This window comes from Hyphomicrobium sp., assembly GCF_036262015.1.
Lineage (GTDB): Bacteria > Pseudomonadota > Alphaproteobacteria > Rhizobiales > Hyphomicrobiaceae > Hyphomicrobium_C.
On the sequence record NZ_DATAJR010000006.1, the window covers coordinates 110,774 to 224,319 of the forward strand.

Here is a 113,546-nt window from a genome sequence, read left to right on the forward strand (position 1 = left end):
GGCCGCACGATCGGCATCGTCGCCAACCAGCCGATGGTGCTCGCGGGCGTGCTCGACAGCGACGCCTCACGCAAGGCCGCGCGCTTCGTGCGCTTCTGCGACTGCTTCGAGATTCCGATCGTAACCTTCGTCGACGTTCCGGGCTTCCTACCCGGCACCGCGCAGGAATACGGCGGCCTCATCAAGCACGGCGCCAAGCTGCTCTTCGCCTATGCCGAAGCCACCGTGCCGAAAGTCACGCTCATCACGCGCAAGGCTTACGGCGGTGCCTACGACGTCATGAGCTCGAAGCACATCCGCGGCGACGTGAACTACGCGTGGCCGTCCGCCGAGATCGCGGTCATGGGCGCCAAGGGCGCGGCCGAGATTCTCTATCGCGCGGAGCTGAGCGACGCGGAGAAGATCAAGGGCCGCATCGACGAGTATCAGAAGCGCTTCGCCAACCCGTTCGTCGCCGCCGAGCGCGGCTACATCGACGAGGTGATCCTGCCGCACGGCACGCGCCGGCGCATCTGCCGCGCGCTCAACATGCTGCGCAATAAGACCCTCGAGAACCCCTGGAAGAAGCACGACAACATCCCGCTCTAGCGGGCGCTTCTTGAGCGGTGCGTTTGATACGAGCTTTGAAAAGGGCGAACGAACCGTTCGCCCTTTTTGCTTTTCTGGCGACACCGACACACTGTCATCCTCGGGCTGGTCCCGAGGATCCAGTTCTCCACATGTGCAGGAGCAAGAAAGCGGTCCTGGACCTACAGGAACGAAAGATCGCGGCCGCCAAGCGCGGCTATTGATGCGACGCGGCAGGAGACCTCGAACGCGCCATCGGCGATTTCACGGAAGCGATCCGGCTGTCGCCGACGCTCGGACCGCTGTACCGCAACAGGCGGCTCGCCTATGAAGCGAGCGACGAACATGACCGTGCGAAGTTGGATTTTGCCGAAGCCGGGCGGTTGAACGCTTAGGCCATGATCGCGTCAGACCCTACAGTCTGACGCGGGACACGATCTCATCAAAGACCTAGAGCGTGATTTCGATCCAACAAAAAACAATCACGCTCTAGTCGTCTCACGCGATCCGATGCTGCACATGAGCCCGCTTGTGCTCACGCTCGAAGAAAGTATCGCCTCAAGTCAGCCTTATCTCGACCCTACTTTTTCCATCGCGCGGGACGGTGGGAGGGGTGGGGCGTGAAGCTGCATCAGTTCGAAATGCATGGCGTCGGCCGAGCCGTGCTTGTTCATTTGATAATCGGCGACCAGGAAGATCTCTCGGTGTCGCGGCAATGGCTGGAAGCGACAGTCGAAATTCCCGTAAAGGGCACAATGGACGAAGAGGGTCTCCGCACGGCCGCCATGACTGTGCTGCGCGATACGTTGAACGACCAGATCGCCGCCTTGAGAAGTGGTCCCTTGGGGTAGCTCCCGTTTGCAGGCGTCATAAACACAATCTGCGCAATACCTACGTAAAGAAAAAGGTGAACCTTTACGGTTCGCCTTTCTGCGTTGGGCTCGGATCGTCTTGTTGCAGTTATGTGGCCCCGATAACGTCGATCCCGTTCAGGAGCAACGGGGCCCGCGCGTCACCGACTGACGATGGGCGCCCATTTTTGGGGGTCACAGATGTCGGAGACCAGGTCGCACGAGCGGCCGACGTGTGAGGTGTGCCAAAAATCTGGCGCCACCACTGTCGCCAAATACACCCGCAGTCCTTGGCCCGTTGTCGCGTGCAACACGTGCGGATTCGTCTATCTGGGCCGTGTCCCAGATTATGAAGATCTCTCCGTCAACCTCGCTTGGGAGAAGCAGCACGCCGAGGAGAAGGCGCGTCGCAAGAAGACGAATAAGCTTGCGCGCTTCGATGCTCTGACGCGCTTCCGTCTCAAGTTCGGCAAGGTCGTCGATCGCGTGCGTCACGCGCGCGCCGTGGGTGCTGGCGGCCGCGTTCTCGAAATTGGCTGCGGCGGTGCAACCCGCATTCCGGAAGGCCCCACGCCGTACGGAATCGAGATCAGCGAAGGCCTGAGCAAGAAGGCGCGTCCGATTTTTGAAGCGCGCGGCGGTGCTGTCCACCATGAGCCCGCGACCACGGGCATCGAGAAATTCCCCGAGAGCTTCTTCGACAGCATCATCATGCGCAGCTACCTCGAGCACGAAGCGCAGCCGCGTCTCATTCTCGAGCGCGCCTTTCGTCGTTTGAAGCCAGGCGGGACCATTCTTCTGCGCTCGCCCAACTACAACTCGGCCAATCGCTTCATCATGGGCTCCGAGTGGTGTGGCTTTCGCTTCCCGGACCACGTGAATTATTTCACGCCGCGATCTCTCAAGGCGTTGGCGCAGAGCATCGGCTACGAGTTCCGCTGGATGAACCGGATGTCGCTCTTCGATGACAACTTGATTGTGGAGCTGAGGAAGCCGAAGCAAAGAGCTGTCGAAGCGCCTCTCGCCTCAGCCTACGCCGAAACCGCAGTATGAGCGGCACATCGCACCGCCACATCGCCAAGCGGAAATGAGTCACAAAGGATGTCCAATGGGGCAGCCTTTCCGTGCACCTGCGAAACGCGAAAGGGAAAATATCCCGGCTTCATTTCTCGATTGATTTCCCATGTAACGAAGCGGCCGGAAACAGCGAGAAAGACACCGATTTTCGGATGACGCATCTGGGCGGGGTGCGATGCTCGAAACGCCGAGGATCGATCCGCCCACGTGCGGAGAATCAATAAGTGTTCGGAAAGAGCACGAGAAGGCCGTTCGCACTGCATCATCGAATGCGCATGCCAAGGCTTCAACAATCGCGGGGTCTCGAGCGCCAATCGCAGGAACAAAAACACGGCAATTGGCGTTTATCGGGCATCGGAAATAGGCGCTTCGAAAAGCTGATTCGATGGGATGCGAATCAGTCCCCTGCCGCGCAGAAAAAGCACGTTGTCGGATTGATCAGCAGGCGCCCAATTGAAAGCGCAATTGCGTGATCTACTCCGCATAGAGTTTCGTATGTCCACTCGAGACCACTAGCCGGGACCAACGCAGAAAGGAAAGAGAGCCATGCGCAAACTGATCGCCGTGGCCTTGCTAGGAGCCAGCGCGGCCTTGTTCTCCGCGACGGTTCCTGCTCAGGCTATGACAGCTGGCAGCGGAATTGCCTCCAAATCGGCCGTTCCCGCAGCTGGCAACGTTGAGGAAGTCGGTCGCCGTTGGAAGCATCGGCACTACAATCGTGGATGGCGTCACCGCCACTATGGTCACCGGCACTGGCGTCATCGCCACTGGGGTTATGGTCCGCGGTACTACGGCTACTACGGTGGGTATTATCCCTACCGGTACTATCGCCGTCCGGGCATCCGCCTCTACTTCGGCTACTGACGCTGTCGACTACCTACGTAATTGCGGCCGCGAGCCTACCGCTCGCGGCCGTTTTTTGTTGGGCGCTATCGAACTTTGGTGCCGGATGCGAACCGGTCTGCTTCCCCTTTCGTAGCTATGAAAACAGCCCCGCGGCCTTGAAAGGAACTCTGCGCAAATTGATCTAAGGCGCAGCAGGGGAACGGAGAGGGACAACACGCGTATGCACGTCCGCGATACGGTCACGGGTTACGGCATTGTGAGCCGCGGCTTTCATTGGCTGATGGCGCTCGCCATCGTTGCAATGTTTGTGCTCGGCCTATGGATGGTCGATCTCGACTACTACAGCCCCTACTATCATTCGGCACCGGACCTTCATAAGAGCGTCGGCATCCTCTTGCTGATCGTGCTTGCTTTGCGTCTCGGTTGGCGCTTGGCGAGCGTGAAGCCGTCCGATGATGAGTTGAAGCCTCTCGAAAGAACGGCAGCCCACATCGTCCACTGGGGCTTTTACGCTCTGCTTCTCGCATTGATGGTGAGCGGATATCTGATTTCGACCGCAGATGGTCGGCCCATTAGCGTCTTCGGTTTCTTCAGCGTTCCATCGCCCGGCGAGAACAAGGGCCTCGAAGACGCGGCGGGCGCGATCCACGCCTGGATCGCCTATTCAGTCATCGTCCTGGCGGCGGTCCATGCGGCCGCAGCCGTGAAGCATCACATTTTCGACCGGCATCCGACGCTTTCGCGCATGTGGTCCGGTCCCCCCACCTCCTGATTTATTCTCACCTGAAAGGACAGTTTGATGACACTCCGTCTTGCTCCGCTTGCTTTGGTGGCCGCGCTTGCTTGGCCAGCCGCATCACAGGCTGCGGACTACACCATCGACACCAAGGGCGCGCACGCATCGATCAACTTCCGGATCAAGCATCTCGGCTTCAGCTGGCTGGTTGGACGCTTCGATCAGTTCAACGGCACCTTCAGCTACGACGAGAAGGCGCCTGAAACCTCCAAGGTGAGCGTCGAAATCGACACCGCGAGCGTGAGCTCGAACCATGCTGAGCGCGACAAGCATCTCCGCAACACCGATTTCCTTGATGTCGCGAAGTTCCCGAAGGCGACGTTTGTCAGCAAGTCAGTTTCGCCGGCCGGAGACGGCAAGGCCAAGATCGTGGGCGATCTCACCCTCAGAGGCGTGACGAAGGAAGTGACGATTGACGCTGCCTATGTTGGCGGCGGTGCGGACCCGTGGGGCGGCAACCGCGTGGGGTTCACCGGCACGACAAAAATCGCGCTTGCCGACTACGGCATCAACTTCAACCTCGGCCCGGCTTCGAAGGATGTCGAGCTGCAGTTGGAAGTTGAAGGCGTGCAGAAGTAGCCCTTCCCCCGGCGGCACTGCATGCCCAATCGTCGCCCCCGAGATCAGTGATCTTGGGGGCGAAGTTTTTGTGTCAGCCCTCTCCACCCGCGCGTCCGCTGGCAATGGCGTGGTGCAGAACAATGAGCGGGACGAGGCCGGCGAGAACGATGCTCAACGCGCCGAGCGCGCCGCTCTCGACCTGCTCCAGCGCGGCAAAGGCATAGACGTGCGTTGCAAGCGTTTCGAAGTTGAACGGACGCAGCAGCAGTGTAGCGGGCAGTTCCTTCAGGGCGTCGACGAAGACGAGAAGTCCCGCGGCGCCGAGCGCAGGGAGGAGGAGCGGGAGATGGATGCGCCACAGAGCCGAGGACGCTGTCTCGCCGAGCGTTCGGGCAGCCGCGTCGAGGTTGGGTGAGATCCGTTCGAGCCCTGCTTCGATGCCGCCGAGCGCCACGGCGAGGAAGCGGATGACGTATGCGTAAACCAGCGCCGCGATCGAGCCGGAAATGATGAGGCCCGTGGAGATGCCGAAGACCTCCCTGAACCAGGCGTCGATAGTGTTGTCGAGACCCGCGAGCGGGATGAGCACGCCGATTGCCAAGACCGTTCCGGGAAGAGCGTAGCCGAAGCCCGAAGCCCGCGCGGCAAAGCGCGTGAAGCCAGTTCGCGCGACGCGCGGTGCGTAGCTGATGAGGAGGGCCAACCCCACGGCCGCTGCCGCCGCGAGCGTCGCCAGGAATATGCTGTTCCACGCGGCGCGCAGGAAGCCGCCCTCGACGGCGACGGACACATGCCCCATCGCGAACTTGGCAAGCAGCAGGAACGGCACGATGAAGCCGACGACGAACGGGAGCGAGCAGAGAAGGGCCGCCGCATAGCCGCGCCAGCCTTCGATGTCTTGAAACGGAATGGCGCGATAGCGGCCCGTCGTATGGTGGATCTTTGCGCCGCCGCGTGCAAAGCGCTCCACCGTGAGGAGTATCACGATCAACGCGAGCATGACCGCCGCAAGCTGTGCTGCTCCGCCGAGGTTCGAGCGCTGCAGCCACGTGGCGTAGATGCTTGCCGAAAGCGTTTCAACACCGAGATACTGGACCGCACCGAGATCGTTGAGCGTTTCCATCACGACCAAGGCGACGCCGGCTGCGAGAGCCGGGCGCGCCAGGGGAAGGGCAACAGACCAGAACGCTCCCATGGAAGTACGTCCCAGCGTTCGTGCCACTTCCAACGCACAAACAGACTGCTGGACGAACGTCGCGCGTGCCGCGAGATAGACATAGGGATAGAGCACGGCCGACATGATGAACACCGCGCCTCCAAGCGAGCGCACGGAGGGAAACCAGTAGTCCGCGGCCGTCGTCCAGCCGAAAAGAGCCCGGAGCTCGGTTTGCACCGGCCCCGCGTAGTCGAACAGGTCGCTATAGCAGTACGCTGCGATATAGGTTGGAATCGCGAGCGGCAACACCAGCAGACGGTCGAGCAAGGCGCGGCCGGGAAAGCGGTACATGGTGACCAGCCACGCTGTACTGGTTCCCGCAACCACCGTCACGATCCCAGTGCCCAGCCCCAAGAGTAGCGTGGTGTTCAATGCTTCGGGCAGAACGGTTCCGACGAGGTGCGGCCAATCGTTTTGCGTCGCCGTGAGGGCGAGATAGAGAACCGCGGCGACGGGCAGAGTGATGATGGCTACGATAACCGCTGTCGTCAGGCTCCACCCGGGCGCGTGGGACTGCGCCCGCCGAGCGCCGCGAAGACGCCGGACGCTATCGAGCACTCTGGTGGGGGAGGCCCCGGCGGATGTGGGAGGAGTAAGGCTCATTGGTCACGACCATTGCGGTCCCAGCTTGGACCCGTCAAGCGCTCCGCACGGTGCAATGTAAATACGGGGACGGCCGCTAAGCCGCCCCCGCGCAAATTTCGGTCAGTGCCGGGCGTCAGCTGCTCGGGCCGGCGTCGAAGCGGACCTTGTCGACCAGCTCAGACGCCTTCTTGCGCAAATTGGCGATTTCGGACAGCGGGACCGAGTCCGCCTTGAGTTCGCCCCAGCTCTTTACGAGTTCCGACGTCTTCGCATTGGCAATCACCGGATATTCGCCGTTGGCCTCCGCATAGATCTCCTGCGCTTCGGAGGAGACCATGAATTCCAGCATCTTCACGGCGTTGTCGCGATGCGGGGCGTTGGCGGCAAGCGCGGCCCCCGAGATGTTGACGTGCGTGCCGCGCTCGTTGGCGTTCGGGAACAGCATTTTGACGGCGTCGGCCCAAGGCTTCTGCTCCGGGTTCTTGAGCATGGCCGCCATGTAGTAGGTGTTGCCGATTGCGAGATCGCACAGCCCGGCCTGCACGTCGCGAACGCCTTCGCGGTCGCCGCCAGCCGGTTTGCGGGCCAGATTGTCCCGAAGACCGATCAACCACTTCTCGGCCTTTTCCTCGCCGTCATGCGCGATCATCGAGGCGATGAGCGCGATGTTGTAGGTGTGCTGGCCGGAGCGAATGCAGATCTTACCCTTCCACTTCGGGTCCGCGAGCTCTTCATACGTGATCGCATCCTGTTTGACCCGATCCTTCGAGGCATAGACCACACGCGCCCGCCGTGTCAGGGCGAACCAATGGCCTTCGGGATCCCGCAGCTTGGCGTCGATGGCATCTTCGAGCACTTTCGATTTGAGCGCTTGCGTGACACCCGCAGCTTCGGCCTGGATGAGCAAGCCGGACTCAGGCGTGATGAGAAGATCGGCCGGGCTGTTGCGGCCCTCGGCAACCATGCGCTCGATCAGACCGTCTTTGGAATAGACGACATTGACCTTGATGCCGGTCTCGGCTGTGAACTGTTTGAGGATCGGATCGATGAGGCCGGGCTCGCGATAGGAGTAGACGTTGATGGTCTCTTCGGCCTGAGCCTGTGCTCCAAGACCGGCCAGCGCAGCCACGGCGAAAGCTTGCATTGAGAAGGCGCGCAAAGTGGCGCGCAGGGAAAGGCGTCTCGTGCTCATTGATCGATTTCTCCAATAATCGGGGTCAAGGCCCGCTATCGGCTGGCCTGCCAGCGTGAGGCTGGGAAGGCCCGCAAGATGCGTTGTCCATAAAGCAGCGGCCTTAAAGTACGTCAAGAAAGTCAACAATTGTGCGACGATTGAACCGGGCCGGGATACGTCCGTATGCGGCAGGGGAAGGCGTCCGTCAGACCGGGACGACGCGGTCCTTGCGAAAGACGATTGAGGCCGAGGTGCCCTTGCCGGGTTCACTCTCGAGAACGAGTTCTGCCCCGTTTGCGGTGGCCAGCGTTTGCACGAGAGGCAGTCCAAGTCCGAGACCTGCGGGTCCGTCGTTGGCATCGGCGCGCGGCTTTCGCCGGGGAGCCTGCGCACGTCCAAGTAGCCGCTCGATCTGCTGCGGTGACATTCCGCAGCCGGTATCGGCAATCGAGATCTCGAGCGGGCCATCGCCGCTGTGGTGCGCAGAGAGCACGACGCGTCCGTCGCGCGCGGTGAACTTGAGGGCATTCGTCAGAAGATTGAACACCATCTGACGCAGGCTCGTCGCATCGGCGATGAGGTGAGGAAGCCGCTGAGGAACGTCGAGGTCCAACGCGATGCCTGCGCGCTCGGCGAGGGGCGCCATTTGAGACGCCGACGCTTTCAGAATATCGCCGACAGCGATCTGTGCGAAGTCGAGCTGACCCTCTAGCGTTTCCGATCCTTCCGCGAGCATACGATCGATGACGCCGAGAACGTGTTGGGCACTGCCATAGATGTCGGCCGCGTAGCCGACATAGCGCTCGGCGCCGAGCGGGCCGAAGCGTTCGGCCTTCATGATTTCGGCTGCCGTGGCAATGGCGCTGAGCGGGGTTTTCAGTTCATGCGCAAGGCTGGCGCGGAGCGTGGGCGATTCCTGGGTTTGCAACGGTGCGCGATCAGGGTGCGCACGGCCAATTGCATACGGGTCAGTTTGCACCGTGGTGTCGTCGGGATCTCCTCGCTGACCCTGGCCCATGACGGTCTGCCCCTCGCGGATACGCCGTGCGATTTCGCGCAGCTTGGCCGCGTCATCTCCGGCCAGGAGTTCGCGGGGCGGCGAAGAAGGCTCGGGTCCCTTGAGAGCTGGTGCGTTATCTGACACCACGATCGCGACGACACGTGAACCGGTCTCGATGATCTGGATTTGGCAGGGAAGCCGCAGCGTGCCGTCTCGCGTCCAGAACAAGAGGGTTTCCGAGACGCGCCGGCCCGCAGGCGCAGGTGCGAGCGCGCGCAGCTGAGCAAGAGCCGGCATGGCGGCGTCGAGCATCGGTTCCGTCGACGTCGCATGAAGCCCCAACGCCGCGGCCCCTTCCTCGTTTGCGGCAAGGATCCGCCCAGCCCCAACGTCGATCAGGCACACCACTGCACGCCCGTCGGCTTCGAGCGGAGCGACGACCGAAGCGGGAAGGTCCTTGTCGAACTGCACAACAGGGCGGCGGCTCATGGTGAAATCTTAGATCAAGATCGCCCGCCATCCTATCCTTTGCCGTCAAGCTCAGTGCCTAAGTGGATGAAGAAAGCTGTGAATCTTGTGCTCAAGGACCGATACTGAGCCGGGCGGCCGGTCTCAGTCACGCCAGAATGGTGTTCTCACGACATGCGCGCTGGGCCGCAGAAAAATGGGCTTGATGAGGGTTGCGGCCGGCAGGCTGCGCTTCTATAAGCTCCATCTTCTCCGTCGGTGTCGGGCCATGCTCCTGCCGCGCGGGCGGTTGGCGGTAAAAGCCGTATGCGGCCACGCCAACCCATTGAAAACACATGGTAAGCCGCCTTAGCTCAGTTGGTTAGAGCGCTAGATTGTGGATCTAGAGGTCCCCCGTTCGAGCCGGGGAGGCGGTACCAAAACAAACTCACCCTCCACGCATCCGCTTTAGCCCGATTGCGAGGGTGACTGAGCATCCCTGCCCCCACTCCTTGGCGGACTGACAATTGTGGCCGTCGCCCCTAGTACCCACGCTGCATCAAGGAGAATGGCACTTATCCGGCGGCCCCGCCCTTGGAGCCGTCCGCGAAGCCGTCTTTCTTCAGGCCGTACGTACTGCCGAAGTTGAAAAGCCCGCGGGGAGGCAGAATGGCAGGAGGCGGCGGTGGCGAGACGTGAGGCCTGTATTGGGCTTTGCGGTTTGCGAGCTTTGCAGCATCGACCGCCCGAACGGCTGGGGCGCTCGTCTTGCGCTGGGCCGACTTGCGAACCGGCCGGTCCGGCATCGCGCGGATCTTGTCTCCAACCACGACAGAGAGTTTGGAGATCTGAGCCAGACGTCCGTCGGTCGTGATCACGTGTAGGACGGCATCAACTTTCTTGGCACCGGCCGGAATACTGACAACGGTCGTTTCCGCATCTGTTGCCTTGCCCATGCCGGTCGAAACGCGGCCGACGACGATTTTTCCCGATGCCGGGACAGGCGAGGCACCCATCACGCCAGATCCATCCGACAGGACTGCTCCGGCGCTCGGGGAATCCGAGGCCTGGAAAAGGCCGGCCATTTGATAGGAGCCGAAGGACGCCGCCTGAGCGACCGTTTCTTCCTCAGACGGGACGCTCCCCGCTGCCGGGCCATCTAGATCGGCAAGGATGGAGGAGGCGCTTGCAACGGCAGTCCCCGCGACGGAGGTGTCTCCGGATACGAATGGCGTGCCGAGGCTCCACGAGGAAAAGTCAGTCACCGCCTCAACCGTCTCAGACGGGACGTCCTGTGCTGCCGGGGTATCCAGGCCGGCAAGGATGGGGGAGGGGCTCACAACGGCAGTTCCCGCGACGGAGGTGTCTCCGGGTACGAATGGCGTGCCGAGGTTCAACGACGAAAAATCAGTCACCTCCTCCTTGTCATTGATCATGCCTTCGCTCGGCCCTTCGAGATCGTCTCCGGCTACGGGGGCATTCACCGGACGCGTGGCCAGCACACCGGGGATCTCGGTTTCGGCGGTTTCGTAAGCGATTGCAGCCTCTGCGAAGCTGATCGGGAAGGTCTCCAGTTCGGCTGTACGCGGCTCAATGACGTCTGCATAGGCTTGGAAGTCGATCGCACGTTCCCACCGCCCATGTGAAATGCCGAATGTCAAAATGGCGGCGACCGCCGTGGCCGCGCCGGCAAGCGCGGACACAAAAAGCGCTCCGGGTCCAAATCCGCGCGCGCTGCTCGGGGCGCTGGCAGCCGGCTCTGCCGGCTTGCCGTCGATACCTTCTGCCAAAGCAAGAGCCGTTGGCAGAGAGTTGTCATTGTCGGATTCTGAAGTGGCCGATTGGTCTACAGGCTCCGAGGCTTCGACGGCCGCGATTTCTTCTGCGGCCTCAACGGGCGTCGGCAAGTCCTCGACTGGAATAGGTTGGAAGAGCGGCACGGCTTTCGCGCTCATGCGCGTTGAGAGCCAGTGAGACCGGCTGAGCGCCGCGAGGCAATAAGTGGCGCGCACTTCGGCCGGCGCTGCCTCTGAAACATCTTCCGTTTTTGCTTGGAGCATTGTGTCACCCACCACGACAAATACACACGACAGCCGGCAACATGCGTACGTCGACGCCTGAGACCAGTCTTGGAGTTGGTGAGCAGAACCCCGCTTTCTGCAGAGACACAATCCTGGTGCACGATCATGGCTTTAGGGTGGCCAACTCATTTAGACTTTATTCACCCTATGGTGCGTCCCACGCTACGACACCGGTACGAGTGCGAGCTTGACGTGAACGACATCGCATTCGACTTGAAATTCGTAAGGCAGCCCGCTCCGTCGAAAGACAGACAGCATGGCACCGTTCTGAGCGAGAACCTCTGCAGTGAACTGCATCAGTCCTCGGGCCCGCCCGATATCGGTCAGGTGTCTGAGAAGGAGAGGCGCAAGTCCGCGACCGCGATAGGCGTTGTCGGTAGTGAACGCGAGTTCCGCGGTCTGGAAGGGAGGTGCGTCCTCACACACGGCGTAGCGTCCGCCGCCCAGGAGTTTTTCGCCGTGCTCGGCGGCGGTCGTCGCGACAAGCGCAACGACCCGGTCGAAATCGACGTCAGTGATGTGCGTCAGTTCGTTGGATGTGAGTTGCTTCTTGTAGGTGAAAAAGCGGGTGTAGACGGACTCGCGATCCAATCCGGCAAAGGACTGGAGGATGCTGGGTCGATCGTCGGGTCTGATCGCGCGAACCGTGACGGGCGTGCCGTCGGTAAGTACTCCTGAAACGCTATAGTTTCGTGCATCGATCATGATGCGGCCCTGTCACAAAGCGCCAGTTAACCTAATCGTCTCGTGGCGCATTTGTCCGGATTTGGTAGTCTATGAACTTCCATCGGCCCGCCTTCGAGGCGGAGAATACGGAGGCAACATGCCTCTCGTTGAGACGAAGCGCGATGGCGCCGTCGCCACGATCATCCTTGATCGCCCGTCACGGCGCAATGCGCTTTCGACAGACCTCGTCGATGCTATCGTCGAAGCGTTAGGCTGCTTCGCACAAGAGAAAGCGCGCGCGATTGTATTGCGGGCTAGGCCGGGCGCCGCAGTCTGGTCGGCAGGGCACGACGTCGACGAACTGCCGGAAGGGCGGCGGGATCCCTTGGGTTGGGACGATCCTCTGCGCGCTCTCATCCGGTCCATCGAGGAATGTCCAGCACCCGTGATCGCCATGATCGAGGGCGGTGTGTGGGGCGGCGCGTGCGAGGTCGCGTTTGCCTGCGATCTCATCGTCGCGTCGCCGAATGCAACGTTCGCCGTAACCCCGGCGAAGCTAGGCGTGCCCTACAACGTTTCCGGAATGCTGACATTCCTCAATGCCTGCTCGCTTCGCATCGTGAAAGAAATGGTGTTCACGGCAAAGCCCATATCGGCGGCGCGCGCGGAGAGCCTGGGCATCATCAATCACATGGTACCGGCCGATGATCTCGAAGCGTTTGCATATACGCTCGCGACAGAAATTTCCATCAATGCGCCCCTCGCGATTTCGGTGATGAAAGAACAGCTGCGGATGCTTGCCGGAGCACACCCCATGAGCCCGCGGCGGTTTGAGCGTGTGCAGGGCTTGCGGCGCATCGTTTACGACAGCGACGACTATGCGGAAGGTATTCGTGCGTTCCGCGAGAAGCGCGCACCGAAATTTACGGGGCGCTGATTGGGCGTGCCCGCTCCGACAGGGAGGAGACGACAATGGCAGATCGCAGAATCGCAAAGCGGCAGAAGCCGGAAGCAGAGAAAGATGATGGCGACGGTGAAAGTTCGCAGCAGCTGAAACGCAAGGAGTTCGAGAAGGAGTTGAAGCGGCTCCACATCGAACTCGTGAAGTTGCAGGAATGGGTGCGGCACGAAGGTAAAAAGATTTGCATCGTGTTCGAAGGTCGCGATGGCGCGGGCAAAGGCGGCACCATCAAAGCGATCACGGCCCGCGTCAGCCCGCGCGTCTTCCGTGTCATCGCGCTCCCTGCTCCGACCGAGCGCGAGAAATCGCAAATGTACATCCAGCGCTATCTTCCGCACCTTCCAGCCGGCGGGGAGATCGTGATCTTCGACCGCAGTTGGTACAATCGCGCGGGTGTTGAACGCGTCATGGGCTTCTGCACGCCCGATCAGGTCAAGCGCTTCCTCCACATCGTTCCCAACGTCGAGAAGGCCATCGTCGAATCTGGCGTCATCCTGCTCAAGTATTGGCTGGAGGTAAGCCCGGATGAGCAGACACAGCGTCTGGAGGCACGCATCGATGACGGTCGCAAGACCTGGAAGCTCTCCGACATGGATCTGAAGTCCTACACGCGCTGGGACGACTATTCGAAAGCGCGCGATGACATGTTTGCGGCAACGGACACGGCCTGGGCGCCCTGGTATGTTGCGCGGTCCGACGACAAGAGGCGCGCACGCCTCAACATCATCGAACACATATTGGACCAGATCCCTTACAAGAGCGTCCCGCGTGCGAAAGTGAAGTTGCCGAAGCGGCGTGTCACCACCGGCGAGAGCGAGCCCTCCCACGCCGTCAAGTCCGTTCCTGAGAAACACTAAGATCGGAGACGCCGGTCGACGACTAAAGCGTCATCTCCGGAACCCGCTCTGGGACGGTGAGCTCGGCTTCAGTGGCCTCGAGAACTTGTGAGACCGAAATACCCGGAGCGGTTTCAGTCAGCGTCGCCCTTCCGTTGGGAAAAGCGATCACGGCCAATTCCGTCACCACCAGGTCGACTGGTCGGACCGAGGTCAACGGAAGCGAGCACTGCCTGAGGAGTTTCGGCTTCCCCTTGGCAGTATGTTGCATGGCGACGACCACCCGCTTGGCGCCAGTCACGAGGTCCATCGCGCCGCCCATGCCGGGAACCATCTTTCCCGGGATCATCCAGTTGGCCAGCAGGCCATGCTCGTCAACTTGGAGCCCGCCGAGAACAGTCATGTCCACATGACCGCCGCGGATCAGCCCAAAGGAGACGGCGCTGTCGAAGGTGGACGCGCCGGGAAGCGCGGTGACGGGGCGGCCGCCTGCGTCGGTCAGCGTCGGATGTGCCATGCCGGCTTCCGGAATAGGTCCTGTGCCGATCAATCCATTCTCGGACTGAAAATACACGTGCATATCCGAAGGAACAAAGTTGGCCACCAGCGTTGGAATGCCGATGCCGAGATTGACGAGCATGCCCGTCCGCAGCTCGCGAGCGATACGTTTTGCAATGAGTGTCTGCGCGTCCATGGCGATCACACGTTGGCGACAAGATAGTCAACCAGCGGAGCTGGTGTGACGACGTGGTCGGGCGCGATCAAGCCGACCGGTACGATGTGCTCGGCGCTGGCTATGACGGTCGCAGCCGCGGTTGCTATCAAAGGATTGAAGTTGCGGGCCGTCAGGGCGTAGGAGAGATTACCGAGATAGTCTGCGAGGAAAGCATGCACGAGAGCCAGGTCCGCGCGGAGCGGAGTCTCGAGGAGATAGAGCTCGCCATCCACGTCGATCTTTTGCTTTCCCTTCTCGACGACCGTACCGACCCCTGTGCGCGTGAGAACGCCTCCTAGACCGAATCCACCCGCGCGGATTCGCTCGACGAGCGTACCCTGTGGAACCAGCTCGACGGTCAGTTCGCCCGCCATCATCTGCTGTTGCGTTTCCGGGTTGAGCCCAATGTGGCTTACGATCGCCGTGCGCACGAGCTTGGCCGTGATCAGCTTTCCGATGCCGGTTCCTGGCTTCGCCGTATCGTTGGCAATGACCGTGAGATCGCGTTTGCCTTGGTGAACAATCTCGTCGACGACACGCTCTGGCGTTCCGACACCCATGAACCCGCCGATCATGATCCGAGCGCCGTCGGGGATCATGGCGACCACGTCGTTTATAGGTATCGTCTTCATGTGCTCGCCCCATCCGGGCTACGGCACTGCGGCGATTGCGTTCGAAACGGCGGCTAGTCGATAATGTGGTAGCCACCGTCGATGTAGAGCGTCTCGCCCGTGATGAGCTTGGCGCCGTTCATGGCCAGGAACGCCACAGCCACGCCGACATCGTCGATCGAGACCAGGCTCCGGCTCGGGGCCTTCGATTGCGCCTTCTGCAGCAGTTTTTCGAACTCACTGATGCCGGATGCCGCGCGCGTCTTCAGCGGACCGGGTGAGATGGCGTGAACTCTGATACCCTTGGGGCCAAGCTCGGCCGCCATATAGCGGGTGGCGGATTCCAATGCGGCCTTCACAGGTCCCATGATGTTGTAATTTTCCACGACCATCTGCGAGCCGTAGTAGGTCATCGTGAAGAGCGTGCCGCCGTCCTTCATCAGCGGTTCGGCCAGCTTCGCCATCCGCATGTACGACCAGCACGACAGCTCCATCGCGAGAAGAAAGCCCTCCTTGGAGCAATCGACAACACGGCCATGAAGATCGTCCTTGGGTGCGAAGGCGATAGAGTGAAGTACGATGTCCAGCTTGCCCCACTTTTTCTGTACGGTCTCGAAAACAGTCTCGAGCTCACCTGGCTTCTGCAGATCGAGGGGCATCAGCAGGGGAGCCCGAATCTCCTTCGCGAGAGGCTCGACAAAACGCTTGGACTTCTCGTTGAGATAGGTAACGGCGATCTCTGCCCCAAAGGCGTGAAACGCCTTGGCACATCCCCAGGCAATCGATTGATCATTGGCAATCCCGGTGACCAGAGCTTTCTTTCCCTTGAGAAGGGCGAGAGATGAGAGATCGATCATGCTCGTTTCTCCTGGAGGGCGTGGGCCCGCATCAGCCGCAGCGTGTGCGTGGCGATCATAAGTTCTTCATTGGTCGGAATGACGAGGCACGTCACTTTCGAGCCCTTGCGGGAAATGCACGTCTCGTTCTTTTTGTTGGCCTGAACGGATATCTCGGCGCCGAGCCATGCGATCCGGCGCAAAACCGCCTCTCGGATCGCCGGCGCATTTTCGCCGATGCCGGCCGTAAAGACGAAGGCATCGATGCCGCCCATGGCTGCGGCGAGCGATCCTGTGGCAAGGGCAATGCGATAACAGAAGTAGTCGAGCGCCAGCTTTGCGCGCGGATCTTGGCTCGAAAGGAGTTCGCGGACATCGTTGCTGATGCCGGAAAGGCCTTTGAGCCCGCAATCGTGATAGAGCATGTGCTCGATCGCCTTGGCCGACTGCCCCTTCTCCATCATCAAGTAGAGAATAACGCCCGGATCGAGTTGGCCGCAGCGCGTGCCCATGGGGAGACCGTCGAGAGCGGTGAACCCCATGGTGCTTTCGACACTTCGGCCATCGATCATGGCGCACATCGAAGCCCCGCTGCCGAGATGTGCCGTGACGACTCGTCCTTGTGCGATATCCGGAGCCACGCTCGGCAACCGCATCGCGATGTATTCATAGGAAAGACCGTGGAAGCCATAGCGGCGCACGCCTTCCGCGTAGAGCTGCTCTGGAAGAGCGAAGCGGTCCGCGAGCTCCGAGTGACTGCGGTGAAACGCGGTGTCGAAGCAGGCCACTTGCAGCAGGTGCGGCCGGCGTTCGAGGACTGCCCGTATTGGGGCAAGATTGTTCGGCTGATGCAGCGGCGCCATCGGCACGAGCCGCTCGAGTTGCGCAACGACACGAGCATTGATCACGACGGGATCGCTGTACATCGGACCGCCATGCACAACGCGATGCCCGACCGCACACGGCAACCGGCCGCCGATTTGAGGGCGCAGGAATTCGACGACCTTCTCAAGAGCCGCTGGAACATCGGGCACATCGGGAGCTGACCAGGTAACGTCGGACAGGATTTCTCTGTTGGGGTTCACGGCGAACAGGCGCGGGCGTGTGCCGACTCCTTCGATCTGGCCCTTGAAGCGCCGTTCCAGCCGATCGCCGGACTCGATCGCGAAGAGCTGGAACTTGATGCTCGAGCTGCCGGCGTTGATGACGAGAATGGACTCGGTCATGGCTCACGCTCGTATTGGCTCTTGAGTTCTGCGGCTGTGCGCCAGCAACATCGCGACGGCGCACGAAGCCATGCGCGTGCGAACGTTGTCCGCGCGCGACGTGAGGATGATGGGAACCCGCGCCCCGAGCACGATTCCCGCAGCATCGGCCTGGGAGAGGAACGAGAGGTTCTTGGCCAGCATGTTGCCGGCCTCCAGGTCGGGAACCACCAGGATCTGGGCCTGTCCGGCGACTGGTGAGCGGATGCCTTTGATGCGCGCAGCTTCGAGGCTGATGGCGTTGTCGAATGCCAGTGGACCGTCGAGCTCTCCGCCCGTGATCTGACCGCGATCGGCCATCTTGCAAAGGGCCGCCGCCTCGATCGTCGAAGGGATATTCGGGTTGATCGTCTCGACAGCAGAGAGGATTGCGACCTTGGGCGTGCCGAGCCCAAGTCCCGCATAGAGATCGATCGCATTTTGGATGATGTCGCGCTTCGCCATCAGGTCCGGCGCGATGTTGACCGCCGCATCCGTTATGAAAAGCGTCTGGGGATGGGTTGGGACATCCATCACGAAGACGTGGCTGATGCGCCGTCCGGTGCGCAGTCCTGTATCGCGATTGGCGACAGCGCTCAGAAGCTCGTCCGAATGGAGGCTCCCTTTCATGAGGAGTTCGGCTTTGCCAGAGCGGACCAGTTCGACCGCCCTGCTAGCGGCCTCGTGACTATGGGCAGCATCGACGATCTCGTAATCGGAGATGGACAACTTCATCGAAGCGGAGAGTTTGGTGATCTTCTCCCGCGGTCCGACAAGGATGGGAACGATCAGGCCGGCTTCCGCTGCTTCGATTGTGCCGCGCAGGGAGGTCTCGTCGCAGGGATGCGCGACAGCCGTCGGCAGCGCGGCCATGCGCTTCGCGACCTCAATCAGCCGTTCATATTTCTCGTGCCGTTGCCGGAATTGCGAGACGACCGCCTTCTTTGTCATGGCACCTTCCCTCTCGAGTCCGGATGCGTCCGCGCCGGCTCAGAACGCCGTCACCATTTCAGGAAGAGAGCTGCGTCGCCGGGCATGCCGCCGGGAAAGCTGGTGATCTCGGCATGCAGTTTGTAACCGTGAGGTTTCAGCTCTGAGACGTAGAAGTCGTAGGCCTTCTTGGCGAAGCCCTGGAGCGTGCTCGGCCATTCCGGATCTGCGATGTTGATGCGACGGCCGCCGTCGCTGCAGTAGGTACAGGGGAAGGTCATGACTTGGATTTGATGCCGACCCTGTTTGGCGGCAATTGATACTGCGGCGTTGATCCGCTCGATGACCTCGGGATGGACGTCGCGCGACATGAACTCGTCACGCAGTTCCAGTGCTTTTTCGCTCTTCTTCTTCTTGAGTTTCTGCTCTTCGTTCATCTTCTCCATTTCGGCGTCAGATGAGATTTGATTGAGGTCTGAAGGGTTCAGTAGGCCCGGCATGACACAGCCTCTCCTTTTTGGTCCTTGTCAGAATACGTTCAACGCTTGCGCGTCTCGTCAGTGATGCTTCGGCGTTCGGCTGACGTGACCACGCCTCATCGGACGAACAGTCGCTAACAACGCATGCTCTCGCGCCGGCGGTTTGGGAGCGCTACGCGCGCGAACACCGCCTTCGAAGAGCGCGTCGATTTCGGCGAGACGCGACTTCGCAACGTCGCTCTCCAGGCCGACCACGTCGATCATCCGGTGGAGCGTAGATTTCAGGCGGCCCGCAAGCTCGGGCTCCCGCGAGAGCAGCGTCGGGATTGCCGCCACCGCGCGACGCTCATCGAGCAGCAATAGCAAGTACTGTTCACGGACCAACGTCTTGAATTCGCCAAGCGAAAGGCCCTTTCCGGCGTCTTTGCGCATTTGCCGAAGGAAATTGAAGCTGCGCTCGTCGATGTCCCCGTCGGGCATACGAATGTAGATGAGGGACCGCAACGCGGCTTCACGGGCACCACCCTCGGTCAGTTTGCGTTTGATCGCCTCGATCCGGCGCTTGACGAGGAAGGAATGTGCTGCTGTCTCTCCTGGCCGGCTGCGCGGTTCATGATCCGCCGCGTTCAGGCCCGTGAGCGCTTGTACGACCGGAGATCCGTAGACGGTATGAAACACCGCCTCGCACGTCTGATCCCGTGCGTCACGATAAGTGTCCAACGACGACGCGATCCAATGCGAGAATCTCTGTTGCGCTTGCCACAGCGGGTTTTCGGGGGATACCGGCTTTCGGGTTTCGCGCACGTAGGCCGCCGCCGAGGTGAGAGTGGGCAGGAGCGCGTAGGTCTCATATTGGAGTCGCAACGGATGGATCCGGCGCATCCATTCGGCTAGGCCCTCGTTGGTCCAAATCCGCATCCATGGTTGAACGAATGTGCGATAGAGGCTGAGATTGATTTCAGAGACGCGCGCAACGGCGGCAAACTCCCTTTCATCATTGGCATCGTTGCCACCGAGAGCCCGGATGTCATCGAGCGTCCGCGCTTCGAAGCGCACCAGGTAGTCGCCCGTGATCAAATCGGCGGCCAGGCCTTTCGGGTCCTTTGGCGTCAGAACCGCCTCGTAGAGTCCAGGAGGCAGTACGTCGATCAGGTCGATATTGCTCGCAAACTCGTCGTGCTCCTTCTTGGCCACGGAACCCGAAACGAAGATGCCGAGGTGCCCGATCGACTCGTGCACGGCGTAGACGATCGTTTGCCCGTGCGCTCGAATGTCGTCGACGGTGTCGTAGAGATCAAGGATCCAATCCAAGGCCTGCTGCGGCGGCGTGATGTTGTCGGCCTTCGAGCAGAAGACCAGGATCGGAGACGTGATGTTCCGCAGGTCGATGCGTGCGCCGTCGCTTGAAATGAGTTCGCCGGAAACAAGCTTGTTGCCGATGAACAGCTCGTCCGCAATGAACTGCATTTCCGCGGCGTTCAGCAGAACATGTCCACCCCACCACTGCTCGAATTCAAGATAGCGCGCCCCTTCGCTGTCGATCTTGGAGTAAAGATTGTATTGCTTGCTCCAAAGCGTGTTGGATGGGTTCAGGTTCTCGAAGTTTGAGACCAGCCAGGCGCCATCGAACTTGCCGTTCCCCAGGTCTCCGGTGAGCGCCGTAAGCCAACTTCCGCCAAGCAGGCCGCCCGTATAGCGCATCGGGTTGGTGCCGCGGACACCGGCCCAGTAGGAGAGCGGGGACCCGGCGATGATGATTGGTCCGAAAAGCTCAGGCTTCCTCGCCGCCACAATCATGACCGCCCATCCGGCTTGGCAATTCCCGATGACGGCCGGCTTGCCTTCGGCGTGCGGGTGAAGTGAGATCACGCGCTCCAGAAACGCAGCCTCGGCCCGTGCAATATCTTCGATCGTCTGCCCCGGAACTGGCTCCGGCAGAAAGCCAATGAAGTAGCAGGGGTGGCCAGCCTTCAATGCAACGCCGATTTCGCTGTCGGCTTTGAAGCCTCCAATTCCGGGGCCATGCCCGGCGCGCGGATCAACAACAACGAACGGACGCTTCTTGCTGTTTATCTCCACATCTCGCGGCGGTGTAATGCGCGCCAGGATGTAGTTGACAGGGCGCTCGAGATTTCGTCCGTCCATGACGAGTTCGCAGTCGAACTTCAATACATGGGGAGCGACCTTTGCGGCATGCTTTTCGTATCCGGCACTCCGCTGCTGTTGAACGTCCAGATAGAGAACGCCGCGCTGCCAGGCATCGAGCCAGTAGTCCCAGATATCTTGCCCGAGACGAAATGCTGGCCAACCCGAGGCCATGCTAGCGGATGTGTACTGCGATTGTCTGGTCATGCGCGGCCTCTACTGACAAAGGGCACACCGCTTCTACTTTCGACTAACCCATCGACAGCCGGTCTGGCCTTGATTGAGCGCAAATCCATGCGGACAAATCCAGTCCGGCTCAATAACGTTGTTAAACGACTCCCTACTTGACGATACCGAGCATTTGCAGATCCGGTCTCGCTCCATCGAGAGCCGACCGGCACGTGGGCTTGAGCGTCTGACGGTTCTCGACGAGGCAAGCGAACAACCGGCCTTCGCCCCATTTTGTCGTGGCGCAGTACTTCAAAAGATCCTGTCTGCACGTCTTCACGTAGGCGCTGAGCGTGCTGAGCGCGAAACGCAGCGCCACCATGCCGTCATAGACAGCAAGCGCGCAGGACGCGGATAGCTTGTCTTCGTGTGCGTAGAGACAGAGCGCCAGACGCGCATCGGTCGGCATTGCAGCCTTGCAGTACATAGACTGCTCCGTCGCACACTTTTCCTTGATCGGCGCGAAGAGCAATTCACCCGTCGCCGCACAGCAGAGGGGCGCAGAGCCGGCAATGGCGAAGCAGGTGAGTATGAGCGTTCGAGTCTCCATCGGAAACTCCAAACTGGTTACGCACGCAGTGATCGAGTCGCGCTATCGCCTGTGTGGCGAACCCTTTGGAAGGCGTTATTAGCGTTCTGTCGTTCGTCTTATCCAGTCGCAATAGACGCGCTGAAACATTAAAAAAATATCATCATTAGTTTGCGTACATTCGCACGTGTAAACTTCCGGCGCAACGGTGTATTATATGGCTATTCCGGCCAAGGGTTCGCCAGCTCCAAAGTGAGTGGAGGCCAACTGTGTTTCGCGATTTTGTAACCAATCTGAGTACGCGGAGATTCTGGCTCAGCAAGTGGGTTGTTGCGTCGATCATATTGGCGGCGCTGCTCCTCATCGGGATTGTCGCACTCGTAACGAGCGGCATCGATTTCGATACATTCCTGAACTACTTCGCTCTAGGCTTGCTGATTTTTGTCTTTGTTACATTGTTTTACGGGATCATTGCGATCCACGACGTCCCGTATGACATCGCAAAGCATCGTGATCACCCGCACCAGGACGCCATTCACGCGGCCGGCTGGGTGAGCCTTTTCACACTCCACGCCATTTGGCCATTCCTCTGGATTTGGGCGATGCTCTATCGACCCGACCGCGGTTGGGGCATGCACGTCCCGCCGAAAGCATACGGCGAAACGCGCTTGGATGGCGTCGAGATGCTGAACAAGCGCGTCGCCAACATCGAGCGGCGCCTCGATGAAAGGATTCGCTGATGGAGCTCTTGCTGATCCTGACCTACACGGCGATCTGCGTCGCAATTTTCAAGATCTTCAAGATCCCGGTGAACAAGTGGACGCTGCCGACGGCCGTCCTCGGCGGAATATTCCTGATCGGCTTCATCCTCCTCATCATGAACTACAATCACCCGTTCACCGATAACGGGCGCATCTATTTCACGACGACGCCCATCATCCCCGACGTTAAAGGCCGCGTGATTGAAGTTCCGGTGAAACCTAACGAGATACTCAAGGAGGGAGACGTTCTATTTCGAATTGACCCAAAGCCATACCAGTTCGAGGTGGACCAAAGGCGGGCCGCGCTTGCGGAGGCCGAGCAGAATGTTTCTCAGCTCAAGGCAGCTTACGACAGCGCGCAGTCATCCGTTGCTGAGGCGACGGCGCAGCGAGATCGCGCAAAGCAGGAGTTTCAGCGCTACAATCAGGCCAACGAGAATGCGCGTAACGCAGGAAATGCCGGGCCGTTCTCTGAAGCTCAGATCGAAAATCGGCGTCAAACTTCTTTAGCCGCGGAAGGGAACCTTGACGTCGAGGTCAACAAGGCCGAGCAGGCACGTCTCGCCTACACGTCGCGGATCGGGGACGAACACACGCAGGTGGCGAAGCTCCGCGCCGCGCTCGCGGACGCCGAGTATGACCTCGAGATGACGACAGTCCGCGCGCCGGGTCCCGGCTTCGTGACACAGGTGGCGCTGCGGCCCGGCATGTACACAGTGCCTATGCCGTTGCGGCCGGTCATGGTGTTTGTGAACGCGAACGACCGGACGCTATCGGCCGGCTTCATGCAAAACGCGCTGCAAAGAGTTCGGCCGGGCGATGAGGCGGAAATCGCCTTCGATGGCGTCCCGGGAAAGGTATTCAAGGGAAAGGTTAGAACTGTTCTGGACGCGATCGCGTCAGGGCAGCTGCAGGCAGCCGGAACATTGCAGGATATGGGTGAGCGGCTGCCGGGCGGCCGGGCGGTCGCGCTGATCGACATCGAAGAGGATCTGTCGCCTTACAACCTACCGGGCGGCTCCGCGGCACAAGTTGCCGTCTACACACCCTATGCCCACCACTTCGCAATCATCCGGCGCATCCTCCTGCGCATGCGAAGCTGGCAGAACTTCATATTCTTTGAAGGCCATTGATAGGAACCACGATCATGCCGGCCTTTCGGTCTTTCCTGTGAAGTGTCGTGCGTCTCGCTACGGCCAGCGTCGTGGGATTGGCAGAAGCCAGGGGTATGCAGTGATCTGCCGCTGTTGAGGCGCGAGAGTATGCGATGCCGTCATTTGCCCGTTTCGCGCCAGGCCTTGCCGAGCTGTCCCACTACAAGCGCGCAGATATCTCGGCCGACATTGGAGCAGGCCTATCGGTCGCCGCGGTTGCTATTCCCGTAGCGCTCGCCTACGCGGAGTTGGCAGGTTTCCCGCCGCAGGTCGGTTTATATTCCAGCATCCTTCCGCTGATCGCCTACGCAATTTTCGGCACGTCGCGCCAGCTCATCGTGGGCCCGGATGCCGCCACGTGCGCCGTCGTGGCCGCCGCTGTAACGCCGTTGGCTGCGGGTGATCCCGAAACGTACGCGTCTCTATCGGCAATGCTCGCGGTTCTCACCGGGCTGATCTGTGTTGCCGCAAGTTTTTTGCGACTGGGAGTACTCGCAGACTTTCTGTCCAAGCCAATCCTGGTCGGTTTCCTCAACGGCGTAGCTCTGTCGATTGTTCTGGGGCAAGCCAGCAAGATCTTTGGATTTTCGGTTGAGGAAACCGGGATCGTTCCGAGAGTGCTGGAGATTTTCAGCAAGCTCGGGCAGGTCCATGTTGCGACGCTCGCCGTAGCCGCTGGTACGTTTGTGATCATTTGGCTTGTGCCGCGTATTCTCCCCTGGCTCCCCGGACCGCTCGCCGGACTGTGTCTCGCCGGCGCGGCCGTGCCCGTATTCGGTTTGACGGCGGCAGGTGTGAAGACCCTGGGAGTTGTGCCCGCCGGACTACCCGCACTTGCGGTTCCATACGTCGATCCGGGACACTGGCCGGCGTTGCTGGCCGACGCGGCGGGATTGGCCCTCGTCAGCTTTTCGAGCCTGATGCTGACCGCGCGCAGCTTCGCCTCGAAGAACGGCTACGAAGTCGATGCGGATCAGGACTTCGCAGCCCTTGGTGCGGCGAACGTGGCCTCGGCTCTATCGCAAGGATTTGCGATCAGCGGAGCAGATTCGCGCACCGCAATCAGTGATGCGGCTGGTGGAAGGACGCGCGCCGTCGGTCTCGTCACCGCCGCCGCGATTACCATCGTCCTGCTCTTCTTGACGGAGCCCTTGCAATACGTGCCCATCGCGGCTCTTGGCGCAGTGCTCGTCATTGCAGGGCTGTCCCTCGTCGACATCGCGACGGTCCGCTTGATCTACCGCATCGACCGGACGGAGGCGGTGCTGTCCATTCTTGCAACGCTCGGTGTTGTGGCGGTGGGTGCAGTCAATGCAATCCTCCTCGCCGTCGCGCTCGCGCTCGTACGGTTCATTAAAGCCGTGTCGCGGCCAAGTGTCGAAGTCTTGGGCAAGGTTGATGGGTTCCCGGGGCTGCATTCGCTTGAGCGGCATGAGGCGGGACAAGCCATTCCCGGCCTTCTGCTCTTCCGGTTCAATGCGCCAATAACGTTCTTCAACGCTCCCTACTTCAAACGTGAAGTCATGAAGGCCGTCGAGGCGTCGGGTCCAGACCTCAAACACGTCGTGCTCGATTTGCTGCCGATTGCCAGCATCGACTCGACCGGTCTCCTGACGATCGTGGAGGTGGAGAAGGCGCTTCGCGCGCGTGGAATCGATTTCAATGCGGCGGGGCGCGCCACGGAATGGCGCAATTGGGCGGAGAGGCGCGGATTTGAGGAGCAGCGCATCCGCCTATTTCCCACGTTGCGCCAAGCGATCCGCGAACTGTCCAGCGAACGAAAAGCAAGCCCTCGCGCGCAAAACGAGTGAGTGCGGTTGAGTGGTAAGCTCAGGTGTGTGTCTTGCGCTTGTCTGGCGACAGTTCTGCACACAACCGCTTCAGAGCTTCTGACGTATCGAACCGATCGAGAACGATCTCGATCAACGCGGGCCCATCGTTGGTGCCATGAGCCTGCGTAAGCGCGCCTTCGAACTCGTCTTCCGTCGTGACGCGACGGCCCCAACCGCTCCCGAACACCTCCGGAAGGCGGTGATATGCCCAAGGTTGGATGTCGTTATAGGGGCCTTCGTGGATGATACGTTCCGTAGTGTATCCGTCGTTATTCATCAAAAGGATGATGGCGTTGGTCTTGCGACGGCAGAGCGACGACAACTCCTGGGCTGTCATTTGAAACGCTCCATCGCCGATCAAGGCGACCGGGCGGCGCGAAGGCGCGGCCAGGGCGGCGCCCAGAGTGGCGGGCAGCGCATACCCGATCGAAAGATAGATCGCTTGCCCGATGAAGCCGACGTCGTGATGCATGACAAGGTCGGCGGCTGCAAAGATCGAGTCGCCAGTCTCGGCTACGACGGTCGTGTCGTCACCGATGAAGGAATTGATGCGCTTCATGACGTAGCTGATGGTCAAGGCGCGCCCGGGTTCGGCCGTGACATCGGTATCGAACTGCTCGGAGACGCTGAGGAAATGCGGATGCGCAAGCCCGCTGTTTGGTATGCGATCCGCAAGTCCCGATACCACATCGCCGATCCAGACCTGTTCGTAAACGTGATGGCTGATCTTCAGTCGACCGGAATTGGCCAGTATCATGCCCCGGCCTTCCAGGCCGGACGCATGCATTCCAAGATTGATGTCGCTCATCCATGCACCGAGACACAGAAGAACGTCGGCATTCTCAACGATATCGCGAACGTCCGGGCGCGATTGATATCCCTCGTACACGCCCACGGCCTGGCGGTGGTGCTCGGAAATGACGGTCTTGCCGAGCAGCGTCGTCGCGACAGGCAGGCGACTTGCCTCGACCAGACGACAGAATTCTTTCATCAAGCCGTAGCGATGCAGCTCGACGCCGCCCAGGATCACCGCGCGGCGCGCTTTCGACAGCAGCCCCATGGCCTCGTCGAGCGCTTCCGCAAGGGCCAAGGCATCCGACGGCGGCCGGTCGGGAGCAGCGAATGGGCCCGGTGCCTGACACGGATGATCCACCATGTCGGCCGGAATCTCGATCATGATCGGGCGTTTTTCAGCCATGCAACGGGCCAGCGCCGCGTCGATGCGTTGCGGAACCTCGGCGGGATCGTCGAGCAGGACGGAGGCGGCCGTGATGTGGGCATACGCCTTCTGCATCGTCGCGAAATCGCCAACGCTGTGGTGCAGCAGCATGGAGGAGCGGCGCTGCGTCGTGCGGGGGCCGCCGACGAGGACCACCAACGGCACCTGCTCCGCATAGGCACCTGCGACGGCATTCATGGCGCTGAACCCGCCGACGCCCCAGGTCACGCAAACGCAGCCGATGCCGTTGATCCGCGCATAAGCATCCGCCGCATAGCCAGCGTTGAGCTCGTTGCAGGTTCCGACGAATTCAATGCCCTGCTCGATGAGCCGATCCATGAAGGTCAGCACGTAGTCGCCGGGAACCCCGAACGCATGCTTTAGACCCGCCTGCTTCAGACGCTCGATCAAGTACCGCGCCACAGTCGCGTGAGGAGTATGGGTCAACGTCGACCTCTCCCGGCAAGATCACATCCACTCGACTATGGCACGATGCCGAGTGGACGACCCGTGAATTCGAACCCGCGTCCCCACGTGAACGCTGGGTCGGCATGTCAGCCGCGGGAGACCGCCGCGACGTGGGCGGGAAACTCCGCAGTCGCCATCAGCGCTTTACAACGGTCGAACCGGCCCGTCGCATAGGCCCAGAAGTCATCGACGGGGTTCTTGTTGGCGTGTTGGATCAGACCCCACAGAGTCCACAGGAGATCGCACATGGCCTTATAAATCACGACGCGGCCATGCTCGGCAGCGCTCGGCGTGCCGCCGAAATAGGCATGAATGAACTCGGCTTCCTTATCCGGTTGGAGCTTGGCCTCGATAATCACGTCGCCCACATCCCACAGTGGATCGTTCATGCCAGAGTATTCCCAATCGACAAGCCACATGCGGTCGCCCGTATCGAGGAAGTTTTCCGAAAGGGGATCGCAATGGCACGGCGCGAGCGGCAACGGCCGCGCGTTGAGGGCCTTCCGGATCGTCTCCGCCGAGGCGAGCACGTCGTGATAGCCCTCCGGCAAGTCCGTCGCCTTGCCGGACAGGAAATTGAGATAGTCGTCGATCATTGCGAACAGCTCGAAGCGGAAATCGAATTGTTCGCCGCTGGTGTGCAATTTGCGCAGCACGTCGGCGGCCCGTCTCGGCGCACCGGATATGGCGGCGAAATTCTCGGGTGACATGGTCACCGCGGCGTCGATAGCCGCTGTCAGCATCAAGCCGTCATCAGTCGTCGCCAGCACGGTGGGGCTCACACCGGCCCGGGCGGCTGCACGCGCGGCCACGGCCTCCACTTTGCGATTGATGTACTCTTCCGTGCCTTGGCCCGGGAGGCGCAGCACATGGTCGCCACGTCCGGTCTTGATCAGGAAAACGCGATTGGTGAGGCCGCCGAGGCGTTGCGGCGAAGCGAGGGCGATGTCGACCGCGTTGTGAAAGCCGAGACGATCCAGCGCGACCCAAACGTCGCGGACATCCTGCTCGGTGGCGCTCATCGTCCCCCCCTTTTGGGTCAGATCAAGAAAGTAGCCTCTCGTTTTTCGGATCGTAGATCGTGCGCGCCACGCGGTTTGCGGGATACGTCACGCCGAATGCCTCGATGTCGAATGTCTGCTCGTGCGCCGCTTCCGCCGGCAGCCATGCGAACGCGATGGTCTTGCCGACAGTGTTCCCGAACCCGCAGCTCGCGGTCTGGCCGACCACGCGGCCATCTTTCAATATCGTCTCGCCACCATGGAAGGGCGCAAAGCCCTCGACCGTCAACGTGCAGAGCCGGCGCGCGGGCCCCTTGGCGTGCACGGCCTCCAGCGCTGCGCGGCCAATGAAGTCCTTGCCGAAGTCGACAGTGTTTTCCAGACCGGCCGACAGCGGATCGTAGTCGGGCCCGATCTCGGCCGACCAATAGACGTAGCCCTTCTCCAGGCGACACGTTTCGATGGCGCGATAGCCTACGTCGCGGATGCCGTGCGCCGCACCTGCGGCCTTGAGCGCTTCGTAAAGCCCCGGCGCGTACTCCGTCGGGACGTGAAGCTCGTATCCGAGTTCACCCACATAGCCCACACGGACCGCGCGCACCGGCACGTGCCCGACCTCGATATCGCGCACGGCAAGGAACGGAAACGCCTCATTGGAGAGATCGTTGTCCGACAGAGACTGCAACACCGCGCGCGACGCCGGCCCGCAAATGTTGAGCACGGCCCACGCCGACGTGACGTCGCGCAGCGAAACGGAGCCATCCGCCGGAAGATTGCGGCGCACCCAGCTCGCATCCCGCACACCGAACGCGGAGCCGGAGATCATCAGGAAGCGCTCGGGGGCGAGATGCAGCAGCGTCACCTCGGCTTCAACGCCGCCCTTGGCGTTGAGCATCGTCGTATAGATGCAGCGGCCCGGCGCGCCGTCGATGCGGTTTGCGCAGATGCGTTCGAGCGCCTCTGTGGCTCCAGGTCCCTCGATCTCGAACTTGGAGAACGAGGTCTGGTCGATCAGTGCAACAGATTCGCGAATGTGGCGGTGTTCTGCGCCCACAAGCTCGAACCAACTCGGCTTCTCTTCGAAGCTAGAAACTTCCTCGCGCGACACGCCGGGACCCGCAAACCACAGAGGCCGCTCCCAGCCGAAGCGCGCACCGAACACGGCGCCGGCTTGCGCCACGTGAGCATGCACCGGCGAGCGGCGCAGGCCGCGCCCGGCCACGGTTTCCTCGGCCGGCCAATGGATCTTGTAGTAGCTCCCATAAGCTTCGATCGCGCGATCTTCGAGATAACGGCCGGTGTTGTGCGGCACGCCGAAGCGGCGCACGTCGAAGGCCCAAAGATCCATTCCGGGATCGCCATCGAGGATCCAGTTGGCCATCGCCTCGCCTGCGCCACCTGACGCTGCGATGCCGGCCGTGAATCCGCAGGCGACGAAGAAATTGTCGAGCTCAGGCGCGAGCCCCATGATTGGCTCGCCGTCCGCAGACACGGGAATGGGGCCGTTGATCACGGTCTGAATGCCGATTTCGTTCAACACCGGCAGGCGTTCGGCGCACGGCAGCGCGAAAAGTTCGAGCCGCTCAAAATTCTCGGGAAACAGTTCGCGCCCGAATGCAAACGGCGGCCGCGACCGCCAGCAGCCCCTTGTTCCGTCTTCCCAGCCGCCGATGGCGAACGCCCCGACGTCCGGCTTCAGATAGAAATTCTTGTCCGGATCACGCAGCGTCGGCAGAGTTTTCGGCAGCTCGAGCTTCTTCTCTGTCAGGAAGTACTGATGTTCGACGACGCCCGCGGCAAGCGCCACGCCCGCCATCTCGCCGAGCCGCTTCGCCCAGAGCCCGGCACAATTGACGAGAATCTCGCAGCTAACCGTGCCGTGATCGGTGGCGACGCCGACAACGCGGCGTCCGTCCTTGAGGATCTCGGTGACACAAACGCCTTCCTGGATCGTTACACCAGACTTGCGCGCGGCCGCCGCGTAGGCGTGCGTGAGACCGTAGGGATCGACGTAGCCGTCCGAGGGAATGAACGCGGCGCCGACGACACCTTCCGGATCGATGTATGGAAAGAGCTTCTGCGCTTCGGCGGCCGAAAGGGCATGACACTCAAAGCCAAAGCTCTTTGCCAGCGTCATCGAGCGGCGAATTTCGCTCCACCGTTCTGGAGACGATGCAAGCCGCAGAGAGCCCACTTTGCGCCAGTCGATGACGTGCCCAGATTCCGTTTCCAGGCGATCGAACACTGCGACCGAATTCTGCATCAGGCGCGTGAGGTTCCGCCGCCCGCGAAGCTGGCCGACAAGACCGGCTGCATGCCACGTGCAGCCATCCGTGATGCGGGATTTTTCGAGGACCAGGACATCGCGCTCGCCGCGACGACCGAGATGGTAGGCAAGAGAGCACCCCACGGCGCCGCCACCAACGATGACGATACGGGCGTGTTTGTCGAAGGCAGTCGGCATGAAGCCACTCGCGCGATATCAATCCAGCCAAAGTGTCGCGACTTTCCACTTCAGTCAAACAAAGATGATGCCAAAGCTTTGATCAATCCATAATTTTATGGATTTGGCGTGGATAATGGGGCACGGTCCCTCGCAAACCGCCGCAAGGGCTGGCCAGGGACGAGACGACAATGAACGACTACGCAGCGATTTCCACCTTCGCTGAGGAACTTGCCGACGTCGCGCGGCGCATCGCGCGCGAGCACTTCCGCTCCACGACCGCATTCGATCTCAAGGCGGATTCGAGCCCGGTGACGGTCGCCGACAAAGCCATCGAACGCGCGCTCCGCGCTGACATCGAGGAGCGCTTTCCCGAGCACGGCATCTTCGGCGAGGAAACAGGCCGGACCGAAGGCGATGGGCGCATCTGGGTGCTGGATCCCATCGACGGCACCAAGAGCTTTATTACTGGCATGCCGCTGTTCGGCGCCCTGATTGCCTTCGTCGAGCAAGACCGCCCACAGCTCGGCATCATCGAGATGCCGGCGCTCAAGGAGCGGTGGTCGGCCTCGCAGGGCGTGACCGCGTTTGCCGGCCGTCCCTGCCGCACAAGCGACTGCAAGACGCTGGCGGACGCGCGCGTGCATACCGCGTCGCCAGATATCTTCACCGGGCAGGATTGGGAGCGCTACGAGCGCATGAGCCGGCAGGCCGCGATCCGCCGCTTTGGCGGCGACTGCTACCAGTATGGCCTCCTGGCGTCCGGCTTCTGCGATGTGGTCGTGGAAGCCTCCCTCATGCCGTACGACTACATGGCACTTGTGCCCGTGGTCGAAGGTGCGGGTGGATGCATCACCGATTGGGAGGGGCGCCCGCTCGATTTCAATTCCGACGGGCGCGTGGCTGCGGCCGCCAGCAAGGCGCTGCACGCGGAAACACTCGAATATCTAAGCGGAAACGCTTAGGAGGCCGCCGCCTCGGCCTCGTCGGTTGCCGCGAGGACGACCTCCGTTCCGGCGGCTTCGAATTTCTGCCGAAGCGCCGCCGGTGGCGGCGCATCGCAAACGAACATCGACACCGGCTCGAAGCTGCAGACGCGTACGCGCGCCTTGGCCGTGTACTTCCAGGCATCGGCCGCCACGATGACCCGGTCCGCCCGGTCGATCATCGTGCGCGCGACACGCGCTTCGTCGATATCGAAATCCATGAAGCCGTCCTTGGCATCGATGCCGCCTATGGAAAGAATGGCAAGGTCGCCGCGGAACTCGCGGATCAGCTCGATCGCCTCGTGACCGACGGCGGCGCCGATATCGGCCCGCAAGGCACCGCCAGCGAGATGCACCGTGCAGTCTCCCCGGCCCACCATGGTGCGCGCGATCTCGATCGAGTTTGTCACGATCGTGAGGCCCGTCTTCTGCAGGAGCGCGTGCGCGACGTAGGTCGTCGTCGAGCCGGAATCCATGAGCAGAGTCATGCCGTCGGAGACGCGATCCGCGACCGCCTTCGCAATTGCACGCTTGGCTTCGACGCGTTCTTTGATGCGCCGCGAAAAAGGCGGTTCCGCTAACGCACCTGCGAGAATGACGCCGCCGTGCACGCGATGCACCGCGCCTTGATCGACGAGATCTTTCACATGTCGGCGAATGGTTTCGTCCGACACGTTGAGGCGCTCGGCGAGCGAAGCAATCGACTCGCGCCCGGTCACTCGCAGTGCATCAAGAATTGCGCTCTGCCATCGCGTTGGAAAATTCATGGGCATCTCACGTACATTTGCGCCCATTTTCGGATCAAAAACCACAAAAGACAACAAATCATTTGAATACGTGTTGACAGTTTGTGGGACTATGCGCGACGCTTTGACCGCGCTTGCAGGCCGGCCTCGAACGTTTTTGCAGCGGCCGCCACTTTGCGCAGGGAGTTTTGTCGGTACCTCAAATCGCATCGGGTGAAAAATGGTGAAGCTTCGCTCCACGGCCGCGCTGGCGGCTCTCGCGCTCGCCTCTCTGTTGCCGCCGCCGGCTCTGGCGGACGACTCTAAAGACCCCATTAAGCTCACGCTTCACGACTGGACGGGTCAGCTCGTCAGCGCCCACATCATGGGCGAAGTGCTGAAGAAGGCCGGTCTCAATATCGAATACGTTCAGGCCGACTATCTCGCGCAGTTCGCGGGCCTCAAGACCGGCGACGTCCACGTCGCCATGGAGATCTGGGCCACCACCGGCAAGGATGCGCTCGAAGAGGCCGTCGCGACCAAGAAAGTCGAAAACCTCGGCGAAACGGGCATGCTCGCCATCGAGGAGTGGTGGTACCCGCTCTACATGAAGGAGAAGTGTCCCGGTCTTCCGGACTGGCAGGCTCTCAAGAAGTGCGCCGAGCAGTTCAGCATCCCCGAAACCGCGCCGAAGGGCCGCTACGTCGGTGCACCCGCCACGTGGGGCGGCTTTGATGACGAGCGCGTTGAAGCGCTCGATCTTCCGTTCGAGGTGGTCCACGCCGGAACCGACGCGGCCCTCTTTGCCGAGCTGGAATCCGCCTATCAGCGCCAGGCGCCGGTCGTGCTGTGGGTCTATGCGCCGCACTGGGCGCCGATCAAATACAAGGGCGAATGGGTCGAATTCCCGAAATATGAGTCCGCCTGTTACACGGATCCTGCGTGGGGCATCAACAAAGAGAAAGCCTACGATTGCGGAAAGCCGCGCGGGGCGATTTGGAAGGCCGCATGGTCGGGCCTGAAAGACAAATGGCCGACCGCCCACAGCGCGATCAAGAATTTCGAGTTCACCAATGACGAAATGGGCAAGCTTGTCGGCGAGATCGATCTCGACGGCAAAAAGCTCGATGACGTCGTTGCGGCCTGGATGAAAGACAACGAGCCGCGCTGGAAGAAGTGGATCGGCGGCTGACGTTGCGCACGACACCGCTGCGTTTCAGGTCTGCGAGCTAGGGCCTGAAACGCACTTTGCCTCCGCCTTGGATCAACGGATTTGCCGATGACCAGCGCCGCTCTCGTTTGCCGCAACCTTTGGAAGCTGTACGGGCCAGACCCGCAGGGCTTCATGGCCAAACACGCGCCGCCAACCGACGCAGCGCTGAAGGCCGCGGGGTATGTTGCCGCCGTCGCGGACGCGTCGCTCGAAATCGAGCGCGGCGAGATCTTCGTCATCATGGGGCTCTCGGGCTCAGGAAAATCCACACTCGTCCGTTGCCTTTCGCGCCTCATCGAACCCACGAGCGGTACGGTGCTGTTTGAAGGTGTGGACCTTCTCGCAGCCCCGCCCGCGGAATTGATCGAGCTGCGCCGGCACAAGATGGGCATGGTGTTCCAGCACTTCGCCCTGCTCCCTCATTTGAGCGTGCTCGACAACGTCGCCTTCCCGCTCGAGATCCGCGGCACGCCGCGGCGCGAGCGGGACAAGGCCGCGCGCGAGATGATCGATCTCGTGGGGCTCGGCGGACGCGAGCAAAACCTTCCCTACCAGCTTTCGGGCGGCCAGCAGCAGCGCGTGGGCATTGCTCGTTCGCTGATCACGAATCCGGATATCTGGTTTCTCGACGAGCCGTTCTCGGCGCTCGATCCTCTCATCCGGCGAGAGATGCAGAACGAGTTCATGCGCCTGCAGGAGGCGCTGCATAAGACGATCGTCTTTATCACCCACGACTTCGAGGAAGCGGTCCGCGTCGGCGATCGTATCGCGATCATGCGCGACGGCCGCGTCGTCCAGGTTGGAACGCCCGAGGACCTCGTGCGTGCGCCGGCCGACGACTACGTCGCCGAATTCACGCGCGACGCCCCGCGCAGCAAGATCCTCTCGGCCCGCGCCATCATGCGTGATGCGGTACCCGGTGAGAACATCGCCGGGCTCGTCCCAGCCACCGCGAAAGTCCGCGAGTTCGCGGCACGCATCGAAGGATCGGATCTTCCGTTGGGCGTCGCCGACGAGGCCGGACAGCAAATCGGCATCGTTGATCGGCGCGCCGTGATGGCCGTGCTCGTCGGCACCGGGGCGCAGGCATGACGGTGGCGGCCGTGGACAGCAACGCGTCCGTCGGTGAAGCGCGGCCCAATCCTGCACTCGTCGCCGTAGGCGTTATTGCGGGGCTCGCACTCCTCTCCTTCATCTTCAAGGATAGTATTCCGAGCTGGATGCGGGAGCTCCCGCCGAGCTGGCGCATCGGGCTCGACGCGGCGATCTCGGCCACGATGAAGTGGCTTGTCGAGCAGGCGAGCTTCGGTCTCTTCACGTTCAAGGAATTGACGCGCGCCCTCGCCGATCTGCTGAACGTACCGCTGGACTTCGCAACGTCCGTCCTCGCCACCGGATTGCGGGATGGTCGCGGTTCCGCAGCCGTGCAAATCGCGCCGCCGATGCCATGGCTTGCCGTCGTCGGCTGCGTCGCCGCCTTGGGCTATCGCTTCGGCGGAACGCGTCTCGCGCTTCTGGCAGGCGGCGCCTTCCTCTATTTGGCGGTGTTCGGCCAATGGGCGAGTGCCATGCTCACGCTCTCGTCGATCGTCGTTGCGGCCCCACTCGGCATCGCTGCCGGATTGCTTCTGGGTATCGCTGGTTACAAGGCGTCGCTGTTCAAGAAGTTGATCACGCCGATTCTCGATCTCATGCAGACGGTCCCGACGTTCGCCTACCTGGTGCCGATCCTGTTCCTGTTCGGCTTCGGGCCGGTGGCGGCCATGATCGCGACCATGATCTACGCGCTGCCGCCGATGGTGCGCGTGACCATGACAGCTCTCGAGACCGTACCGCGTGAGATCGTGGAATATGGCACGATGGCGGGCACCACGCCGCGTCAGATGATCACCAAGGTGATGCTACCGGCCGCGCGCCCGCAACTGCTCGTCGGCGTGAACCAGGTGATCATGCTGTCCCTCAACATGGTCATCATCGCCTCGATGATTGGCGCAGGCGGTCTTGGCTTTGACGTGCTCACGAGTTTACGCCGTCTCGACATCGGCCGTGGACTCGAAGCCGGCGTCGCGATCGTCGTTCTCGCGATCGCCCTCGATCGCTTGAGCCAGGCCTACGCCGAAGGCGCGCGCCTTCGCGAGGCGAAGGGCGGCGGGCTGCAGTTTTCGCTGGGGCTCGCTGGGTTCGTTGCCGTCATCTACCTGCTCGGCCTCGCTGTTCCCTTCGTCGCCACTTACCCGCAGGAACTGCAAGTTTCCACGGCGCCCTGGTGGGCCGACGCGGTGAAATGGATCAACGTCAACCTCTTTGACGTCTTCGACGCCGTGAAAAACTTCGTGCTGCTCAATATCCTGCTGCCTGTGAAGCGCTTCATGCTCGCGCAGCCCTGGCCGCTCGTGGTGGCGGCGCTGGCCTACACGGGGTGGTGTCTTGGGGGCGTCCGCCTTGCCGCCCTCGTCGCAGGGCTCTCGCTGTTCATCGTCGTGAACGGGCAGTGGGAGTACGCGATGATCACGATCTACCTCTGCGCGATCTCCGTGGTCTTCGCGGCTTTGATCGGCATCCCGCTCGGCATCTATGCAGGGCTCAACCCGCGCGCTTGGCGCGTTGTCGAGCCGATCATGGATACGCTGCAGACCTTGCCGAGTTTCGTCTACCTGATTCCGGCCGTGATGCTGTTCCGCGTTGGCGACTTCACGGCCATGCTGGCCATCGTGCTTTATGCGCTGACGCCGGCCGTCCGCTACGCCGCTCATGGCATCCGTCAGGTGCCCGTGATGTTGACCGAGGCGGGCACGGCAATGGGGTGCACTCCAAGCCAGATCCTGCGCCGCATCCGCATCCCATTTGCACTTCCGACCATCCTGCTCGGCATCAATCAGACGGTGATGCTGGCGCTCTCTATGCTTGTCATCACTGCCCTCGTCGGCACGCGCGATCTCGGTCAGCAGGTCTACATGGCGCTGACCAAGGCCGATGTCGGCAAGGGGTTGGTGGCGGGCCTCTGCGTCGCCGCGATCGCCATCACGGCCGATCGCCTGATCGGCGCGGCAGCGAACCGGCTCGCTACCCAACGAAGCGGGGTGACGCATGGATGAGCGCGTCTCAGACCCGCTGCGCGACCGCGTCGCCAACCTCGGCCTTTGGTTCGGCCGCGTCGATCCCGTGCCGCTTGCGGGCGGCATCACGAACAAGAACTTTGTCGTCGAGGATCGCGGCAGGAAGTATGTCGTCCGCACCGGCGGCGACATCCTCGTCCATGGCATTGTTCGGGCGAGCGAGCTTGCGGCCGCGCGCGCGGCCGAGGCCGCGGGCATAAGCCCCGCCGTGATCCACGCCGAGCCCGGCATCATGGTCATCGACTTCATCGAGGGCCGCACGTTCGCGCCGGAAGACGTGCGCAACCCGTCGAACTTCGACGGCCTTGTCGACCTCGTGAAACGATGCCATCGCGACGTTGCGCTGCATCTGCGCGGCCCCGCGTCGATGTTCTGGCCATTTCACGTCATTCGCGACTACGCTCATACCCTGCGTGAAGGCCAGAGCCGCCACGGCCCGCTCCTCACGGACCTTCTCGATCGCTCGGCACGGTTAGAGCGCGCGGTAGGTCCGATCGATATCGTGTTTGGCCACAACGATCTGCTCGCCGCGAACGTCCTCGACGACGGAAAGCGGCTCTGGCTGCTGGACTGGGACTACGCCGGTTTCAACTCGCCGCTGTTCGATCTCGGCGGACTCGCATCCAACAGCGAGATGCCGGCGGAGATGGCCGAAGCCTTTGTCTCCGCCTACTTCGGACGGCCCGTCGATGACGAGCTTCGGCGCAAGGCGGCAGCCATGACGGCCGTCTCGCTCCTGCGCGAAACGCTCTGGGCCATGGTGTCCGAGATCCATTCCACGGTCGATTTCGACTACGCGGCCTACACGGCCGAAAACCTGTCCCGCTTCGAGGCGTCCTACGCCCGCTACAAGACGATGGAGTAAACATGAGCACGCTGCCAACCTCGGCCAAGATCGTCATCATCGGTGGCGGCATCGTCGGCTGCTCGACGGCGTATCACCTTGGCAAGATGGGCCTCAAGGATGTGCTGCTGCTCGAACGCGGCAAGTTGACGTCCGGCTCCACGTGGCACGCGGCTGGCCTCGTTGGCCAGCTTCGCTCGAGCGCGAACATCACCCAATTGCTCGGCTACTCCGTTGCCCTCTACGATAAGCTGGAAGCCGAGACCGGTCTTGCGACCGGCTGGAAGCGCAACGGCGGTCTCCGCCTTGCCTGTAACGAGGAACGCTGGACGGAGGTGAAACGTCAGGCGACGACCGCGAAGTCCTTCGGTCTCGACATGCAACTTCTCACGCCGAAGGAAGCACAAGAGCTGTGGCCGCTGATGCAGGTCGATGATGTCGTTGGCGCGGCCTTCCTGCCGACGGACGGCCAAGCCTCGCCCTCGGATATCACGATGTCGCTCGCCAAGGGTGCACGCCAGGGCGGCGTCACGATCACGGAGGGTATCAGCGTCACGGCCATTGAAGTCGAAGGCGGCGTGGTACGCGCCGTTGTGACGGATCAGGGCCGCATCACGTGCGAAAAGGTCGTGATCTGCGCCGGACAATGGGCGCGGCAGGTGGGCCAGCTCGCGGGCGTCAACATCCCGTTGGTCTCGATGCAGCATCAGTATCTGATCACCGAGAAAATCGACGGGGTTACGGCGAACCTTCCGACGCTACGCGACCCCGATCGCCTCACCTACTGGAAGGAGGAAGTCGGCGGCCTCGTCATGGGCGGCTACGAGCCCAACCCGATGCCGTGGGCGGAAACCAAGCTCGGCGTGCCGTTCGAATTCCAGCTCCTCGACAATGACCTCGAACATTTCGAGCCCCTGCTGGAGCTTGCCGCCGGCCGCGTGCCCGCGATGCAGTCGGCGGGCATCCGCCAGTTCATCAACGGGCCCGAGAGCTTTACGCCCGACGGCAACTTCATCCTCGGCGAAGCCCCCGAGGTGCGGAACGTCTTCGTTGGCGCGGGATTCAACGCGTTCGGCATTGCGGCCGGCGGCGGAGCGGGCATGGCGCTCGCCGAGTGGGTCGCGAAAGGCGAGCCGCCCTACGATCTCTGGCCGGTCGATATCCGCCGCTTCGGCCGCAATCATCTCGACACGAACTGGGTGCGCACCCGCACCATGGAAGCCTACGCGAAGCACTACACGATGGCGTGGCCGCACGAGGAGCACCATTCAGGCCGCCCGCTGCGCCGCTCGCCGCTTTACGATCGCTTGAAAGCGCAGGGCGCCGTGTTCGGCGAGAAGACGGGATGGGAACGCCCCAACTGGTTCGCCGACCTCGGCAAGGGCGAGGCGCAGAACGACACCTACACCTACGGCCGCCAGAACTGGTTCGAGGCCGTCGGTCGCGAGCACAAGGCCGCACGCGAACGCGTCGCCGTGTTCGACCAGACCTCATTCGCCAAGTTCCTGATGGTCGGCAAGGACGCGGAACAGGCGATGTCGTGGATCGCCGCCAACGACGTCTCGAAGGCGCCGGGACGCCTCACATACACGCAGATGCTGAACACCAAAGGCGGCATCGAGTGCGACCTGACGATCGGCCGCCTGGCGCCGGACGAATACTATGTCGTGACCGGCACCGGTTTCGCCGTCCATGACTTCGACTGGATCAACCGCTCCGTTCCCGCTGGCCTCGATGCGCGCCTGATCGACGTCACGTCCGCCTATGGCGTACTGGCCGTCATGGGTCCGCGCGCGCGGGATGTTCTATCGGCGCTGACGAGCGAAGACCTATCGAATGCGGGCTTCCCGTTCGGCCGCATCAAGCGCATGACGCTCGCGGGCGCGCCGATGCTGGCCTTGCGCGTTACCTACGTCGGCGAGCTCGGCTGGGAGCTGCACATCCCGGTGGAGTTCATGACAGCCGTCTATGAGGCTCTGATGGCGGCCGGCGCTCCGCACGGCATTGCGAACGCGGGGTATCGCGCCATCGAATCCCTGCGTCTTGAAAAGGGCTATCGCGCCTGGGGCTCGGAGATCGGACCGGACCACTCGCCGCTCGTCTCCGGGCTCGGCTGGGCCGTGAAGCTCAAGTCCAACACGCCGTTTCAAGGCCGCGAGGCCCTGACAGCCCAAAGCGCGAAGCCTCTTCCCCGCCTGCTCGCCTGCTTCACCACAGATCCGTCCGTCGTGCTGCTTGGCCGCGAAACCATCTACCGCAACGGCGAGCGCGTTGGTTGGCTCGCGAGCGGCGGCTTCGGTTACACCGTCAACCGCTCCATCGGTTACGGCTACGTGCGCCGCCCCGACCAAGGTGTGGATTCGGAGTTCGTGCTGTCGGGCAACTACGAGCTCGAAGTGGCGACGGAGCGTATTCCAGCAACCGTCGCACTCGAACCGCTCTACGATCCGGCAAACGAGCGCATCCGGGCGTAACCTCGGAGGCGAAGCTAGCCGGAGGCGGCGGGCTTGGTGAACTCTTCATGTCGCAAGGGCCGCACGGTGTAGATCCGCTCGCCCGGCGAAGCATCGCGTCGATTGCGGACAGAGGCGATCGCCGCTTCACGGTGTGCGATCCGGATATTGAAGAATTCCGACGATGTCAGATCTGAATCGCAATATTGCGGGCGCACCTGAATGCGCCATCCAGCGATCGAGCTCATTGTTCAACTCCGAGGCAGAAGAGTGTGTTGAGCCCATTTTCTCAAGTTCGAAAGGGCCGCGCCATCAACGCCGCCGATAACAGTGAACGCAGCGGTGCTGCCGCAACTCGGCGTTGTGGTTGATGGAAGAAAAACGGCTGAAAATCAGGACGTTATCTCTGCAACGAGAGTAAGGTTCTACAGGCAAGGCCACCCGTATCAGCCGATACAACTTGGGCAAGGAAGCAGCGATTGAGGCTACTTCTTTTCTAGGAGGATCTGTCCTTTGGACTTTATCGCGCCCTGGATCATTTCCCCGAACCGCTGCAGCAGCCAGGGCAAAGTCACTTCGATCCGGACATCCTGTTCCGCCACGTCCACAGCGCCGAACGCCTCCTGCCCCATGGCGCGCAAGCGGAACGTCATCTTGTCGCCCGTCCAAACCTCTTCGTCGAGCTGGAACATGGGCAGCGTGGAGGTCGCGCGTGCCAATCCAGATTTGAGGCGGCGGACGGCTTCGTCTTTGCCGAGGCTGTGCGAGATCGTGACGACGAGGGGTTTTGACATGGCTGCAACTCGCTAGACCACGATCGCTTCCGACCCCTATCTGTCCGAAGCGTGAATCATCGGTCTCATCAAAGACCTGGTACGTGATTTTGATTCAATCAAAAATAATCACGCTCTAGGTCCCCCATTGGAAGCATGTGCGAGCCTTAAACGCAAATCGGCCCCCGGTGGGTCAGACCGGAGGCCAGGGAAACAGCACGGGTGGGGTCGAGTACTTCCGTGCCGAACCGACAACGGAGTTGCGCCGCGTATATTCCCAAATAATTTCGGAGGCTTAATTCTCGAAAGCGCTATATGTGCGCGCGAACAGGAGTCGCCTGGTCTCAGCACCACGCGTTTGCACGCTGGGGCGCACAGCCGAGTTCGCCTTCCCGGCCGCGGAACCGCGCACAGCCGATCACGTTGACTGTCGGAAGTCGCATCGTGGGAGGCGTTTCATGGCTGAGCCCGTTTACAATGTTCTGTTTCTTTCCCGTCGCAACGCGGCGCGCGGTATTTTCGCTGAGGCTGTGGTCAATCAGAAGGGCGGTGGCCGATTTCGCGCCTTCAGCGCAGGTGATGAACCCGGCAGGGGCATGGACCCCGTTGTTCTCGATATCCTGAAACTGTCAGGCTATCAGACCGAGGGACTGCATCCGAAACACTGGAAAGAGTTCACCGGCCCGAACGCAATTCCAATGGACTTCGTGTTCAAGCTTTCTGACCACGTGCAGTCCAAAGACACACCTCATTGGCCGGAACAGGCCGAAACAGCCGACTGGCGTTATCCGGATCCCGTGGAATTCACGAGCTGCGAAGAATGGGAGCGTCGCAAGGCGCTGAGCGAAATCCTGCTGGCCTTGGAGCGGCAGTTCAGTGTGTTCAGCCAGTTGCCTGACGACGCACTGAAAGAAAAGAGTTTGCGCGCCTAACGCAGGCGATACGCAGAACAAGCTGCAATCCTAATCGCGATTAAAGCGTGCGAACGACGCAAGCGCGGTCGTCTTGAGAAGGTGCGGGTCCTTGGGATCGCTTCCGGCGACGGAGAGAATGGTCTGCGCCAGTGTCGTTCTCGCAAAGTCTATGCGGGCGAGATCATCGCCATAGCGGCTTGCGATCTCCTCCCAGGCAAGATCGAACGCCTCGTAGACGACTTTCAAGGCTTCAGGTGTAAATGATCCGCCATCAATCAATCGGTTCAATGGCATTCTGCCCCCGCCCGCTGCAAATTCGCCCCCGGCGAACATAAGCGGAAGCAATTTGGGCTCCCTTGTGGTCGATGTCTGTCATCTGCATGACGGATCGCATCTAGTTCGAATAGGTTTTTGGCAGATGCTGGGAGAATCGAGCGCGATTGAGCGAGTAACACTCGCAAGACGCGCCAATCAGACCGTCGCGATCCAGGATCGTGACGCGCCGGCGTCCGCACGCGATGAGCTTGGCGCGTTCAAGCGTATGAATTGCATTGGTGATGCTAGGCCGCTGCACGCCGAGCATTTCGGCCAGCAGATCTTGGGTGATCGCGAGGGTATCGCCGTCGTTGCGATCGCGCATCATGAGCAACCAGCGCGCAAGCCGTTGTTTCAGGTTGTGGGCGCCGTTGCACCCAGCTGAAATCATGACCTGCTCAAGAAATGCATGCACGTGGGCTGCGATCAGACTGCGGAACACCGGAATTGTCTCTATGGCACGTAGAAAAGTTTTTCGCGGCATCTTTGCCGCTGTGCCCGGCAGTTGAACGAGAAGCCTGACCGAGGACATCTTTGCCCCGAAAAAGGACTGAAACCCGGTGCTGCCCTCCCGCCCGATCGTCGCCATCTCGATAATGGCGCCGTCCGGATAGACGGCGACAACGGAAATCACTCCACTGTCGGGGAAATAGACGTAGTCGAGCGAAGTGTCAGCATCGACCAACACGTGTTCGCGTTCGCACTTGATCGGCTCAAGACTGGGAAGAAGCTGGCCGCGAATTCGGGCAGGCAGAGCGAGAAGAAGTCGGTTGCGAGGCCAGTCCGGCAATGCGGTCTCGATAAACTCAGTCATGGATCTTTCTGCTCGGGTGACACCAACGACACCCTGCGTGGAAAGAACGATCAGAGTGCACATACGAACCCCGGCGCGGCCGCGTTTGTTCCCTGGTGGAACCTCGGGCGGGGCCGGGCGCGTCCATGGGAGACGGCATTTGTCTGAGTTAAGAGCAGTCTGAGCATTGCAGCCGCCTCGGCAGTTCGCTACTGCTGTAGCTGCAAGGGCAAGCCTGGATATCAAGCCTTCAGTCACATCGGCGTATTTTGCCGGTGCGCGACAGTATTGCGCAGGCGCTGTTTCCCCTGCCAGAGCGCAACCCCGTGCGACTTAATATTGACAGGTGTAGTATAGTTTTATTTATGTCCTGAGCACCAAGCTCACGCAAAACGGACTATAGACATCATGATCACGTGTTCCTCAGGTGTTCTGGCATGGCGAGGGCGGACAGCCGTAGTGGCATCCACCGTCGCGGCCGCGATCATGATCGCTTTCACCGCTTTCACGCCGGCCGTTGGACAAGAGGCGGCGGGCGATCCGTCCGCTCCAACTCAAGCTCAAGCGCCGCATGCGACGCCATCGGCCACTCCGGTTGCACCGGCGGAGAGCTCATCGCCATCCGCGCAGACTGTCCCCCTTGAGCCACCGGCATCGGTACCTGCTGCGGCTCCCATAGCTGCGCCGAGCGATCCCGCCGCGAACACCGTGCCGCCCCAGGCCCTTACGCCTCTGACAGATCAAGCTGCATCGCCCGGCGCTCCTGACGCGGCGCCCGAGCTCACCAACATTCCGTCTGCCGCGCCGTTCGCCGAAGGCGTCGCGGCGCCTGCGTCCGGCGAGCAAAAGAACGCCAATCTCCCGCACGATTTGTCACCGTGGAACATGTTCATGTCCGCGGATATCGTCGTGAAGGCGGTCATGATCGGCCTCGCGTTTGCTTCGGTCGTTACATGGACGGTCTGGCTGGCAAAGTCGCTCGAACTCACTTGGGCCAAGCGGCGCCTCTCGCGCGCTTACGCAGAAATCAACGCTTCGGCCTCGCTCGCTGAAGCGGCACAGCGCCTGCGCGACAGGAAAGGTGTCGTGTCCGGCCTCATTGAGCTGGCAGCCCTCGAGCTTCGCTTGTCGGTAGATACGGGCGACAAGTCTGGCATCAAGGAACGGGTATCATCACGCCTCGACGGTCTGACCGCAGCAGCCGGCCGAGACATGAATCGCGGCACGGGCGTTCTGGCGACGATCGGCTCGACGTCTCCGTTTGTCGGATTGTTCGGCACCGTTTGGGGCATCATGAACAGCTTCATCGGCATTTCGGAAACGCAGACGACCAATCTCGCCGTCGTCGCGCCGGGCATCGCCGAGGCCCTTCTCGCAACGGCTATCGGCCTCGTGGCCGCGATCCCCGCCGTCATCATTTACAACCAGTTCGCGCGTTCGATCAGCGGCTACAAGGCTTCGCTTGCCGATGCCTCCGCCGAGGTCATGCGTCTTGTGTCGCGTGATCTCGATCGCGGCTTCAAGATCATGCCCGCACGCGCCGCCGAGTGAGGTGACCTATGGCCGGACGTCTCAGCGAAGGCGACGATCTGAGTGAAAATCACGAGATCAACGTCACGCCGTTCATTGACGTGATGCTGGTCTTGCTGATCATTTTCATGGTCGCAGCGCCGCTCTCGACCGTCGATATTGCAGTGGATCTTCCCGTCGCAACGGCGAAGCCGCAGCCACGTCCGAACAAACCGCTCTTCCTCACGGTTAAGGCCGACCTTTCGCTGGCGTTTGGCAACGACACCATCACCCGAGGCCAGCTTGCCGGATCTCTCGATTCCGTAACCGGTGCGGATCGCCAGCAGCGTGTCTTTCTTCGCGCCGACAAGACGGTGCCCTACGGCGAAGTCATCAAGGTCATGAACCTGCTTCGGGCGGCGGGGTATCTCAAGGTGGCCCTCGTGGGCCTCGAAGAGGTGCCGTCGCCTCAGGCCGTGCAGCCGCAGCTTGGCACTCCGGGAACCGCCACCAGCCCATGACAACCGCCTTCGAGTTTCTGGAGCCCGCAGGGCGGCGCTGGCGTCGTTGGATCGCGGCCGGAATGCTTGTGGGCTCGCTCCACGTTGGCGGGGGAGCGGCCGCGCTCTGGCAATGGCCGGACGCGGAGGTGGACGAGGAACCCGAAGGCGCGATGATGCTCGAGCTCGCGCCGATGCCGATCGCACCGAAGGAAGAGATGCAGAATCTGGCCATCGGCGCACCTGCCGAGGATTCGGTGCCGACCCCGCCTGTCGAGGAGGTCAAAGAGCTGCGTCCGGAAGAGCTGCCTCCTGTCGAGGAGGCGCCGCTCGCACGCGACCCCGAGGTCGCGATGGAGAAGATCAAGCCGGTCGAAGAAAAAGAAGAAGAGGAGGAGAAGAAGCCTCAGGAACAGGTACAGGCCCAGACCGTCGCCTCTTCACAGGCCAGCGCGCCGCCGCCCATCGAGGCGGCGCAAGAAGGACCTAAGGCGGCTGCGCCGCATCAAGGTGCTTCGCGCAAGCCCAACCAAGCGCAGATTTCCTGGCAGAAGGCGCTGCATTTGCATTTGAGCAAGCACAAGCGCTATCCCGGCGAGGCTCGTAGTCAGCGCATTCAAGGCGTTGTGACGGTGACGTTCACGATCGATAGCGCGGGCAAGGTCACGAATACGCGTATCCTGAAAGGCTCCGGCTCCTCTCTGCTCGACGAGGAGGCGCTTGCGATGCTGTCGCGCGCGAGCCCATTGCCCTCTCCGCCCGAAGACACCGTGGCAGGTGCGTTAAATCTGTCACTCCCGATTCAATTCAACATCAAATAGCGCGTCGCGTCGAAGCCGCGCAAATTAGCGCCCGCATTTTAGCGCCGAAAACAAAAGAAAAAACGCTCAATTCCCTGTTCACGTCGCAGCGGCCGCGAGGCGCGAGTGAGGGCGTCTTATAACTTGACACAGAAAGTCATAATAGTAAGGTCCCATCGGGTGAGTTACGGCTGGACTGCTACTTGCGTACCCCGTGACTGATTGTTTCTACACTGGGGGATTTTCAGAATGAGCTTGGGTGATGAGCTGTCGCGTGGCTGGGTGCCGGTTGCGTTGAACACTGAGAACAGTTCACTTGGTGCAGTTTCGTTGGGTTTGGCTTCGGTATTGCTCGCGACCAGCGCGGGCGCTCAGGAGGCGGCCAAGGAAGATGCAACGCCGCTTCCGCCGCTCGAAGTGACGGCCAAGAAGGCTCAAGCCAAGAAGGCCCCGGCTAAAAAATCCACGCCAGCTCCGGCTGCATCTCCCGCGCCCGTTCCTCCGTCGGCGTCCGAGCCTTCGAACGCAGCTCCGAATCCGGACGCAGCGTTCACGCCCTCCACCGGCAACTCGCTTGAAGCCGGCACGGGCATCGGCCGTCTGCCAGGCTCGGTGCAGGACCAGCCACAAGTCGTCAATGTCGTTTCGCAGCAGCAGCAGAAAGAGCAGAACACCAACACTGTCGAGCAGACGCTGCGCAACGTGCCGGGTGTCACCGTCGCCATCGGCGAAGGCGGCGGCGGCTTCAACGGCGACCAGTTCCGCATTCGTGGCTTCGAAGCCAAGGGTGACCTGTATGTCGACGGCCTGCGCGACTTCGGCGTCTACGTGCGCGACAGCTTCGCGACTGAAGAAGTCCAGGTGCTCAAGGGACCCGCTTCCGAGAGCTTCGGTGCCGGTACCACGGGTGGCGTGATCAACCTGCGTCAGAAGACGGCGCATCTGGGCGATGCCAACAGCGTCGATTTCAGCATCGGTACCGACAACATGTACCGCGCCATCGTCGACATCAACAAGCAGGTGAACGCTACGACCGCCATGCGCGGCGTCGCGCTCTATCACGATCAGGACATGCCCGATCGCGACCACGTCGAATCCGAGCGCTGGGGCTTCCTCGGCTCGATCGGCTTAGGCCTCGGCACCGACACCGTCTGGACGCTCAACTACCTCCACCAGTCCGGCGAACGCACGCCCGACTACGGCGTGCCGAGTATCGTCAAGTCGACGAAAGCGACCGGCGGCTTGCCGGCGACAGAATTGGGCGTTCCTCGCTCGTCGTTCTACGGCCGTATCACGGATCACGACGAGACGGACGTGGACATCATCACGTCCAAGCTGCAGCATCGCGTCAACAGCGGGCTCACGTTCTTCAACGACACGCGCTTGGCATTTTACCAACGCGACTTCTCGACGACTGGCCCCACCTGCACAGGCACTTGCGCTGACTCCTTCCTCAACGGAGGAAATCCAAATATCGGGTTCAGCGGTGGCAACCCGACCATCAAGCAGGACTCCTGGGGCTTCCAGAACGTAGCGAGCGCGCTCGCCCGATTCCAGACTGGCGGATTGAAGCACGAAGCCGTGGCCGGCATCGACGTGTTCTATCAGGAGGATGATCGCCCCGGTTGGGGTCAAATCAACAAGGTCGCGAACACGCCGATCCGCAACCCTGGGATTCGTTACACCGACGGCTATGACATTATTCGTAATCCGGCCAACGATCGAACGAGTGATGGCCTTGAAATCGGCCTGTTTGCGAGCGACCGCGTCTGGTTCACTCCGGAGCTATCTGTTCTCGCCGGCGTTCGCTGGACGACGTTCGACTACAACTTCAACCTCCGTGGAGGTACCCCGACTATACCGGGTAACACTGTTGTCGGTATCGATGGTAGTTCCGAAGGCGATTACTGGAGCCCCAAGGTCAGCCTGATCTGGGAACCGACGAGCTCCCAGACCTACTATGTGTCTTGGTCCCGTGCGGCATCGCCCGTTGGTCAGTTCGTAACGAACTCGCTGAACCCGATCGCGAACAACATTCCGCAGAATGCGATTGAAGAGAACGAGAGCTGGGAGGCCGGCGCCAAGTGGAGTGTCCTTAGTGATAGGCTCGGGTTAACCGCCGCTGTCTTCCAGGTCGAGAAGAACGGTGTCGTTACGCCGAACCCCGACGATCCTGGAACGCTAATCCAGACCGGGGAGTCGCAACGAGTTCGTGGTGTCGAATTCGGCATCGCCGGTCAGGTGACGCGAGCCTGGGTCGTGCAAGCAGGCTATACCTATCTCGACAGCGAGATTACAGCCAGTCTGGCGACGAACCCGGTGAGCCACAAATCCGTGGTCGGCAACGAGATCGGCGGCGTACCCGACAGCGCCTTCTCTATCTGGACCACCTACAATCTCTCCGAGAGCCTGATCTCGGGCCCGGGCAAGTGGACCATCGGCGGCGGCATCCTCTACCAGTCCGATATGTTCGCGGTGAACAACAGCGCCAACCAGTACATCATCCCCGAGCTCTTCAGCCTCGATGCGATGCTGGCCTACGAGCTGGATGGTTGGCGCCTCGCCGTCAACGGCTACAACTTGACCGACGAGTTGAACTACGACGCGTCGTTCAACAACCGCGCCACCCCGTCGGCCGGTCGGAGCGCGATCTTCTCTGTCGGGAAGAAGTTCTAGAACGCTGCGATCGCCCGCGATCGACGATAATCAAACCGCAGAAGGGCGCACCGTGCCCTTCTGCATTTTATTTCGCGCCAAAAGACGCATCTGTCGCCCTTAGGCTGAAACGCCCGGATCTCTGGCGGCCAGCGGTTCTGACTATTCTTGACTATGTTCGGCGACTATGATGCTTGCGGACTTCGAAGATCAGGTTTGCGTGCAGGCAGAGCGATGATGGGCGCCGACGTCAGAATTGACGATGACTTCGAGCTGGCAGTGGCGGAAGGCATGGCCTTTAAGACGCTCTACGTCCGCGTTGAAGACGCCGAGACGGGTCATTCTGAAATCTCAGCCGACGCGCTCCGCAAAGAGGCCGTGACCGGCTCCGTAGATGCACAGATCGGCTGGGCGCGTCGCCTTCTCCATGGTCACGGCGTCGAGCGCGATCGCGAAGCGGCCTTCCGCTGGTTCACCATCGCAGCGCGCAGTGGAGATCCGGAAGCGCTCAACATGGTCGGCCGTTGCTATGAGTTGGGATGGGGCGTCCCACTCGATTTGCATGAGGCGGCCGAGTGGTTCGGGAAAGCGGCTGCGAAGGGTCACGCTTGGGCAGAGTTCAATCTTGCGAGCCTGTACGCGCAGGGCCGTGGCGTGCCGCACAATGAAAAAAAGGCCGTGACATTGCTTGTGCGCTCGGCGCGCCGCGGCAATCCCAAAGCCATGAACATGCTGGGACGATTTCGCGAAGGTTCGGACGTGCCGCGTCGGCGCGTCCGCTCTGCCGCCCTCTGGTCGCGCTGGGCCGCCGAACGGGGCTGCTTCCGCGGCCAGTTCCATCACGGACGCTTTCTTGTCGCAGCTGGCCGCATCGGCGACGGAATTCATTGGTTCCGGACGTCTCTTGCGCACGCACCGGCTGACTTTCGCCGCGAGGCGCTGAATGTTCTGGGAACGCACGACCATCCGGAGCTTCGCGCTTTCGTATTGAGGGAAATGTCCGGCGAGCAGGGGGGCTCGAAGTGAACGTCAACGTCCGGGATGTTGCGGCTGATCGCGCAGCGCAGGCCAACCGCCGTGCGCAATGGATGCGTCAGCTTCGGCAGTGGCATTGGATCAGTGGCGCTATCAGCCTCGTCTCGATGCTGCTGTTCGCAATCACGGGCATCACGCTCAACCATTCCTCCCTGATTGAATCGAAACCCGCTGTGTCGACCCAAGAGGCGACGCTTCCCGAGGCCGTTCTAGCCGACATCGCGAACGCGCCGAAAACCGGACGCGCCGTCGTCCTCGCGCCGCTCGCATCCGCCGTCGCGAGCGCTGTCGGAGTGGATGTAAGCGGCCGGGAAGCCGAGTGGTCCGACGGCGAGGTTTACATTTCTCTCCCCCGCCCCGGTGGCGATGCGTGGGTCTCGGTTGATCGCAAGAGCGGCGACGTGACCTACGAAGTGACCGATCGCGGCTGGATCTCCTACCTCAACGACCTCCACAAGGGCCGTCACACCGGCTCCGCGTGGAGCCTCTTCATCGACGTGTTCGCGCTCTGCAGCATCGTGTTCTGCATCACGGGCCTGTTGCTTCTCCAGATGTACGCCAAGGGCCGCAGCTCAACATGGCCGCTCGTCGGCTTGGGCCTCGGCATCCCCGTGCTTCTAGCCATCTTCTTGATCCACTAACGAGGGTGATAATGCGCATTCTTCTCTCAGTCGGCCTCACCGGGCTGTTGGCGTCTCCGGCGCTGGCCGGCGAAATGGAAATCTCCATTGAAGTACCGAAGCTCGATGTCGCCGAATACCACAAGCCGTATGTGGCGGTTTGGCTGGAGCGGCCCGATCAGAGCGTCGCCGCGAACCTCGCTGTTTGGTACGACGTCGCCAACAAGAAGAACGAAGGCGACAAATGGCTGAAGGACCTTCGTCAGTGGTGGCGCCGCTCTGGGCGCGATCTGAAGGTTCCCGCTGACGGCCTGACGAGTGCAACACGCGCCCCCGGCAGCCATGTCGTGAAGCTCGATGCAACGCACGCGGCGCTCAAGGATCTCGCGCCGGGCGAGTATCAGCTCATCGTCGAAGCCGCACGCGAAGTCGGCGGCCGCGAAGTTCTCCGCATTCCTCTGCAATGGCCGCCCGAGAAGGGCACCGCGCTCAACGCCAAAGGCGAGCATGAGCTCGGCGCCGTCGACGTCAACGTCAAGCCCTGATCCGACCGAGGAGATCCCACCATGAAGTCATTCATCCGCGCAGCCGCTGCGCTCGCACTCCTGGTTCCGGTTTCGGCGCACGCGCACAAGGCTTGGCTACTGCCGTCGTCGACGGTCCTCTCCGGCAAAGACGACCTGGCCGTGACGATCGACGCCGCGGCCTCGAACGATCTCTTCTACTTCGATCACCGCCCGCTTCCGCTCGACAATTTGGTGGTGACGGCACCGGACGGCAGCAAGATCACGCCCGAGAACACGAGCACGGGCAAGTATCGCAGCAGCTTCGACGTTTCGTTGAAAACACCGGGCACCTATCGCGTCGCCATGGTCTCCGACAACGTGTTCGCCCGCTACAAGGAGAACGGCGAGGAGAAGCGCTGGCGCGGAAAGCCGGAGAACATTGCGAAGGAAATTCCGGCCTCCGCGACGGACGTCGTGGTCACGCACGCACAGCGCCGTCTGGAAACGTTCGTCACCGCCGGAAAGCCTGACGAGACCGCGTTGAAGCCCGTCGGCTCGGGCCTCGAGATGGAGCCGATCACGCATCCCAACGATCTCGTTGAAGGCGACGAGGCCGAGTTCAAGTTGCTCCTCGACGGCAAGCCGGCTGCAGGCGTGAAGGTCGAAATCGTGCGCGGCGGCATCCGCTATCGCAACAAACTCGAGGACACGACTGTCACTTCCGACGACAAGGGCGTCTTCAAGTTCAAGTGGCCGGAGCCCGGCATGTACTGGATGGAAGCTGCCGTGACCGACGACAAGTCGGCCATCAAGGAGGCAAAGGAGCGTCGCGCGAGCTACGCCGTGACGCTCGAAGTCCTGCCCCAGTGAGCGGAGCGCCCGCACAACGCGTCAACGAAGACGAGCGGCGGGTGCTGATCCCCGAGCGGGTCGCACTGCCGCCGTCGTTCGCCGCGCTGCGGGTGCTTCGCATCGAGACGCTGGGCGGCGAGACCATGGGAACCACATGGTCCGCCAAGATCGCGGTGCCTGCTGGTACGGATTTGTCGCCGCTCCGGCAGGGCATCGAAGCCGTGTTAGCCCGGATCATCGACGAGATGAGTCCGTGGGAGCCCGCCTCTCACATCACGCGCTTCAACACCGCCGCAGCTGGAACCTGGCATCGCCTGCCGGATGGATTTTTCAAGGTGCTGTCCGCCGCTCTCGATTGGGCTGAGCGCAGCGGCGGCGCCTACGATCCGACGCTCGGCGCCTCGGTCAAACTGTGGGGCTTCGGCCCCGGAGCGCAACGCTCGGGCATCCCGGATACGGCTTCGCTCGAACAGGCCCGTGCGCAAGGCGGCTGGCAGCGCGTCCTCCTCGACGGGCAGACCGCAAGCGCCTATCAGCCCGGCGGCCTTCATCTTGACTTGTCGTCCATTGCGAAGGGTTTCGCCGTTGATGAGGTTATTCGGCATCTGCAGCGGCAAGGTATCGCCAACATGCTGGTCGAGATCGGCGGCGAGTTGCGCGGCGAGGGCCTCAAGCCGGATGGGACGCCGTGGTGGATCGAGCTTGAACGGCCGCGCGGTGCGCAGAATACCGGATATGTTCTCCCGGATACAGTTCTGGCGCTCAGCGGTCTCTCGGTCGCGACCTCCGGCGACGAGCGGCGCTACTTCGATGTTGCGGGCCGGCGCTATTCGCACACGCTCGACCCGCGCACAGGAGCCCCGATTGTGCACGATCTCGTGTCGGTAACGATCGTGGCGGCCGACTGCATGACCGCAGATGCGCTTGCAACAGTCCTGACCGTCTTGGGGCCGGAAGCAGCCCCGGTTTTCGCGGCGGAGAACGGCATTGCGGCGCGTTTCGTCCGCTTCGATGCGGGACACATCAGCGAAGACTTGAGCCCCGCATTGGCCGCGATGCTTGATTGATCACCATCGAAACGCCACATCTAGGCGCGACGATGAGGCCATCCGTTGCACTTGACCGGCACCGAATCTTTAGGCTTTCCTAGACGTATGCACCTTTCGGCCCGCCATATCCTGCGAGTTGCCCTGGTTGCTGTGGCCCTCTGTGCCAGCAGCCTGAGCGGCTATATGGGTGTTCTTGCGGCGTTCGATCTGCATGCTCACGGACCGCATGGCGTCCATACCCATGCCTCCGTTCACCAACACGATGGGGACGTTCCCGTCGTTCAATCTGTGCACGATGAAGATCGCTCGAATTCCGATGAACCGGGTTCAATCGATCATGTTTGTGTGCACATGCACGTGCACTGCTGCGGCTCGTTCGCCGTTCCAGCTGCCGATTGCGGCTTGAAGATCACCGTTCAAGCTCGCTCCGCCGTGCCCGCTGCTCATGTCGCCATTCCGCTCGGGCAGCTCACCTCCCCCCTCCTCCGCCCTCCTCGCGCTGCGGTCTGATCCGGCCCCCCGCACCTCTGCGGACGCTAGGCCTGACCATGAGCGTCGCAGACGTCATTCGTCTGCGACAGGGCTCGTAGGTCCCCACGACTCTCGACCCGCAACCGACAGGTTCAAACCGCGCTGTCTCTGCCGTCGCTCCTTCATGTGAGCTGCGAGGCCGAGCTCCGTTTCTCCCGTCGCGTTGCTCGCAATTCCTCGCGGAATCCGAGGCGCTCGACATGACACGTGCACTTGCACTTCTTCTCGCTGTTCTGGTCTTTGTTCCCGCAGCCTTCGCCGGTCCGGGACACGACCACGGCCCCGAACCGGCAGCTACGGCGGCGCCAGCCATTCCGCGCCTCGTTGCCGAGGGATCGGAGTTGGAGCTGGTCGCCACGGCCGAAGGCCACAGGCTCACGATCTACCTCGACAAGATCGCGACCAGCGAGCCGGTCGACGGCGCCAAGATCGAGGTGATGGGCGACGGCATTACGCCCGTGGCCGCCAAGGAAGTCGGTGACGGCACCTACGAAATCGAAGGCGAATGGATCCACGAGCCGGGCAGCAAGGCGCTGACGTTTGTGGTCACGGCCGGCAATACCGCGGATCTTCTCGCGGGCGTGCTCGTTATTGCCCCTGCCGCCGCCGAGGAGCACGGCGCAGCGGCCTTGTCCCTAAGCTGGCCCGTCCTCTTGATCGCGGCCGGATTGGTTGCGCTTGCCGGCTTCTGCCTCGCGTTCGCATTCCGCCCCGTGCGCATCCCCGTCGATGATCCAACCCCGAACGAGGTTCGCAAGTTTCCAGCAGCCCGCATGGTACGAAATGCGCGAAACACCGCCGAAATCCTGCTCGTTGCAGCCATCCTGGCAGCGGCGTGGCCGGCCAAGCCTTTCGCCCACGAGGGCCATGACCACGGTGACGAGGGAGCAAAGGCCCAGCCGGCAGGTAGTGCGCCGGCCAAGCTGCCCACGGGCGAGGTCTTTCTACCGAAAGCCTCGCAACGTCTCCTGAACGTACGAACAGTTCCGGCGGCCGTGGAAAAGGCGCAACGCGGCACGGAGCTGGTCGGCACCGTCATCGCAGATCCCGCTTTCGAAGGCCGCGTCCAGGCGCCGATGGATGGCCAGATTGAGCTGGCGGACGGAGAACTCTCGTTCGTTGGCAAGACGGTCGCGGCGGGAGACGTGCTCGCGCTCCTTGCTCCTGCTATGCCCGTCTACGAGCGCGGCACGCTGCAGCAGGTCACGGCGGACGTCGAAGGCAAGCTCCGCATCGCCGAGCAGAAGCTTGCGCGCCTCACGCGGATTTCCGGCGACTACATCCCGCAGCGGGAGATCGAGGACACCAAGACAGAGATCGAATCCCTGCGCGAGCAAAAGCGCGTGCTCGAGCCGAAAGCCGCCGAGCGTCTGCAACTCAAGGCCCCTGTCTCGGGGATTATCTCCGTCGCCACGGTGCGGGCGGGACAGGTCGTGAGCGCGCGCGACACGCTATTCGAGATCGTCGACCCGAAGCGCATCTGGATCGAGGCCATCGGCATCACCGGCAAGGATGACGACGGCGCGGTCTCGTCGGCAAATGCCGTGGACGTCCAAGGTCACAAGATTCCGCTCACCTACATCGGCCGGGCACCGGCGTTGCGCCAGCAGGCACTGCCCATGCTGTTCAAGGTTGACGACCCGCATGCCTCGCTCGGCATCGGCGCCACGGTGAAGGTTCTGATTCAACACGGCACGCCTGCAGAAGGCATCGTCGTTCCCACAGCGTCCGTCGTGCGCGCCGGCAATGGCCTGTCGCAGGTCTGGGTCAAGGTCGCACCCGAGCGGTTCGCACCGAAGCCGGTTCGAACCGCGCCCCTCGACGGAGATCGAGTGGTGGTCACGCATGGCCTTGCTGCCGGCGACCGGGTGGTCGTGGAGGCGTCCGAGCTCATCAATCAGGTGCGCTAGGGACAAGTGCTTCCGGAAAAGTGGGAACCGGTTTTCCGCAAGAAGCACGACAAAGGAAACCGCAAATGTTCAACGCCATCGTCCGCGGCAGTCTTGCAAACCGGCTTCTGGTGCTCGTCGCCGCTATCGCCATGAGTGCGTACGGCTTGACGACGCTGTCTCGGCTGCCGGTCGACGTATTTCCCGACCTCAACCGGCCCACCGTCACACTGATGACGGAGGTCGAAGGCCTCGCGCCCGAGGAAGTCGAGCAACTCGTCACCTTCCCGATCGAAACCGCGATGAACGGCATGGCGGGCGTGTCCCGCGTGCGATCTGTCTCGGGCGTCGGTCTCTCGATTGTCTACGTCGAATTCGACTGGTCGGCCGAAATCTATCTAGCCCGCCAACAAGTCGCCGAGCGCCTTCAGCTCGTTCGTGAGCAGCTTCCCCCGCGCGTCGTCGCGCAGATGGGCCCGATCTCGTCTGTGATGGGCGAGATCATGTTGATCGCCATGTCGGGCGACAAGGCCGATCCGATGACGTTGCGCGAGATCGCAGACTTCACGGTGCGTCCGCAGCTCCTGACGGTCCCCGGCGTATCGCAGGTGATCCCGATCGGCGGCGAAGTGCGTCAGTACCGCGTCATTCCGGATCCGCGCCGCATGACCGGTCTCGATATCGGCTTCGAGGCCATCGAGCAGGCCATCAAGTCGTTCGGCGTCAACACGGGCGGCGGTTTCGTCGACCAGAAGACGCGCGAGTTCCTGATCCGCAACATTGGCCGTTCGTCGCGTATCGAAGATCTCCGAAACCTGGTGGTCGCCTATCGCGAGGGGCAGGCGGTGACGTTGAGCCAAGTCGCGAATGTCGATTTCGCGGCGCGCACCAAGCGCGGCGACGCAGGTTTCAACGGCAAGCCCGCTGTGATCCTCGGCGTTCAGAAGCAGCCGAACGCCGACACCGTGACGATCACGAAAGAGATCGAGCGCGTGTTGCCGGAGCTGCAGCGTGTGATGCCCGAAGGTGTGCGCGTCACGGACATCCAATTCCGTCAGGCCACCTTCATCGAGACCTCGATTGCAAACTTGAAGAAGGTGCTGATCGAAGCCCTCGTCGTCGTGGCCGTCGTGCTGTTCGCCTTCCTGCTCAACTGGCAGACGACCCTCATCTCCCTGCTCGCGATCCCGCTCTCGGTTCTCACGTCGGTGATTGTGTTTGAGCTGATGGGATTGTCGATCAACACCATGACCCTCGGCGGCCTCGCCATCGCCATCGGCGCACTGGTGGACGATGCGGTTGTCGACGTCGAGAACATCTTTCGAAGGCTCGGTCTGCATCGCGCGGCGGGTGGTCGCGACAAGCGTTCGCTGGAGGAGGTCGTCGCGTCGGCGTCGATAGAGGTCCGGACCGGTATTCTCTACGCCACAGCCATCATCGTTCTCGTCTTCCTGCCCTTGTTCGCCATGTCGGGCATCGAAGGCCGCCTGTTCGCGCCACTCGGCATCGCGTTCATCGTGTCGATTCTCGCAAGCCTTGTGGTCTCGATGACCGTCACGCCGGTGTTGGCATACTGGCTACTGCCGCGCATGAAGAACCTCGCCGAACACGAGAGCCCCATCGTGCGCGTGCTGAAGCGCTGGCAGCGCCGCGGTCTGACGTGGTGTTTCGAACGCCCGCTGTTCGTCATTGGCTTCCCCGTGGCGGCCGTCGCCGCTGCGCTCGTCTCCGCCACCTTTCTTCCGCGCGCATTTCTGCCCTCCTTCAATGAGGGCACCGTTCTGGTGAGCGTGTCTCTGCAGCCTGGCATTAGCCTCGCGGAATCCGACCGCATCGGACGACTGGCGGAGACCCTCATTGCGAAAGTGCCGGAGGTGCATTCGGTTGGACGCAGGACGGGGCGTGCGGAGCTGGATGAACACGCGGAAGGTGTTCACACGAGCGAGCTAGACGTCGATCTGAGGCGTTCGGAACGCCGCCGCGAGGCTGTCCTTGCAGACATTCGCTCGCGTCTCTCCGTGCTCCCGGCGTCGATCACCGTCGGTCAGCCTATCGCGCATCGCCTCGATCACATGCTCTCGGGCGTGCGCGCCCAGATCGCGCTCAAGATCTATGGCGAAGACTACGACACGCTGCGCAGCCTTGCTGCCGATCTCGAAGCGCGCCTGAGGCGCATCCCGGGAATCGTCGACCTGCAAACCGAGAAGCAGGTCCGCATCCCAGAGCTCCAGGTGCGCGTCGACTACGAAAAGGCCAAGCGATACGGCCTCAATCCGAGCGCCATAACCGAGACGCTGGAAACGCTCTCGAATGGCCGTGTCGTGTCCGAGGTCATCGATCAGAATAAGCGCTTCGATGTCGTGCTTCGCCTGTCGGACGCCGATCGCACGACGCGTGCACTCGGCGAAATGCTGATCGAAAGCCCAGCCGGTCGCATTCCGCTTAAGAGCGTCGCCGATGTCATCGAGACGGACGGTCCGAACCAGATCCTGCGCGAGAACAGCCGGCGCCGCATCGCCGTGCTCGCCAACACCGATGGCTCCGACATGGCGCGGATCATCGAGGCGGCTCGCGCCGAGATTGCCGCTGCGCCCCTTCCGCAAGGCTATTTCACGCGGCTCGAGGGCCAATTCCAGGCACAGGAGGAAGCGTCGCAGTTGATTGCGCTTCTGTCCGTCGTCTCGCTCTTGCTGATCTTTGTCGTGCTCTACACGCGCTATCGTTCGACCGCGCTCGCGTTGATCATCATGGGCAACGTACCGCTGGCCCTGATTGGCAGCGTGGCTGCGCTCTGGATCACAGGACAGCCGTTCTCGGTCGCGAGCGCCATTGGCTTCATCACGCTGACCGGCATCGCGACGCGCAACGGCATCCTGAAGATCAGCCACTACATCAATCTCGTTCTCTTCGAAGGCGAGCGCTTCGGGCGCGAGATGGTGATCCGCGGCACGCTTGAACGTCTCACGCCCGTACTCATGACGGCGCTGGCAGCCGGTATCGCGCTCGTGCCGCTCATGATCGGCGCTGACGAGCCCGGCAAGGAACTCCTCAGCCCCGTCGCCATCACCATCTTCGGTGGCCTCGTCACCGCCACCCTGCTCGACGCCTTCCTCACGCCGGTCCTGTTCCTGCTCTTCGGCCGCAAGCCGTTGGAGCGGTTGGCTGGCGAGAAGGAGCAAGACATTCACGCCGAAGCTTTCTGACAACCTCAAACACGGAGCTACCAATGTTGAAGCGACTTTTCCTTTCTCTCGCAGTCCTCGCCATCGGCGCGAACCTCTCCTTTGCGGACGAGGGGCATGATCATGCGAAGGGAGCGGCTCACGAAGAAGGGGCCAAGCACGGCGGCGTCGTCGCGCACAGCGGCCACCATCACCTCGAGCTCGTCGCGAAGGGCGGCACGATCGAACTCTACATCACCGCCGAGGACGGAGACGCGGAAGACCTCAGCACCGCCAAGGCGTCGGCAACTGTCCTCGCCGAGGGCAAGACCGAGATGGTCGCGCTCGCGCCGGCAGGCGGAAACACCCTCAAGGGAACAGGCAACTTCAACGCCGGAAAGGGCACGACGGTTGTCGTGTCGCTGACGCTGCCCGGCCATGAGCCCGAGCAGGCACGCTTCAAAATCGACTGAGGGAGGCGTGCGCAACCCAAACAACAGGAGGACTGTTATGCGTGCATTGAAGATATATGCGGCAATCGTCGCCTGCTTGCTGGGCTATGGAGTGGGCGGAGCTTTCGCGCACGAGATCAAGTGGGGCAAAAGCGAGCCGCGTCAGGCGTACTTTGGCAGATGTGCGAAAGGGCCGTGTGTGAAGCGCATCGAGTGGGCGCAAAGCAAACCACACCGTCACGTGGGTGGTAGGATTGTGTACGACCGCGCTTACCGTACCGGCGGCTGGGCTGGCTGAACACTGTATGGAAAGCTCGCCCGCAAGTCCGGGGCGGTTATTGCGGCTCACATCGCAACTACAAAGTGCAACGCGGGGGAGGAATTTGTCCCCCGCGTAATGTGATCGCAAAAACGTGACCAGGCTGACTATCCAGGAATTTGGGAGCGGCCACATATCCATCTGAAGATATGAATTTTTTTGCTGATCCGTCGCGGGTTTGGCGCGTCATGGTGTATTGCGCACTGTGATCGCGTTCAGTAAGTAGGGTGTGGCTTGTCGGTCCTGCGAGGCTCGGCAAGCGTAGGGACACCAATCTCACTTTGAAATCCTTTGTGCGGGACAGCGGCCTTATGATCGGCAAAGCTGACAAGCGTCGCCCGTTCTTCGTTGCGATCGCTTTGATCGCAGCAATCGGCGCCGCGCTCGTAGCTCCCGTCCTGATTGGAGCGCGACGAGGCGAGCCGATTCCGGGTTCGACGGTCAGGGCTGACTCGCGAGACAGCGTCACGATCTCGGCTCCGCTGCCATTGTTTGCGTCGCCCGCGATCACACTCGAAAGAGGCACCGTCGCACTCGTCAATCCCACGGGCGGAGAAAGCCGCGTCGGAGCCCTGCTCCGCACCTTGATGACAGGCGGTGGCGCGGATCTGGTGCTCGACGGAGCCACACTCGTCGTCGATCGCACAGCTCCCTCTTTCACGAGCCCGTCCGCTCCATCGGGCACACCCAGCGAACTCGGTCCGATCGTGTCGGCCCTGTCAGGATTCAAGTTCAATACCCTGACCCTCCTGAACGTCGACATCGTCGTGAAGTCGACCTACGGCGAAACCGAGATGACCGTCACCAGCGCTGAAGTCACCTCTGAGCGCGGTGGCATGGTGAATGCGAAGGGACGGTTGGAATTTCTTGATGAACCGTTCGATTTCGACGTCCGCTTCTCGCTCCCGAACGGAAACGCCGACAGCCCTCTCAAGGTTCGCGCCGCCGTCAAGGGAGACTTCCTCTCGACGTCATTCAATGGCCGCCTCTCAGCAGGTGAGCGTGCGCAGATCACGGCCGACAACGCAGAGCTTTCTATTTCCGATGTGCGTAAGCTCGTTGGCTGGCTCGGCGCGTCCTGGCCGGCAGGGCCTGGACTGGGCCCGTTCACCGCCAAGGGCACGCTGACGCTCGAAGACCGGTCTCTGACATTCGAGCACGCAAAGTTCACGCTCGATGGAAATGCGGCGACTGGCGCGCTCACCGCAAAACTTGGTCTCAAACGGCCGTGTATCGAAGGCACGCTCGCCTTCGCAAGCTTCGACGTTACGCCCTACGCTGCGCAGTCCCGCCCTTATGCGCTCGCCCTTGCGTCAGACTGGCTCGCGAGCTTGCGTGCTCCCGGTTTGGCCTCGTCGTCCTTCCTGCGCGATATGGATGCCGACATCCGCCTGTCGGCAAACAACGTCATGAGCGGTGCGGATCGGTTGGGGCGCGGTGCGGCGAGCCTGTCGATCAGGGACGGAAAAATCTACGGCGAGATTGCCGAGCTCGAGCTTGAGCAGGGCGGGACCGGCGAAGGGCAATTCACCGTGGACGTCAATGGAGCGGCACCGCACTACGCGATCCGCGCCGAGCTGAACGATATCGATCTGGCCACCGTCGTGGCGCCGCGTCTTGGACCTGCGGGGCTCGATGGCAACGGCGACATCAGGATGGACCTTAACGCAACTGGGGCGAGCGAGCCGGACATTCGCAAGTCACTGGCCGGCACGATATCCTTGGAGATGAGCGAGGGGGCGCGCGTGGGCATCAGCCTCGACGCGCTGCCCGGCGCCGCCACAATGCCGGTCGCGGCGGCAGGTTGGGCCGCTGCGACAGCAGGATCCACAACTGTGAGCCGGCTCACGGCGCAATTTTCGGCCGCGAGCGGCATCCTGACGGCGGAGTCAGTCGTGGCTCAGACCGAAACGCACAGCGTTACTGCGGCCGGAACAGTCGATATCGACAAGAATGCCGTCGATCTCGTACTGTCGATCTCCGGAGCGCTTGGCGAAGTGGCACCTCAGAGCGATGTCGGCGCATTCAAAATACATGGTCCGCTGTCCTCCCCGACGGTCACGCGCTCCGAACCGGGCAAGGCAGCGCTCTCGACAACGGACCCCAACCCGGGCTGACGCAGCCAGGAGGGCACCGGCAGAGCCTGCGGCGCCGAAAGTGCGGAGACACCATGGCGCTCACGCCCGATGAAATTCAGCGCTACAAGCGCCATCTCGTCCTGCATGACATTGGCGGTCAGGGCCAAGCCAAGCTAAAGAGCGCACGCGTGCTCGTCATCGGTGCCGGCGGCCTCGGCAGCCCGGTGTTGCTTTACCTCGCGGCCGCGGGGGTTGGCACGCTGGGGATCATCGATGACGATCGCGTCTCGCTCGACAATCTGCAGCGCCAGATACTTCACACCACGGCCTCTGTCGGCACCTTGAAGGTGGACAGCGCCAAGGACACCATCGCGCGTCTCAATCCGCATGTGACTGTGGAAACGCTCCCTTCCCGCCTCGATGCGTCGAACGCCGCCGACATCGTCTCGCGTTTCGATCTCGTGGCCGATGGCTCCGACAACTTCGCGACGCGATACCTTGTCTCGGATGCCTGTTACTTCGCGGCCCGTCCGCTCGTGCATGCGGCGGTAGGGCCGTTCGACGGTTATCTGACAACGCTGAAGCCGTTCGAAAAGACGGCGGATGGAAGGCCGTATCCGAGTTATCGATGCATCTTCCCCGAAGCGCCGCCGCCGGGCACCGTAGCCAACTGTTCTGAGGTTGGCGTGTTGGGCGCGGTCGTCGGGGTGATGGGTACGCTTCAGGCGGCCGAGGTCTTGAAAGAGTTGACGGGAACCGGAGAGAGCTTGGCCGGCCGGCTCCTTCTCTACGATGCGAAAGAGCCGCGTTTCGAAACGATCCGCGTGGCTTGGGACCCCGACAATCCGCTGACAGGACTGAAGCCGACGATTTTCGATCTGACGCCGCATCAGGCCTCGAACATGGCCGAGAACGCCTGCTCAAACCCGTAATATTCACCGTGGCTGTTCCCGCCGCGACAGCAGGATATGGCTTGTTCGGTCATCAAATCATCATTGATGAACACAACAAGGGAGCACGGCGGATCTTCCGCCGGCGTTTCGCCATGGCGCGGCCCGAAATCGGGAGTCACAAGCGATGTCCGTGATCGCCGATCTAGTCAGCACGCTCTACGCGCTCGTCTGCGGCATCGTTGACGTCGCGCTGGGTCGGCATCGAAAGCGTTACGTCACATCGATCGATATCAAAGCGTCACTCGAGGACGTATGGGCGGCCGTATCCGCGCTTAGCATCGTTTTCGAAGGGCCGCCTCGTATCGAAATCGCAGTCCGCCTGAAGCCGGGATCGAAGGATGTCTACGAAGGTACCGTGACCGTCGGTAACCGCGTCGTCCCGATGGCCTACCGCGAGATCGAAATGAGACCGCGCGAAGGCCTCTTGGTTGAAATCCTGCAGGAGGGAAGCGCACCCACTGTTGCGATGGGGCACGATTACTATGTCGCCTGCACGTTGAAGGAGATACCCGGCGGAACGCAACTCACGATGGTGCACGAGCTGACACACGCCGGTTTCCTGAGCCGCATCCTTGTGCCCGTTGGAGCCCGTCAGAACGCCCGCCGTTTGCGCGACTACTGCGAAGCGGCAGCTGGCACTGCGGGAAAGCGCTCATCGAGCAAGCTCGGCGCAGCGCTCGTGACCGCAGCGCTGACCTACGCGAGTTTCATTTATCTGTTTGACTGGAAGTTCGCCGCCGTCTTGCTGGCGCTGCTCGTCATCCATGAATCCGGCCACGCGATCGCAATGCGCTGGGTCGGCCTGCCGGTGCAGGGTGTCTACTTCATTCCGTTCTTTGGCGGCATTGCAGTCTCGGCGGCGCCCCATAGAAGCGAGGCCGAGCGTGGCTTCGTCGCCTTGATGGGGCCGGGATTTAGCTTGCTGACGACGGGCGCGTTTCTCATAGGCGCCTTCACCACCGGTAATCCGCTTTTCGAGCAGCTGGCGCTCGTCAGCGCCATTCTGAATGGCCTCAATCTCGCCCCCGTGCTTCCGCTCGACGGCGGCCAGGTCGCAGACGCGGCGCTATCGGCCTCGGATCCGGAGTTCGCCGCGATCATCAATATGCTGGCGCTGATCATCGGCGTCGGAGTGGCGGTTTATCTCGAATGGCACGTCCTGACCGTTCTTTTGCTTCTCACGGCGCCGATGCTGCTCAAGTCGCGAAAAGGGCCCCGCAGAGCGGAGCCCATCACCGAAACCGGACGCAACTGGCTGATCGCCGGATACGTCGCCACCGTCGCGTTCTACATCGCCGTCGTCGCCCACTACATGGCGTGACGGCGTCGAGGAGGCGACTGCGGGGCTAGAACATCGCCGGGTGGACTTTATCCGGCGGAGAATGCCCGTCGAGGAATGCCTTGATGTTGATGATGACCTTCTCGCCCATGTCGATGCGGCCCTCGATGGTCGCCGAGCTCATGTGCGGAAGAGCGACGACGCGGTCGGACGCGAGGAGCTTCGGGTTGACGGCCGGCTCGTGCTCGTAGACGTCGAGACCTGCGCCCGCGATCGAACCGGCTTCGATCAAGCGCGCAAGCTCATTCTCGTCGATCACCTCGCCGCGCGCCGTGTTCACGATGTAGGCCGACGGCTTCAAAAGCTTGAGGCGCCGCGCCGAAAGCAAATGGTAGGTCGCGGGGGTATGCGGGCAGTTGATCGACACGATGTCCATACGGCTCAGCATCTGATCGAGGCTTTCCCAGTACGTCGCATCCAGCTCCTGCTCGATATCGAGCGAAACGCGCTTGCGATTGTGGTAATGGATCTGCAAGCCGAACGCTTTCGCACGCTGCGCCACGGCTTGGCCGATCCGGCCCATGCCGACGATGCCGAGGCGCTTGCCGAAGATGCGGTTTCCGAGCATCCAGGTCGGCGACCAGCCGGCCCACTTGGTCTTGGGATCCTTGAGATAGGTGGCGCCTTCCGGCAGCCGCCGCGGCACCGCGAGGATCAGGGCCATCGTCATGTCCGCGGTATCTTCAGTCAGTACGCCCGGCGTATTGGTCACGGTGACCGCGCGATTGCGTGCCGTGTCGAGGTCGATGTTGTCCACGCCCGTACCGAAGTTGGCAATCAACCGAAGCTGGGGGCCGGCCTGCGAGATCACGGCCCTGTCGATACGGTCGGTGACCGTCGGCACAAGCACATCGGCGACTTTGACTGCCTCCGCAAGCTGCGCCTGAGTCATCGGAGTGTCGTCGGTATTGAGACGCGCATCGAACAGTTCGCGCATGCGGGTTTCCACCACATCGGGGAGTTTGCGCGTTACGATGACGACTGGCTTCTTCACAGGGTTGGGCATATCAATTCCACCGCGGCATGAGATCTTGGGCTGTGTCTAACAGAAGGTCATCGCCGTGACAAAGTGATGGATTGTCTGAGGGCCGGGATCGAAAGATTCGGGGACTTTTCTGGAGAGGGAGATGCAATTGAATTGCCGGGGCGGCCTCCGATCTGCGGCGTTTCTGATGCTCGTGACTTGGACGGGCGCAGCCCTGGCAGGCGCTTCTTCCGGATCTTCCGCGCCCACGACGCCTGGAGCGCCCCCAACCGGCAAATCCGAAAGTGGCCTCCCGATTCCCCGGTTTGTCAGTCTGAAGGCGGATCGCGTTAACCTACGTTCGGGGCCTGGAACGGACTATCCGACCGCGTGGGTTTTCCGTCAGGCGGGTCTGCCGCTCGAGGTGATCAGCGAATTTGAAGGATGGCGGCAGGTTCGCGATGCCGAAGGAGCGACCGGGTGGGTCACGCAATCGCTCCTGTCCGGCCGACGCACGGCGCTGGTCACACCGTGGGACGTGAAGGCGGACAAGCCTGTCCCACAGGTCCCGGTGCGCAGCAGCGACAGCGAAAGCTCGCGCGCCGTCGTGAACGTTGAGGCGGGCGTCATCGCCAACATCCACGGCTGTGATGGTCGCTGGTGCAGCGTCACGATCGATCGCTTCCGCGGATACCTGCCGCAGAAACAGCTGTGGGGCGTGTACGAGAACGAGGTCGTGAAGTAACGCGCGAGCGTTCAGCCAGCCGCGACGGTATGCGCCGAAGTAATCGCGCCGAAATCTCTGTCAGGTCTTGGGAACGAGACGGACGACCACGTCGATGTGGCTCACCTTCATCCCTTCGGGAGGCTCCGGCAGGCCGTCGACTCGGATCGAGTCGCCCGGAATATCCATGAGCTTGCCGTCCTCTTCGATGAAGAAGTGGTTGTGGTTCGACGTGTTGGTGTCGAAGTAGGCTTTGCCGCCATCGATCGCGAGCTCGCGCAACAGGCCGACGCCCGTAAACTGGTGCAGCGTGTTGTAGACGGTTGCCAAAGAAACCTGCTCGCCGGAGGAAAGCGCTTCCGCATGCAGCAGTTCGGCCGAGACGTGCCGGTCCTCGCCGCCGAACAGGAGCGCGCCGAGCGCCACGCGCTGACGTGTCGGACGCAGCCCGGCCTTGCGCAGACGTTCCGCAATAGCGGACTGCATTGGTGCAAGGCTGTCGGCAACGATCTCGTCGCCAGTGCCGGTCGTGAGGTCTTCAGAAGTGTCTTCGATCATCGATGGTTGACCCGATGGGCCCCGTCGGCCGCACCCCCCATGGGGCAGACCGTGATCAAGGCCGGATTCTCCAACTACGTCAGTATAGAAGCAGGAGTGGTGAACCGCAACCCGGCACCCAAGACGCTGTTTTGAGAAAGGATTTCTTCGCGCCCTTGTGTCGAGTTCGTCCCGCCTCGTCCTATTTATCCGCACACCCTTCTCTGGACAATACGTCACCTTTTCCATGCGGCGACTTGACGGTGCCGTTGAATATCGTTTGAACGTCAGTCGGATGTGCTAGGACAACGCGGCTTTGAGGCGCTCCGGAAGGGTAGCGCCTTCGCGGGCCGAGGCCGAAGAAGACAGAGGGACGAAGCTGATCGATGGCCGAGCGCCGTTCAAGCTATGATTTCGAGGATTTGTTGGCCTGCGGGCGCGGCGAACTATTCGGCCCAGGTAATGCGCAGCTGCCGCTGCCGCCTATGTTGATGTTTGACCGCATCACCCACATCTCCGAAACGGAAGGCGCGCATCAAAAAGGCCAGATCGTTGCCGATCTTGCTGTCGCGGGCAACGAACGTCTGGACTGGTTCTTCAAGTGCCATTTTCAGGGGGATCCGGTGATGCCGGGCTGCCTCGGGCTTGACGCGCTGTGGCAGCTCACCGGCTTCTTTCTCGGCTGGTTGGGCGCGCCGGGGCGTGGACGGGCACTTGGCGTGGGCGAGGTGAAGTTCACCGGAATGGTCCTCCCTACGGTCAAGAAAGTCGAATATGTGGTCGATCTGAAGCGTGTCATCTTGCGCAAGCTCAAGTTGGCCATCGCGGACGGAACGTTGAAAGCGGACGGCCAAGTCATCTACACCGCGACGGATATGCGCGTCGGTCTGTTTGAGGTGGGTGAAGCACCCGCCGCCGGATAAGCCAGAAAACGAGAAGAAATGGCGTTCGGGAACATTGCAGGGCGGCGAGGAAAGGGTTGTCGATGAGACGGGTGGTCGTCACCGGCATGGGTATCGTGTCCTCGATCGGGAACACGACCCAAGAGGTGCTCGCCTCTCTGCGAGAGGGTAAATCCGGCATTGTTCGTGCGGACAAGTACGCCGAGCTCGGATTCCGCTGTCAGGTGCATGGCGACCCCAAGCTCGATTGGGAAGCCCAGGTGCCGCGCAAGCCGAAACGCTTCATGGAAGCGGGCGTCGGTTGGAACTACATCGCGATGGATCAGGCGATCCGCGATGCAGGCCTTGAGCCGGGCGACGTCGTTAACGAGCGCACGGGCATCATCATGGGCTCGGGCGGACCGTCGACGAAGGCGATCGTCTGGGCTGCTGACACCGCGCGCGAAAAAGATCCCAAGAAGGTCGGTCCCTTCGAGGTGCCGAAGGGCATGTGCTCAGGTCCCTCAGCGGCGCTGGCCACGAGCTTCCAGATCAAGGGCGTCAATTATTCGATTTCCTCGGCCTGCGCGACCTCTGCGCACTGCATCGGCAACGCGGCCGAACTGATCCAGTGGGGCAAGCAGGACGTCATTTTTGCGGGCGGCTGCGAGGAGTTGGATTGGACGCTCTCTGTCCTGTTCGACGCCATGGGCGCCATGTCGTCCCATTTCAACGACACGCCGGCCAAGGCCAGCCGGGCCTATGACAAGAACCGCGACGGCTTCGTCATCGCCGGCGGCGCGGGCGTGCTGGTTCTTGAAGAGCTTGAGCGGGCCAAGGCGCGCGGCGCCAAGATCTATGGCGAGATCGTCGGCTACGGCGCGACGTCGGACGGCCATGACATGGTGGCCCCCTCGGGCGAGGGCGCGGCGCGCTGCATGGTGAAGGCCATGGAAGGCTTCGACGGCAAGGGCCTGGGTCGCCAGATTGACTATATTAACCCGCATGCGACGGCGACCCCGGTGGGCGATCAGAAGGAGATCGAGGCCATCCGGCAGGTTTTCGCAGGCAAGACCATACCCAAAATTTCCGCGACCAAGTCACTTACGGGACATTCTTTGGGAGCTATTGGGGTACAGGAAAGCATCTTCTCGCTTCTCATGATGAGCAACAAGTTCATCTGTGAGAGTGCGAACATTGAAGAGCTAGATCCCGAGTTCGAAGACATGCCGATTGTTCGCAGCCGCATCGACAACGCAGAGCTTAACTGTGTCATGTCGAACAGCTTCGGTTTCGGCGGAACAAATGCAACTCTCGTCTTCAGCCGCTATGATGGCTGAAATCTTGCGACTGACGGGGCAAGGGGTCGGACCGTAGGGGCATCTCGCCTCTCGAGGACGACCAAGAATGAAGGTTCATAGGCAAGGACGCGGCTGGTTCGACATCGGCCGCAATTTTGGCGCGAGTGTGAGGTCGTCGATGGCCGAATTTGACGTTTCGAAGCCTGGTCCGCTGATGGCGGGCAAGCGCGGTTTGATCATGGGTGTGGCCAACGATCGCTCGATCGCGTGGGGCATCGCCCGCGCGCTCGCGGGACAAGGCGCTGAGCTGGCCTTCACCTATCAGGACGGCGCCTTCGGCCGCCGCGCAGTTCCGCTTGCCAAGTCGATCGGCGCGGAGATCATCGAGCCAGTTAACGTGCTCGATCTCGCAACGGTCGATGCCGCTTTCGCGCGCATCAAGGATGCCTGGGGCAGCCTCGATTTCGTCGTCCACGCCCTCGCCTTCTCCGATCCGCGCGAACTGGCCGGCCGCTACGTCAACACCACGCGCGACAACTTCACCAACACCATGGTGATCTCCTGCTTCTCGTTCACCGAGATTGCACAGCGCGCCACGGCCCTGATGCCTAACGGCGGATCGCTGCTGACGCTGAGCTACGGCGGTGCGACGCGCTCTGTTCCGTCCTACAACGTGATGGGCGTCGCAAAGGCTGCGCTCGAAGCGTCCGTCCGTTACCTGGCCGCAGACCTCGGCCCGCAGAACATCCGCGTCAACGCGCTCTCTGCAGGTCCCATGCGCACGTTGTCGGGCGCTGGCGTGTCGGACGCACGCGTCATCTTCAATTTCCAGAAGGAGCACTCTCCGCTCCGCCGTACGCCGAGCCTGAACGATGTTGGCGGTTCGGCCCTCTACCTGCTGTCCGACCTTTCGGCAGCCGTGACGGGAGAGGTGCATTTCGTGGACTGCGGCTACAGCACCATTTCCATGCCGAGCCTGGACGCCCTCAAGACGGCCGACCAGGAAGCAGCTGCCGCAGCGACAGGACGCTCGCCGTCGGAAGCAGCCGAGTAGCACGCCCTTACTCCGCCAAGATCTGGAACGAAGCCAACGTCAGTTGACCCGGCCCGCGCTTCTGCGCAAACAAAGGTCCCCATGATTGGTGTCTTCGATTCCGGCCTCGGCGGTCTCACCGTGCTCGCGGCGCTGACCCGGCGCTTTCCCGAGCAGCCCTTTATCTATCTCGGCGATCATGCCCACGTTCCGTACGGCAACAGGCCCTCGGAGGAGATCATTGATCTCACCCGCGCGTCGGTCGAGGCGCTGTTCCGGCGGGGCTGCAAGCTCGTTGTTCTCGGCTGTAACACGGCAACCGCGGTCGCAGCGCGCCGCCTCCAGCAAACATGGCTCCCCGCGACTCTTTGGAAGGCTGACGGGTACAACGTCGTGGGCATCGTCGCGCCCACCGTCGAAGCCGCCACGCAGACGCCGTGGGCTGTCACCACGCCGCAGTATCCGCAGAAGTTCCTGACCGACCGCATCGCCGTCTTCGGCACCACGCGCACGATCGCTTCCAACGTGTACGCCGAGGAGATCCGTAAGCGCTGTCCGAAGGTCACCGTCGTGCAGCAGGTCTGCTCGGAGCTGGCTGGCGCCATCGAGCAGGGCGCCAAAGAGGTCGAGCTGGAGCGCCTGGTGCAAACCGGCATCGATGGGGCGGTGGCGCAAGCCGGCGGCGAGGCGCTCCACCGCGCCATTCTCGGCTGCACACACTTCCCGCTCGTCGAGCACTTATTCCGGCGCCATCTACCGCCGGCGACCCGCATCCTCTCGCAGCCCGAAATCGTGGCGGATAGCCTCGAAGACTACCTGTCTCGCCACCCGCACTATCGGAGCAACGGTTCCGTAGAGGGAGCGGTGCTGTTCACCACGGGCGATCCGGACGAGGCGAGCGAGCGGGCGCGCATCTTCGCAGGCGATGGTCCGCGCTTTCGCCGCTACGAGGACTGACCATGATCGCTTCGGACCCTATCCGTCCGAAGCGTGAATCATCGGTCTCATCAAAGACCTAGACCGTGATCGCTTCAAAGAAGCGATCACGCTCTGAGCCGCTACGTCGCCGCCGCTTCCCGGAGCGCTGCATCGCGGCGCTCTTGCGCTTTTCGGCGCAGGAGACGGCCGATCTCCGGGCTCGCCAGTTCGAGCCGGTGAAAGTCCTCCCGGTGCAGTTTGAGAAGGCGGCACTTCGACTTCGTCACGAACGAGCCTTGCGTGTAGTCGTGCTCGAGCATCGCCACGACGCCGAAAAAGTCGCCCTTTGCGTAGACCTTGTCTTCGCCGCTCGCCGTGCGCCGTCCCACATGTCCCCAGGCTACGAAATAGATGGCATGACCGGCCGTGTCACCGCCGAGCACTTCGACGTTAGGCGGCAGATTGTGCGCATGAAGCAGCGGCATGATTTTCTGCACCGCGTCCGCATCGAGCTCTGCGAGCAGCGGAATGCGGGACATGAGCGACCACGTGACGACGAAATCGCGCCGTCCGAGTTCTTGTGCAAAGCCCGCGGAAATGATCGCCACGGGCAACGCCAGAATACAGAGCCCCGTCACCATCACGATTGAGCCGAACGCCTTGCCGATCGGCGTCACGGGCGCCACGTCGCCGTATCCGACGGTCGTCAGCGTCGCGATGGCCCACCAAGCAGAATCCGGCACGCTGCCGAATTTGTCGGGCTGTGCGCTGCCCTCAATGTAGTAGATGCCTGTCGAGGCGAAGAGCACCACCGTCATGAGCAGCAGGCCCGCGCCGATCAGCGCCCGCTGCTCGTTGATGAGCACGCGCAGCAGCGTGTGCATCGCCGGGGAGTAGCGCGAGAGCTTGAAGAAGCGCAGCAGTCTCAGTGCACGCAGCACCCGGAGATCGATCGAGAGCAACGTTCCGAGATAGAACGGCAGGATCGCCGCCAGATCGATGAGCAGGGCGGGACGCAGCGCAAAGGTGAGCCTGGCCTTCGCCGGCGGAAGATGGCGCAGGAACGGAACCTCCACGGCGGTCCAGATGCGAAGTGCGTACTCGATCGTGAAGATCGCGACCGAGAAAATCTCGAAGGCGGTGAAGGTGGTCCCATAAGCGGCGGAGAGCGACGGGACCGTTTCTGCGACGAAGGCCGCGATGTTGAGCAGGATGAGGATGACGATCGCGGTGTCGAACACGCGGCTCGCGCGGCTGTCGCCGTGTCCGATCTCGATGATCTCGAAGACGCGCCGGCGCCACGTACTGTTGACCTGCAGCGCACGCCGCGCCGTCGCGGCACCCGCGCGCGCGCGCGTAACGAAGAACGATCTCGCCGCGGCCATTTGGCCCTTGGCGGCTCCGTGCAGCTGATCCATGTCCTGAACCCCCGCGTTCTCCCAGGTAGAAGTCTAGAACGGCGTTTCTGTACTGTCTCGACCTAGCGCGAATGCCGCTTCGCCAATCGATTGGAGATCCCATGGCCGAAAGCACCCCTGTTTGCGATTTCGGCTGGAAAGCGCCCGCCTTCCGGCTGCCGGCGACGGACGGCAAGGTTTACAGCCTGGATGAGCTGCGCGGGCCGAATGGCACGCTTGTCATGTTTATCTGCAACCATTGCCCCTACGTGAAAGCAATTCTCGATCGCCTCGTCCGGGACGCGCGTGAGCTCCAGTCCTTGGGCATCGCCTCGGTAGCCATTTCCTCGAATGATGCTGTGACCTATCCCGAAGACAGCTTCGCGCGCATGAAGGAGGTCGCGGCGGCGAATGGCTTCCCCTTCCTTTACCTGTACGACGAGAGCCAGGACGTCGCGCGCCGCTACGACGCCGTCTGCACCCCGGATTTCTTCGGTTTTAACCGTAATTTGGAGCTTCAATATCGGGGCCGGCTGGATGCCAGCGGCCGCGAGCCCGGGCCCGCGACAGCCCGCCGAGAGCTGTTTGAGGCCATGAAAGGCGTTGCCGAGACGGGCCGCGGACCCGAAGTGCAGACACCCTCGATGGGATGTTCCATCAAATGGAAGGATGTCTGAGGGCTTCCGACGCCGCAGACCCCCGAAAAACGGCCAAATCCGTTGACCGCGGACGGCCCCCACCGGTATAGACGGCCACTGAGCCGCTCGGAACTCGTGTTTCGGGCGACCTATGCATTTGAGCCTGCGCTGGATGGCGTGGGAGCGCGCCGGGTCTGAGGCCCGGACGCGAGCAAATTCATCAAGTCAGCCAGGCGATGGAGCTAGGTCCGAGAAACGGCCCTCTCCGAAAAGAAGGATAGTGTTTGATGGCCAATACCAAGTCGGCAAAGAAGGCAGCACGCCAGATGGTGCGCCGGACCGAAGTCAACAAGAACCGCCGCTCGGCGGTGAAGACGGAAGTCCGCAAGGTCGAGGAAGCGATCGCTTCGGGTAACAAGGAAGCGGCTGCTGCAGCGCTGAAGTCCGCTCAGCCTTCGCTCGTCCGCACCGCTCAGAAGGGCGTCATGCATCCCAAGACGGCAAGCCGCAAGGTCTCTCGTCTCGCTCAGCGCGTTAAGGCAATGGCCTAAAAACTGAAGTTCTCCCACGCTCTTTTTAGTCATCGTTCGTCTATATGAGAGTGTGTTCTGTTCGCCACAGGGAAGTCCAGGCGGTGGAATCGCCGCCTCTCCTCCCAACTCTCTAAGTGGCGGATTCTTGGGGGCACTGGGCGCGCAAAACTGTCATCCTCGGCGGCGCCCCCTCCATTCTCCGTGCACCCCACCAAACAAAAAAGTCGACCAGCGGCGCTCGCCATGCGAGCGCCGCAATTCGTTTCAGGGCCCTGTTGGGCGGCAATCGAATTGGCTTTCACCTCAACGAGTTTGCCCACTGCGCCTGTGGATAGGACTCAAGTTTTCCACGGCGCACCCACCGCTCGTTCAGCCACTCACCCACCGCTTCTCCCCCCTTCCAACCGCTTGCTAAGAGGTTACCGACCCGTTAAAAGAGTCCTCGTCAGCGCGACGGGAGAGACTTGGCTGTAATGCTCATGATCTTCCCGCCCCCCGACTCAGGGTTTGGTAGCGTAGCGTCATCCTGATTTCTTCAGTATTTCAGTGGAGTACAAGTATCCTGCGGGTTTTGCGGGGTGCCGGTGGCTTTTTACTGAAGTTATACTGATTGGTTACTTTGTTAACTGTACCAGAAAGGGACATCGGCCCTGCCTGGTCATAAGTAGTTTCGAGGGTAAGGGTTTGACCGATAGCGTCAAAATCGAGGACGTGCCCGCTGCGGAAACATGGGCCCGCCTCAAGGCTGACGAGAAGGCAGTTCTGGTCGATGTGCGGACACGAGCGGAATGGACCTTTGTCGGAATTCCCGACCTCAGCATGCTGGGCAAGCGTGTGATCACTGTCGAGTGGCAGACTTTTCCGGAGAACCGGGTTGACCCCGATTTCGTCGAAAGGTTGTGTCAGCTACTCGAAGGAGGCGGCGTTTCGAAGGACACGGAAGTGCTCTTCTTATGCCGCTCAGGGGCGCGCAGCCGTGCGGCTGCGGCAGCAATGGCAGATGCGGGTTACTCGCACTGCCGCAACGTTGAGGATGGTTTTGAGGGTCCCCTCGATGCCACCCAAAAACGAGGGCACGTCGCGGGCTGGAAAGCAGCCGGACTGCCTTGGCGGCAAGGGTAGCCGCGTCTGAGGGAGTGGCGCCGCCCGTTTGGGCGAACGAGCGACGCCATGAAATGCCTGCCTTGCGGAAGGCGGGCGCAAACAAGTGCGGGGTACAAAAAATGCAAGCGATCTCTAAGGCGGAGCTATCTTTTTCGGCACCCGAGCGGGCCGTTCGGGGCGGCTCGGGCCAGCACGTCGTCGTGGGTGGCGATCAGAAATCCGGCGATGGCGCCGGTATCGAGGGTAAGGGATCCAAGGTGCGTGCGACCCTGCGCGCTCGGCTCGGCGAGGACATCTACACGAGCTGGTTCAACGCGCTGGAGTTCGACGAGTTCGACGGCAAGACCGTGAAGGTTTCCGTTCCCGTCACCTTCCTGCGCAAGTGGATCCAGTCGCACTATATCGATGAGCTCCTCACCTGCTGCAAAACCGAATTCAAGACCGCGGAGCGGGTGGAAGTCTCCGTGCGCCAGCCGGGCGCTGGTCCGGCACGCGTGGCAACTCCGCAGATCGAGCCGCTGAAGTCGACGCGTGAGACTAACGCTGAGCCGCGCGCCATGAGCGGTTTCGAGCCCGTGCGCATGCCGGTAATCCGTCCCGTGGCGGGCCGCACCAGTGTCGATGGGTTCGAGGGCTCGCCGCTCGATCCGCATCACACCTTCGAAAATTTCGTCGTCGGTGCGTCGAACCGGATGGCGCATGCAGGTGCTATCCAGGTCGCGGAAACAGTGCTGACGGACAGCCCGGCGTTTAACCCGCTGTACCTCTATTCGTCGGTCGGCCTCGGCAAGACGCATCTTCTCCAGGCGATTGCTTGGGACGTGAAGCGCCGCGCGCCGAACGCCCAGGTGCTCTATCTCACTGCGGAGCGTTTCCGCTATCAGTTCGTCGAAGCGCTCCGCGCTCAGGATCCGCTCTCCTTCAAAGAGAAGTTCCGCTCGATCAACGTTCTTCTGATCGACGACCTTGAGTTCATGCAGGGCGAAAAGACCGAGCAGGAGTTCGATCACATCATCAATGCGCTGCTCGATGGCGGCCGTCAGGTTGTCGTCGCGTCGGCCCGGCACCCGGCACAGATCGAGCGTCTGAACGAGCGCATGCGCTCGCGCCTGCAGCGTGGTCTTGTCGCCGAGATCGGCGGTTTCGACTACGAGCTCCGGATGCGCGTTCTCGATCAGCGCCTCGCTGAAAAGAAAGCCGCCGATCCGAGCTTCGAGCTGTCGCGCGAGGTCATCGAGATCCTGGCCAGCCGTCTGACGGAGAGCGGCCGCGAGCTCGAGGGTGCTGTCAACCGGCTGTACCTGACGTGGCAGCATATGCATGCTCCGATCACGCCCGATATTGCCGAGACGGTCGTTCGCGACTTGTTCCAGGGCGTGGAGCCGCGCCGCATCAAGATCGAGGACATCCTTCGCATCATCTCGCGTCATTTCGGCGTGTCGAAGGGGGATCTTCTCTCGCAGCGCCGCCATCGCTCCGTCGTCTGGCCGCGCCAGATCGGCATGTACTTGGCCAAGCAGCTGACGCACCGCTCGCTGCCTGAGATTGGCCGCCGCTTCGGCAATCGCGACCACACCACGGTGTTGCACGCGATCCGCAAGATCGAGACGGTGATCGCCGGCGATGTCGGTCTTCGCGATGAAATCGATGAGTTGAAAAAGCTTCTCAGCCACTAAGGGCAGGTGGCTGAGAACAAACAAAAATAGAGCAAAGGGCGTGGTGTGACGAGGGAGATCGCCACCACGCCTTAGCGGGGCGGGAGCGGCATCCTCGGGTGCTGCTCCCGAAGTTTTTTGTGAATGCGCCACCGAAAAGCGCCGGGAATGCTCGGAAAACTCACCACAAGGTGGAGCTTCCCCTTGAAAAGGCGGCCCTGATCGGGGCAAGTTGTGCGTCGCACGCCATCTTTCCCTTCCCTGACGAAAGCTGAGCCTAAAGCCCTCCGATCGTCGGAGGATCGATGGCGCACCTTCAGTCCCACCTGCGATCCGCCTCGGCGTCAGGATCGCGAACGTCGAGGCTACCGATGCGGCTTGTGATCGAACGCGGTGAACTTCTGAGGGCGCTCGGCCATGTGACGAGCGTCGTCGAGCGTCGCACCACGATTCCCATACTCTCCAACGTTCTGCTCAAAGCCTCGGGGCAGTCACTCGAGTTGAAGGCCACCGATCTCGAGCGTGAAGTGATCGAAGAGGTTCGTGCCGAAGTTGGGGCGCCGGGCGCAGTGACCGTGCCCGCACACATCCTGCACGACATCGTTCGCAAGCTGCCGGAAGGCAGCCAAGTCGACATCCGCCGCGATGCTGAGAAGGAGCGGGTCACCTTGGCTGCGGGGCAGGCGCGCTTTGCCCTGCAGACGCTCGGCCCCGAGGATTTCCCGGATCTCAACGCCGGCGATCTCGGCCATTCGTTCGAGGTTGCCGCAAAGGATCTGAAGCGCCTGATCGACAAGACGCGCTTCGCCATTTCGACCGAAGAGACCCGCTATTATCTCAACGGCATCTTCTTCCACATTGCCGATGGCGGTAAGGGCTCGATGCTGCGCGCGGTCGCGACCGACGGCCATCGCCTGGCGCAGGCCGAGTTACCGCGCCCGCCCGGCTCCGAAGGTATGCCGGGCGTGATCATTCCAAGGAAGACGGTGCACGAGCTGCAGCGTCTGATCGAAGAAAGCGCCGAGACCGTGAATGTTGCGGTCTCCGCTTCGAAAGTCCGCTTCGAAATCGGCTCGGTGACGCTGACGTCGAAACTTATCGACGGCACCTTCCCAGACTATGGCCGCGTTATTCCGCAAGGCAACGACAAGGAGCTGCGGGTCGCCAACGCCGATTTCATGAGCGCCGTCGACCGCGTTTCCACCATCGCCAGCGAGCGTGGCCGTGCCGTCAAGCTCAATCTCGCCAAGGGCAAGCTTGTCCTTTCGGTCAACAACCCGGAAGGCGGCAGCGCAACGGAAGAGATCGACGTCAACTATACGGCGGCTCCTCTCGAGATCGGCTTCAACGCGCGCTACCTGCTCGATATCGCAGGTCAGCTCGAAGGCGAGGAAGCGCGCTTCCTTCTCGCTGATCCCGGCTCGCCGACCATGATCCGCGGTGCCGAGGACCAGACGGCGCTCTACGTCCTGATGCCGATGCGTGTCTAGGCTTGTCGCCGACAGTCGAACATGAAGCTCCCGGAGAGCGGACGCCTTCCGCCCGCCTCTGGGTCGAGCGGCTTTCGCTGACGGGCTTCCGCAACTACGCGTCACTGACACTCGAATTGGCGCCGGAGCCAGTCGTGCTGACCGGGCCGAATGGGTCCGGCAAGACGAATATCCTCGAAGCGGTTTCGCTGCTGGCGCCCGGCCAAGGTCTTCGGCAGGCGCCGTTTCCGGATCTCGCCCGCGCCGGTGGGGACGGAAGCTGGTCCGTGTCGGCACGGGTGCACACGGGTTTCGGCCCCGTAACGATCGGGACCGGACAGGCGGCGTCCGACCGCCAGGGTGAGCGCGCATCCGGAAGGCTCGTGCGCATCGATGGCGAAGCCAAAAACGGCTCGGGCGCTCTCGCCGACTACGTCGAGCTGGTCGGGATCACGCCGGCAACTGACGGTCTTTTTACCGGCCCCGCGTCCGAGCGCCGCCGCTTTCTCGATCGCCTGATCGTTTGCTTCGATTCCGGCCACCGTACCCGCGCGGGCCGCTTCGAGCGCGCGATGGCACAGCGCAACCGTTTGTTGTCCGACGGCGTCACACGCGGAGCGCAGCTCGACGGGCTCGAGCTGATGATGGCGGAGATGGGCGTGGCCATGGCCGCGGCCCGCGCCGAAGCCGTCGCCGCGCTGACGGCTGTTGTTCAAGCGCGGCGAGAGCGAGATCCGGAGAGTCTATTTCCGTGGAGCGACGTGCGGCTGGAAGGAGCGATCGATCAGGAGATTGTCCAGCGGCCTGCCGTAGACGTCGAAGACAGCTATGCCCGCCTCCTGCGGGAGGTGCGCGAACGAGATCGCGCGGTTGGCCGAGCGCTCGACGGTCCTCACCGCAGCGACCTCGCCGTATTCCATGGGCCGAAGGCAACCGCTGCGCGGCATTCTTCGACAGGCGAGCAGAAAGCATTGCTCATCGGGCTATTGCTCGCGCATGCCGAGCTGGTGGCCGCGCGCCGCGACGGGATGGCGCCACTGCTCTTGCTCGACGAAGTCACGGCCCATCTCGACACGGATCGTCGCGCGGCGCTGTTCGGAGAATTGGTGCGCCTCGGCACCCAGGCGTGGATGACGGGTACGGACCAAGAGGCGTTCGCGAGCCTTGCCGGAAAGGCTCAATTTTGGCGCCTCGAACAGGGCAATTTGGCTCGCTCCAGCTAGATCGAGGACGGCCTCTTTCGGACTTGCGGACGCACCCTCGCAATGAGCTGAATTTATTGACAATTTAGCCGGGGGTGACGGCGTCGCAAAAGTGCTTTTTTGGCCCGTTTTGCAAAGCGATATGCTAGAGTTCGCACCATTCAGGAGCAACCTTGCGACAGGCACCGAATGAGCGCTGAGCCCGCCAAGAAAATTCCCGCGCCCGAGGACTACGGCGCCGACAGCATCAAGATGCTGAAGGGCCTCGAAGCCGTCCGCAAACGCCCAGGCATGTACATTGGCGACACCGACGACGGGTCGGGTCTGCATCACATGATCTACGAGGTCGTCGACAACGCCATCGACGAGGTGCTGGCCGGACACGCGAAGGTTTGCGAAGTCGCGCTGAACCCTGACGGGTCGTGCACGGTGCGCGACGACGGCCGTGGCATTCCGACCGGCATCAAGCAGGACGACGACCAGGAGCCCAAGCGCTCGGCAGCCGAGATCGTCTTCACGGAGCTGCACGCGGGCGGTAAGTTCGATCAGAATTCCTACAAGGTCTCCGGCGGCCTGCACGGTGTCGGCGTGTCCGTCGTCAACGCGCTCTCGACGTGGCTCCGCGCGCGCATCTGGCGCGACGGCAAGGAGCATGTCATCGAGTTTCGCGATGGCGTGGCCGCTGCCCCGCTCAAAGTTGTCGGTGACGGCAAGGGCAATCGTGGCACGGAGGTTACGTTCCTGCCGAGCCCCAACACGTTCACGAAAGTCGAGTTCGACTACGCGACACTCGAACATCGCTTGCGCGAGCTGGCGTTCCTGAACTCGGGCGCGAAGGTCGTTCTGACCGATGCCCGCCACGCCGACATCAAGCGGGAGGAATTCCTGTATGACGGCGGCACAGCCGCGTTCGTGCGCTTCCTCGATCGCTCGAAACAGGCTCTGATATCTGAGCCGATCATGGTCCGTGCAGACAAGGATCGCGTCGGCGTGGAGGTCGCGTTGTGGTGGAACGATAGCTACCACGAGAACGTGCTCTGCTTCACGAACAACATTCCACAGCGCGACGGTGGCACCCATCTCGCCGGCTTCCGCGCGGCACTCACCCGCGTCATCAACAAATACGCTGGCGATAGCGGCATCGCGAAGAAGGAGAAGGTCGACCTTTCCGGCGAAGACTCACGCGAAGGTCTGACGTGCGTCCTGTCCGTGAAGGTGCCGGACCCGAAGTTCTCGAGCCAGACGAAAGACAAGCTGGTCTCCTCGGAAGTGAAGCCGGTGGTCGAGAGCGTGGTGTTCGAAGAGCTCATGGCTTGGTTCGAGGAGCACCCGAAGGAAGCCAAGGCCATCGTCGGCAAGATCGTCGAGGCGGCGCTTGCCCGTGAGGCCGCGCGCAAGGCGCGCGAGCTGACGCGGAGAAAAAGCGCGCTTGACGGCCTCCGTCTGCCGGGCGGCCTCGCTGAATGCCAGGACCGCGATCCCGCCAATACCGAACTGTTCATCGTCGAGGGTGACTCGGCCGGCGGCTCCGCGAAGCAGGGACGCAAGCGCGAGTATCAAGCCGTGCTCCCGATCCGCGGTAAGATCCTGAACGTCGAGCGCGCGCGTATCGACAAGATGCTGTCCTCCGAGCAGGTGACCAACATCATCGGCGCGCTCGGCACGAGCATCCGCGACGACTTCGACATTTCGAAGCTGCGCTATCACAAGATCATCATCATGACGGACGCCGACGTCGACGGCGCCCACATTCGCACGCTGCTGCTGACGTTCTTCTATCGCCAGATGCACGATCTGGTGGAGAAGGGGCACGTCTATATCGCGCAGCCGCCGCTCTACAAGGTGAGCCGCGGAAAGAGTGGGACCTATCTCAAGGATCAGCGCGCGCTCGAAGACTACCTGATCGACAGCGGGCTTGAGGATACGGTGCTCGTCGCTGGCGGGGCTGAGCGTGCGGGCAAGGATCTGCGCGACATCGTCGATCAGGCCCGCGGTATTGTCGGCCTCATCGACCAGCTCCATTCGCGTTACTCGCGTCTGGTTGTGGAGCAGGCCGCCATCGCGGGGGCATTCGATCCTTCGCTCCTTCAATCGGCCAACTCGGCGAATGCCGCCGCGGCAACTGTTGCGGCGCGCTTGAACGAGGTGGCGGAAGAAACCGAGAAGGGCTGGTCGGGGAGCTTCGGCAACGATGGCTTCCTTTTCCGCCGCGAAGTTCGCGGCGTGACCGAAGCCCATGCGCTTGATCGCGCGTTGCTGGCCTCGCTCGATTCCCGCCGCTTGAACGAAAAGGCCAAGCATCTGGCGGAAGTCTATGGGCTGGGTACGAAGCTGCGCCGCAAGGCCGAGACACTGACAGTGCTCGGTCCGCGCACGCTGCTGAACGCGATCTATGAGCACGGTCGGAAGGGTCTTAGCCTCCAGCGCTACAAAGGCTTGGGCGAGATGAACCCGGAACAGCTCTGGGAGACGACGCTCGATCGCGATGCCCGCACGTTGCTCCAGGTCAAGATCGGCGATGTGTCCGAGGTGGACGAGATCTTCTCCAAGCTCATGGGCGACGTCGTCGAACCGCGCCGCGAGTTCATTCAGGAAAACGCGCTGACGGTCGCCAACCTCGACGTTTGATCGCTCGCGCAATCTGCGCCTTGCAGGGAATTAGGTGGGGGCCGGCGTCTCGTCGCCTCCACATCGTCGTCCGCAGGAGCCAGAAGCAATCAACTCTCGGGCAGGCCACTTGAACGCGGGCTGCGGCTGCGCCACGGTGCCGTATCGCCGCGAGGATCACCGCTAAATGTCGTCGCTCCCTCCGTCCGAAACGCCACGCCCCTTCGATGCTATCATGCTGTCGGTGGGCGATGAGCATTGGATCTACGTCGAGGAAGTGGGGACGCGCGGCGGCGTTCCCGCGCTCTTTCTGCACGGCGGGCCGGGCAGCGGATCGCAGCACAGCCACCGCCTGCTGTTCGAGCCTGATCGCTTCCATGCCGTGCTGTTCGACCAGCGTGGCGCGGGGCGCAGCCATCCGTATCTCGCCACGCACGCCAACACGACCCAGAACCTCGTCGCCGATATCGAGCGCGTTCGCGAGCACATGGGCTTCGACAAGATGCTGATCGTTGGTGGCTCCTGGGGCTCAACGCTCGCGCTCGCCTATGCGGTGACGCATCCGGAGCGCGTACTAGGGTTAGTCCTTCGGGCCGTCTTCCTGGGCTCCGACGCGGAGGTTGACTGGGCGTTCCGGCGCGCACCGATGGAGCTGCGGCCGGATCTCTACGACGGTTTCGTCGCCCCCCTCCCGGAGGAGGAGCGCGCCGACCCGCTGAAAGCCTACGTCAGGCGTCTCACGAGCCCCGATCCAGCTCTCCGCGATCCAGCCGCGCGTCACTGGTTCCAGTTCGAACGCGCTCTCTCGGAGCTTACGCCCTCGACACAGATTTTGCCCGCTGCCTTCCTCACGGCGGGCCGCGTGCCGCCGACGCCGATCATCGAGGCCCATTACATCGCCAATAGCTTTTTTCTGAAACCGAACGAGCTTCTTGACGGCGCATCTCGTCTCGGCTCCATTCCGGGCGTCATCGTGCAAGGTCGCTACGACCTGCTCTGCCCGCCCCGCGCCGCCTTCGAACTGGCCAAGCGCTGGCCGGGAAGCCGGCTCGAAGTCATCCCGAGCGCCGGCCACGCCATGAGCGAGAGCGGTGTCTTCGACGCCATGAAGCGCGCCATCGACAAATTCGCAGGCAAATAGAGAGCCCCCGAGCCGAAGATGTCCGTCACCGTCACTGCGTTTTACAAGTTCGTCTCCATCGAGGATCAGGCCACACTCCGCGAGAGCCTGTTTGCGCACGCCGATGATCTTGGCATCAAGGGCACGATCCTGATCGCCCCAGAAGGCATCAACGCGACCATCGCCGGTCCTGACGTCGGCATTCGCGCGTTTCTCGCCACGCTTCGCTCCGATCCACGTTTCGTGGATCTTGTGAGCAAAGAGTCTTATGCAGACGGTATTCCGTTTGGCCGCTTGAAGGTGAGGCTCAAGCGCGAGATTGTGACCCTGCGCCAGCCGGACGCCGATCCGTCTCGCCACGTCGGCATCTACGTGAAGCCGGAAGAGTGGAACGCGCTGATTTCTGACCCCGAGGTGATCGTGCTCGATACGCGCAACGCCTACGAGGTCGCCATCGGCACGTTCAAGGACGCGGTCGATCCAGACACGCGATCGTTCAGCGAGTTCCCGGCCTACGTTGCTGCCAATCTCGATCCCGCCAAGCACAAGCGCGTTGCGATGTTCTGCACCGGTGGCATTCGCTGCGAGAAGGCATCGTCATACATGCTGACGCAGGGCTTTCCCGAGGTCTATCACCTCGAAGGCGGCATCCTGAAATACCTGGAAACGATCCCGCCGGAAGAGAGCCTCTGGCAAGGCGAATGCTTCGTCTTCGACGAGCGCGTCGCGCTGGAGCACGGCGTCAAGCAAGGCTCGCACGTCATGTGCCAGACGTGCGGCTTCCCCGTGGCCGAGGAAGCGCCACAGTGCCCCAACTGCTCAGTCGGTGACGAGCTTTAGCCCGGCAATGGAACAGATGAGCAGGCCCAGAAAGAACATGCGCCAGAAGGTAACCGGCTCATCGAAGTAGAGGGCGCCTATGATAACAGTGCCAACCGCTCCGAGTCCGCCCCAGGCCGCATACGCGGTTCCAAGCGGTATTGTTGCCGTCGACTTCGCGACGCACGCGAAGCTGACCGCGGCAAGCGCAAGCACCAGCGCGGTAGGCCAGAATTTGGTGAATCCGTCCGTGTAGCGGATTGCGGTCGTGAAGCCGACCTCCAGGATGCTGGCGAAAAGCAGATAGATCCAGCTCAAGCAGAACTCCGTGCAAGCTATGTGTGTGTCGTCCGGTCTTGCTTCCTGCTCCGGCGGCCGGACACGAGAAGCTCTTCGAAGAAGCGAACAAGAGCGTCGATTGCGAGCAACATGGTGCCCTCCATCGATTTGTATGTGAGAGCACCGTGCGCCCTGGCGGAGCCGGAAACAAACGGCATTGCTTTACATATCATGTAAGTTTTTATTACATGACTGCATGGCGCGAAACCTGCCCTCTCTGAATGCCCTGAAAGCCTTTGAAGCTGCAGCGCGACACGCGAGCTTCACGCTGGCCGCCGCTGAGCTGAACGTCACCCACGCTGCCATCAGCCGTCATGTTCGCGAACTCGAAGGCTGGCTTGGAACGAAGCTCTTTCTGCGCACGGGCCGTGGCGTCGAATTGACGGAACGCGGTAAGGACTACGTGGCAGACGTCACGCGCGGCTTCGATGTGCTCGCAGCGGCAACGGACCGGATTTCGAGCCGCCGCCGCCGCAGGCGACAGCAACTCGTCGTCAGCGTCGAACCATCATTCGCCGCGTTGTGGCTGGTCCCTCGTCTTGGCCGCTTCACGGCCGCGAATGCGGAAACCGAGCTGGTGCTCGACTCGACGAACAGGCTTGCGGACTTTGCACGCAACGAAGCCGATGTCGGCATCAGATACGGCCGCGGTGCTTGGAATGGTGTCGCGTCGGAACTGCTCACCAAGACCAATATGACGCCCGTCGCGAGCCCCGCCCTGTTGCGCGACAAAGGCATCCGTAGTCCGGCGGATCTCAGCCCGGGACTTCTCCTGCAGGAAGAAACCCGTCGCTATTGGTCGGAATGGCTGAACGCGGCGGGACTGGCGGATCGCGTGGTGCCCGAGGGCGCGACATTGGGACTTCACCTCACGATTCCGGCTGCCGAGGCTGGCCAGGGGTTCGCACTCGCCGATGAAGTAATCGCAGGAGACGCGCTCGTCGGCGGCCGCCTCGTGCGCCCGTTCGCAGTCGCCATTCAATCTTACGGCTACTATTTCGTCCGCGGGTCCGATCGCAAGGAGAACAAGGCGATGACCGCGTTTCGTCTCTGGCTCAAGACGGAAATCGCACACACCCTGGACGCCGTGCAAAAGGCCGTGCCCGAAGCAGCGTCTACTCGTCCTCGCCGAGCCAAATAACGCGATAGCGAATTTCGTAGGCATCCGCATCCGTGGCGAGCCGCGGATGATCCGTACCGTTCCCCACGTTCGACACGGGCTCCCAATCGCGGAACGCGCGATCATGACCAGGGCGCGCGCTGAGCCTCAGCACGAAAATATGCTCCGGCGTGCCCGGAATTTTGAGTTCGAGGATGCGCCAGGACGAACGATAGGCCAGCTCCACGTCGCCGGACAGGACGATGCGGTCGCCGTCACGCAGCTGAGTTGCAGCGAGAGTGGCCGGCATCGTGTTCCGCTCGGTAAAGAGGGAGACGTCGAGACCTGTTGCCGATGGCGTGACGCCGGATGGCAGACGGATCTCGAACGCAAGCCGCGGCGAAGCTCCGTTCGGATTGAGGATCGGGCTATACCAATAGAGAACGCCGATTACGGCGGCGGCCAGACCGCAGAGGGCAGCGAGAACCACTGGAACACGCAAAGCGAGCGCTTTGCCGCCGACGGCCTGCCCCGTGCGAAGGCGCAACGCCAGCCAAACGCCGGTGACAAGCCCCACCAGTCCGCCCATCGGCCCGAAGAAGAAGATCGAGCCCATCGCACGCGCGCCTTCGAAGTCCGAGATGCCGTAATAACCCGACAGAAGGAGAGCGGATGCCGCTGATGCGATCCACCCCAGGACAGCGCCGATGAGGCCGCCGAGAATGGCGATGGAGGTTGTCATGGAAAATCCGGGGAAGAAGGAGGACCGCCCAGAAGTGGCGGCCCACCGTTATAGCCGCGGAGCCTGAGGGATCGCCAGTTCCATACGGAACAGGGAACCGCGGGCGTCGCTGCGCTCACTTGCACCGGCTTGGCTCGGGGAAAGCGATCTCGGCAATCGGTCAGAGAATGAACTTGGAGAGATCCGTGTTCTTTGCGAGTTCACCCACGCGCGTGGTCACATAGGCCGCATCGATCGAGACGGCCTCGCCGCTGCGATCGGAAGCCTCGAACGAAATCTCGTCGAGCACGCGCTCCATCACGGTTTGCAAGCGCCGTGCACCGATGTTTTCGACCGTCGAATTGACGAGCACCGCTGCGTTCGCGATCGCATCGATTGCGTCTTCCGTGAACGAGAGATTGAGGCCCTCGGTCTGCATCAGCGCCACGTACTGCTTGATGAGGCTCGCTTCGGGCTCCGTCAGAATGCGGCGGAAGTCTTCGCGCGAGAGCGCCTTCAGCTCAACGCGGATCGGCAGCCGGCCCTGCAGCTCCGGCAGGAGATCGGCAGGCTTCGCGATGTGGAACGCCCCTGACGCGATGAACAGTACGTGATCGGTTTTCACCGGACCGTACTTGGTCGAGACGCTGGTGCCTTCGATCAGCGGCAGCAGATCGCGCTGCACGCCTTCGCGCGAAACTTCCGCGCCCGCACGTCCACCCTCGCCGCGTGAGCAGATCTTGTCGATCTCATCGAGGAATACGATGCCGTTGTTCTCCACGGCACGGATCGCCTCGCTCGTGATCTGATCGTTGTCGATGAGCTTGTCGCTCTCTTCCGCGATGAGAAGCGTGTAGCTGTCCTTGACGGTAACGCGCCGCGGCTTCGTACGCCCGCCCATCATCTTGCCGAAGATGTCGCCGAGGTTCACGGCTCCGATCGAGCTTCCGGGCATGCCCGGGATGTCGAGCATCGGCATGGCACCACCCGTATCGGCAACCTGGACCTCGATAGCCTTGTCATTGAGTTCGTTCGCGCGGAGCCGCTTGCGGAAGCTTTCGCGTGTGCTGGGAGACGCCGTGGATCCGACCAACGCATCGAGCACGCGCTCCTCCGCGTTCTTTTCGGCCTGCGCGCGCACCTCCTTGCGCTTGGTTTCGCGCACGAGCGCAATGCCGACCTCGAGTAGATCGCGGATGATGCTGTCCACGTCGCGGCCCACGTAGCCGACTTCTGTGAACTTCGTCGCTTCCACCTTCAGGAAGGGGGCATTGGCGAGCTTCGCGAGGCGCCGCGCGATCTCCGTCTTGCCGACACCCGTCGGCCCGATCATGAGAATGTTCTTCGGCAGCACTTCGTCCTTGAGCGGCCCTTCGATCTGCTGACGCCGCCAGCGGTTGCGCAACGCGATGGCGACGGCGCGCTTCGCATCGCCTTGCCCCACGATGTAGCGATCGAGCTCGGAAACGATTTCACGCGGTGAGAACGTGGTCATGGGAGTATCCGTCAAGAAGCGGGAGGAACGGCGTGCCGCAGCGATCCGAGCGGCAACAGCGGAAGAACGGTGCGGCGTAGGTAACGCCAGCCGGCGGAAAGGCCAAGGACGACGATGGCCAGACCAAGAAGGGTCAAGGAAAGTCCCATGCCCTCCGCGACACTCTGCGAAAGCAGGTAGCCGATGGCAATGCCCGCGTAAGTGAGCCCCGAGACCAGGAGCGCGCGTCTGTCGATGACGAGCGCAACAATGCCGAGCAAGGCAAACACGACGAGCACGGCGAAGGCCTGCCCGGTGCCAAGTGCGCTGACAGGACCGGCAACGAGCGGAATGACCGCGTGCACGATCATCGGTGCGGCGAGCAGATGCAGCCAGAAGGCGACGTCCGAGCGCCGGGTGAGGCGCCGCGTGTCGCTGGCGTCGGTGCGCACCGCGGATGCAAACAGGAGGAGGCCCAACACGGCAGCCAGCGCGCTTCCGTTGTCGAGGATCCAATCAGGGGCGATCACGCCGATCCCGTTGTAGACGGCGTACGTCAGGCCGCCTGCGGCAATCGCCACGTCGATCGGCACGCGAAAGCGCCAGTGATGGGCCACGCCTCCTGCCAGGACACCCAGCGAAAACAGCGGTATCCAAAGCCGAAAGCCTCGATCGTCGGCCCAGTCTGCCCCACTTGGCAGCAGCGCGGCAAACGAAGTGGCGAGAAAGCCGGTCGCGCCGGCGAACATCAGAGCCAACGTGATCGATGGCAGTGCGAGACGCATGCGCCGCGAGAAGAACTCCGAAAGTCCCCATGCCGAGATCATGGCCAGCACGGCGAGCCCCGGCCGGAAGTCGAGCACGCTGGCAAGCCCGAAAAAAGCCGCCACGAGCAGAAGGACGCCGATGGTGACAAAGACATCATTGAAGCCGCCGATCAGCCGGAACTTTTCGTCGTCGGGATCGGGCAACCCATCGTTGACCGAAGCTGGCGCGAGATCTTTTCGCGCCAGATCGCGCAAGCGCACCGCCTGGTCACCCGTGAGAATGCCCTGCGCCACGGCTGCTTCGATGTGCTCGTCCCGGATCATGTTGTCTCCATTGGTCCTCTGGACTGGCTACTCAGTGACGAGCTTCAACCCTGCAATCGATCCGATCAGCGTTGCCAGGAACACGAGCCGCCATGTCGTGGCGGGCTCGTCGAAATAAAAGATGCCGACGAATACGGTGCCGAGTGCACCGATCCCGCCCCAGGCGGCATAGGCCGTTCCGAGAGGAATTGTCTCCGAGGCTTTCGCGACAAGAAGGATGCTGATCGCCGCGAGAAGCAAAACGGCGGCACTTGGCCAAAAACGTGTGAACCCGCCCGTGAAGCGAATTGCGGTCGTGAATGCAATCTCGAAGGCGCCTGCCAGCGCGAGAAGAAACCAAGCCATTAAGTATTCCTCAGGAGATCCTCAACGCCATCGCTATGTCGACGACGGGAGGCTTTCGACGACAAAATTGGTGTTCGTGTAGACGCAGATCTCTCCGGCTATGGCCATCGCCCGCCGGGCGATGGTTTCCGCGTCGAGCGGCTGATCGAGCAACGCCCGTGCCGCGGCCAACGCATACATGCCGCCGGAGCCGATGCCCATCACATGGTGCTCGGGCTCGAGTACGTCGCCCGTGCCCGTCAGCACGAGCGTCACGTCCGCGTCCGCGACAATCATCATGGCCTCGAGACGGCGCAAAAAGCGGTCGGTGCGCCAGTCCTTCGCGAGCTCGACGGCCGCGCGCATGAGCTGCCCCGGGTACTGCTCGAGTTTGGCTTCCAGCCGCTCGAACAGCGTGAATGCATCAGCCGTTGCCCCGGCAAAGCCTGCGACAACGCCGCCTTTACCAAGCTGGCGCACCTTGCGCGCATTGGCCTTGATAATGGTGGCCCCGAGGCTCACCTGCCCGTCGCCGGCGATGACCACGCGGCCGTTTTTGCGCACGGTCAGAATGGTCGTCGCGTGCCAGGAGGAGGTGCCGTCGGTCGAATTGTTCGGGGTCTGAGCCATAAATCTGTGCCACGAAATCGAAGAATTGGCCCCGGGACCCGCCCGGGGCGCTCTGGAAGCGAGCCCCTGAAGCTGATAAACGCTTGGGTTCGTTAAGGCAATAATGGCAGGGTGCCGCGCACCCGTGCCCCTTGAGGATGACCCGTGAAGCGGCAAGCCACCATCGCCCGCAGGACGAAAGAAACTCAGATCACCGCCACCGTGGATCTCGACGGAACCGGTGTGTCAGAAATCTCGACCGGCATCGGTTTTCTCGATCACATGCTCGAGCAGCTCGCACGCCACGGCCTGATCGACATCAAGCTGGAAGCAAAGGGCGATCTGCACATCGATTTCCACCACACTGCCGAGGATGTTGGCATCGTTCTCGGGCAGGCGGTCGCGAAAGCGCTTGGCGACAAGCAGGGCATCACGCGCTATGCCGACGTGCATTTGCCGATGGATGAAACGTTGACGCGCGTTGCCGTCGACGTCTCGGGCCGCCCCTACCTCATCTGGAAGGTCATCTTCTCGCAGCCCAAGATCGGCGAGATGGACACCGAGCTTTTCCGTGAATGGTTTCAGGCCTTTGCGCAGAACGCGGGTATTACGCTGCACGTCGAAAACCTCTACGGCGAGAACAACCATCACATCGCCGAGACTTGCTATAAAGGCTTGGCACGGGCGCTTCGCGGAGCGCTCGCGATCGACCCGCGGCAGGCGGGCCGCGTCCCTTCAACGAAGGGAATGCTGGCCTGATGCTGCAGTGGCTTATTATTGGAATGGCGCGCATGGCAGCGTTTACTGTTCATGAGCCGCCGCACTCCAGCGGCACCCCGCTTCAGCGGGCCGAGAGCCTGGTTTTCGTCCGGGATGGGTTTTCCTGGCGCGCGGCGCTGTTTTCGCCCTTCTATTTCCTTGTGCGCGGCGAATGGTTGGGCCTCGCAGCCTATGCCGGCGCCGCACTCGTTCTCGCTGGAATCCTGGCGCTGACGGACGCTCATGCCGATTGGATCGCTTGGATCTTCGTCCTGCTCAACGTCATCGCCGGTTTCGAGGCGAACGAGCTGAAGCGTTGGTCGTTGACCCGCAGAGGCTGGCAGGAGATCGCCACAGTCAGCGGACGCGGTCGCGAGGAAGCCGAGCGGCGCTTCTTCGACGCATGGCTTCCCACCGTGTCGTCCGATACGTCCAGAGTGGCCGGTAACGGCCCCTGGTCCTCGCCAGCCGACGATCTTACATCGCGCGTCGAGGCCTCCGTTCAACGGCTGGCCGCCCGCCTTCGCAGCAGATTTGCCGTCAAGACCTGAACCTCCATGCAGCGCGTCGTAATCATCGACTACGGATCCGGGAACCTTCACTCGGCGGCCAAGGCCTTCGAGCGGGCCGCGCGTGAAGGCGAGGCGAACGCCGAGATCATTGTCAGCGCCAAGGCCGAAGATGTGCGCACGGCGGATCGCATCGTGCTGCCGGGTGTCGGCGCTTTCGCGGATTGCAAACGCGGCCTCGAAGCGGTGCCGGGCCTGCGCGAGGCCCTTGAAGAGACCGTTCATGGCCGCGGCCGGCCTTTCCTCGGCATTTGCGTGGGGATGCAGCTGTTGGCGGCACGCGGCCTCGAGTTCGAGGTCACCGATGGCCTCGGCTGGATCGACGGGGAGGTGCGCGCCATCGAGCCGAATGATCCCTCGCTCAAGATCCCGCACATGGGCTGGAATACGTTGAACATCGGCACACCGCATCCGCTGCTGGCGGGCATTCCGGCCGGCGAAACCGGCCTGCACGCCTATTTCGTGCACTCCTACCACTTCGTGCCGCGCGATCGCGCAGCCGTCGTCGCCGAGACGGACTACGGCGGGCCGGTCACGGCGCTGATTGCGAAAGGCAACGTCGCCGGCACGCAGTTCCATCCCGAGAAGAGCCAGACGCTTGGCTTGGCGCTCATTGCCAACTTCCTGAAGTGGGCGCCGTAACTCGCCGAAATGCGGCAGCGAGGGTGGACGCAGCCCGGCTCGGCGTTTATGAGCAATCAAAACCCAAATTCGGATCGCCGCTCATGACCAACGCTTCTGCCCGCGCGCGCCTCTACGACATCATCAAGACCAAGTCGTTCGTGCGCGGCCATGTCGTTCTCGCCTCCGGCAAGGAGAGCGATCACTACTTCGACATGAAGCCCTCGATGTTCGATCCTGAGGGTGCGGAGCTGCTGGCCGACCTGATCTTCGCGCACATCTCCGACTACGAGGCCGACATCGTCGGTGGCTTGGAAATGGGCGCCGTTCCACTCATCACGCCGATCTCGATTGCAAGCCGCCGCGCTGGCAAGCCCCTGCCCGGTTTCTTCGTGCGCAAGGCCGTAAAGGATCATGGAACCAAGAAACTCATCGACGGCCTTTCCGACGTCAAAGGCAAGCGCGTCGCGATCGTTGAGGACGTGACGACCACTGGCGGTTCAGCCATGAAGGCAGTTGAAGCGTTGAACGCGGCTGGCGCCAAGGTCACGCTCGTCATCTCGATCCTCGATCGCGAGGAAGGCGCCGAGAAACTTTACGCTGACGCGGGCATCCCGTTCGCCTCGCTCTTCAAGGCTAGCGAGTTCCTCAAAGGCTAGTTCGCCGTCCTGCGCCGGGAATCTTGACTCTGATCAAGATCAGTACGCGCGACTTCCGGCACAGAGGAGTTGGAAGCGGCGGATACGGCCAGTTGCGATCAAGGGCCATGAGCGGCGCGGCCGCAGGGTAGGCTCCGCCGTTTCCCCTTCGGACGCCACGAAGCGCTCCAGCGTGGCAATCGCATCACCGCGCGAATGGCTCGCCTCTGCTATGATTCTCGGCGAATCACAGAGCCCACGGCCAGGACTTGCCGATGTCGATCTCGTGCCCGCTTGTCATCATCCGCTGGCAGGACAGCCGCCAACCGTGCGGCAAGTGGCGCTATTTGTCGGCGTTGCCCCAGCAGAAAGCCGTCGAAGTGGCCTCCGTGGGTTGGCTCGTGACGGACAACGACGACGTCAAGGTGCTGGCTCAGAACGTTGGCGATCTTGCTCATCCTGAAAATGCACAAGCGAGTGGGATCATGACGATACCCACTCGCTGCGTTCTCTCGATAGAAGCACTGACAGAAGTGTCGGAACCTACCTTCTTTGCTGGTCCGACTGGTTTTGCTGACCGCCCCGTTGATTCTGTTGGGCCTGCTGCTGCCGATCCGAGCTCTGATCTAGGACCGAGGCCGCGAGCTGTTGAACCTCTTCTGGCGTGACGGATTTTGGATTTTGTAGAGCCCGTGACGCGATCGCCGCGACTTGGGCTGACGTCTTCTCATTGGATGCCATAGGGAACTACTCCTCTACTGATCAAACGATCCGCGCGTCGTAGACGGGAACTTAGAGCACGACCACACATCGGATTCGGATCCCACGAAGGTGATCGTGCTCGTCGCGCGGCGAGGCATCTAGCGCGCCCAAAAGTTGCCGCTTCAAGTTAAAGCGCGTGGACGGATTAGATATCCACAGGTTTGCTCGGAGTGATTAAAAGGCAGGCAGCGCGGCATCGCGTGGCTACGACAGCGCGCAGCGTTGCGCCTTGCATTGATAGGCCGAAGTAAAATTGGCTCTACACGCCTTTCACGCCGACATCCATGTCACGGAAGCGCTCGATCTGCTCGCCTTCGCCAAAATCCTCGAGTTCGAACATGCGGCGCATTTCGATCTCGCAGTTTTCGTAGTGCGGGTTCGGGAAGCGCTGGAACCAGTCGAGAGCTTCCTCGGGCGACTTCACTTTGATGATCGTGTAGCCGGCGATGACTTCCTTGGTTTCCGCGAACGGTCCGTCGATTAGGAATTTCTTGCCGTCAGAAAACTTGAGCCGCCATCCCTTTGATGTCGGCTGCAGGCCGTTGCCGTCGACGAGCACGCCAGCGGTCGCCAACTCCTGGTGATAGTCGGCCATGGCTTTCAGCATGTCTTCCTTGGGCATCACGCCGGCTTCGGAGTCAGCGGTGGCTTTGACAAGGATCATGTAGCGCATGAGTGTTCTCCCGAATGCGAGTTCTCGCGGTTGTCTACTTCCCCGAGACGACGAACGGCGATGACAGGGGCCGACATTTTTTCTGAAGGGTATCCGATCGCGCTTCGTCGCGAACTTGGTCAATAAAAAAGGGAGGCCAAAGGCCTCCCTTTCAGTGAGGGTCGGACGCGGGGGGATGGGGGGAGCGTCCGGCTACTCACCGATCTTGTCGATTGGCCCTGCGGCCGCCCGGTCAATGCGCAATCAGCAGGCTTCTGCGAACGGAAGCTCGGGCTCGTCCGAGACCGGCTTGGCGATCGGGAACGCGATGATGTTGCTGTCGCCGTTGATCTCGACGCCAGCCTGCCGCTGCTTGAACCAGCGAATGGAGGTGTTGGTCAGTACGGCCTCTTCCTTCACGCGCTGGATGAGCAGTCCGTCCTCGGAATCGAGGATGCGCGTCAATTTGGCTTCAAGCGCCTCTTCACTCTCCTCGGTGCGTACGTACCAGGTCTGCTCGAGCGGACGCGCCCAGCTCTGGCCGGCGGCCATGATCGCCTGGGCGACAACGTGCTTAAGGAGGTGGGGCTTCGCGAGTTCGTAAGAGATGAGGTAGGTGCGCATGGGGCTCTCCGTGGGCGAGGAGGACGGGGTTGGACGCGGTGAGAACGTAGAGAGAACGTGGCATGAGTCGTTCACCACGTCTAGAGTCCGTTCGAATTTTGTTCTCTTGAGGGTCGGGGCGCGGTGAGACCGTGGCAGTGGTTGTTGAGGCAAAGCGCTCAAACGGTGTCGGTCAGCCGCGGACAAACTGAAACATTATAAGAAAAACAAGGCAATACGGCATATTGCTGCACGTCGATGTACGTATGGCGCGGCTCAGTCGAAGAGATGCAATTGGTCCGGGTGAGGCGCCTTGGAATGCCGAACATGCGGGCCTGCATCAAAGCGATCGGCCATCGCCGGAAACTGCGTAAGGAACTGCCGGAGCGCTTCGTCGCGGCTGCCGGGGAACCGCTCTTCTTGCCAGATCTCGTAAAGCCGGCGCGGGTCGCAGCCATAGCGTTGAATGAGGTCGCGGGGCCGAATTCTGAGCCAGCGCGCGATCCAAATGTCGATCGCGTCGCGCTCGGTGAGCACCGTGCGGCGCGGAGTAACGGCTAGGGAATTGGGGTACGCGATCGGCATTATGTTATGACACGTACTTGACGCTCGGCGACAAAGTCTATTTGTCGGGCAAGACCATAGCAATCTGATGGCGGGCGCCGGCCGCTCGCTTGAACGGGACTGACGAGGGACCCGCGTGATACTATTTCCGGCCATCGATCTGAAAGACGGTAAATGCGTCCGTCTCAGACTCGGGGACATGAACGAAGCGACCGTCTTTAACGATGACCCCGCTGACCAGGCAAAGTCCTTCGAGGATCAGGGCTTCCAGTACCTGCATATTGTCGATCTGAATGGCGCTTTCGCCGGCAAGCCCGTCAACGCGGCAGCCGTCGAGGCCATCCTCAAAGCCATCACGATGCCCGCCCAGCTCGGTGGCGGCATACGCGACCTCGCAACCATCGAGACGTGGCTCGCACGCGGCATCCGCCGCGTAATCCTCGGCACCGCGGCCGTGCGCGATCCTGGGCTCGTGCGCGAAGCTTGCAAGGCCTTCCCGGGACGCATCGCGGTCGGTATCGACGCCAAGGGCGGCAAGGTTGCCGTTGAAGGCTGGGCCGAAACGTCCGAGCTGACGGCTGTCGAGCTGGCGCATCGTTTCGAGGACGTTGGCGTCTCGGCCATTGTCTACACGGACATCGAGCGCGACGGCGTGCTGAAGGGCCTGAACCTTCCCGCAACGGCCGAGCTCGCGCGGGCAACGCGCATTCCCGTCGTAGCGTCCGGCGGGTTGGCGTCCATCGACGATGTGAAGGCGCTGATCCGGCCCGAGTATCGCATGTTGGAAGGTGCCATCACCGGCCGTGCGCTCTACGACGGGCGGATCGACGCCCGAGAGGCACTCTCTTTGCTCAACGCAGCAGGCTGAACACTATGCTCAAGACGCGCATCATCCCCTGTCTCGACGTGAAGGACGGGCGTGTCGTGAAAGGCGTCAACTTCGTCGACCTGATTGACGCTGGTGATCCTGTCGAAGCCGCCGCCGCCTATGACGCCGCGGGCGCCGACGAGCTTTGCTTCCTGGACATCACGGCTTCGCACGAAGCCCGCGATGTGATCTTCGATGTGGTCGAGCGGACGGCCGAGCGGTGCTTCATGCCGCTCACAGTCGGCGGCGGCGTGCGCACGATCGACGACATCAGAAAGCTGCTCGAAGCGGGAGCCGACAAGGTTTCGATCAACACGGCTGCCGTGTTCAACCGCCAGTTCGTCAAGGAAGCGTCCGAGAAATTCGGGGCGCAGTGCATCGTCGTTGCCATCGACGCCAAGCGTGTCTCGGCCGAAGGCGAACCGCCGCGCTGGAAAATCTTCACGCACGGCGGGCGCAAGACGACGGGCATCGATGCCATCGCCTACGCGCGCGAGGTGGTGGAGCTTGGAGCGGGCGAGATCCTGCTGACGTCGATGGATCGCGATGGCACGAAGTCGGGCTTCGATATCGAGCTGACGCGCGCCGTGTCGGATGCGGTCCACGTGCCGGTTATTGCATCGGGGGGCGTTGGAAACCTCGATCACCTCGTCGCCGGTGTGAAGGATGGCCACGCGAGCGCCGTGCTTGCCGCGTCGATCTTTCACTTCGGCACCTACACGATCGGAGAGGCCAAGCGGCATATGGCGGAAGCCGGGATCGCTGTGCGCCCCGATCACGCCCCTGCCACCTGAGCGACTAGTCGGCCAGAGTTTCCGAAGAGAGTTTGGCCAGGCATTGCGCCACCGCCTTCTCGACTTCGCCAGCCGGCACGGGCTTGCTGAAGTAGAAGCCCTGCATCTCCTGGCAGCCCGTTGCCGCCACGCCCTTGAGCTGTTCGAGGCCCTCGATGCCTTCGGCGACCGGGCCGATGCCGAGCGTGCGCGCGAGACCTGTGACGGCGCCGACAATGGCGACGCAATCGCGTCGAGCCGCCATGTCACTGACGAAAGACCTGTCGATCTTGATCTTGTCGAAGGTGAAGTTGCGGAGATAGTTGAGAGACGCAAAGCCGGTGCCGAAGTCGTCGAGCACAAGGCGAACGCCGAGCGCGCGTAGCCGCTCCAGCGCGTCGAGTGTGCGCGTCTCATATCGAAGAAGCGCCGACTCGGTGATTTCGATTTCCAGTCGCGCGGCCTCGAGGCCAGATCTCTCGAGGGCGACCTGGACGAGATGAGGAAGATCGCCGTATTCGAACTGGACGGCCGAAAAGTTGACCGCAACCTTGAGGTCCGGGCGCCACCCGGCGGCATCCTGGCACGCCTGATTCAAAGCCCAATCGCCCATCGCCTGGATCAGACCGGAACGCTCGGCAATTGGAATGAACGTTGACGGTGGTACCATGCCGAGCTTCGGATGCTTCCAGCGCATGAGCGCCTCGCATCCGGTCACGGTTCCCAGCTTCACGTCGACGATCGGCTGATAGTGAAGGCTGAGCTCGCGGCGCTTGAGCGCTTCCCCAAGATCGGCTTGAAGTTCGATGCGCTCGTGCGCAAGTTTTTCGTCTTCGGGTTTATAGACACAGGTGCTGCCGCGCCCGCACGACTTCACGCGATAGAGGGCCGTGTCGGCTCGGCGCAACAGTGTATCGGCGTCCACTCCGTGATCCGGGGTGATCGCGATGCCAATGCTGGCGCCGATCCCTGCATCCGACCCGAGAACGCGATACGGCGCATTCAAAATACTGACGAGCCGCTGCGCGAGGCTCGAGGCCTGCTCCGGGCCGCTGATGTCCGTTTGAATGATCGCGAATTCATCTCCACCGAGCCGGCCGACGAAATCTCCGTCGCGCAGGGTTGAGCGCACGCGTTTTGCAACGGCTTTCAACACCGCGTCTCCGGCGGCGTGCCCGAGCGTATCGTTCACATGCTTGAAGTAGTCGAGATCGACCAGATGCACAGCGAGCTGCGCATTGGGCTTCATGTTCAGAAGCTCTTCTTCCAGCCGCTCCCTGAGGTGGAACCGGTTTGCGATCTCGGTCAGCGGGCAATGCCTAGCGAGCCACTCGATGCGTTCCTGGGCGAGGGTTTTCTCCGTGACGTCTTCCTGGATGTCGACCCAACCGCCATCCGTCAGCGGCTGGTTGGTGACCAGGATAATGCGGCCATTCTTGAGATGCTGGGTGTGGGTGAACGTCTTCCCATGCTGCAGCTCCTGCGCGTGCTGCTCGATCCATTGCTGCTGGCGTCTCAGCTCCTGCAGGCTGTTGGCCGTGCCTTCCTTTGCGGTGTGATAGGCGAGGATTTTCGAGAAAGGCGTTCCTGGAACTGTGAGCTCTTCCGGAAGCTCATAGAACTCACGGTAGAGCGAATTGCACACGATGAGATTGCGATCGGCGTCGAACATCGAAAGGCCGCGCGCCATGTTGTTGAGCGCGACTTCGAACCATGAGTTGAGCCGCGCGAGATGCTGCGTGTGCTCCATCAGCTTCTGCGCGTCGATGGTCGCACCCGGCGTTCGATCCGAATTCGCGGAGACCGGCTGCGGCAGGTGAGAACGGGCCATAGCGAGAAACGACTCCGGAGCAAGCGGCGCCGTAAAGGCAGCCGGATGAAATTTCCGAAAATTGTAGGGGTCGCGGGTTAAGGAGCGCGTTATTCCGCGTGCGCCTTCGCACTCTTGGTTTCCATGAGCTTAACAGCTTGAGCGGTGCGTGCCGTTTCGGAGCGCCTGGACAAAGAACGAGGGTCGTTCTCGATTCAACTAAGACCGGAACGACCCTAGACCGTCTTGTCAGGAAACCGGCAGATGTCGCGGATGAGACATTGAGGGCAGACCGGCTTGCGTGCCTTGCAGACATAACGTCCGTGCAGGATCAGCCAATGGTGGGCCGGGACGCCGTACTGAGGCGGGATCTTCGCCAGCAGGTCCGCTTCCACTGCGAGCGGTGTTTTCCCATCCGACAACCCTATGCGGTTCGAGACCCGGAGAACATGGGTGTCGACGGCCATCGTTGGTGCGCCGAAGGCCACGTTCATCACCACATTGGCGGTCTTCCGTCCGACGCCCGGCAATGTCTCCAGCGCATCGCGATCCTCGGGGACCTGGCCTCCGAAGTCCCGGATGAGCTTCTCGCTGAGCAGGGCGACGTTCTTGGCCTTCGCGCGAAAAAGGCCGATCGATTTGATGTGATCGCGCACGACGTCCTCCCCAAGCGCGACCATCTTTTGCGGCGTATCGGCTTTCTGAAACAGGGACCGCGTCGCCTTGTTCACGCCCGCATCCGTCGCCTGCGCCGAGAGCACGACAGCAACAAGCAGCGTGAACGGATTGGAATGCTCGAGCTCGCCCTTCGGCTCGGGGTTTTCCGCCGCGAAGCGCCGAAATACCTCTGCAACTTCAGCGGGTGAGAGCAGCGACCGCCCCTTGCTGGCCTTCGGACGCGCCGAAGCAGCACTTTGCGAACCGGAGGCCGCGGCCGGACGTTGTTTGGAGGACTTGAGCTTTGACAAGATCGACCCAGGAAGTAGGCTGCAACAATGAACGATAGCGGACAGGCAGCCCACGGCGCGAGCGTCTTTCGCGCCATTCTCCACCCTCACCGCTCCTTGGAGCCGAAGGGGTTCCTGATCCTCATGCTCGCGATTGGCAGTGTGAGCTTCGTCATGGGCATGGCCTTCCTGATCATGGGGGCTTGGCCCGTCTTCGGCTTCTTCGGTCTCGACGTCCTTCTCGTCTACATCGCGTTCAAGCTCAATTATCGCGCTGCCCGCGCCTACGAACAGGTGGAAATTTCGCCCCGCACGCTCACGCTGACCCAGGTCTCGGCGTCGGGCAAGAGCCGAAGTTTCGAGTTCAACCCCTATTGGGTGCGCGTCGTGTTCACCGAGCGGCCCGATGGCGGCAACCACCTGAAGCTCGCCTCCCGTGGCAAGGAGCTGGAATTCGGGCGCCTGTTGAACGATGAGGAACGAAAGGATTTCGCGCAGGCTCTCAAAAGTGCGCTCGATATGCGCCGTATGAGCTTTTCGGCTTGATCCGCCGGCCGAACGTCCTCCCGAAAAGCTAAGGCCGGGTAACGCCCCCCGGCGCACCCGACCTTATCCCCCCGCAAAACTCGAATGCGCGTCTTAGGCGTCTGCCGGCTCCTTGCCGGAGGCTGTACGCGCCAGCGCCGGAATCCTGGGCTCTGCAATCTCGCGCTCGCGGCGGCGCGGCTGCGGCGGCTGGAACGCACGGCGCGCATGGAATTCGCAGTAGGGCAAGCCAGTGACCTTGTTCTTACCGCAGAAGTGGAAATCGGCCGCCTGCGGGTCGCCGATCGGCCAGCGGCAGCTGCACTCGGTAAGGGTCTGGATCGTGCGGCGCTCCTTGAGCGGGATGACCAGCTCTTCGACCGACGGCGTAAAGGGTTCGGCTTCCGGCTGGTAAAGGGCGCGGAGAGCGGGGTTGCCCTGCGGAGCGAAGCGGGTCTTCTGCTGCACGCGGCGGGCGTTCGCAGCGGCGGCGCGGGCACGCGGCCGGTGAGACTTCATGCGAGATGTAGTGGCGCGTCCCGACAGACCGAGACGATGAACCTTGCCGATGACGGCGTTGCGTGTCACACCGCCGAGACGTCCGGCGATTTGGCTAGCGCTAAGCCCCTCGGACCAGAGCTTCTTCAAGAGCTCAACCCGTTCGTCGTTCCAGGCCATAAATCGGTGCTCCTCAAAACATACGCCTTCCGGGCCGTGGACCCAGACAGGCAGGCGCGCGAGGTTGGGAGGCGGCAGCAACACGGCTGGCGATGAACACACGCCAAACGTGAGCAGAACCACGCCTACTCGCTACGCGAACTGATGATGACGCAGGAACTTTGGCGGACCGGCGGGCAAAGCCGCTGAGATACAAGGGTCCGAACGCATGCCAGACGAACAACACGAGACAGCCGCAATACAACGCGACATGTCGTGTCTGGACCTCATTAACCTACAATAACTTGATTTTCTTGTACAAGCAGACCCTGCAAGACGAAGGGCATTGACAGGGACAAGTGGCGCCGCCGCCACAGAGTGAGTCGCGGCAGGCCTTGAAGAATGCCCTCGGGGGACTTTCCCCGTAATTTTTCCCGGTGGCTTGGACCCCCAATTGGGGGGTGCAGATGATCCGATAACGAATGAAATTGCGTGTGGGATCCGATCTGCTCCTTGAGGCTACAACGGTGGTAGTTTTGGATGGCTTCCGTTGACTTTGGCCACTTAGACGCGTATCACGCGTCCTTCGCGTGGCCGCCGGGAGGGCGGCTTTCGTCATTTTTGGGGAGTGGGATGGGCAAAATGTCCAAACCCCTCAGAGCCTCGACCGCCGCAGACACGGATACCGCCAAGGGTCCGTCGCCCGCGGTCATGGGCACTTATGCGCGTCAGAATATTGTATTCGCTCGCGGCGAAGGCGCGTGGCTTGAGACCAGCTGCGGCGAGCGCTACCTCGACTTCGGCTCCGGTGTCGCGGTCAATGCCTTGGGCCATGCGCATCCGCGCCTCGTGGCTGCGCTGACGGCACAAGCAGGCCAGCTCTGGCACACCTCCAATCTCTATCGCGTCGCGGGACAGGAAAAGCTGGCGGAACGGCTCGTCGAAGTGACGTTCGCCGATAAGGTCTTCTTCTGCAATTCCGGCGCCGAGGCCTGCGAAGGGGCCATCAAGGCCGCACGCCGCTACCATTTTGTCTCGGGCAACCCCGAGCGCTGGCGCATCGTGACCTGCACCGGCGCATTCCACGGCCGGACGCTGACGACGCTCGCCGCCGCCGGCAACGCCAAGTATCTCGAAGGCTTCGGTCCGGAAGCGCCGGGCTTCGATCATGTGCCGTTCGGCGACCTTGAGGCCATCCGTGCAGCGGTTGGGCCGGAAACAGCCGCTGTGATGCTCGAGCCCGTGCAGGGCGAGGGCGGCGTACATGTGGGGTCGGCAGACTATCTGCGCGGCCTGCGCGCCCTTTGCGATGAAGCCGGAATTCTCCTCGTGCTGGACGAAGTTCAGACCGGCGTCGGCCGTTCGGGGAAGCTCTTTTCGCATGAATGGGCCGGCATCACGCCGGACATCATGGCCATCGCCAAGGGCATCGGCGGCGGGTTTCCGCTTGGAGCCGTGCTCGCGACGGAGCGTGCGGCCACGGGGCTCACGCCCGGGATGCACGGCTCGACATTTGGCGGCAATCCGTTGGCCACGGCTGTGGGCTACGAGGTGCTGGACGCCGTGCTCGAGCCGGGCTTCCTCGACGAAGTGCAAAGGAAGACACTACGTCTCCGTCAGGGCCTGGCGCAGATCCAAGACCAGTTTCCGGACCTCGTGAGCGAGGTCCGTGGCCAAGGATTGCTCGTAGGCATCAAGGTCAAGGTCGCGCCGGCCGAAGTCGTGGCGTCGGCTCTGTCTGAAAAGCTGCTTCTCGTCGGAGCGGGTGACAACGTCGTACGCATTCTTCCGCCCCTCGTCGTTGCGGACGACGAGATTGCCGAAGGCATCGGTCGCTTGGCACGTGCGCTGACGCGCTTGTCGCAATCCGACGTTTCCAAATCGCAAAGTTGATCCCTCAAACCCGGACCTGGAGCCGGCCAAAGCGCCATGGCTAAAGCACCCGCTATTCGACATTTCCTGGATCTCGATGAGATCGACGGCAAAACGCTTCGTCGCATCATCGATGCAGCGCATGCCATGAAGAAGGCCGGCAAGCGCGTCCCCGTGAAGCTGCGGCCGAAGGGCATCGAGGACGACGTGCTCGTGCTCATCTTCGAAAAGCCGTCGACGCGCACGCGCGTATCGTTTGACGTAGCCATGCGTCAGCTCGGCGGTCAGACGATCATGCTCAACCAGAACGATCTTCAGCTCGGCCGCGGCGAAAGCATCTCGGACACGGCGCGCGTCCTGTCGCGCTATGCCGACGCGATCATGATCCGCGCGAACTCCCACCAGACGCTGCTCGATCTGGCCAAACATGCCACCATTCCGGTGATCAACGGCCTGACGGACAAAACGCATCCGTGCCAGATCATGGCTGATATCATGACTTTCGAAGAGCACGTCGGCCCCATCAAAGGCTGCTCGGTCGCTTGGGTTGGAGACGGCAATAACGTCGCCGCATCGTGGATGCAGGCAGCGGTGAAGTTCGGGTTCGAGCTGCGCGTTGCCTGTCCGGAAGCTCTCCGCCCGAAGGACGAGATCGTCGATTGGGTGCGCCGCGAGAAGGCCAATGTCACGATCACGTCGGACCCTGAAAAGGCCGTGCGCGGCGTCGATTGCATCGTCACGGACACATGGGTATCCATGGGCGACACGGATGGCGCGCGCCGCAAGCAACTGCTGAAGCCTTACGCGGTGGATGCTGCGCTCATGGCCAAGGCAGCCAAGGGGGCGATCTTCATGCATTGCCTTCCGGCCTACCGCGGCAACGAGGTGACGGAGGACGTGCTCGAAGGGCCTCAGTCCGTTGTCTTTGATGAAGCGGAAAACCGGCTGCACGCGCAGAAGGCAATCCTGGCCTGGTGCCTCGGCGCCAACTGATTGCCATAACCCCTCAGGGACTTAAGGGATCGCCGTCCTTTTCCGTGTCCGCAAAAGGTGCTGTAAGAGCACCGCGGCCGCAGCACGCGGCGTCGGGACAGCGGAGGGGCAATCTGAGATGACCTTTCATACGATTTTTGCCTGGGGTCTGGCGTTTGTCCTCGGACACGTCGGGGTTGTCTTTTCTGCAATGGAGAAGGAGCCCTTCGGATTGCTGGCCTCGGCGGCCATCGTGAATCTGCTCATCGCAGCCGTTGCTGTCAGCACCCGCAGCAATCTCGTTAAATCGGGCGCGGCACCGAGCCTCATCGAAAGCACGACCGCCCGCTACATGGGGTTCATCTGGCTTTGGGGCGCAGTGGCCCTGGTCCTGGTCTACGTGCTGGTCCTCTCCTGGCGCGAGTGGACGCACTTCTCGGCCGCCTTTGCCGGCGCCGGCGTGCTCTGCCTTGGCTTCTCGGCGCTTCTTGCGAAGGATGCCAGCAAGGGGCGCGACGATCCCACTCTCCTGCGCCTGGGGCGCTATCTCGGGATCGGCCAGTTGGTCGGCATGATCGCCACCATCGCCGGCCTCTTCATCGACCCAGACAAGGAATTCCTCTACCCGGTGGACAATGACTGGGCTGGAAATGGAATCTTTCTATTTGGCGCCTTGGCGCTTGCGATAGTTTCGGCTCACGCTCTGATTGACCGCAAGAAGGATTCCCCCTAGTCAAGAAGCTCGCATGAGCATCCATCCGCAAAGCGGGGCTTACGCTCCGGGGATTTCACTCCGGCCACTCCTTCCGTGGCTGCTGCTCGCGTCTGCGCTCAGCATCACGATGATGGTGCTCGGTGCCGGGCGCGGCGACCGCTTCCTGCCGTCCATATCCGCAGGACTCCTGGTTGCTTTGGTGGTGGGGACCGGACTCGGCATCAACGCGCCCCTTTGGTCACGCACGACAGGGTCGAGTGTGCGCCCGGACGGCTTGGCGGCCGTGCGCGAAGCTCTGCGCTGCAATGTCTGGCTCGCAGCCCTCGTCTATGCGTGGGGCGCCTCGGCCCTGTTCGCGATCTACTCGCTGTCCGATTTGGTGTGGCGCCACGGTTTTCAATATGGCCTCGGCGCAACCCTTTTCGCCGCCTTCATCGGCGCATACGGGTTCAGGCTGGGCCGCGTGAAAACGCTACCCATCCCGTCGCTCATGCTGACCGCGATCCACGGCTTTGCTGCGGCGGGAGCGTTGCTCTACCTGGTCGGCACAGGCAAGCTCGACACGGTAAAGGGCGACTGGGCCGCCAATGAGGTGTTCCTCTGGGGTGGCTTTGCCATCATCGCTCTGTGCATCATGTCGGCCGTCACCCAGACCCGCGTCACGAGTTCCGGAACTGGGGTTTCCGCTTCTCAGTGAAGGCAGCCATGCCTTCTTTCTGGTCTTCGGTCGCAAACATCGCATGGAAGGTGCGCCGCTCGTAGCGAATGCCTTCCGCGAGCGTGGTCTCGTAGGCGCGGTTGACGCAATCTTTCGTCATCATCGCTGCAGTCAGGGATTGCGCCGCAATTGTTTCGGCGGTCTTGAGTGCATCCGACAGGAGGTCGGCCGCAGGCACGATCCGCGCAACGAGGCCGGACCGCTCCGCCTCTGCAGCATCCATCATCCGCCCGGTCAGGCAAAGCTCCATGGCTTTCGACTTTCCGACCGCACGGATCAGCCGCTGTGTCCCGCCTGCTCCCGGCATGATGCCGAGCTTGATCTCCGGCTGTCCGAACTTTGCAGTGTCAGCGGCAATGATCAGGTCGCAGCTCATGGCGAGCTCGCAGCCGCCACCGAGCGCAAATCCCGCGACCGCGGCAATCACCGGTTTGCGGCAACGCGCGATGCGCTCCCAGCTCGCGATGAAATCGCTTTTGTAGGCGTCGATGTAGGATTTGGTCTGCATCTCCTTGATGTCGGCCCCGGCCGCGAACGCTTTGTCGGATCCGGTCACGACAATGGCGCCAATCCCCTCGTCCGCCTCGAACCGGTCGAGTGCCTGATTGAGCTCACCGATGAGCTGATCGTTGAGAGCGTTGAGTTGGGTGGGACGGTTGAGCGTGATGAGCCCGACCCGTCCGCGCGTTTCAACCAGGATCGTTTCGTAGCTCATGGCGCGCACCTCGTTTCAGGAGCGTGATTTCGATTCAATCAAAAACAATCACGCTCTAGTGCTGACACACCGGGCAGAAAAAACTCGACCGCCCGCCTTGAACGCTGCGTCGCACAATGCCCCGGCAACCCGGCCTGACGCAAGGTTCCCCCTCGCGCCCGTACACCTGAAACGTATTTTGAAAGGCACCGCTGTTGCCATCTGCGTGCCGATAGTCACGCAACGTCGAGCCTCCCGCCGCGATCGCGGCCGCAAGCACGCTTTTGATGCCGGCGACGAGGCGCTCCGCATGGGGCGTGGGTTTCCCGGTCCGCGTGGCGAGAACGGACGCGCCACGCGACGGCTTGAGAGCGGCCCGAAACAGCGCCTCGCAGACATAAATGTTGCCGAGCCCGGCCACGATGCGCTGATCCATCAAAAACGCCTTGAGATCGCTGCGCCGCCCGAGAGCCCGCTTGGCGAGGTAGGTAGGTGTCAGATCGTCCGACAGAGGCTCGACGCCAAGCCCGCGCATCATCGCGTGCTCGGGAAGCTCCACCTCGGCCACGAGCAGCATGTATCCGAAGCGGCGCGGATCGGAGTACGTCACACGTCCGCCGCCGCGCATCTCGAAGATGGCGTGCATGTGCTTGGCATCGGCGGCTGTTTCATACTCGTAGTCGCCGAGCAGATGCGGCGCGACCTCTCCCGCCGCCTGCACGTGGAAGCGCCCGGTCATGCCGAGATGCATGAGAAGCGCTTCGCCGGTCGAGAGATGCGCAATGAGATACTTCGCGCGGCGCTCCAGGCGCGTCACTCGAGCACCCGTCAAGCGCTGGGCGAAGTTCTCCGGAAACGGAAATCTCAAATCGGCGCGGCGCGTCGAGACGCGGGCGAACGTGCGACCGAGAAGGGCCGGCTCAAGGCCCAGGCGGACCGTTTCGACCTCGGGAAGCTCAGGCATGCGCGCGAAAAACCTCTGGAGTGCTTCCGGAAAAGTGGGAACCGGTTTTCCGATAAGAAGCACACAAAACAAGGAACTAGGGTCGGACCGCTATTCAACTATAACCGGAACGGCCCTGGTGAATTCCGCGAGCAAATAAGCGGCCTATGCTCCCCCGGGCAAGGGTCAGAAATCAGCGGACGAGAAAAAGCGGTCCGTCCAATGCTTCGGCAAACGGCGCAACGCCGTCCTCATGAGGTGCGAGCACGCCGCCGAAGCGCGCGATCACAAACCCGGCGCGCTGGCGCCGCATCAGGCGCGCAACGTCCAGCGGAGTATGAATGGACATGTCCACGACGTCGAATTTGATGTTCGGTGAGGGGCTCAGAGCCAGGCGGATCTGCCCTTCGATCCAATCTTGGCGGGCTTGATCATGTTCGAGAAGCCAAAGCCGCGCGTCCCCGCCTGTGGCGGTCGCGATCCGCTCCGCCGCGCGCATCATGGGCACGAGCCGCTCCAGTTCCTCGACAACGGCGATCACCGGCCCACTCGTGCGCTGAGCTTTTGGCCCGGTCACGACGATACCTGTCGTGGCGTGGACGGTATCGAAAATCTCGGCGACGCCCATGTTTCCCTGGCCGATCGGAGTGCCGACAGTGACGACATTCCAGGGACCGTTCTCGGCGCAGGCTTGCGCGAGTGCTTGGATCGGCTCCGCGCGGACCACGCGGGTTTGAACTTTCACATCAGCCGCTCGCGCGCGGGCCAGTACGCTACGCTGCAAGGCTGCGGCGTGGGCTTGCATGTCCTTTGCCAACGAAGCCGCTGAGAATGCGCGCGTGCGGCGGCCCGACAGAGAGATCTCTCGTGCAAACGGTAGCTCCGCGAGATCGTAGAGTTGGCAATCTTCGATGAAGAGGCTTTCGATCTCGGATTCGAAGGCCTGCGCCAGACGCAGCGCCGCATCGACCGCGGTGTCGTGAGCTTCGCCCGAACCTCCGAGCCAGAGCACGACGCGTCCCCGTTGTTCGTCGGCGTGAGCGATGTGGGCGATCATCAGGCCCCCGCGCCATCTCTGCTCAAAGCGAACGTCCGCGATCGGTCGGCGTAGGCCTTGAGCTTGGCTGCAACGCGTCCGTTGACGCTCTCGGTGCCGAAGCGTCCGTCATCGCCTTTGGTTCCGGCTTCGAGCCCGGTCAGAAGCGCAATGCCGTCATCGACAGTCTTGATCGAATAGATGGTGAACCGTCCTTCGCGCACGGCATCAACGATGTCCTCGCGCAGCATCAGGTGCTGCCGGTTGGCCTCCGGAATGACGACGCCCTGCGTACCCGTCAGGCCGCGCGCGGCGCAAACGTCGAAGAATCCCTCAATCTTCTCGTTGACGCCGCCGATCGCCTGCACGTCCCCCCATTGATTGACCGAGCCTGTCACGGCGAGTTCCTGACGAAGCGGAGCGTCGGCAAGCGCCGAGAGCAGTGCGAACAGCTCGGCGGCCGAGGCGCTGTCTCCCTCGACGGTGTCGTAAGACTGCTCGAAGACCAGCGTGGCTGCGAGCGCGAGCGGAATCTCTTGGGCGAACCGGCCGGCGAGATAGCCCCAGAGGATCATCACGCCCTTGGAGTGCAGCGGACCGCCGAGTTTCACTTCGCGTTCGATATCGGTGACGCGCCCCTGGCCGAGATGCACACGGGCGGTGATGCGTGCGGGCCTTCCGAAGGAAAACGCTCCCTTCTGGATCAGCGAAAGCGCGTTGATTTGACCGATCTTCTTGCCATCCGTATCAACGAGGACGATGCCGCGTTCCACCGACTCCTGGATGTGTTCCCGGCTGCGGTCGGCTCGCCGCGTACGCTCCTTGATCGCGCGTAGGATGTCGTCCGCTGTTGTTGCCTTGCGGTCGGCACTGTCCGACCAATAGTCGGCTTCCCGCAGGATGTCGGAGATCCGGCCCGCCTCGATGCTTAGCTTGTCGCGATCTTCGGCCATCCGCGCGGCTTCTTCCATGAGACGCGCCACGCCGCTCGCTTCAACCGGTTTCAGATCGTGCGTCGCGACCATCGACGCCACGAACTGACCGAAAGCCTCGTCGTTGTCCTTGCTGCGGGCGACGGTCGTGTCGAAGTCGGCCTGAACCTTGAAGAGGCGCGAAAAGTCAGGGTCGGTTTGCTCAAGCTCGCTGAAGTGTTCGGCCTGTCCGAACAGAACGATTTTGACGAGCAGTGGAATGGGCTCGGGTGCAACCGGCTGTGTGGCGACTGCACCCGGACCAGGGCCATCCAAACCTTCGACAACGATCTCGCCGCTTTTGAGCGCCCGCTTGAGCGCTTCCCAGGCTGCGGGCACAGCGGAGAGTTGGCGTGCCTCCATGAGGAGCGCTCCGCCGTTGGCGCGATGCAGCGCGCCGGGCCGGATTATGAGGACATCGCCCGCGCTTCCGCTGCCCGGTGATCCGGTCGAAGGCGTAAGAGGGTCGATGTGGCCGACCAGGTTCGCAAGTGTTGGATTGGCGAGATCGATGACCGGCGCGCCGGATTTTTCGTCGTCGCGCGAGACGACGACGTTGACGAGGTAGCGGCGCAGGCGCGCATCCTGTGCGGGATCGAATGAGGTGACGGCGCGGCCGTTGGCGGGAGTGTCCAGAAACTGCTCGCACGTCGCCGTCAGATGCTGTTCCACTCCGGCGAGAAACGCGGCGATATCCGGAAGGTCCGCGAATGCCGACGATACTGCGTCGAGCGCTTCCTCGATCGCGTGCCGGGAAACGTCCTGATTGAGCTCCGCGAGTTGCCGGCGCCGCTCCTTGTCGGCTTTCGGCCCGCTGGCGAGAATGGTTTCCAGCTCGGTCTGGAGCGCGGACACGCGTGTTTCCACGTCGCGCCGCATGGATTCGGGAAGCTGATTGAAGACGTCGGGCTTTACAACCTTGCCGTCATGCATCGGCGCCATGCCGTAGCCGAGCGGCGTGCGCAGAACGGCAATGTTCTGCTGCGCGGCCTTGATGCGGATCGTCTCGAGCGCGTCGTCCTGGCTCGCACGAAACTCCTCTTCGATCGCGCGCCGCCGTGCCTGATAGTCTCCGGATTGAAACGCGGCCGGAAGCGTGGCTGCGACCTCGCGAAGGGCCTCAAGCAGGCTCTGACTCAGCGCCCGTCCCCGTCCAGGCGGAAGCGCCAGGGCCCGCGGGCGTCGCGGATCATCGAAGTTGGTAACGTAGACCCAGTCCGGTGGGGTTTGTGATGCCGCCGCAACTTTGGCAAGATGGGAGCGCACCACGGTGCTCTTGCCTGTGCCTGGTGGTCCGACGACAAACACATTGAAGTCGCGGGCCTTCATGCTGAGGCCGAAATTGATGGCCTTGAGCGCGCGGTCCTGGCCGATCGGGCTTGTTGCCGGATCGAGATTGTCGGTGGTCTTGAAGCCGAGCGAGGTCGGATCGACCGTGCGACGAAGCTCAGCCGGCGAAAGCGCCTGAGCACCGCTCGTGCTGGCAGAAGATGAGGATTTCTGCTCGGAGCGTGTCTCAGCGTCAGCGGTATGTGGGGATTTGGGAGCCGATTTGTTCTTGGTCAGCCGCTTGAAGAACATGAGAATGGGCGCCTCACGGGGTCATGAGCTCAAAATTGCGAGAAGCGAAGTGTGATGGCTGACGTAGCCGCCGACAAAGGAGCGCAAGGTGTCGGCAACATCAGGGCAATCTGGTGTCAGTCCCCAATGAAGGAGCGATGACGATCATCGAGGACAGTGCAGAGAACGGAATTGCCATGCCCGATATTCCGGGCGTTTCACTCGGTGGCCCCCAATCTTTGGTTGCCCGCGAGGTGTGCCGGGGCGTGGTGCGACTGCTGGCCGCCCACGGACTAGCGGCCATCGCGGAGCTGCCGTTGCCGAACGGCAGGCGGGCTGACGTGGTGGGCCTTGGGCCGGATGGTGCGATCTGGATCGTCGAGATCAAGTCCTGCTTGGAGGACTTCAGGACGGATCAGAAATGGCCGGAGTATTGGGACTTCGCGGACAGGCTATTCTTCGCGGTTCTACCGGACTTTCCGCAGGAAATTCTGCCGAGCGAAACCGGCCTGATCGTGGCCGATCGCTACGGCGGAGAAATCATTCGCCCGAGCCCTGAGGCGCGCCTCCCCGCGCCTAGGCGTAAAGCCATGACCTTGCGCATAGGCCGCGCATCGGCATCGCGATTGTCGGTGCTGCTCGACCCGACTTTGCGCGCGGCCGTGGGGATGGGCATCGGCGACGTATGAAGAAAGCGAGCCTGCTTACTTCGGTGCGCGCTTGGCCAGAATGCGCTGCAGGGTGCGCCGGTGCATGTTGAGACGGCGCGCGGTTTCCGAGACGTTACGGTTGCAGAGCTCGTAGACGCGCTGGATGTGCTCCCAGCGAACCCGGTCGGCAGACATCGGGTTGTCGGGCGGCGCAGCCTTGGCGTTGTGAGGGGCCAGCAGAGCGTCCGTCACATCATCGGCATCGGCAGGTTTGGCAAGATAGTCGACCGCGCCCAGCTTCACGGCCGAGACGGCAGTTGCGATGTTGCCGTAGCCGGTGAGCACGATAATGCGGGCATCCTGCCGCGTGCGCGTCAGCTCGGCGATGACGTCCAAGCCGTTTCCGTCCTCGAGGCGCATATCGACAACCGCAAAAGCAGGGGCCTGCGCTTTGATCAGCTCGATGCCCTCGGCAATCGAATGTGCACTTCTGACCTCGAAGCCGCGAAGCTCCATGGCGCGAGCGAGCCGCTGCAGAAAGGGACGATCATCGTCCACGATGATCAGCGAACGGTCCTCGGGCAGCTCGTCTCTTTGAAAAGATAGGTCTTCAGTTTCCACCACGTACCTCCCGAATTCTTGTGATTTATATTTAGCCGAGGACGCTACGCAAAGAGCAGAAGCTTTATTTAGCATAACTAATTGCGCAAATCGCAAGCCGGTCAAGGTAAACGCGGGTCCGGCTGATTAAATTTTATGTCTGGCCACATCGGTGGGTTCTACGCGCTTAAATTGTATCTGAAATTGGGTCTCCCGGTCCCGGCGGCTGGGGCTGGCGCTGGGGCGCTGAAGCGCCCTCCCGCGACGCCAGAGGAGCCTCGAAGGCCTTGCGCGGCCAGGCGATCCGCACGATGGCTCCATGCAAGGGCTCTGTCCGATTTTCGAGATGGAGTCGCGCCCCGGATCTTTCGAGAAGCGTTTTCGCGATGAAAAAACCGAGGCCGAGACCGGAGACCTTTCCGCCGGCTTTCTCTTTTCGCCCTGCTGAGCGCGTCGTGATGTATGGCTCACCGATATTGTCGATGACTTCGGGTTTGAAGCCGGGACCGTCGTCCGCGATCACCATTTGCACGGTCTGACCGTCCCACTCGGCGGTAATTTCCACCTGATTTTTCGCGAAGTCGGCGGCATTCTCAATGATGTTTCCGAGGCCGTAAATGATCCCGGGCTGCCGCAAGCCCATAGGTTGGCGCGCGTCGGGACCGGCCGCCGTGGCGGATGGAGCGGCATGGATTTTGATCCTCGTGCGGCCCTCCATGTACGGCGCCGCGGCTTCGTGCATCATCTCCTTTGCGGTAAGGCTGGCATGCAGCGGGTCCTCGTCAGGCGGATGCCGCGTAAGCTTCTGCAGGATTTCTCGGCAGCGCTGGGCCTGGCTTCGGAGCAGCAGGATGTCGTCACGGTGCGGACTGTCTTTCGGCATTTGCCGGTCGAGTTCGTTGGTCACCAGCGTGATGGTCGAAAGCGGGGTGCCGAGTTCATGGGCAGCCGCTGCGGCAAGCCCATCGAGGGCATGCAGCTTTTGCTCACGCGATAGCACGAGCTCCGTTGCCGCCAATGCGGCCGACATTTGCCGGCCCTCTTGCGTCAGTCTCCAGACATAAAGTGCCAGAAACGGCATTGAGGCCGCGACCGCCAGCAGGATGCCGATCTTGTAGAGGATCGGATGGGAAAGAGGCGGATCGAGATACCAGGGCAGCGGCATCGCGTAGAACGCGAGCAATGCCGTGCAACCAAGCGCCAGAGTGCCGAGCCCGATGGTATAGGCGAGCGGAAGAGTTGCCGCTGAAACCGTGACGGGAGCCACGATCAGCATGGTGAATGGATTGTCGATCCCGCCAGTGAGGTAGAGCAGCGACGCGAGCTGAATGATGTCGTAGGCCAGCAGTGCTGTCGCGAAATTGACGGAAAGACGGTGGCGCGCCGGATAGCGGATGGCGAGAAACACGTTCACCCACGCCGACACCGCAATGATGATCAGGCACGGGCCAACCGGCAGGTCGAAGCCGAGCCAGAAGTAGACCGCGCTGAGCGCCAGGATCTGGCCGATCACGCCCACCCACCTCAGGCGGACGATGGTTTGTAGCCTGAGCTGGCTGTCTCCGCTGAATGAGGCCTTGGCTTCGAAGGTCTTGCTGAGGTTTGGTATCACCGAAAATCTGCTTTTTCTGTTTTGGGACCGGCCGGAAGACCGGGACACTAGCATAGCTTGCAAGCCTGCGTGGTCTGCTCCAGATAAGGGGTGAAAAAGACCCACGGGAGACCCGAATGACAAAGAACGCGAATGGACCGAGCGCGGGGAGCGCGTCCCGAAAAACCCTCCTTCTGGCCCTGCTCGTGGGTCTTGCCGCCGGCGTTCTGACAGCGGTTCTGTTGGTCGCCGTTCCCGGACCCGGCGCTGTGAAGACCGAAACCGCCGGTAAGGCCCTCATCGGCGGCCCCTTCAGCCTCCTGGACCCGTCAGGCAAGCGCGTGACGGACAAGGATTTTGCTGGCCGGCCCATGCTCGTCTATTTCGGCTTTACGCATTGCCCTGACGTCTGCCCGGCAGGGCTTCAGGTCATTGCAGCCGCTCTGGATCGGATGGGCGACATGGCCAAGGGCATCACGCCGATCTTCATCACTGTCGATCCCGAGCGCGATACGCCCGAGGTGCTCGGCAAGTATGTGAAGAGTTTTCACCCGGAGATCGTTGGCCTCTCCGGTTCGCCGGACGACATCGCAGCCGTGACGAAAGCCTATCGGGTCTACGCCAAGAAGGTCCCGGACGAAGAACGGCCTGGCGAATACAACGTGGACCATAGCTCGTTCATGTACCTCATGAATGGGCGAGGCGAGTTCGTGAAACACTTCCCCCACAGTGTGGATGCCGAGAAGCTCGCGCAGGAGCTGAAGCAAGTCGCGCAGGAACCGGCTGGGGCCGGTGCGAGCTAGCCCGTTTCGCCAATCGCCTCGAATCAGTGCATTCTCGGTACGGGGATGCGCAAAAAATCATCACAGTTTCGAGTCCCGCGGTGCTTCGCCGCTTTGGGACCGTGAGCTGAGAGCACCCCGCGTTTTTCAGTAAGTGGGACGGGCTGTCGTAGGACGGCTAGGCGAGCACACGAAAGCGGGGGTGCTGGTGCTTTACCACTTCTACGAATTTAGCCACGCAGCGCTCAAACCGGCGCGCGCTGTCGCCGAATCCTTTCGCTTCCTCTTCGAAAGTCCCTTCAATCCGTTGACGCACACGTCCGTCGGCCGCCATGCCGCCGCGGCGTGTGAAGTTTTCGAACGCACAACCCGACGCTACGACAAACCCGTGTTCGGGCTGTCGAAAACGACAATCGGTCAACGCGACGTGCGCGTTTCGGAGGAGGTGATCTGGGAGCGGCCATTCTGCCGCCTGATCCATTTCCGGCGTGACGTCAGCCCGGCGGAGCGCGAAGCCGATCCACGGATCATTCTCGTGGCGCCGATGTCCGGCCATTTCGCGACGCTCTTGCGCGGTACGGTGGAAGCGCTGCTGCCGAACCACGAGGTTTTCATCACGGACTGGTTGGACGCGCGCGGCGTACCCGCTGCGGCCGGACGCTTTGGCCTGGAAGACTACGTGGACTACGTACGCGAGATGCTCTCGCTGTTTTGCGGTGACGTGCATGTCTTCGCCGTATGCCAGCCTGCCGTGCCAGTCATGGCGGCCGTTTCGCTCATGGAGCAGGACAACGATCCGAGCGTGCCCCTGAGCATGATCCTCGCCGGTGGCCCCATCGATACGCGCGTGAGCCCAACCGCTGTCAATCGCGTTGCGGTCGAGAATGGCATCGACGTCTTCGAGCGCAACGTCATCACCACTGTTCCTTGGCCCCATGCCGGCGCAGGCCGCATGGTCTATCCGGGTTTCCTGCAGCTGTCGGGCTTCATGTCGATGAACTTCGACCGCCACGCCAACGCCCATAAGGATCTGTTCCTCCACCTCGTGCGAGGGGATGGAGATTCGGCCGAGAAGCATCGCGAATTCTACGATGAGTATCTGGCCGTGATGGACCTCACGTCCGAGTTCTATCTCGACACCATCGACACGGTCTTCATTCGCCACGCGTTGCCCAAGGGCGAAATGCGTCATCGCGGCCGCCTCGTCGATCCGGCCCAGATCCGCAAAACGGCGCTCATGACCATCGAGGGCGAGAAGGACGATATCACCGGGCTCGGCCAGTGCCGCGCCGCTCATGATCTCTGCAAGGATCTGTCTGAAGACAGGCGACTGCACATCGAGTGCGCCGGGGTAGGCCACTACGGCATTTTCAACGGATCGCGGTTCCGCGCTGAGATCGCGCCGCGCATCGCGCAATTCGTGCGCACGTTCGATCCGCGCGCCGAGCTGATCCGGAACCACCCGATCACGTCGCGTCGGACCGCCGCCGCCAGCATTGCGGGCTACGACCCGTCGTCGGTGGCGTTCACCTTTGCGCCGGCCAACGACACGCAGCCACCCCCGCGCACGGCAGGCAACGTTTAGAGCGGGACCGCTCGCGTTCCGGGCTTTGTGGTTCGCGGCGCTTCCGTCTCAGCCTTTTTCGAAACCGGTTAGACGGCACCCAGCAGGGACTTCGACGCACCCGCCGCGTCTCGAGCAGCTGCGCTACGTGCGGCGGAGTTGATCGTATTGACGAGCAGCATTGTCACCGTCATCGGTCCCACGCCGCCCGGCACGGGCGTGATGAACGACGCACGCTTCGACACCCCTTCAAAATCGCAATCTCCGACCAATTCTCCCGACGGCAGTCTATTGATGCCGACGTCGATCACGACCGCGTCTTTCCTGACCATCGGCCCTGTGATCAGGTTCGGGCAGCCCGCCGCGACGACAAGGATATCGGCCAGCACCGTGTACTGCGCCAGGTCGCGCGTCTTCGCGTGGCAGACGGAAACCGTCGCTTCATGCTGCATCAGCATCAGCGCCATGGGCTTGCCGACGATGTTGCTAGCTCCGACGACGACGGCATTGCGTCCGATCACGGAGATCCCTTCGTGCTCGAGCAGCCGCATCACGCCGTAGGGTGTGCATGGCGGAAACACGGTGCCGCCGACAACAAGACCTCCGACGTTGTAGAGATGGAAGCCATCGACATCCTTCTCGGCCGGAATCGTGCCGAGCACGCGCTCGATATTGTAGTGCTTGGGCAGCGGAAGCTGCACCAGGATGCCGTCCACGTCGGGATCCGCCTTCAAGCGCTCGATGAGACGGATCACGTCGTCCTCGGTGGAGGTCTCCGGCAGCAGGAAGCGTTCCGATCGGATGCCGACGTCCTCGCAGGCCCGCATCTTGTTGCGGACGTAGACCGCGGACGCCGGGTTGCTCCCGACCATGATAACCGCCAGTCCCGGTGTCACGCCCTGCTCCCGCTTGAGCGCCTCAACGCGCTCCCG

The 113,546-nt window shown here is 62.1% G+C and carries 106 protein-coding genes and 1 tRNA gene (2 of these 107 running past the window's edge); 63 read left to right on the top strand and 44 right to left on the bottom strand.

Annotation, left to right across the window (positions count from 1 at the left end; all coding sequences use genetic code 11):
- The 6 genes from VHO05_RS06105 to VHO05_RS06130 all read left to right on the top strand — a co-directional run.
- Positions 1 to 588, top strand: partial view of an acyl-CoA carboxylase subunit beta gene (locus tag VHO05_RS06105; protein ID WP_329645710.1) — the 3' end only. Its footprint begins 945 nt before the window's first position; 588 of the gene's 1,533 nt are visible here — the last part of the coding sequence; its start codon lies beyond the left edge, outside the window; it ends in the stop codon at positions 586 to 588.
- Between the two features lie 599 nt (positions 589 to 1,187).
- Positions 1,188 to 1,418: a hypothetical protein gene (locus tag VHO05_RS06110; protein WP_329645711.1), complete on the top strand. Its 231-nt coding sequence runs from the start codon at positions 1,188 to 1,190 to the stop codon at positions 1,416 to 1,418.
- A 201-nt stretch (positions 1,419 to 1,619) separates the two neighbouring features.
- On the top strand, positions 1,620 to 2,471 hold the full coding sequence (locus tag VHO05_RS06115) for a class I SAM-dependent methyltransferase (RefSeq protein ID WP_329645712.1): 852 nt from the start codon (positions 1,620 to 1,622) through the stop codon (positions 2,469 to 2,471).
- A 570-nt stretch (positions 2,472 to 3,041) separates the two neighbouring features.
- Positions 3,042 to 3,359, top strand: a complete 318-nt coding sequence (locus VHO05_RS06120) for a hypothetical protein (protein ID WP_329645713.1) — start codon at positions 3,042 to 3,044, stop codon at positions 3,357 to 3,359.
- Between the two features lie 202 nt (positions 3,360 to 3,561).
- Positions 3,562 to 4,113, top strand: coding sequence for a cytochrome b (locus VHO05_RS06125; RefSeq protein ID WP_329645714.1), 552 nt, complete (start codon positions 3,562 to 3,564; stop codon positions 4,111 to 4,113).
- A gap of 27 nt (positions 4,114 to 4,140) precedes the next feature.
- A complete protein-coding gene (locus tag VHO05_RS06130) occupies positions 4,141 to 4,716 on the top strand; it encodes a YceI family protein (RefSeq protein ID WP_329645715.1) in 576 nt (191 codons plus the stop codon).
- Between the two features lie 73 nt (positions 4,717 to 4,789).
- On the opposite strand, the gene VHO05_RS06135 is transcribed toward VHO05_RS06130, so the two are convergent.
- From VHO05_RS06135 to VHO05_RS06145, 3 genes are all read right to left on the bottom strand, one after another.
- The gene (locus VHO05_RS06135; RefSeq protein ID WP_329645716.1) at positions 4,790 to 6,472 is read right to left on the bottom strand and encodes an iron ABC transporter permease; all 1,683 of its coding nucleotides are present in this window, start codon (positions 6,470 to 6,472) and stop codon (positions 4,790 to 4,792) included.
- A 160-nt stretch (positions 6,473 to 6,632) separates the two neighbouring features.
- Positions 6,633 to 7,691, bottom strand: a complete 1,059-nt coding sequence (locus tag VHO05_RS06140) for a Fe(3+) ABC transporter substrate-binding protein (protein WP_414653701.1) — start codon at positions 7,689 to 7,691, stop codon at positions 6,633 to 6,635.
- A gap of 187 nt (positions 7,692 to 7,878) precedes the next feature.
- Entirely contained in the window at positions 7,879 to 9,162 is a 1,284-nt protein-coding gene (locus VHO05_RS06145; RefSeq protein WP_329645717.1) for a HAMP domain-containing sensor histidine kinase, read from the bottom strand.
- 321 nt (positions 9,163 to 9,483) lie between these two features.
- On the opposite strand from VHO05_RS06145, the gene VHO05_RS06150 reads away from it, so the two are divergent.
- Positions 9,484 to 9,560: transfer RNA gene (locus tag VHO05_RS06150), tRNA-His, on the top strand.
- 135 nt (positions 9,561 to 9,695) lie between these two features.
- On the opposite strand, the gene VHO05_RS06155 is transcribed toward VHO05_RS06150, so the two are convergent.
- Entirely contained in the window at positions 9,696 to 11,180 is a 1,485-nt protein-coding gene (locus VHO05_RS06155; protein ID WP_329645718.1) for a hypothetical protein, read from the bottom strand.
- Between the two features lie 183 nt (positions 11,181 to 11,363).
- Positions 11,364 to 11,906, bottom strand: a complete 543-nt coding sequence (locus VHO05_RS06160; protein WP_329645719.1) for a GNAT family N-acetyltransferase — start codon at positions 11,904 to 11,906, stop codon at positions 11,364 to 11,366.
- Between the two features lie 118 nt (positions 11,907 to 12,024).
- Here VHO05_RS06160 and scpB point away from each other — a divergent pair, with 118 nt between their 5' ends.
- Positions 12,025 to 12,804, top strand: a complete 780-nt coding sequence (gene scpB, locus VHO05_RS06165) for a methylmalonyl-CoA decarboxylase (protein ID WP_329645720.1) — start codon at positions 12,025 to 12,027, stop codon at positions 12,802 to 12,804.
- A gap of 35 nt (positions 12,805 to 12,839) precedes the next feature.
- Positions 12,840 to 13,685: a polyphosphate kinase 2 gene (ppk2, locus tag VHO05_RS06170; protein WP_329645721.1), complete on the top strand. Its 846-nt coding sequence runs from the start codon at positions 12,840 to 12,842 to the stop codon at positions 13,683 to 13,685.
- 22 nt (positions 13,686 to 13,707) lie between these two features.
- On the opposite strand, the gene VHO05_RS06175 is transcribed toward ppk2, so the two are convergent.
- The 8 genes from VHO05_RS06175 to VHO05_RS06210 form a co-directional block, all read right to left on the bottom strand.
- Positions 13,708 to 14,358 (bottom strand): 3-oxoacid CoA-transferase subunit B, encoded by a 651-nt coding sequence (locus VHO05_RS06175; protein ID WP_329645722.1) that lies wholly within the window; start codon positions 14,356 to 14,358, stop codon positions 13,708 to 13,710.
- Between the two features lie 5 nt (positions 14,359 to 14,363).
- The gene (locus tag VHO05_RS06180) at positions 14,364 to 15,011 is read right to left on the bottom strand and encodes a 3-oxoacid CoA-transferase subunit A (RefSeq protein ID WP_329645723.1); all 648 of its coding nucleotides are present in this window, start codon (positions 15,009 to 15,011) and stop codon (positions 14,364 to 14,366) included.
- Between the two features lie 53 nt (positions 15,012 to 15,064).
- Positions 15,065 to 15,847, bottom strand: a complete 783-nt coding sequence (gene fabI, locus VHO05_RS06185; RefSeq protein ID WP_329645724.1) for an enoyl-ACP reductase FabI — start codon at positions 15,845 to 15,847, stop codon at positions 15,065 to 15,067.
- Entirely contained in the window at positions 15,844 to 17,052 is a 1,209-nt protein-coding gene (locus tag VHO05_RS06190; RefSeq protein ID WP_329645725.1) for an acetate/propionate family kinase, read from the bottom strand. Before VHO05_RS06190 ends, fabI (VHO05_RS06185) begins: the two co-directional genes overlap by 4 nt.
- A 3-nt stretch (positions 17,053 to 17,055) precedes the next feature.
- Positions 17,056 to 18,021 (bottom strand): phosphate acetyltransferase, encoded by a 966-nt coding sequence (locus tag VHO05_RS06195; RefSeq protein WP_329645726.1) that lies wholly within the window; start codon positions 18,019 to 18,021, stop codon positions 17,056 to 17,058.
- 50 nt (positions 18,022 to 18,071) lie between these two features.
- Positions 18,072 to 18,500, bottom strand: coding sequence for a hypothetical protein (locus VHO05_RS06200; RefSeq protein ID WP_329645727.1), 429 nt, complete (start codon positions 18,498 to 18,500; stop codon positions 18,072 to 18,074).
- Positions 18,501 to 18,557: 57 nt separating this feature from the next.
- On the bottom strand, positions 18,558 to 20,798 hold the full coding sequence (locus tag VHO05_RS06205; RefSeq protein ID WP_329645858.1) for a DUF3141 domain-containing protein: 2,241 nt from the start codon (positions 20,796 to 20,798) through the stop codon (positions 18,558 to 18,560).
- Positions 20,799 to 20,964: 166 nt separating this feature from the next.
- A complete protein-coding gene (locus VHO05_RS06210; protein ID WP_329645728.1) occupies positions 20,965 to 21,402 on the bottom strand; it encodes a hypothetical protein in 438 nt (145 codons plus the stop codon).
- 371 nt (positions 21,403 to 21,773) lie between these two features.
- Between VHO05_RS06210 and VHO05_RS06215 the strand changes: the two genes are divergently transcribed.
- The 3 genes from VHO05_RS06215 to VHO05_RS06225 all read left to right on the top strand — a co-directional run bounded on the left by VHO05_RS06215 (position 21,774) and on the right by VHO05_RS06225 (position 25,107).
- Complete coding sequence (locus VHO05_RS06215; RefSeq protein ID WP_329645859.1) at positions 21,774 to 22,121, top strand: DUF3302 domain-containing protein; 348 nt, start codon at positions 21,774 to 21,776, stop codon at positions 22,119 to 22,121.
- A complete protein-coding gene (locus VHO05_RS06220) occupies positions 22,121 to 23,275 on the top strand; it encodes an HlyD family secretion protein (RefSeq protein ID WP_329645729.1) in 1,155 nt (384 codons plus the stop codon). Before VHO05_RS06215 ends, VHO05_RS06220 begins: the two co-directional genes overlap by 1 nt.
- Positions 23,276 to 23,409: 134 nt before the next feature.
- The gene (locus tag VHO05_RS06225) at positions 23,410 to 25,107 is read left to right on the top strand and encodes a SulP family inorganic anion transporter (protein ID WP_329645730.1); all 1,698 of its coding nucleotides are present in this window, start codon (positions 23,410 to 23,412) and stop codon (positions 25,105 to 25,107) included.
- 19 nt (positions 25,108 to 25,126) lie between these two features.
- Here the strand turns inward: VHO05_RS06225 and VHO05_RS06230 are convergent, their stop codons facing one another.
- The 3 genes from VHO05_RS06230 to VHO05_RS06240 form a co-directional block, all read right to left on the bottom strand.
- Entirely contained in the window at positions 25,127 to 26,794 is a 1,668-nt protein-coding gene (locus tag VHO05_RS06230; RefSeq protein ID WP_329645731.1) for an alpha-keto acid decarboxylase family protein, read from the bottom strand.
- A gap of 107 nt (positions 26,795 to 26,901) precedes the next feature.
- Positions 26,902 to 27,837, bottom strand: a complete 936-nt coding sequence (locus VHO05_RS06235; RefSeq protein WP_329645732.1) for a phosphotransferase — start codon at positions 27,835 to 27,837, stop codon at positions 26,902 to 26,904.
- A 22-nt stretch (positions 27,838 to 27,859) separates the two neighbouring features.
- Positions 27,860 to 30,280 (bottom strand): FAD-dependent oxidoreductase, encoded by a 2,421-nt coding sequence (locus tag VHO05_RS06240; RefSeq protein ID WP_329645733.1) that lies wholly within the window; start codon positions 30,278 to 30,280, stop codon positions 27,860 to 27,862.
- A gap of 170 nt (positions 30,281 to 30,450) precedes the next feature.
- Here VHO05_RS06240 and hisN point away from each other — a divergent pair, with 170 nt between their 5' ends.
- Positions 30,451 to 31,224: a histidinol-phosphatase gene (gene hisN / locus VHO05_RS06245; protein ID WP_329645734.1), complete on the top strand. Its 774-nt coding sequence runs from the start codon at positions 30,451 to 30,453 to the stop codon at positions 31,222 to 31,224.
- Here hisN and VHO05_RS06250 read toward each other — a convergent pair.
- A complete protein-coding gene (locus VHO05_RS06250; protein WP_329645735.1) occupies positions 31,221 to 32,012 on the bottom strand; it encodes a DeoR/GlpR family DNA-binding transcription regulator in 792 nt (263 codons plus the stop codon). The genes hisN and VHO05_RS06250 overlap by 4 nt on opposite strands.
- Positions 32,013 to 32,211: 199 nt before the next feature.
- Between VHO05_RS06250 and VHO05_RS06255 the strand changes: the two genes are divergently transcribed.
- The 5 genes from VHO05_RS06255 (at position 32,212) to VHO05_RS06275 (ending at position 39,617) form a co-directional block, all read left to right on the top strand.
- Entirely contained in the window at positions 32,212 to 33,162 is a 951-nt protein-coding gene (locus VHO05_RS06255) for an ABC transporter substrate-binding protein (protein ID WP_329645736.1), read from the top strand.
- 87 nt (positions 33,163 to 33,249) lie between these two features.
- On the top strand, positions 33,250 to 34,275 hold the full coding sequence (locus VHO05_RS06260; protein WP_329645737.1) for a betaine/proline/choline family ABC transporter ATP-binding protein: 1,026 nt from the start codon (positions 33,250 to 33,252) through the stop codon (positions 34,273 to 34,275).
- Complete coding sequence (locus VHO05_RS06265; RefSeq protein WP_329645738.1) at positions 34,272 to 36,278, top strand: ABC transporter permease; 2,007 nt, start codon at positions 34,272 to 34,274, stop codon at positions 36,276 to 36,278. The genes VHO05_RS06260 and VHO05_RS06265 overlap by 4 nt, the downstream gene beginning before the upstream one ends.
- Complete coding sequence (locus VHO05_RS06270; protein ID WP_329645739.1) at positions 36,271 to 37,164, top strand: phosphotransferase; 894 nt, start codon at positions 36,271 to 36,273, stop codon at positions 37,162 to 37,164. The genes VHO05_RS06265 and VHO05_RS06270 overlap by 8 nt, the downstream gene beginning before the upstream one ends.
- A gap of 2 nt (positions 37,165 to 37,166) precedes the next feature.
- A complete protein-coding gene (locus VHO05_RS06275; protein WP_329645740.1) occupies positions 37,167 to 39,617 on the top strand; it encodes an FAD-dependent oxidoreductase in 2,451 nt (816 codons plus the stop codon).
- Positions 39,618 to 39,631: 14 nt separating this feature from the next.
- Here VHO05_RS06275 and VHO05_RS06280 read toward each other — a convergent pair whose 3' ends face one another.
- Both VHO05_RS06280 and VHO05_RS06285 read right to left on the bottom strand, forming a co-directional pair.
- Complete coding sequence (locus VHO05_RS06280) at positions 39,632 to 39,844, bottom strand: hypothetical protein (RefSeq protein WP_329645741.1); 213 nt, start codon at positions 39,842 to 39,844, stop codon at positions 39,632 to 39,634.
- Positions 39,845 to 40,081: 237 nt separating this feature from the next.
- Positions 40,082 to 40,390, bottom strand: coding sequence for a polyhydroxyalkanoic acid system family protein (locus VHO05_RS06285; protein WP_329645742.1), 309 nt, complete (start codon positions 40,388 to 40,390; stop codon positions 40,082 to 40,084).
- Positions 40,391 to 40,827: 437 nt separating this feature from the next.
- Here VHO05_RS06285 and VHO05_RS06290 point away from each other — a divergent pair, with 437 nt between their 5' ends.
- Positions 40,828 to 41,301, top strand: a complete 474-nt coding sequence (locus tag VHO05_RS06290; RefSeq protein WP_329645743.1) for a protein tyrosine phosphatase — start codon at positions 40,828 to 40,830, stop codon at positions 41,299 to 41,301.
- Between the two features lie 30 nt (positions 41,302 to 41,331).
- Here the strand turns inward: VHO05_RS06290 and VHO05_RS06295 are convergent, their stop codons facing one another.
- Positions 41,332 to 41,577, bottom strand: a complete 246-nt coding sequence (locus tag VHO05_RS06295; protein ID WP_329645744.1) for a hypothetical protein — start codon at positions 41,575 to 41,577, stop codon at positions 41,332 to 41,334.
- A 100-nt stretch (positions 41,578 to 41,677) separates the two neighbouring features.
- A complete protein-coding gene (locus tag VHO05_RS06300) occupies positions 41,678 to 42,283 on the bottom strand; it encodes a Crp/Fnr family transcriptional regulator (RefSeq protein ID WP_329645745.1) in 606 nt (201 codons plus the stop codon).
- Positions 42,284 to 42,850: 567 nt separating this feature from the next.
- Here VHO05_RS06300 and exbB point away from each other — a divergent pair.
- From exbB to VHO05_RS06345, 9 genes are all read left to right on the top strand, one after another.
- On the top strand, positions 42,851 to 43,942 hold the full coding sequence (exbB, locus tag VHO05_RS06305) for a tonB-system energizer ExbB (RefSeq protein WP_329645746.1): 1,092 nt from the start codon (positions 42,851 to 42,853) through the stop codon (positions 43,940 to 43,942).
- Positions 43,943 to 43,950: 8 nt separating this feature from the next.
- Entirely contained in the window at positions 43,951 to 44,421 is a 471-nt protein-coding gene (gene exbD / locus VHO05_RS06310; RefSeq protein ID WP_329645747.1) for a TonB system transport protein ExbD, read from the top strand.
- A complete protein-coding gene (locus VHO05_RS06315; RefSeq protein WP_329645748.1) occupies positions 44,418 to 45,221 on the top strand; it encodes an energy transducer TonB in 804 nt (267 codons plus the stop codon). Before exbD ends, VHO05_RS06315 begins: the two co-directional genes overlap by 4 nt.
- A gap of 228 nt (positions 45,222 to 45,449) precedes the next feature.
- Positions 45,450 to 47,876, top strand: a complete 2,427-nt coding sequence (locus VHO05_RS06320) for a TonB-dependent receptor (RefSeq protein ID WP_329645749.1) — start codon at positions 45,450 to 45,452, stop codon at positions 47,874 to 47,876.
- A gap of 213 nt (positions 47,877 to 48,089) precedes the next feature.
- Positions 48,090 to 48,881, top strand: coding sequence for a tetratricopeptide repeat protein (locus VHO05_RS06325; protein ID WP_329645750.1), 792 nt, complete (start codon positions 48,090 to 48,092; stop codon positions 48,879 to 48,881).
- The gene (locus VHO05_RS06330; protein WP_329645751.1) at positions 48,878 to 49,531 is read left to right on the top strand and encodes a PepSY-associated TM helix domain-containing protein; all 654 of its coding nucleotides are present in this window, start codon (positions 48,878 to 48,880) and stop codon (positions 49,529 to 49,531) included. Before VHO05_RS06325 ends, VHO05_RS06330 begins: the two co-directional genes overlap by 4 nt.
- 11 nt (positions 49,532 to 49,542) lie before the next feature.
- Positions 49,543 to 50,055 (top strand): DUF2271 domain-containing protein, encoded by a 513-nt coding sequence (locus VHO05_RS06335; protein ID WP_329645752.1) that lies wholly within the window; start codon positions 49,543 to 49,545, stop codon positions 50,053 to 50,055.
- Positions 50,056 to 50,076: 21 nt separating this feature from the next.
- A complete protein-coding gene (locus VHO05_RS06340; RefSeq protein ID WP_329645753.1) occupies positions 50,077 to 50,886 on the top strand; it encodes a DUF4198 domain-containing protein in 810 nt (269 codons plus the stop codon).
- Positions 50,883 to 51,935 carry an FAD:protein FMN transferase gene (locus tag VHO05_RS06345; RefSeq protein WP_329645754.1) on the top strand — a complete coding sequence of 351 codons (1,053 nt, stop codon included), beginning with the start codon at positions 50,883 to 50,885 and terminating at the stop codon, positions 51,933 to 51,935. The genes VHO05_RS06340 and VHO05_RS06345 overlap by 4 nt, the downstream gene beginning before the upstream one ends.
- Before the next feature lie 635 nt (positions 51,936 to 52,570).
- Here the strand turns inward: VHO05_RS06345 and VHO05_RS20220 are convergent.
- Positions 52,571 to 52,963 carry a hypothetical protein gene (locus VHO05_RS20220; protein WP_414653702.1) on the bottom strand — a complete coding sequence of 131 codons (393 nt, stop codon included), beginning with the start codon at positions 52,961 to 52,963 and terminating at the stop codon, positions 52,571 to 52,573.
- Between the two features lie 258 nt (positions 52,964 to 53,221).
- Between VHO05_RS20220 and VHO05_RS06350 the strand changes: the two genes are divergently transcribed.
- The 6 genes from VHO05_RS06350 (at position 53,222) to VHO05_RS06375 (ending at position 62,621) form a co-directional block, all read left to right on the top strand.
- Positions 53,222 to 54,358 carry an efflux RND transporter periplasmic adaptor subunit gene (locus tag VHO05_RS06350; protein ID WP_414653703.1) on the top strand — a complete coding sequence of 379 codons (1,137 nt, stop codon included), beginning with the start codon at positions 53,222 to 53,224 and terminating at the stop codon, positions 54,356 to 54,358.
- 65 nt (positions 54,359 to 54,423) lie between these two features.
- The gene (locus VHO05_RS06355; RefSeq protein ID WP_329645756.1) at positions 54,424 to 57,540 is read left to right on the top strand and encodes an efflux RND transporter permease subunit; all 3,117 of its coding nucleotides are present in this window, start codon (positions 54,424 to 54,426) and stop codon (positions 57,538 to 57,540) included.
- Between the two features lie 23 nt (positions 57,541 to 57,563).
- Positions 57,564 to 57,971 carry a hypothetical protein gene (locus VHO05_RS06360; protein ID WP_329645757.1) on the top strand — a complete coding sequence of 136 codons (408 nt, stop codon included), beginning with the start codon at positions 57,564 to 57,566 and terminating at the stop codon, positions 57,969 to 57,971.
- A gap of 609 nt (positions 57,972 to 58,580) precedes the next feature.
- Complete coding sequence (locus tag VHO05_RS06365; protein ID WP_329645758.1) at positions 58,581 to 60,386, top strand: AsmA family protein; 1,806 nt, start codon at positions 58,581 to 58,583, stop codon at positions 60,384 to 60,386.
- Between the two features lie 53 nt (positions 60,387 to 60,439).
- Complete coding sequence (locus tag VHO05_RS06370; protein ID WP_329645759.1) at positions 60,440 to 61,279, top strand: HesA/MoeB/ThiF family protein; 840 nt, start codon at positions 60,440 to 60,442, stop codon at positions 61,277 to 61,279.
- 145 nt (positions 61,280 to 61,424) lie between these two features.
- Positions 61,425 to 62,621 carry a site-2 protease family protein gene (locus tag VHO05_RS06375; RefSeq protein WP_329645760.1) on the top strand — a complete coding sequence of 399 codons (1,197 nt, stop codon included), beginning with the start codon at positions 61,425 to 61,427 and terminating at the stop codon, positions 62,619 to 62,621.
- 25 nt (positions 62,622 to 62,646) lie between these two features.
- Here the strand turns inward: VHO05_RS06375 and VHO05_RS06380 are convergent, their stop codons facing one another.
- Entirely contained in the window at positions 62,647 to 63,645 is a 999-nt protein-coding gene (locus VHO05_RS06380; protein ID WP_329645761.1) for a D-glycerate dehydrogenase, read from the bottom strand.
- A gap of 121 nt (positions 63,646 to 63,766) precedes the next feature.
- Here VHO05_RS06380 and VHO05_RS06385 point away from each other — a divergent pair, with 121 nt between their 5' ends.
- Positions 63,767 to 64,348: an SH3 domain-containing protein gene (locus VHO05_RS06385; protein ID WP_329645762.1), complete on the top strand. Its 582-nt coding sequence runs from the start codon at positions 63,767 to 63,769 to the stop codon at positions 64,346 to 64,348.
- A gap of 60 nt (positions 64,349 to 64,408) precedes the next feature.
- Here VHO05_RS06385 and irrA read toward each other — a convergent pair whose 3' ends face one another.
- Entirely contained in the window at positions 64,409 to 64,813 is a 405-nt protein-coding gene (gene irrA / locus VHO05_RS06390) for an iron response transcriptional regulator IrrA (protein ID WP_329645860.1), read from the bottom strand.
- Between the two features lie 437 nt (positions 64,814 to 65,250).
- Here irrA and fabA point away from each other — a divergent pair, with 437 nt between their 5' ends.
- From fabA to VHO05_RS06410, 4 genes are all read left to right on the top strand, one after another.
- Positions 65,251 to 65,787 (top strand): 3-hydroxyacyl-[acyl-carrier-protein] dehydratase FabA, encoded by a 537-nt coding sequence (gene fabA / locus VHO05_RS06395; RefSeq protein ID WP_329645763.1) that lies wholly within the window; start codon positions 65,251 to 65,253, stop codon positions 65,785 to 65,787.
- Positions 65,788 to 65,849: 62 nt separating this feature from the next.
- A complete protein-coding gene (gene fabB, locus VHO05_RS06400) occupies positions 65,850 to 67,085 on the top strand; it encodes a beta-ketoacyl-ACP synthase I (RefSeq protein WP_329645764.1) in 1,236 nt (411 codons plus the stop codon).
- 139 nt (positions 67,086 to 67,224) lie between these two features.
- Complete coding sequence (gene fabI / locus VHO05_RS06405; protein WP_329645861.1) at positions 67,225 to 68,100, top strand: enoyl-ACP reductase FabI; 876 nt, start codon at positions 67,225 to 67,227, stop codon at positions 68,098 to 68,100.
- A gap of 81 nt (positions 68,101 to 68,181) precedes the next feature.
- Entirely contained in the window at positions 68,182 to 69,036 is an 855-nt protein-coding gene (locus VHO05_RS06410; RefSeq protein WP_329645765.1) for a glutamate racemase, read from the top strand.
- A gap of 101 nt (positions 69,037 to 69,137) precedes the next feature.
- On the opposite strand, the gene VHO05_RS06415 is transcribed toward VHO05_RS06410, so the two are convergent.
- On the bottom strand, positions 69,138 to 70,415 hold the full coding sequence (locus tag VHO05_RS06415) for a cyclic nucleotide-gated ion channel (protein WP_329645766.1): 1,278 nt from the start codon (positions 70,413 to 70,415) through the stop codon (positions 69,138 to 69,140).
- 101 nt (positions 70,416 to 70,516) lie between these two features.
- Here VHO05_RS06415 and VHO05_RS06420 point away from each other — a divergent pair, with 101 nt between their 5' ends.
- The 9 genes from VHO05_RS06420 to VHO05_RS06460 all read left to right on the top strand — a co-directional run bounded on the left by VHO05_RS06420 (position 70,517) and on the right by VHO05_RS06460 (position 81,562).
- On the top strand, positions 70,517 to 71,071 hold the full coding sequence (locus VHO05_RS06420) for a thioredoxin family protein (RefSeq protein ID WP_329645767.1): 555 nt from the start codon (positions 70,517 to 70,519) through the stop codon (positions 71,069 to 71,071).
- Positions 71,072 to 71,319: 248 nt separating this feature from the next.
- Positions 71,320 to 71,583 (top strand): 30S ribosomal protein S20, encoded by a 264-nt coding sequence (gene rpsT, locus VHO05_RS06425; protein ID WP_329645768.1) that lies wholly within the window; start codon positions 71,320 to 71,322, stop codon positions 71,581 to 71,583.
- 666 nt (positions 71,584 to 72,249) lie between these two features.
- Positions 72,250 to 72,687, top strand: coding sequence for a rhodanese-like domain-containing protein (locus tag VHO05_RS06430; RefSeq protein ID WP_329645769.1), 438 nt, complete (start codon positions 72,250 to 72,252; stop codon positions 72,685 to 72,687).
- Between the two features lie 101 nt (positions 72,688 to 72,788).
- Positions 72,789 to 74,345, top strand: a complete 1,557-nt coding sequence (dnaA, locus tag VHO05_RS06435; protein WP_329645770.1) for a chromosomal replication initiator protein DnaA — start codon at positions 72,789 to 72,791, stop codon at positions 74,343 to 74,345.
- 350 nt (positions 74,346 to 74,695) lie between these two features.
- Positions 74,696 to 75,814: a DNA polymerase III subunit beta gene (dnaN, locus tag VHO05_RS06440; RefSeq protein WP_329645771.1), complete on the top strand. Its 1,119-nt coding sequence runs from the start codon at positions 74,696 to 74,698 to the stop codon at positions 75,812 to 75,814.
- Between the two features lie 2 nt (positions 75,815 to 75,816).
- Positions 75,817 to 77,016 carry a DNA replication/repair protein RecF gene (gene recF / locus VHO05_RS06445; protein WP_329645772.1) on the top strand — a complete coding sequence of 400 codons (1,200 nt, stop codon included), beginning with the start codon at positions 75,817 to 75,819 and terminating at the stop codon, positions 77,014 to 77,016.
- A 168-nt stretch (positions 77,017 to 77,184) separates the two neighbouring features.
- Positions 77,185 to 79,623 (top strand): DNA topoisomerase (ATP-hydrolyzing) subunit B, encoded by a 2,439-nt coding sequence (gene gyrB, locus VHO05_RS06450; protein WP_329645773.1) that lies wholly within the window; start codon positions 77,185 to 77,187, stop codon positions 79,621 to 79,623.
- Between the two features lie 166 nt (positions 79,624 to 79,789).
- Positions 79,790 to 80,743, top strand: a complete 954-nt coding sequence (gene pip / locus VHO05_RS06455; RefSeq protein ID WP_329645774.1) for a prolyl aminopeptidase — start codon at positions 79,790 to 79,792, stop codon at positions 80,741 to 80,743.
- A gap of 18 nt (positions 80,744 to 80,761) precedes the next feature.
- Positions 80,762 to 81,562: a rhodanese-related sulfurtransferase gene (locus VHO05_RS06460; protein ID WP_329645775.1), complete on the top strand. Its 801-nt coding sequence runs from the start codon at positions 80,762 to 80,764 to the stop codon at positions 81,560 to 81,562.
- Here the strand turns inward: VHO05_RS06460 and VHO05_RS06465 are convergent.
- Complete coding sequence (locus tag VHO05_RS06465) at positions 81,542 to 81,859, bottom strand: multidrug efflux SMR transporter (protein ID WP_329645776.1); 318 nt, start codon at positions 81,857 to 81,859, stop codon at positions 81,542 to 81,544. The two genes, VHO05_RS06460 and VHO05_RS06465, sit on opposite strands and share 21 nt — an antisense overlap.
- 217 nt (positions 81,860 to 82,076) lie before the next feature.
- Here VHO05_RS06465 and gcvA point away from each other — a divergent pair, with 217 nt between their 5' ends.
- Positions 82,077 to 83,021: a transcriptional regulator GcvA gene (gene gcvA / locus VHO05_RS06470; protein WP_329645777.1), complete on the top strand. Its 945-nt coding sequence runs from the start codon at positions 82,077 to 82,079 to the stop codon at positions 83,019 to 83,021.
- Here gcvA and VHO05_RS06475 read toward each other — a convergent pair.
- The 5 genes from VHO05_RS06475 to hslV all read right to left on the bottom strand — a co-directional run bounded on the left by VHO05_RS06475 (position 82,996) and on the right by hslV (position 87,219).
- On the bottom strand, positions 82,996 to 83,721 hold the full coding sequence (locus VHO05_RS06475; protein ID WP_329645778.1) for a hypothetical protein: 726 nt from the start codon (positions 83,719 to 83,721) through the stop codon (positions 82,996 to 82,998). The genes gcvA and VHO05_RS06475 overlap by 26 nt on opposite strands.
- Before the next feature lie 160 nt (positions 83,722 to 83,881).
- Positions 83,882 to 85,195 carry an ATP-dependent protease ATPase subunit HslU gene (gene hslU / locus VHO05_RS06480; protein WP_329645779.1) on the bottom strand — a complete coding sequence of 438 codons (1,314 nt, stop codon included), beginning with the start codon at positions 85,193 to 85,195 and terminating at the stop codon, positions 83,882 to 83,884.
- 11 nt (positions 85,196 to 85,206) lie between these two features.
- Entirely contained in the window at positions 85,207 to 86,265 is a 1,059-nt protein-coding gene (locus tag VHO05_RS06485; RefSeq protein ID WP_329645780.1) for a hypothetical protein, read from the bottom strand.
- Positions 86,266 to 86,292: 27 nt separating this feature from the next.
- Positions 86,293 to 86,610, bottom strand: coding sequence for a multidrug efflux SMR transporter (locus VHO05_RS06490; RefSeq protein WP_329645781.1), 318 nt, complete (start codon positions 86,608 to 86,610; stop codon positions 86,293 to 86,295).
- Positions 86,611 to 86,643: 33 nt separating this feature from the next.
- Positions 86,644 to 87,219, bottom strand: coding sequence for an ATP-dependent protease subunit HslV (gene hslV / locus VHO05_RS06495; RefSeq protein ID WP_329645782.1), 576 nt, complete (start codon positions 87,217 to 87,219; stop codon positions 86,644 to 86,646).
- 144 nt (positions 87,220 to 87,363) lie between these two features.
- On the opposite strand from hslV, the gene hisB reads away from it, so the two are divergent.
- From hisB to pyrE, 4 genes are all read left to right on the top strand, one after another.
- The gene (gene hisB, locus VHO05_RS06500; RefSeq protein ID WP_329645783.1) at positions 87,364 to 87,957 is read left to right on the top strand and encodes an imidazoleglycerol-phosphate dehydratase HisB; all 594 of its coding nucleotides are present in this window, start codon (positions 87,364 to 87,366) and stop codon (positions 87,955 to 87,957) included.
- Between the two features lie 32 nt (positions 87,958 to 87,989).
- Positions 87,990 to 88,508: a DUF2628 domain-containing protein gene (locus tag VHO05_RS06505; protein WP_329645784.1), complete on the top strand. Its 519-nt coding sequence runs from the start codon at positions 87,990 to 87,992 to the stop codon at positions 88,506 to 88,508.
- A 6-nt stretch (positions 88,509 to 88,514) separates the two neighbouring features.
- Positions 88,515 to 89,168 (top strand): imidazole glycerol phosphate synthase subunit HisH, encoded by a 654-nt coding sequence (hisH, locus tag VHO05_RS06510; protein WP_329645785.1) that lies wholly within the window; start codon positions 88,515 to 88,517, stop codon positions 89,166 to 89,168.
- A gap of 83 nt (positions 89,169 to 89,251) precedes the next feature.
- Complete coding sequence (pyrE, locus tag VHO05_RS06515) at positions 89,252 to 89,806, top strand: orotate phosphoribosyltransferase (RefSeq protein WP_329645786.1); 555 nt, start codon at positions 89,252 to 89,254, stop codon at positions 89,804 to 89,806.
- Positions 89,807 to 90,806: 1,000 nt separating this feature from the next.
- Here pyrE and VHO05_RS06520 read toward each other — a convergent pair.
- The 3 genes from VHO05_RS06520 to VHO05_RS06530 all read right to left on the bottom strand — a co-directional run bounded on the left by VHO05_RS06520 (position 90,807) and on the right by VHO05_RS06530 (position 92,387).
- Complete coding sequence (locus VHO05_RS06520; protein WP_329645787.1) at positions 90,807 to 91,220, bottom strand: YciI family protein; 414 nt, start codon at positions 91,218 to 91,220, stop codon at positions 90,807 to 90,809.
- 243 nt (positions 91,221 to 91,463) lie between these two features.
- Complete coding sequence (locus VHO05_RS06525) at positions 91,464 to 91,823, bottom strand: hypothetical protein (RefSeq protein ID WP_329645788.1); 360 nt, start codon at positions 91,821 to 91,823, stop codon at positions 91,464 to 91,466.
- Positions 91,824 to 92,078: 255 nt separating this feature from the next.
- Complete coding sequence (locus tag VHO05_RS06530) at positions 92,079 to 92,387, bottom strand: hypothetical protein (RefSeq protein WP_329645789.1); 309 nt, start codon at positions 92,385 to 92,387, stop codon at positions 92,079 to 92,081.
- A gap of 115 nt (positions 92,388 to 92,502) precedes the next feature.
- Here VHO05_RS06530 and hisA point away from each other — a divergent pair, with 115 nt between their 5' ends.
- Together hisA and hisF are read left to right on the top strand one after the other, a co-directional pair.
- Positions 92,503 to 93,234, top strand: coding sequence for a 1-(5-phosphoribosyl)-5-[(5-phosphoribosylamino)methylideneamino]imidazole-4-carboxamide isomerase (gene hisA / locus VHO05_RS06535; RefSeq protein WP_329645790.1), 732 nt, complete (start codon positions 92,503 to 92,505; stop codon positions 93,232 to 93,234).
- Between the two features lie 5 nt (positions 93,235 to 93,239).
- Entirely contained in the window at positions 93,240 to 94,028 is a 789-nt protein-coding gene (hisF, locus tag VHO05_RS06540) for an imidazole glycerol phosphate synthase subunit HisF (RefSeq protein WP_329645791.1), read from the top strand.
- A 4-nt stretch (positions 94,029 to 94,032) separates the two neighbouring features.
- Here the strand turns inward: hisF and VHO05_RS06545 are convergent, their stop codons facing one another.
- Together VHO05_RS06545 and nth are read right to left on the bottom strand one after the other, a co-directional pair.
- Positions 94,033 to 95,838 carry a putative bifunctional diguanylate cyclase/phosphodiesterase gene (locus tag VHO05_RS06545; RefSeq protein WP_329645792.1) on the bottom strand — a complete coding sequence of 602 codons (1,806 nt, stop codon included), beginning with the start codon at positions 95,836 to 95,838 and terminating at the stop codon, positions 94,033 to 94,035.
- A gap of 215 nt (positions 95,839 to 96,053) precedes the next feature.
- Positions 96,054 to 96,785, bottom strand: coding sequence for an endonuclease III (gene nth / locus VHO05_RS06550; protein ID WP_329645793.1), 732 nt, complete (start codon positions 96,783 to 96,785; stop codon positions 96,054 to 96,056).
- A 27-nt stretch (positions 96,786 to 96,812) separates the two neighbouring features.
- Between nth and VHO05_RS06555 the strand changes: the two genes are divergently transcribed.
- Entirely contained in the window at positions 96,813 to 97,310 is a 498-nt protein-coding gene (locus VHO05_RS06555) for a DUF2244 domain-containing protein (RefSeq protein WP_329645794.1), read from the top strand.
- 93 nt (positions 97,311 to 97,403) lie between these two features.
- On the opposite strand, the gene VHO05_RS06560 is transcribed toward VHO05_RS06555, so the two are convergent.
- The gene (locus VHO05_RS06560) at positions 97,404 to 97,967 is read right to left on the bottom strand and encodes a GcrA family cell cycle regulator (protein WP_329645795.1); all 564 of its coding nucleotides are present in this window, start codon (positions 97,965 to 97,967) and stop codon (positions 97,404 to 97,406) included.
- Positions 97,968 to 98,657: 690 nt separating this feature from the next.
- On the opposite strand from VHO05_RS06560, the gene VHO05_RS06565 reads away from it, so the two are divergent.
- The 4 genes from VHO05_RS06565 (at position 98,658) to VHO05_RS06580 (ending at position 102,202) form a co-directional block, all read left to right on the top strand.
- Positions 98,658 to 99,839 (top strand): aspartate aminotransferase family protein, encoded by a 1,182-nt coding sequence (locus tag VHO05_RS06565; protein WP_329645862.1) that lies wholly within the window; start codon positions 98,658 to 98,660, stop codon positions 99,837 to 99,839.
- Positions 99,840 to 99,875: 36 nt separating this feature from the next.
- Positions 99,876 to 100,811: an ornithine carbamoyltransferase gene (argF, locus tag VHO05_RS06570; protein ID WP_329645796.1), complete on the top strand. Its 936-nt coding sequence runs from the start codon at positions 99,876 to 99,878 to the stop codon at positions 100,809 to 100,811.
- 118 nt (positions 100,812 to 100,929) lie between these two features.
- Positions 100,930 to 101,523, top strand: coding sequence for a hypothetical protein (locus VHO05_RS06575; protein WP_329645797.1), 594 nt, complete (start codon positions 100,930 to 100,932; stop codon positions 101,521 to 101,523).
- A 13-nt stretch (positions 101,524 to 101,536) separates the two neighbouring features.
- Positions 101,537 to 102,202, top strand: coding sequence for a hypothetical protein (locus VHO05_RS06580; protein WP_329645798.1), 666 nt, complete (start codon positions 101,537 to 101,539; stop codon positions 102,200 to 102,202).
- Here the strand turns inward: VHO05_RS06580 and VHO05_RS06585 are convergent.
- The 4 genes from VHO05_RS06585 to VHO05_RS06600 form a co-directional block, all read right to left on the bottom strand.
- On the bottom strand, positions 102,165 to 102,938 hold the full coding sequence (locus tag VHO05_RS06585; protein ID WP_329645799.1) for an enoyl-CoA hydratase: 774 nt from the start codon (positions 102,936 to 102,938) through the stop codon (positions 102,165 to 102,167). The two genes, VHO05_RS06580 and VHO05_RS06585, sit on opposite strands and share 38 nt — an antisense overlap.
- A gap of 55 nt (positions 102,939 to 102,993) precedes the next feature.
- Positions 102,994 to 103,881, bottom strand: coding sequence for a bifunctional DNA-formamidopyrimidine glycosylase/DNA-(apurinic or apyrimidinic site) lyase (mutM, locus tag VHO05_RS06590; protein WP_329645800.1), 888 nt, complete (start codon positions 103,879 to 103,881; stop codon positions 102,994 to 102,996).
- A 172-nt stretch (positions 103,882 to 104,053) separates the two neighbouring features.
- Positions 104,054 to 104,917, bottom strand: a complete 864-nt coding sequence (locus VHO05_RS06595) for a hypothetical protein (RefSeq protein WP_329645801.1) — start codon at positions 104,915 to 104,917, stop codon at positions 104,054 to 104,056.
- Positions 104,917 to 107,448 (bottom strand): Lon protease family protein, encoded by a 2,532-nt coding sequence (locus tag VHO05_RS06600; protein ID WP_329645802.1) that lies wholly within the window; start codon positions 107,446 to 107,448, stop codon positions 104,917 to 104,919. Before VHO05_RS06600 ends, VHO05_RS06595 begins: the two co-directional genes overlap by 1 nt.
- A gap of 137 nt (positions 107,449 to 107,585) precedes the next feature.
- Here VHO05_RS06600 and VHO05_RS06605 point away from each other — a divergent pair, with 137 nt between their 5' ends.
- Positions 107,586 to 108,116 (top strand): MmcB family DNA repair protein, encoded by a 531-nt coding sequence (locus tag VHO05_RS06605; RefSeq protein ID WP_329645803.1) that lies wholly within the window; start codon positions 107,586 to 107,588, stop codon positions 108,114 to 108,116.
- Between the two features lie 15 nt (positions 108,117 to 108,131).
- On the opposite strand, the gene VHO05_RS06610 is transcribed toward VHO05_RS06605, so the two are convergent.
- On the bottom strand, positions 108,132 to 108,698 hold the full coding sequence (locus VHO05_RS06610) for an ActR/PrrA/RegA family redox response regulator transcription factor (RefSeq protein ID WP_329645804.1): 567 nt from the start codon (positions 108,696 to 108,698) through the stop codon (positions 108,132 to 108,134).
- A 166-nt stretch (positions 108,699 to 108,864) separates the two neighbouring features.
- Positions 108,865 to 110,289, bottom strand: coding sequence for an ActS/PrrB/RegB family redox-sensitive histidine kinase (locus VHO05_RS06615; RefSeq protein ID WP_329645805.1), 1,425 nt, complete (start codon positions 110,287 to 110,289; stop codon positions 108,865 to 108,867).
- A 116-nt stretch (positions 110,290 to 110,405) separates the two neighbouring features.
- On the opposite strand from VHO05_RS06615, the gene VHO05_RS06620 reads away from it, so the two are divergent.
- On the top strand, positions 110,406 to 111,071 hold the full coding sequence (locus VHO05_RS06620; RefSeq protein WP_329645806.1) for an SCO family protein: 666 nt from the start codon (positions 110,406 to 110,408) through the stop codon (positions 111,069 to 111,071).
- Positions 111,072 to 111,258: 187 nt separating this feature from the next.
- Positions 111,259 to 112,635 carry a polyhydroxyalkanoate depolymerase gene (locus VHO05_RS06625; protein WP_329645863.1) on the top strand — a complete coding sequence of 459 codons (1,377 nt, stop codon included), beginning with the start codon at positions 111,259 to 111,261 and terminating at the stop codon, positions 112,633 to 112,635.
- Positions 112,636 to 112,703: 68 nt separating this feature from the next.
- On the opposite strand, the gene folD is transcribed toward VHO05_RS06625, so the two are convergent.
- Positions 112,704 to 113,546, bottom strand: the 3' portion of a protein-coding gene (folD, locus tag VHO05_RS06630) for a bifunctional methylenetetrahydrofolate dehydrogenase/methenyltetrahydrofolate cyclohydrolase FolD (protein ID WP_329645807.1). It continues 57 nt past the right edge of the window; the window shows 843 of its 900 coding nt (coding positions 58-900); its start codon lies beyond the right edge, outside the window; the stop codon is at positions 112,704 to 112,706.

Bases quoted from the DNA above. Each gene is read 5' to 3' on its own strand.
- VHO05_RS06255 (WP_329645736.1), top strand. From the start codon at position 32,212: ATGGTGAAGCTTCGCTCCACGGCCGCGCTGGCGGCTCTCGCGCTCGCC.
- VHO05_RS06115 (WP_329645712.1), top strand. From the start codon at position 1,620: ATGTCGGAGACCAGGTCGCACGAGCGGCCGACGTGTGAGGTGTGCCAA.
- VHO05_RS06475 (WP_329645778.1), bottom strand. From the start codon at position 83,721: ATGACAACCTCCATCGCCATTCTCGGCGGCCTCATCGGCGCTGTCCTG.
- VHO05_RS06380 (WP_329645761.1), bottom strand. From the start codon at position 63,645: ATGCCCAACCCTGTGAAGAAGCCAGTCGTCATCGTAACGCGCAAACTC.
- VHO05_RS06525 (WP_329645788.1), bottom strand. From the start codon at position 91,823: ATGCGCACCTACCTCATCTCTTACGAACTCGCGAAGCCCCACCTCCTT.
- VHO05_RS06240 (WP_329645733.1), bottom strand. From the start codon at position 30,280: ATGCCGACTGCCTTCGACAAACACGCCCGTATCGTCATCGTTGGTGGC.
- VHO05_RS06530 (WP_329645789.1), bottom strand. From the start codon at position 92,387: ATGCCGATCGCGTACCCCAATTCCCTAGCCGTTACTCCGCGCCGCACG.
- VHO05_RS06155 (WP_329645718.1), bottom strand. From the start codon at position 11,180: ATGCTCCAAGCAAAAACGGAAGATGTTTCAGAGGCAGCGCCGGCCGAA.
- VHO05_RS06490 (WP_329645781.1), bottom strand. From the start codon at position 86,610: ATGGCTTGGTTTCTTCTCGCGCTGGCAGGCGCCTTCGAGATTGCATTC.
- VHO05_RS06420 (WP_329645767.1), top strand. From the start codon at position 70,517: ATGGCCGAAAGCACCCCTGTTTGCGATTTCGGCTGGAAAGCGCCCGCC.
- dnaN (WP_329645771.1), top strand. From the start codon at position 74,696: ATGCGGCTTGTGATCGAACGCGGTGAACTTCTGAGGGCGCTCGGCCAT.
- VHO05_RS06410 (WP_329645765.1), top strand. From the start codon at position 68,182: ATGATTGGTGTCTTCGATTCCGGCCTCGGCGGTCTCACCGTGCTCGCG.
- exbD (WP_329645747.1), top strand. From the start codon at position 43,951: ATGGCCGGACGTCTCAGCGAAGGCGACGATCTGAGTGAAAATCACGAG.
- VHO05_RS06160 (WP_329645719.1), bottom strand. From the start codon at position 11,906: ATGATCGATGCACGAAACTATAGCGTTTCAGGAGTACTTACCGACGGC.
- VHO05_RS06620 (WP_329645806.1), top strand. From the start codon at position 110,406: ATGACAAAGAACGCGAATGGACCGAGCGCGGGGAGCGCGTCCCGAAAA.
- VHO05_RS06175 (WP_329645722.1), bottom strand. From the start codon at position 14,358: ATGGACGCGCAGACACTCATTGCAAAACGTATCGCTCGCGAGCTGCGG.
- hslV (WP_329645782.1), bottom strand. From the start codon at position 87,219: ATGGCTCAGACCCCGAACAATTCGACCGACGGCACCTCCTCCTGGCAC.
- VHO05_RS06595 (WP_329645801.1), bottom strand. From the start codon at position 104,917: ATGATCGCCCACATCGCTCACGCCGACGAACAACGGGGACGCGTCGTG.
- pyrE (WP_329645786.1), top strand. From the start codon at position 89,252: ATGACCAACGCTTCTGCCCGCGCGCGCCTCTACGACATCATCAAGACC.
- fabI (WP_329645861.1), top strand. From the start codon at position 67,225: ATGGCCGAATTTGACGTTTCGAAGCCTGGTCCGCTGATGGCGGGCAAG.
- VHO05_RS06355 (WP_329645756.1), top strand. From the start codon at position 54,424: ATGTTCAACGCCATCGTCCGCGGCAGTCTTGCAAACCGGCTTCTGGTG.
- VHO05_RS06325 (WP_329645750.1), top strand. From the start codon at position 48,090: ATGATGGGCGCCGACGTCAGAATTGACGATGACTTCGAGCTGGCAGTG.
- VHO05_RS06605 (WP_329645803.1), top strand. From the start codon at position 107,586: ATGACGATCATCGAGGACAGTGCAGAGAACGGAATTGCCATGCCCGAT.
- VHO05_RS06560 (WP_329645795.1), bottom strand. From the start codon at position 97,967: ATGGCCTGGAACGACGAACGGGTTGAGCTCTTGAAGAAGCTCTGGTCC.
- VHO05_RS06200 (WP_329645727.1), bottom strand. From the start codon at position 18,500: ATGCCGGGCCTACTGAACCCTTCAGACCTCAATCAAATCTCATCTGAC.
- VHO05_RS06370 (WP_329645759.1), top strand. From the start codon at position 60,440: ATGGCGCTCACGCCCGATGAAATTCAGCGCTACAAGCGCCATCTCGTC.
- fabA (WP_329645763.1), top strand. From the start codon at position 65,251: ATGGCCGAGCGCCGTTCAAGCTATGATTTCGAGGATTTGTTGGCCTGC.
- VHO05_RS06225 (WP_329645730.1), top strand. From the start codon at position 23,410: ATGCCGTCATTTGCCCGTTTCGCGCCAGGCCTTGCCGAGCTGTCCCAC.
- VHO05_RS06520 (WP_329645787.1), bottom strand. From the start codon at position 91,220: ATGCGCTACATGATCCTTGTCAAAGCCACCGCTGACTCCGAAGCCGGC.
- VHO05_RS06205 (WP_329645858.1), bottom strand. From the start codon at position 20,798: ATGGCCTCGGGTTGGCCAGCATTTCGTCTCGGGCAAGATATCTGGGAC.
- ppk2 (WP_329645721.1), top strand. From the start codon at position 12,840: ATGGCAGATCGCAGAATCGCAAAGCGGCAGAAGCCGGAAGCAGAGAAA.
- VHO05_RS06340 (WP_329645753.1), top strand. From the start codon at position 50,077: ATGAAGTCATTCATCCGCGCAGCCGCTGCGCTCGCACTCCTGGTTCCG.
- VHO05_RS06320 (WP_329645749.1), top strand. From the start codon at position 45,450: ATGAGCTTGGGTGATGAGCTGTCGCGTGGCTGGGTGCCGGTTGCGTTG.
- VHO05_RS06555 (WP_329645794.1), top strand. From the start codon at position 96,813: ATGAACGATAGCGGACAGGCAGCCCACGGCGCGAGCGTCTTTCGCGCC.
- VHO05_RS06375 (WP_329645760.1), top strand. From the start codon at position 61,425: ATGTCCGTGATCGCCGATCTAGTCAGCACGCTCTACGCGCTCGTCTGC.
- dnaA (WP_329645770.1), top strand. From the start codon at position 72,789: ATGCAAGCGATCTCTAAGGCGGAGCTATCTTTTTCGGCACCCGAGCGG.
- VHO05_RS06600 (WP_329645802.1), bottom strand. From the start codon at position 107,448: ATGTTCTTCAAGCGGCTGACCAAGAACAAATCGGCTCCCAAATCCCCA.
- gcvA (WP_329645777.1), top strand. From the start codon at position 82,077: ATGGCGCGAAACCTGCCCTCTCTGAATGCCCTGAAAGCCTTTGAAGCT.
- VHO05_RS06385 (WP_329645762.1), top strand. From the start codon at position 63,767: ATGCAATTGAATTGCCGGGGCGGCCTCCGATCTGCGGCGTTTCTGATG.
- VHO05_RS06260 (WP_329645737.1), top strand. From the start codon at position 33,250: ATGACCAGCGCCGCTCTCGTTTGCCGCAACCTTTGGAAGCTGTACGGG.
- VHO05_RS06365 (WP_329645758.1), top strand. From the start codon at position 58,581: ATGATCGGCAAAGCTGACAAGCGTCGCCCGTTCTTCGTTGCGATCGCT.
- irrA (WP_329645860.1), bottom strand. From the start codon at position 64,813: ATGCAGTCCGCTATTGCGGAACGTCTGCGCAAGGCCGGGCTGCGTCCG.
- VHO05_RS06145 (WP_329645717.1), bottom strand. From the start codon at position 9,162: ATGAGCCGCCGCCCTGTTGTGCAGTTCGACAAGGACCTTCCCGCTTCG.
- VHO05_RS06220 (WP_329645729.1), top strand. From the start codon at position 22,121: ATGGAGCTCTTGCTGATCCTGACCTACACGGCGATCTGCGTCGCAATT.
- hisF (WP_329645791.1), top strand. From the start codon at position 93,240: ATGCTCAAGACGCGCATCATCCCCTGTCTCGACGTGAAGGACGGGCGT.
- VHO05_RS06280 (WP_329645741.1), bottom strand. From the start codon at position 39,844: ATGAGCTCGATCGCTGGATGGCGCATTCAGGTGCGCCCGCAATATTGC.
- scpB (WP_329645720.1), top strand. From the start codon at position 12,025: ATGCCTCTCGTTGAGACGAAGCGCGATGGCGCCGTCGCCACGATCATC.
- VHO05_RS06235 (WP_329645732.1), bottom strand. From the start codon at position 27,837: ATGAGCGCCACCGAGCAGGATGTCCGCGACGTTTGGGTCGCGCTGGAT.
- VHO05_RS06190 (WP_329645725.1), bottom strand. From the start codon at position 17,052: ATGACCGAGTCCATTCTCGTCATCAACGCCGGCAGCTCGAGCATCAAG.
- VHO05_RS06130 (WP_329645715.1), top strand. From the start codon at position 4,141: ATGACACTCCGTCTTGCTCCGCTTGCTTTGGTGGCCGCGCTTGCTTGG.
- VHO05_RS06315 (WP_329645748.1), top strand. From the start codon at position 44,418: ATGACAACCGCCTTCGAGTTTCTGGAGCCCGCAGGGCGGCGCTGGCGT.
- VHO05_RS06120 (WP_329645713.1), top strand. From the start codon at position 3,042: ATGCGCAAACTGATCGCCGTGGCCTTGCTAGGAGCCAGCGCGGCCTTG.
- VHO05_RS06295 (WP_329645744.1), bottom strand. From the start codon at position 41,577: ATGCCATTGAACCGATTGATTGATGGCGGATCATTTACACCTGAAGCC.
- VHO05_RS06180 (WP_329645723.1), bottom strand. From the start codon at position 15,011: ATGAAGACGATACCTATAAACGACGTGGTCGCCATGATCCCCGACGGC.
- VHO05_RS06415 (WP_329645766.1), bottom strand. From the start codon at position 70,415: ATGGATCAGCTGCACGGAGCCGCCAAGGGCCAAATGGCCGCGGCGAGA.
- VHO05_RS06350 (WP_414653703.1), top strand. From the start codon at position 53,222: ATGGTACGAAATGCGCGAAACACCGCCGAAATCCTGCTCGTTGCAGCC.
- VHO05_RS06335 (WP_329645752.1), top strand. From the start codon at position 49,543: ATGCGCATTCTTCTCTCAGTCGGCCTCACCGGGCTGTTGGCGTCTCCG.
- VHO05_RS06580 (WP_329645798.1), top strand. From the start codon at position 101,537: ATGAGCATCCATCCGCAAAGCGGGGCTTACGCTCCGGGGATTTCACTC.
- VHO05_RS06545 (WP_329645792.1), bottom strand. From the start codon at position 95,838: ATGGCCCGTTCTCACCTGCCGCAGCCGGTCTCCGCGAATTCGGATCGA.
- fabI (WP_329645724.1), bottom strand. From the start codon at position 15,847: ATGATCGATCTCTCATCTCTCGCCCTTCTCAAGGGAAAGAAAGCTCTG.
- fabB (WP_329645764.1), top strand. From the start codon at position 65,850: ATGAGACGGGTGGTCGTCACCGGCATGGGTATCGTGTCCTCGATCGGG.
- hslU (WP_329645779.1), bottom strand. From the start codon at position 85,195: ATGACCACGTTCTCACCGCGTGAAATCGTTTCCGAGCTCGATCGCTAC.
- VHO05_RS06275 (WP_329645740.1), top strand. From the start codon at position 37,167: ATGAGCACGCTGCCAACCTCGGCCAAGATCGTCATCATCGGTGGCGGC.
- rpsT (WP_329645768.1), top strand. From the start codon at position 71,320: ATGGCCAATACCAAGTCGGCAAAGAAGGCAGCACGCCAGATGGTGCGC.
- VHO05_RS06140 (WP_414653701.1), bottom strand. From the start codon at position 7,691: ATGAGCACGAGACGCCTTTCCCTGCGCGCCACTTTGCGCGCCTTCTCA.
- mutM (WP_329645800.1), bottom strand. From the start codon at position 103,881: ATGCCTGAGCTTCCCGAGGTCGAAACGGTCCGCCTGGGCCTTGAGCCG.
- VHO05_RS06290 (WP_329645743.1), top strand. From the start codon at position 40,828: ATGGCTGAGCCCGTTTACAATGTTCTGTTTCTTTCCCGTCGCAACGCG.
- hisN (WP_329645734.1), top strand. From the start codon at position 30,451: ATGAACGACTACGCAGCGATTTCCACCTTCGCTGAGGAACTTGCCGAC.
- VHO05_RS06575 (WP_329645797.1), top strand. From the start codon at position 100,930: ATGACCTTTCATACGATTTTTGCCTGGGGTCTGGCGTTTGTCCTCGGA.
- argF (WP_329645796.1), top strand. From the start codon at position 99,876: ATGGCTAAAGCACCCGCTATTCGACATTTCCTGGATCTCGATGAGATC.
- VHO05_RS06360 (WP_329645757.1), top strand. From the start codon at position 57,564: ATGTTGAAGCGACTTTTCCTTTCTCTCGCAGTCCTCGCCATCGGCGCG.
- hisH (WP_329645785.1), top strand. From the start codon at position 88,515: ATGCAGCGCGTCGTAATCATCGACTACGGATCCGGGAACCTTCACTCG.
- VHO05_RS06505 (WP_329645784.1), top strand. From the start codon at position 87,990: ATGGCAGCGTTTACTGTTCATGAGCCGCCGCACTCCAGCGGCACCCCG.
- VHO05_RS06125 (WP_329645714.1), top strand. From the start codon at position 3,562: ATGCACGTCCGCGATACGGTCACGGGTTACGGCATTGTGAGCCGCGGC.
- VHO05_RS06210 (WP_329645728.1), bottom strand. From the start codon at position 21,402: ATGGAGACTCGAACGCTCATACTCACCTGCTTCGCCATTGCCGGCTCT.
- VHO05_RS06270 (WP_329645739.1), top strand. From the start codon at position 36,271: ATGGATGAGCGCGTCTCAGACCCGCTGCGCGACCGCGTCGCCAACCTC.
- VHO05_RS06585 (WP_329645799.1), bottom strand. From the start codon at position 102,938: ATGAGCTACGAAACGATCCTGGTTGAAACGCGCGGACGGGTCGGGCTC.
- VHO05_RS06485 (WP_329645780.1), bottom strand. From the start codon at position 86,265: ATGATCCGGGACGAGCACATCGAAGCAGCCGTGGCGCAGGGCATTCTC.
- VHO05_RS06265 (WP_329645738.1), top strand. From the start codon at position 34,272: ATGACGGTGGCGGCCGTGGACAGCAACGCGTCCGTCGGTGAAGCGCGG.
- pip (WP_329645774.1), top strand. From the start codon at position 79,790: ATGTCGTCGCTCCCTCCGTCCGAAACGCCACGCCCCTTCGATGCTATC.
- VHO05_RS06195 (WP_329645726.1), bottom strand. From the start codon at position 18,021: ATGACAAAGAAGGCGGTCGTCTCGCAATTCCGGCAACGGCACGAGAAA.
- gyrB (WP_329645773.1), top strand. From the start codon at position 77,185: ATGAGCGCTGAGCCCGCCAAGAAAATTCCCGCGCCCGAGGACTACGGC.
- VHO05_RS06565 (WP_329645862.1), top strand. From the start codon at position 98,658: ATGGGCACTTATGCGCGTCAGAATATTGTATTCGCTCGCGGCGAAGGC.
- VHO05_RS06250 (WP_329645735.1), bottom strand. From the start codon at position 32,012: ATGAATTTTCCAACGCGATGGCAGAGCGCAATTCTTGATGCACTGCGA.
- VHO05_RS06285 (WP_329645742.1), bottom strand. From the start codon at position 40,390: ATGTCAAAACCCCTCGTCGTCACGATCTCGCACAGCCTCGGCAAAGAC.
- VHO05_RS06460 (WP_329645775.1), top strand. From the start codon at position 80,762: ATGTCCGTCACCGTCACTGCGTTTTACAAGTTCGTCTCCATCGAGGAT.